Source organism: Collinsella sp. LCP19S3_C9 (assembly GCF_052121575.1).
Lineage (GTDB): Bacteria > Actinomycetota > Coriobacteriia > Coriobacteriales > Coriobacteriaceae > Collinsella.
In genome coordinates this window covers 1-102929 of sequence record NZ_JBQKDZ010000009.1, presented here as the reverse complement: position 1 = coordinate 102929, position 102929 = coordinate 1, and the positions used below count along the sequence as shown (strand labels likewise).

Annotated in this window: 77 protein-coding genes; 24 read left to right on the top strand and 53 right to left on the bottom strand. The window is 61.1% G+C overall.

From position 1 onward, the window contains the following. Nucleotides 1–163 precede the first annotated feature (163 nt). The 4 genes from ACTQXI_RS05860 to dnaK form a co-directional block, all read right to left on the bottom strand. Nucleotides 164–580: a heat shock protein transcriptional repressor HspR gene (locus tag ACTQXI_RS05860; RefSeq protein WP_427719306.1), complete on the bottom strand. Its 417-nt coding sequence runs from the start codon at nucleotides 578–580 to the stop codon at nucleotides 164–166. A gap of 72 nt (nucleotides 581–652) precedes the next feature. After that, on the bottom strand, nucleotides 653–1618 hold the full coding sequence (locus ACTQXI_RS05855; protein WP_154518131.1) for a DnaJ C-terminal domain-containing protein: 966 nt from the start codon (nucleotides 1616–1618) through the stop codon (nucleotides 653–655). Between the two features lie 107 nt (nucleotides 1619–1725). Next, nucleotides 1726–2568: a nucleotide exchange factor GrpE gene (locus ACTQXI_RS05850; protein WP_441048930.1), complete on the bottom strand. Its 843-nt coding sequence runs from the start codon at nucleotides 2566–2568 to the stop codon at nucleotides 1726–1728. Nucleotides 2569–2570: 2 nt separating this feature from the next. Beyond that, nucleotides 2571–4463, bottom strand: a complete 1893-nt coding sequence (dnaK, locus tag ACTQXI_RS05845; RefSeq protein ID WP_154518137.1) for a molecular chaperone DnaK — start codon at nucleotides 4461–4463, stop codon at nucleotides 2571–2573. A 590-nt stretch (nucleotides 4464–5053) separates the two neighbouring features. Here dnaK and ACTQXI_RS05840 point away from each other — a divergent pair. Further along, nucleotides 5054–5305 (top strand): indolepyruvate ferredoxin oxidoreductase subunit alpha, encoded by a 252-nt coding sequence (locus ACTQXI_RS05840; RefSeq protein WP_158564522.1) that lies wholly within the window; start codon nucleotides 5054–5056, stop codon nucleotides 5303–5305. 236 nt (nucleotides 5306–5541) lie between these two features. On the opposite strand, the gene ACTQXI_RS05835 is transcribed toward ACTQXI_RS05840, so the two are convergent. The 5 genes from ACTQXI_RS05835 to ACTQXI_RS05815 all read right to left on the bottom strand — a co-directional run bounded on the left by ACTQXI_RS05835 (nucleotide 5542) and on the right by ACTQXI_RS05815 (nucleotide 14480). After that, on the bottom strand, nucleotides 5542–6087 hold the full coding sequence (locus ACTQXI_RS05835) for a transcription repressor NadR (protein WP_441048931.1): 546 nt from the start codon (nucleotides 6085–6087) through the stop codon (nucleotides 5542–5544). After that, nucleotides 6087–6947, bottom strand: coding sequence for a carboxylating nicotinate-nucleotide diphosphorylase (gene nadC, locus ACTQXI_RS05830; protein WP_441048932.1), 861 nt, complete (start codon nucleotides 6945–6947; stop codon nucleotides 6087–6089). The genes ACTQXI_RS05835 and nadC overlap by 1 nt, the downstream gene beginning before the upstream one ends. Nucleotides 6948–6950: 3 nt before the next feature. Beyond that, the gene (locus tag ACTQXI_RS05825) at nucleotides 6951–8327 is read right to left on the bottom strand and encodes an L-aspartate oxidase (protein ID WP_441048933.1); all 1377 of its coding nucleotides are present in this window, start codon (nucleotides 8325–8327) and stop codon (nucleotides 6951–6953) included. 56 nt (nucleotides 8328–8383) lie between these two features. Beyond that, the gene (nadA, locus tag ACTQXI_RS05820) at nucleotides 8384–9409 is read right to left on the bottom strand and encodes a quinolinate synthase NadA (RefSeq protein WP_154518146.1); all 1026 of its coding nucleotides are present in this window, start codon (nucleotides 9407–9409) and stop codon (nucleotides 8384–8386) included. 265 nt (nucleotides 9410–9674) lie between these two features. Continuing rightward, a complete protein-coding gene (locus ACTQXI_RS05815; RefSeq protein WP_441548416.1) occupies nucleotides 9675–14480 on the bottom strand; it encodes an MBG domain-containing protein in 4806 nt (1601 codons plus the stop codon). A gap of 242 nt (nucleotides 14481–14722) precedes the next feature. Between ACTQXI_RS05815 and ACTQXI_RS05810 the strand changes: the two genes are divergently transcribed. After that, complete coding sequence (locus tag ACTQXI_RS05810; RefSeq protein ID WP_441048935.1) at nucleotides 14723–15445, top strand: LytR/AlgR family response regulator transcription factor; 723 nt, start codon at nucleotides 14723–14725, stop codon at nucleotides 15443–15445. A 17-nt stretch (nucleotides 15446–15462) separates the two neighbouring features. Next, on the top strand, nucleotides 15463–16722 hold the full coding sequence (locus tag ACTQXI_RS05805) for a sensor histidine kinase (RefSeq protein ID WP_441548415.1): 1260 nt from the start codon (nucleotides 15463–15465) through the stop codon (nucleotides 16720–16722). Between the two features lie 60 nt (nucleotides 16723–16782). On the opposite strand, the gene ACTQXI_RS05800 is transcribed toward ACTQXI_RS05805, so the two are convergent. Then, on the bottom strand, nucleotides 16783–17358 hold the full coding sequence (locus ACTQXI_RS05800; protein ID WP_441048937.1) for a hypothetical protein: 576 nt from the start codon (nucleotides 17356–17358) through the stop codon (nucleotides 16783–16785). A 136-nt stretch (nucleotides 17359–17494) separates the two neighbouring features. Here ACTQXI_RS05800 and trxA point away from each other — a divergent pair, with 136 nt between their 5' ends. The 8 genes from trxA (at nucleotide 17495) to ACTQXI_RS05760 (ending at nucleotide 25003) form a co-directional block, all read left to right on the top strand. Beyond that, nucleotides 17495–17815: a thioredoxin gene (trxA, locus tag ACTQXI_RS05795; RefSeq protein ID WP_441048938.1), complete on the top strand. Its 321-nt coding sequence runs from the start codon at nucleotides 17495–17497 to the stop codon at nucleotides 17813–17815. Between the two features lie 219 nt (nucleotides 17816–18034). Then, nucleotides 18035–18283, top strand: a complete 249-nt coding sequence (locus ACTQXI_RS05790; protein ID WP_006235225.1) for a hypothetical protein — start codon at nucleotides 18035–18037, stop codon at nucleotides 18281–18283. Nucleotide 18284: 1 nt separating this feature from the next. Continuing rightward, entirely contained in the window at nucleotides 18285–18791 is a 507-nt protein-coding gene (gene nikR / locus ACTQXI_RS05785) for a nickel-responsive transcriptional regulator NikR (RefSeq protein ID WP_441048939.1), read from the top strand. A gap of 117 nt (nucleotides 18792–18908) precedes the next feature. Continuing rightward, nucleotides 18909–21584 carry a carbamoyltransferase HypF gene (gene hypF, locus ACTQXI_RS05780; protein ID WP_441048940.1) on the top strand — a complete coding sequence of 892 codons (2676 nt, stop codon included), beginning with the start codon at nucleotides 18909–18911 and terminating at the stop codon, nucleotides 21582–21584. Between the two features lie 134 nt (nucleotides 21585–21718). Next, nucleotides 21719–21979 (top strand): HypC/HybG/HupF family hydrogenase formation chaperone, encoded by a 261-nt coding sequence (locus ACTQXI_RS05775; protein WP_154518167.1) that lies wholly within the window; start codon nucleotides 21719–21721, stop codon nucleotides 21977–21979. Further along, complete coding sequence (gene hypD, locus ACTQXI_RS05770) at nucleotides 21979–23094, top strand: hydrogenase formation protein HypD (RefSeq protein ID WP_441048941.1); 1116 nt, start codon at nucleotides 21979–21981, stop codon at nucleotides 23092–23094. The genes ACTQXI_RS05775 and hypD overlap by 1 nt, the downstream gene beginning before the upstream one ends. A gap of 81 nt (nucleotides 23095–23175) precedes the next feature. Then, nucleotides 23176–24210, top strand: coding sequence for a hydrogenase expression/formation protein HypE (hypE, locus tag ACTQXI_RS05765; RefSeq protein ID WP_441048942.1), 1035 nt, complete (start codon nucleotides 23176–23178; stop codon nucleotides 24208–24210). A gap of 124 nt (nucleotides 24211–24334) precedes the next feature. Then, nucleotides 24335–25003, top strand: a complete 669-nt coding sequence (locus ACTQXI_RS05760; RefSeq protein WP_229770728.1) for an HAD family hydrolase — start codon at nucleotides 24335–24337, stop codon at nucleotides 25001–25003. A 147-nt stretch (nucleotides 25004–25150) separates the two neighbouring features. Here ACTQXI_RS05760 and ACTQXI_RS05755 read toward each other — a convergent pair whose 3' ends face one another. The 4 genes from ACTQXI_RS05755 to ACTQXI_RS05740 all read right to left on the bottom strand — a co-directional run bounded on the left by ACTQXI_RS05755 (nucleotide 25151) and on the right by ACTQXI_RS05740 (nucleotide 29370). Then, nucleotides 25151–25708 (bottom strand): hypothetical protein, encoded by a 558-nt coding sequence (locus ACTQXI_RS05755; protein ID WP_441048943.1) that lies wholly within the window; start codon nucleotides 25706–25708, stop codon nucleotides 25151–25153. Nucleotides 25709–25941: 233 nt separating this feature from the next. Further along, a complete protein-coding gene (locus ACTQXI_RS05750; RefSeq protein WP_441548414.1) occupies nucleotides 25942–26478 on the bottom strand; it encodes a PTS sugar transporter subunit IIA in 537 nt (178 codons plus the stop codon). Nucleotides 26479–26741: 263 nt separating this feature from the next. Next, nucleotides 26742–28190: a glycoside hydrolase family 1 protein gene (locus ACTQXI_RS05745; RefSeq protein WP_441048944.1), complete on the bottom strand. Its 1449-nt coding sequence runs from the start codon at nucleotides 28188–28190 to the stop codon at nucleotides 26742–26744. 172 nt (nucleotides 28191–28362) lie between these two features. After that, on the bottom strand, nucleotides 28363–29370 hold the full coding sequence (locus ACTQXI_RS05740) for an AraC family transcriptional regulator (RefSeq protein WP_441048945.1): 1008 nt from the start codon (nucleotides 29368–29370) through the stop codon (nucleotides 28363–28365). Nucleotides 29371–29486: 116 nt separating this feature from the next. Between ACTQXI_RS05740 and ACTQXI_RS05735 the strand changes: the two genes are divergently transcribed. Further along, complete coding sequence (locus tag ACTQXI_RS05735; protein ID WP_441048946.1) at nucleotides 29487–32057, top strand: glycosyl hydrolase; 2571 nt, start codon at nucleotides 29487–29489, stop codon at nucleotides 32055–32057. Between the two features lie 42 nt (nucleotides 32058–32099). Further along, nucleotides 32100–32954, top strand: a complete 855-nt coding sequence (locus ACTQXI_RS05730; protein WP_441048947.1) for a MurR/RpiR family transcriptional regulator — start codon at nucleotides 32100–32102, stop codon at nucleotides 32952–32954. A gap of 235 nt (nucleotides 32955–33189) precedes the next feature. Here the strand turns inward: ACTQXI_RS05730 and pyrE are convergent, their stop codons facing one another. From pyrE to ACTQXI_RS05710, 4 genes are all read right to left on the bottom strand, one after another. Beyond that, nucleotides 33190–33873 carry an orotate phosphoribosyltransferase gene (gene pyrE / locus ACTQXI_RS05725; protein WP_154518188.1) on the bottom strand — a complete coding sequence of 228 codons (684 nt, stop codon included), beginning with the start codon at nucleotides 33871–33873 and terminating at the stop codon, nucleotides 33190–33192. Between the two features lie 121 nt (nucleotides 33874–33994). Next, nucleotides 33995–35539 (bottom strand): LuxR C-terminal-related transcriptional regulator, encoded by a 1545-nt coding sequence (locus tag ACTQXI_RS05720; protein ID WP_441048948.1) that lies wholly within the window; start codon nucleotides 35537–35539, stop codon nucleotides 33995–33997. 315 nt (nucleotides 35540–35854) lie between these two features. Further along, a complete protein-coding gene (locus ACTQXI_RS05715; RefSeq protein ID WP_441048949.1) occupies nucleotides 35855–37168 on the bottom strand; it encodes an apiosidase-like domain-containing protein in 1314 nt (437 codons plus the stop codon). Nucleotides 37169–37378: 210 nt separating this feature from the next. Next, nucleotides 37379–38806 (bottom strand): PTS transporter subunit EIIC, encoded by a 1428-nt coding sequence (locus ACTQXI_RS05710; RefSeq protein ID WP_441048950.1) that lies wholly within the window; start codon nucleotides 38804–38806, stop codon nucleotides 37379–37381. A gap of 490 nt (nucleotides 38807–39296) precedes the next feature. Between ACTQXI_RS05710 and ACTQXI_RS05705 the strand changes: the two genes are divergently transcribed. The 6 genes from ACTQXI_RS05705 to ACTQXI_RS05680 all read left to right on the top strand — a co-directional run bounded on the left by ACTQXI_RS05705 (nucleotide 39297) and on the right by ACTQXI_RS05680 (nucleotide 46912). Further along, nucleotides 39297–40631, top strand: coding sequence for a prolyl oligopeptidase family serine peptidase (locus ACTQXI_RS05705; protein ID WP_441048951.1), 1335 nt, complete (start codon nucleotides 39297–39299; stop codon nucleotides 40629–40631). 262 nt (nucleotides 40632–40893) lie between these two features. Next, nucleotides 40894–42405 (top strand): nucleoside hydrolase-like domain-containing protein, encoded by a 1512-nt coding sequence (locus tag ACTQXI_RS05700; RefSeq protein ID WP_441048952.1) that lies wholly within the window; start codon nucleotides 40894–40896, stop codon nucleotides 42403–42405. 208 nt (nucleotides 42406–42613) lie between these two features. Next, complete coding sequence (locus ACTQXI_RS05695; RefSeq protein ID WP_441048953.1) at nucleotides 42614–43351, top strand: DUF4428 domain-containing protein; 738 nt, start codon at nucleotides 42614–42616, stop codon at nucleotides 43349–43351. A gap of 24 nt (nucleotides 43352–43375) precedes the next feature. Next, entirely contained in the window at nucleotides 43376–44698 is a 1323-nt protein-coding gene (locus ACTQXI_RS05690) for a hypothetical protein (RefSeq protein ID WP_441048954.1), read from the top strand. A 48-nt stretch (nucleotides 44699–44746) separates the two neighbouring features. Then, nucleotides 44747–45988, top strand: coding sequence for an SPFH domain-containing protein (locus ACTQXI_RS05685; protein ID WP_427795573.1), 1242 nt, complete (start codon nucleotides 44747–44749; stop codon nucleotides 45986–45988). 81 nt (nucleotides 45989–46069) lie between these two features. Next, the gene (locus ACTQXI_RS05680; RefSeq protein ID WP_427727291.1) at nucleotides 46070–46912 is read left to right on the top strand and encodes a hypothetical protein; all 843 of its coding nucleotides are present in this window, start codon (nucleotides 46070–46072) and stop codon (nucleotides 46910–46912) included. Between the two features lie 192 nt (nucleotides 46913–47104). Here the strand turns inward: ACTQXI_RS05680 and ACTQXI_RS05675 are convergent, their stop codons facing one another. From ACTQXI_RS05675 to ACTQXI_RS05660, 4 genes are all read right to left on the bottom strand, one after another. Next, nucleotides 47105–47728, bottom strand: a complete 624-nt coding sequence (locus ACTQXI_RS05675) for a response regulator transcription factor (RefSeq protein ID WP_441048955.1) — start codon at nucleotides 47726–47728, stop codon at nucleotides 47105–47107. Next, nucleotides 47725–49224 (bottom strand): sensor histidine kinase, encoded by a 1500-nt coding sequence (locus ACTQXI_RS05670; RefSeq protein WP_441048956.1) that lies wholly within the window; start codon nucleotides 49222–49224, stop codon nucleotides 47725–47727. The genes ACTQXI_RS05675 and ACTQXI_RS05670 overlap by 4 nt, the downstream gene beginning before the upstream one ends. Then, the gene (locus ACTQXI_RS05665; protein WP_441048957.1) at nucleotides 49221–51020 is read right to left on the bottom strand and encodes a histidine kinase N-terminal 7TM domain-containing protein; all 1800 of its coding nucleotides are present in this window, start codon (nucleotides 51018–51020) and stop codon (nucleotides 49221–49223) included. Before ACTQXI_RS05665 ends, ACTQXI_RS05670 begins: the two co-directional genes overlap by 4 nt. Nucleotides 51021–51246: 226 nt before the next feature. After that, nucleotides 51247–52677, bottom strand: a complete 1431-nt coding sequence (locus tag ACTQXI_RS05660) for a 6-phospho-beta-glucosidase (protein ID WP_441048958.1) — start codon at nucleotides 52675–52677, stop codon at nucleotides 51247–51249. Nucleotides 52678–53141: 464 nt separating this feature from the next. Here ACTQXI_RS05660 and ACTQXI_RS05655 point away from each other — a divergent pair, with 464 nt between their 5' ends. Further along, nucleotides 53142–54248, top strand: a complete 1107-nt coding sequence (locus tag ACTQXI_RS05655) for an ATP-binding protein (RefSeq protein WP_441048959.1) — start codon at nucleotides 53142–53144, stop codon at nucleotides 54246–54248. Between the two features lie 195 nt (nucleotides 54249–54443). On the opposite strand, the gene ACTQXI_RS05650 is transcribed toward ACTQXI_RS05655, so the two are convergent. From ACTQXI_RS05650 to ACTQXI_RS05600, 11 genes are all read right to left on the bottom strand, one after another. Then, nucleotides 54444–55088, bottom strand: a complete 645-nt coding sequence (locus ACTQXI_RS05650; RefSeq protein WP_346963377.1) for a DUF4867 family protein — start codon at nucleotides 55086–55088, stop codon at nucleotides 54444–54446. A gap of 144 nt (nucleotides 55089–55232) precedes the next feature. Then, nucleotides 55233–55721, bottom strand: a complete 489-nt coding sequence (locus ACTQXI_RS05645; protein ID WP_118652431.1) for an S-ribosylhomocysteine lyase — start codon at nucleotides 55719–55721, stop codon at nucleotides 55233–55235. A gap of 271 nt (nucleotides 55722–55992) precedes the next feature. Next, nucleotides 55993–56952, bottom strand: coding sequence for an ROK family protein (locus ACTQXI_RS05640; RefSeq protein ID WP_441548413.1), 960 nt, complete (start codon nucleotides 56950–56952; stop codon nucleotides 55993–55995). Between the two features lie 5 nt (nucleotides 56953–56957). Next, nucleotides 56958–57584, bottom strand: a complete 627-nt coding sequence (locus ACTQXI_RS05635) for a YczE/YyaS/YitT family protein (RefSeq protein WP_294121706.1) — start codon at nucleotides 57582–57584, stop codon at nucleotides 56958–56960. Nucleotides 57585–57680: 96 nt separating this feature from the next. Beyond that, nucleotides 57681–59168: an FGGY family carbohydrate kinase gene (locus tag ACTQXI_RS05630; protein ID WP_441048960.1), complete on the bottom strand. Its 1488-nt coding sequence runs from the start codon at nucleotides 59166–59168 to the stop codon at nucleotides 57681–57683. A gap of 170 nt (nucleotides 59169–59338) precedes the next feature. Next, nucleotides 59339–60277: a transketolase family protein gene (locus ACTQXI_RS05625; RefSeq protein WP_427718099.1), complete on the bottom strand. Its 939-nt coding sequence runs from the start codon at nucleotides 60275–60277 to the stop codon at nucleotides 59339–59341. Next, complete coding sequence (locus tag ACTQXI_RS05620) at nucleotides 60270–61106, bottom strand: transketolase (RefSeq protein ID WP_427718096.1); 837 nt, start codon at nucleotides 61104–61106, stop codon at nucleotides 60270–60272. The genes ACTQXI_RS05625 and ACTQXI_RS05620 overlap by 8 nt, the downstream gene beginning before the upstream one ends. A gap of 2 nt (nucleotides 61107–61108) precedes the next feature. Beyond that, a complete protein-coding gene (locus ACTQXI_RS05615; RefSeq protein ID WP_427747626.1) occupies nucleotides 61109–62509 on the bottom strand; it encodes an L-fucose/L-arabinose isomerase family protein in 1401 nt (466 codons plus the stop codon). Between the two features lie 254 nt (nucleotides 62510–62763). Further along, nucleotides 62764–63774 (bottom strand): LacI family DNA-binding transcriptional regulator, encoded by a 1011-nt coding sequence (locus ACTQXI_RS05610; RefSeq protein ID WP_427793677.1) that lies wholly within the window; start codon nucleotides 63772–63774, stop codon nucleotides 62764–62766. A 219-nt stretch (nucleotides 63775–63993) separates the two neighbouring features. Beyond that, nucleotides 63994–64968 carry a nucleoside hydrolase gene (locus ACTQXI_RS05605; protein ID WP_441048962.1) on the bottom strand — a complete coding sequence of 325 codons (975 nt, stop codon included), beginning with the start codon at nucleotides 64966–64968 and terminating at the stop codon, nucleotides 63994–63996. A gap of 4 nt (nucleotides 64969–64972) precedes the next feature. Continuing rightward, nucleotides 64973–65968 (bottom strand): ribokinase, encoded by a 996-nt coding sequence (locus tag ACTQXI_RS05600; RefSeq protein WP_441048963.1) that lies wholly within the window; start codon nucleotides 65966–65968, stop codon nucleotides 64973–64975. Nucleotides 65969–66154: 186 nt separating this feature from the next. Here ACTQXI_RS05600 and ACTQXI_RS05595 point away from each other — a divergent pair, with 186 nt between their 5' ends. Next, nucleotides 66155–68347, top strand: a complete 2193-nt coding sequence (locus ACTQXI_RS05595) for an acyltransferase family protein (protein WP_441048964.1) — start codon at nucleotides 66155–66157, stop codon at nucleotides 68345–68347. A 189-nt stretch (nucleotides 68348–68536) separates the two neighbouring features. Here ACTQXI_RS05595 and ACTQXI_RS05590 read toward each other — a convergent pair whose 3' ends face one another. From ACTQXI_RS05590 to ACTQXI_RS05535, 12 genes are all read right to left on the bottom strand, one after another. Further along, nucleotides 68537–69733: an Nramp family divalent metal transporter gene (locus tag ACTQXI_RS05590; protein ID WP_427747655.1), complete on the bottom strand. Its 1197-nt coding sequence runs from the start codon at nucleotides 69731–69733 to the stop codon at nucleotides 68537–68539. A gap of 74 nt (nucleotides 69734–69807) precedes the next feature. Further along, on the bottom strand, nucleotides 69808–71652 hold the full coding sequence (locus tag ACTQXI_RS05585) for a magnesium transporter (protein ID WP_427718082.1): 1845 nt from the start codon (nucleotides 71650–71652) through the stop codon (nucleotides 69808–69810). 320 nt (nucleotides 71653–71972) lie between these two features. Beyond that, nucleotides 71973–73379, bottom strand: coding sequence for a polysaccharide deacetylase family protein (locus ACTQXI_RS05580; protein WP_441048965.1), 1407 nt, complete (start codon nucleotides 73377–73379; stop codon nucleotides 71973–71975). A 72-nt stretch (nucleotides 73380–73451) separates the two neighbouring features. Then, the gene (locus ACTQXI_RS05575; protein ID WP_441048966.1) at nucleotides 73452–74207 is read right to left on the bottom strand and encodes a PRC-barrel domain containing protein; all 756 of its coding nucleotides are present in this window, start codon (nucleotides 74205–74207) and stop codon (nucleotides 73452–73454) included. Next, nucleotides 74207–74596 carry a YtxH domain-containing protein gene (locus tag ACTQXI_RS05570; protein ID WP_154516595.1) on the bottom strand — a complete coding sequence of 130 codons (390 nt, stop codon included), beginning with the start codon at nucleotides 74594–74596 and terminating at the stop codon, nucleotides 74207–74209. Before ACTQXI_RS05570 ends, ACTQXI_RS05575 begins: the two co-directional genes overlap by 1 nt. 136 nt (nucleotides 74597–74732) lie before the next feature. Next, nucleotides 74733–75560 carry a cyanophycin synthetase family protein gene (locus ACTQXI_RS05565; RefSeq protein WP_427718075.1) on the bottom strand — a complete coding sequence of 276 codons (828 nt, stop codon included), beginning with the start codon at nucleotides 75558–75560 and terminating at the stop codon, nucleotides 74733–74735. Nucleotides 75561–75584: 24 nt separating this feature from the next. Beyond that, complete coding sequence (locus tag ACTQXI_RS05560; RefSeq protein WP_154516597.1) at nucleotides 75585–76958, bottom strand: hemolysin family protein; 1374 nt, start codon at nucleotides 76956–76958, stop codon at nucleotides 75585–75587. 114 nt (nucleotides 76959–77072) lie between these two features. Next, the gene (gene trhA / locus ACTQXI_RS05555) at nucleotides 77073–77756 is read right to left on the bottom strand and encodes a PAQR family membrane homeostasis protein TrhA (RefSeq protein WP_441015314.1); all 684 of its coding nucleotides are present in this window, start codon (nucleotides 77754–77756) and stop codon (nucleotides 77073–77075) included. Between the two features lie 384 nt (nucleotides 77757–78140). Then, nucleotides 78141–79346 (bottom strand): DUF362 domain-containing protein, encoded by a 1206-nt coding sequence (locus ACTQXI_RS05550; protein WP_441063931.1) that lies wholly within the window; start codon nucleotides 79344–79346, stop codon nucleotides 78141–78143. Nucleotides 79347–79706: 360 nt separating this feature from the next. After that, nucleotides 79707–80912, bottom strand: a complete 1206-nt coding sequence (locus tag ACTQXI_RS05545) for an ABC transporter permease (RefSeq protein WP_441548412.1) — start codon at nucleotides 80910–80912, stop codon at nucleotides 79707–79709. Beyond that, nucleotides 80899–82086 carry an ABC transporter permease gene (locus ACTQXI_RS05540; RefSeq protein WP_441048968.1) on the bottom strand — a complete coding sequence of 396 codons (1188 nt, stop codon included), beginning with the start codon at nucleotides 82084–82086 and terminating at the stop codon, nucleotides 80899–80901. The genes ACTQXI_RS05545 and ACTQXI_RS05540 overlap by 14 nt, the downstream gene beginning before the upstream one ends. 9 nt (nucleotides 82087–82095) lie before the next feature. Then, nucleotides 82096–83034, bottom strand: a complete 939-nt coding sequence (locus ACTQXI_RS05535) for an ATP-binding cassette domain-containing protein (protein ID WP_441048969.1) — start codon at nucleotides 83032–83034, stop codon at nucleotides 82096–82098. A gap of 166 nt (nucleotides 83035–83200) precedes the next feature. Here ACTQXI_RS05535 and ACTQXI_RS05530 point away from each other — a divergent pair, with 166 nt between their 5' ends. Both ACTQXI_RS05530 and ACTQXI_RS05525 read left to right on the top strand, forming a co-directional pair. Beyond that, entirely contained in the window at nucleotides 83201–84346 is a 1146-nt protein-coding gene (locus ACTQXI_RS05530) for a sensor histidine kinase (RefSeq protein ID WP_441048970.1), read from the top strand. Then, nucleotides 84343–84972 (top strand): response regulator, encoded by a 630-nt coding sequence (locus tag ACTQXI_RS05525; RefSeq protein WP_441048971.1) that lies wholly within the window; start codon nucleotides 84343–84345, stop codon nucleotides 84970–84972. Before ACTQXI_RS05530 ends, ACTQXI_RS05525 begins: the two co-directional genes overlap by 4 nt. 604 nt (nucleotides 84973–85576) lie before the next feature. On the opposite strand, the gene ACTQXI_RS05520 is transcribed toward ACTQXI_RS05525, so the two are convergent. From ACTQXI_RS05520 to bilR, 8 genes are all read right to left on the bottom strand, one after another. Beyond that, nucleotides 85577–91912: a Spy0128 family protein gene (locus ACTQXI_RS05520; protein ID WP_441049250.1), complete on the bottom strand. Its 6336-nt coding sequence runs from the start codon at nucleotides 91910–91912 to the stop codon at nucleotides 85577–85579. Nucleotides 91913–92631: 719 nt separating this feature from the next. Further along, entirely contained in the window at nucleotides 92632–92973 is a 342-nt protein-coding gene (locus ACTQXI_RS05515) for a 4Fe-4S dicluster domain-containing protein (RefSeq protein WP_441049251.1), read from the bottom strand. Nucleotides 92974–92980: 7 nt separating this feature from the next. Continuing rightward, entirely contained in the window at nucleotides 92981–94069 is a 1089-nt protein-coding gene (locus tag ACTQXI_RS05510) for a hydrogenase large subunit (RefSeq protein WP_441049253.1), read from the bottom strand. 5 nt (nucleotides 94070–94074) lie between these two features. Then, nucleotides 94075–94578, bottom strand: coding sequence for an NADH-quinone oxidoreductase subunit C (locus tag ACTQXI_RS05505; protein WP_441049255.1), 504 nt, complete (start codon nucleotides 94576–94578; stop codon nucleotides 94075–94077). Then, nucleotides 94578–95171 (bottom strand): NADH-quinone oxidoreductase subunit B family protein, encoded by a 594-nt coding sequence (locus tag ACTQXI_RS05500; RefSeq protein ID WP_427795592.1) that lies wholly within the window; start codon nucleotides 95169–95171, stop codon nucleotides 94578–94580. The genes ACTQXI_RS05505 and ACTQXI_RS05500 overlap by 1 nt, the downstream gene beginning before the upstream one ends. Before the next feature lie 12 nt (nucleotides 95172–95183). Continuing rightward, on the bottom strand, nucleotides 95184–98066 hold the full coding sequence (locus ACTQXI_RS05495; protein WP_441049257.1) for a proton-conducting transporter transmembrane domain-containing protein: 2883 nt from the start codon (nucleotides 98064–98066) through the stop codon (nucleotides 95184–95186). Nucleotides 98067–98352: 286 nt separating this feature from the next. After that, complete coding sequence (locus ACTQXI_RS05490) at nucleotides 98353–98748, bottom strand: helix-turn-helix domain-containing protein (protein ID WP_229770663.1); 396 nt, start codon at nucleotides 98746–98748, stop codon at nucleotides 98353–98355. Nucleotides 98749–99202: 454 nt separating this feature from the next. Then, nucleotides 99203–101233 (bottom strand): bilirubin reductase, long form, encoded by a 2031-nt coding sequence (gene bilR, locus ACTQXI_RS05485; protein WP_441049259.1) that lies wholly within the window; start codon nucleotides 101231–101233, stop codon nucleotides 99203–99205. Nucleotides 101234–102134: 901 nt separating this feature from the next. Between bilR and ACTQXI_RS05480 the strand changes: the two genes are divergently transcribed. Then, a complete protein-coding gene (locus ACTQXI_RS05480; protein ID WP_441548411.1) occupies nucleotides 102135–102650 on the top strand; it encodes a hypothetical protein in 516 nt (171 codons plus the stop codon). Nucleotides 102651–102929: the final 279 nt, after the last annotated feature.

Below are 102929 nucleotides of genomic sequence, written 5' to 3'. Positions count from 1 at the left end.
CGCAGGTAGAGGATGGACAGCGAGCGACGTCCAGAGCGAACAAGTTGGCATGAAAAAGGCAAGGCATAGACCTTCTGGTCATGCCTTGCCTTTTGAATGACAAATTGTCGCTCTGGGCGGCGCGCAGCGTCGACCGGTCCGCCGTTCGTTAGAACGGCGGAACCTAGAGATCCCCGCCGGCACCCAGTAGCTTGCGCATGACCTGTTCGGGATTAACCGAGCCATCGCGCGGGGCCAGGGAGGTGATCTTCTTCTGCATCTTGTACTCGTGCAGCTCGTCCTCGAGCTGGCGCATGCGGGCGCGGAGCTTTTCGTTCTCGCGCTCGCGCTCCTCGGCACGCTCCTTCATATCGAGGATGCGCACCACGCCGGCAAGGTTGATGCCCTCGTCGGTCAGCTGGTTGATGAGCTCCAGGCGCTCGATATCGGCACGCGAATACAGGCGCGTGTTGCCGCCCGAGCGCTGGGGGTTCACCAGACCCTTGGACTCGTAGACGCGCAGAGTCTGCGGATGCATGCCGGTCAGCTCGGCCGCCACGCTGATCATGTACAGCGGTTTGTTCCTATTGTCCTCGGCCATGCTACCTGACCCCTTTCCGTCTCGTTATCGTCCATCATAAGCCCGCAGGCGTGGGCGTGCACCGCGACCGCCCTAGAACGTCGCCTTGTAACGGTTAACTTTCTCGCGGTAGTCGCGCGTGTCGGCCTCGCGCAGCTTGGTCATGGCATCGCGCTCGTCATCGGATAGGTTCGTGGGAACCTGTACCTTGATCTCGACGAGCAGCGCACCCGTACGGCCACGGTGCTTAACGTCGGGCGCCCCCATCTCCTTAAAGCGGAACTTCTTGCCCGTCTGAGTACCCGCAGGCACTTTCAAACGGACCGTCGCACCGCCGGGCGTGGGCACGTCCACCGTGCAGCCGAGCGCCGCCTCGTAGACCGAGACCGGTACTTCCATGGTCACGTCGGCGCCTTTGCGCTTAAACAGCGGGTGCTCCTCCACATGCGTGGTCACGACCAGGTCGCCGCGCTCGCCGCCGGCGACGCCATACTCGCCGCGACGCTTGTAGCGCAGCTTGCCGCCGTCGACCGCGCCCGCGGGCACCGAGACCGTAATGGTCTGCTGCTCGCCTGTCGAGGGAATGCGATAGGTGACCTTGTGCGTCACGCCGCGAAACGCGTCCTCGGCCGTCACATCGACGGTCAGCGACAGGTCGCCGCCCTTGCGAGCGCGGCTGCGACCCGCGCCGGCACCGGCAGCGCCCGCAGCCCCGGCAAAGCCCGAGCCCCAATCGCTGCCCCAAGCGCCGTTGCCGCTAAAGATGCTGTCGAAGATGTCGCCCCAGCCGCTGGCACCCGCGCCGGCACCGTAGCCGCCGCCATACGCGCCGCCTGCGCCCGGCATGCCGCCAAACATGAGCATCTGGTCGTACTCTTTGCGCTTCTTCTCGTCCGAAAGCGTCTCGTAGGCCTCGCTGATCTCCTTGAACTTGGCCTCGTCGCCGCCGGCGTCGGGGTGATATTTTTGCGCGAGCTTGCGAAACGCGCTCTTGATCTCTTTGTCGGAGGCGCTCTTGGATACGCCCAGGATGTCATAGAAGGTTTTGCCTGCAGCCATCGTAGCTCCTCTCCTGTTTTATCCGTCGCCCAGCGGGCGGCGGCTCATGCTTTCATATGGCACTAGGCCAGAAAGGGCCCCGGGTGTTGCCCCGGGGCCCTTCTCAATTACTCCTCGGTGCTCTCGGCCGTATCGGCCGCAGCATCCTCGGGCGCCGCTTCGGGCTCCGGTGCGGGGCGCTTTTCGCCACCGTAGGTCACCGTCACCATCGCGGAACGCAGGATGCGGTCCGCCATGCGGTAGCCCTTCTGGTACACGTCGTTGACGGTCTCGTCGTACTGCGACGAGTCCTCGACGCGACCCACAGCCTGGTGCTCGAGCGGATCGAACGCCTCGCCCTTGGGGTCGATGGGCTCAACGCCCTCGTGCGCAAACACATCGAGTAGCTTGGCATGCACCGCGTCGACGCCGTCGACGAACTGCTTAAAGTCGTCGGCAAGCTCTTGGCTGCGGGCATGGTCGATCGCACGCTCGATATCGTCGACCACCGGCAGCAGCGCAGTGACGAGCTTCTCGGTCGCGCGCTCACGCTCGGCGATACGCTCGCTGGCGGTGCGGCGACGGAAGTTCTCCCAGTCGGCCTGCAGACGGGCGGTGCGCTCGGTGGCGTCCTTCGCCTTGTCCTCGGCAGCCTTCTGAGCCTCTGCCGCAGCATCGAGCTCGTTGCGCACGTCGGCAAGCTCCTTCTGGGCCTGCTCGAACTTGAGCTTAAAGTCGTTGTCGGCGGCTTCCTCACCGGCGCGGATAGCGGCTTCCACCATCTCGTCCTCGGTCATCGTCGCCTCCTTGTTGGAATCCTCTACCTGGTTCTCGACAGCCTCGGCCGCCTCGGCCTCGTTGGCCTCGGTTTCGTCGACGGCCTCTACGGGAATCTTCACGTCCTTCTCCTCAGAGTCAACGGGGGCGGCTCCAACGGCAGCCGCCTCCGTGCGAGCTTTACGGGCGGACATGATTACTTGTCCTCGTCGTCCACAACCTCGTAGTCGGCGTCGACGACGTCATCGTCGGCAGGCTGGGCGCCGGCGGCACCGTCGGTCTGCTGCTGAGCGTCGGCGTAGACAACCTGAGCCAGCTCGTAGGCCACGGACTGCAGGGACTCGCCAGCGGCCTTGATGGCCTCGACGTCAGAGCCCTCGAGCGCCTTCTTGGCATCGGCGATAGCGGCCTCGGCCTTGGACTTCACGTCGGCGGAAACCTTGTCGCCCAGCTCGTTGAGGGTCTGCTCGGTGGAGTAGCACAGGCTGTCGGTCTGGTTGCGGACCTCGACCTCTTCCTTCTGCTTCTTGTCCTCCTCGGCATGAGCCTCGGCGTCCTTGACCATACGATCGACTTCTTCGTCGGACAGAGCGGTGGAGCCGGAGATGGTGATCTGCTGCTCCTTGCCGGTGCCCTTGTCCTTAGCGGAGACCTTGACGATGCCGTTGGCGTCGATGTCGAAGGTGACCTCGATCTGCGGCACGCCGCGGCGGGCAGCCGGGATACCGGTCAGCTGGAACTTACCGAGCGACTTGTTGTCGCGGGCAAGTTCGCGCTCGCCCTGGAGCACGTTGATCTCGACGCTGGTCTGGTTGTCGGCAGCGGTGGAGTAGACCTCGGTCTTGGAGGTCGGAATCGTGGTGTTGCGGTCGATCATCTTGGTCATGATGCCGCCCATGGTCTCGACGCCCAGCGACAGCGGGGTAACGTCGAGCAGCAGGATGCCCTCGACGTCGCCGGTGAGCACGCCGCCCTGGACGGCAGCGCCGTCGGCAACGACCTCGTCGGGGTTCACGGACATATTGGGCTGCTTGCCGGTCATGGTCTTGACGAGCTCCTGGACGGCGGGCATACGGGTGGAGCCGCCGACGAGGATGACCTCGGTCAGATCGGAGAGCTTAAGGTTAGCGTCGCGCAGGGCGTTGGTGACAGGCTGCTTGCAGCGCTCGAGCAGGTCGCGGGTGATCTTCTCGAACTCGGCGCGGGTCAGCGTGTAGTTGAGGTGCAGCGGGCCGGACTGGTTCATGGTGATGAACGGCAGGTTGATAGTGGACTGCTGGGCGGCGGAGAGCTCCTTCTTGGCGTTCTCGGCGGCCTCCTTCAGACGCTGCAGGGCCATGGGGTCCTGACGCAAGTCGACACCGTTCTCCTGCTGGAACTTATCGGCCATCCAGTCGATGACGCGCTGATCCCAGTCGTCGCCGCCCAGGTGGTTGTCGCCCGAGGTGGACAGAACCTCAAACACGCCGTCGGCGAGGTCGAGGATGGAGACGTCGAAGGTACCGCCGCCCAGGTCGAAGACCAGGATGCGCTGGTCGGAGCCCTGCTTGTCCAGGCCATAGGCCAAAGCGGCAGCGGTCGGCTCGTTGACGATACGCTTAACGTTGAGGCCGGCGATCTTACCGGCGTCCTTGGTGGCCTGGCGCTGGGCGTCGTTGAAGTAGGCCGGGACGGTGATGACGGCGTCGGTGACGGTCTCGCCCAGATACTTCTCGGCGTCGGCCTTCATCTTTGCGAGCGTCATGGCGCTCACCTGCTCGGCGGTGTATTCCTTGCCCTCGATGTCGACGACGGCACGGCCACCCTGGCCCTCCTTGACCTCATACGGCACGGTCTTGAGCTCGGAGGTGCACTCGGAGTACTTGCGGCCCATGAAGCGCTTGATGGAGAACACGGTGTTCTTGGGGTTGGTGACCGCCTGGTTCTTAGCGGCCTTGCCCACGACGCGGTCGCCGTCGGCACGGAAGCCCACGACAGACGGGGTGGTGCGGTCGCCCTCGGCGTTCACGATGATGGTCGGAGAACCGCCCTCGAGAACGGCCATTGCGGAGTTAGTAGTACCAAGGTCGATACCAAGAATCTTGCCCATTAGAAATTCCCTCTCTCTTGTGCGTTTGCACCGACTCGGCGGTCTGCCAAGCGGTCTTTCGGTTTGTCTTTCAGGATGTAGTGTATCCCCTTATGGACCGGAATATACAAAATCTAAGTCAATTCATATAAGATTTCTTATCACTTAGAGTTTAGGTTCTCGAATACGCAGGTAGATGCGCTGATTGAGTTCTCGGCAAATCTATCGAGATCTATGTAGAGATGGCTGAGGTTTGGGCCGGGGGTGCCTGGGGCTGCTTTACGGAAAGCTCGTCCCGGTTTGAGTGTGGATTCCGGGTCGTAGTTTCCGTCTGAAGGCTCAACCGGAAACCGTATCCCGTTTTGAGAGCTGATACCGGGTCGCAGTTTCCGCTAGCGGGCCCAACCGGAAACTGCGACCCGTTTTTCGACCAGATAACGGGATGCGCTTTCCGAAAGCCCACTCAATTGCTCAATAATTCGAGTCACCTTTAGCTAACATTTGCACAGCTCACCAGCCTCACCTGTGCGTTTCTTAGTAAGCCGTGGCATACTCGGCGAATGGTATGAAGATGCCGGCCAGAGGGTATTGCAAACGGTCGCTCACGTGGTATGTTTTTGCCCGAATCAAACCGGCGCGCATCGCCTGTAGCGTCGGTCAACAGAGAGGAAACTACCATGGCTCATCCCGTAATTGATGCCGACGAGTGCATCGCTTGTGGCGTTTGCGTCGACTCCTGCCCCGCTGGCGTTCTGGAGCTCCAGGACGTCGCTACCGTTGCTGACGAGGACTCCTGCGTCGCCTGTGGCGCTTGCCAGGACGCTTGCCCCGCCGGCGCGATCACCGAGATCGTCGAGGAGTAACAACTCCCCCACTTGCACACTCACAAGTACACCGTGCACAAAAAAGGAGGCCTCCGCATCGCCGCAGAGGCCTCTTTTTGTGCGGATAGCTAATTTGGCACCGTCGCAGGTTGAGCATAAGTCAGCGAAAACGCCCCTGAGCGAGCAAGGTGACGTGAAAGAGGAGGGAAGCGTACTTTTGTACGCGACCGACGATTGAACGTCAGATTGCCGCTTAGGGGCGTTTGCAGCATCGGCTACGATAGATCGTCTTCGTAGGGCATCAGGTCTGCCAGATAGCCCTTCTCCTTGAGCATAGCCTCGATCTCGTCGAGGGTTTGCTCATCCTCTGCCGCGATGCGATGGAAGTGATAGCCGCTCGTCACCGTTAGTAGTGGAAAGCTTTTGCCGCTCTCGATATCGTGCAGGTAGCGCTCAACATCGCGACGATTGCGGATGTCCAGGTCGGCCGTGATCTTACCGTACACGCGGTGATTGACGATCACGTTGAGCACGGCGCCTCCGGCGTCGACGATACTCGTGAGCTCATCGCCTGTCTGCTCCACGCTATGGCGAACCTTGACCAGGCGCGTGGGCACGGCGGGGCTGCTGGGGGCCTCCTGCAGCACGTAGCCGCGATTGGTCGCCACGATATCGTGCCCATCGGCGCGCAGCAGGGCGATGTCTTGCACGACAACCTGGCGGCTCACACCCACCTCGCGAGCAAGCGTACTGCCGGAGACGGGGTCTTTGGCTCGCTCGAGCACGCCCATGATGGAACGGCGACGCTCGCGGGCGTCCATTATTTACCGTCCAGCAGACGCAGGTGCTTAAGCGAGAGGTCGAGAATCGGCACAGAGTGCGTCAACGCTCCCGAGCTAATAAAGTCAACGCCCAGGTCGGCAAGCGCACGGATATTGCTGGCATCCACGTTGCCCGAACACTCGGTCTTGGCGCGACCGGCAATAAACTCAATCGCGGCAGCCATGTCATCGTGGGTCATGTTGTCGAGCATGATGATGTCGGCGCCGGCCTCCACGGCCTCGCGCACCATGTCCAGGTTCTCGCACTCGATCTCGACCGTCGCGGTAAACGATGCATGGGCGCGCGCCATCTCGATCGCACGCGTCACGCCGCCGGCGGCGTCGATGTGGTTGTCCTTGAGCATGACGGCCGTCGACAGATTGTAGCGGTGGTTGCTGCCGCCGCCGATCTCGACCGCGGCCTTCTCGAAGACGCGCATACCCGGCGTGGTCTTGCGCGTGTCGACGAGCACGGTCTTGGTGCCCTCGAGCGCCGCAGCCATCTGGTGCGTATAGGTAGCGATACCGCTCATGCGCTGCAGGTAGTTGAGCGCCACGCGCTCGCCCGAAAGCAGCACGCGCGCATCGCCGCGTACCTGGCCCACATGGTCGCCGGCGTGCACCTCGTCGCCATCGGCAACGTCAAACAGCACCGAGCTCTGCGGATCCAGCAGCTCAAAGGTACGAGCGAACACATCCAGGCCCGCGATGATGCCATCGGCCTTGGCGATGAGCTCCACCGTGGCGGGACGCGCCGTGGGGCACACGCTCGCCGTGCTCACGTCCTCAAACGTAATGTCCTCGCGCAGAGCCTGCAGAATCAGATCATCGACGACGAGCTTCATGGTAATGGGGTTCATGGTCTACTCCTCCACGGCCTGCGTGCCGGCGGCACGGGCCAAATCATCGATTGCCAGGGTGTCGGCGCTCAGGGCGCGATGACGGCCATCGAGCGCGGGCTCGCCCGCCTGCTCCACGGCGAGCGACTGGCCGGTACGCATGTGCCACGCGGCGCGACGACCCCAGACCAGCGCCTCGAGCAGGCTGTTTGATGCAAGGCGGTTCTTGCCGTGAACGCCGTTGCAGGCCGTCTCGCCGGCGGCGTAGAGCTCGGGCATCGAGGTCTGACCGTCCTTGTCGACCCACACGCCGCCCATAAAGTAGTGCTGCGTGGGTGTGACGGGAATGGGCTCGTCCAAGATGTCGCGGCCGTCCTCCAGGCAGCGTGCGCGAATGTTGGCAAAGTGTCCGGTTACCACGTCGCGCTCAACGGGGGCAAAGCTCAGCCACTCGTGCTCGGTACCATCCTGCTTCATCTGCTCGCGGATGGCGGCAGCGACCACATCGCGCGGCTGAAGCTCATCGGTAAAGCGCTCGCCGGCGGCGTTGAGCAAAATCGCGCCCTCGCCGCGGCAGCTCTCGCTGATCAGGAAGGTGCGGCCCGGCTGCGGCGAGAACAGTCCCGTGGGGTGAATCTGCACGTAGTCCAGGTGCTCCATCTTAATGCCATGCTCCTGGGCGATGTAGCAGGCATCGCCCGTGAGCTGCGGGTAGTTGGTCGAGTGGTCGTATACACCGCCGATGCCGCCTGTCGCCCACAGCGTGTGGCGGGCATGGATCTTAAACGGCTCGCCGGCATGCACGCCCTCGGCGGCATTTGCCAGCTCGTCGGCGGGGCGAACCGAGTTGTCCTCGTCCACGGGAACGGCGACGACGCCGAGGCACGCCGTGGCGCCATCACGCTCGCCCGTCAGAATGTCGGTCATGGCCACGTGCTCCAAAATCTGCACGTTATCCAGCTTGCGAACGGCCTGGAGGAGCTTGGTCGTGATTTCCTTGCCCGTAATGTCGGCATGGAAGGCGATGCGCGGGCGGCTGTGCGCACCCTCGCGGGTAAAGTCGAGGCTGCCGTCGGCCTTGCGCTCAAAGTCCACGCCCATGGCCAGCAGGTCGTTGATGACCGAACGGCTCGAGCGGATCATGATGTCGACGCTCTCGCGGCGGTTATCGTAGTGGCCGGCGTGCATAGTGTCCTCAAAGAAGGCGTCGTAGTCAGAGCCTTCGGGAAGCACGCAGATACCGCCCTGCGCGAGCATCGAATCGCACTCGTCGACAGCGCCCTTGGAGAGCATGATCACGCGCGTGCTCGTCGGCAGATTGAGGGCCGCGTATAGGCCCGCCACGCCGCAACCGGCAATGACGACGTCGCACTCCATGTCGGGGCATTGTTTGGTTTCCACAGGAATCCTCTCCCTTGTAATGTGGCATAAGGGATGGTCCCTCATGTCACATCGTCCTAGCGAGCCGCGTATTCGAGCATGCGGTCGAGCGTGAGCTTGGCCTGGTCGGCGGCCTCATCCGACACGCCAATCTGCACCTCGCCCTCGCCCGTCTCCAGGCAGCGCACGAGCTTTTCGAGCGTGATGAGATCCATGTTGACGCAGGTGGGCTGTACCGCGGGGAAGTAGAACTTTTTGCCGGTGCCCTGGCAGCGCCGCTCGAGCTCGTAGAGCACGCCGCGGACCGTCACGATGATAAACTCGCTCGCGTCCGACTCCTCGGCATACTTGATGATGCCGGCAGTGGAGCCGATGTAGTCGGCCTCGGCCAGGACGTCGGCCTTGCACTCGGGGTGCGCCAGCACGAGCGCGTCGGGGTGCGCCTCCTGCGCGTCGACGATCTGCTCGACGGTGATGATGTGATGGCGCGGGCAGTAGCCGTTGTTGAGGATGACGTGCTTTTGGGGCACCTGCTCGGCCACAAAGCGGCCCAGGTTCTGGTCGGGAATGAACAAGATGTGCTGCTGCGGCAGCTCGGAGACGATCTTGACGGCGTTAGAGCTGGTAACGCACACGTCACTCCAGCTCTTGATCTCGACCGTCGAGTTGACGTAACACACCACGGCCAGGTCGTCGCCATATTCGGCGCGCGCCGCGTCGACCGTCTCGTGCTTGACCATGTGCGCCATGGGACAGTCCGCGCCCGGCTCGGGCAGCAGCACGGTCTTGGTGGGGTTGAGCAGCTTGGCGCTCTCGCCCATAAACTCCACGCCGCACAGCACGATAGTCTGCTGCGGCAGGCTCTTGGCAAGCTTTGCCAGGTAGAAGCTGTCGCCGACGAAATCGGCCACAGCCTGAACCTCGGGCGCCACATAATAGTGCGCCAGGATCACTGCGTCACGTTGGGTTTTTAGCTGATGAATGGCCTCGACGAGCTCTGCGGGCACCAGTGCCGCGCGCTCCGTTGCCGTCGTTGCCGATGCCAGGCCGGCCGCGATATCGCGTGCAAGCTCCGATGCATCCATGTTCGCGCTCTGTGCCATCAAGGCCCCTCTCTTTTGGCGAATCTTGGGGCTTTAGTATGACACCTGGCTTTACAGCTGACAAGACAGCTGTAAAGCCAGGTGTAAAGTTGGAATAAGGATTCAATTTTGGGGCGGGTCCATTTTCGAACTGGCAAGCTGAGGACAGTCGAAAATGGATCTGCCACACGGTTCGAGCGGCCCGTTTTATCTTGGTCCGAGAGGCGGTGGGCATAAAAGCGGGTCCGGATCGCTCGATCCGGACCCGCTGGGAGCTGGTGCGCGGTTAAGCGCGGCGCTTCATGATGGCCCACGCCAGCAGCAGGACTGCCACACCGGCAGCGAGTACGGCACCCGCAATGACATAAGTGCTGTCGCCGGACTCAGGCAACGCCTCCTTGCTAGCCCTCTTCTTAGGCTTGGAAGTCGTAGTCGTGGTCGTAGTAGTCGTAGTGGTCTGGCCAGGAGCGGGCTTGGCAGTCTCGGCAACGGTAAAGGTCGTCTCGGCCGTGCCCGTGGTCGAAACCACGCTCAGCCTGTGTTCGCCCACGCCGAGCGTATTCAGGAAGCTCGCCTTGAGCGTCACGATCGTAGAGCCCTCGGTGAGCACGTAGTTCTCGGGGGCGACCTCCTTATCGTCGACCAGTACCTTCTGGAAGAACGCGAGCGGTGCGCTCGAACGGAAGCTCAGGTCCTTGGCGGCGTCAACCACCATCGTCTGACCCTTACCGTCGATGATCTCGGGTACCAGAATCGCAATTTCCTCGGTTGCGCCCTTCTCGCCGCAGACGGTGCACTCCTGGTGTTTCTTGCCCTTGGCCTCGGTAGTCGCCGGTTTGTCGACGACCCACTTAAAGGTATGCCCGGCCTTGTCGATGATGTCGTCGCAGCGGCAGTTATGCCAGTGGTTCTTGGCATCGCGTGCCCAGCCGGAGCCGTCGGGCTCGTGCTTAAGCACGCCCTCGACCGTCACGTTCACGTCGCCCTCGACATCCTTGAGCTCATAGGTGCCCTTGGCGGAAAGCTTAACGGCCTTGCCGTTGACCTTGACGGTGTAGTCCTTGCCCGCAAAGTACGCGCTGTCGATGCCCATGGTGAGTGTTGCAGTCCCGTGCCAATCGAGCTCGGTTGCCGTCGAGGTGAGCGCGTAGCCCACCTGATTGCTCGGCAGCGTCACGACCAGCTTGGGACCGGCCGCCACGGTAACCTCGGTGGCGGAAGAAGCGTCGTAGTTGGCCTTGGCCTGGTAGCGCACCTCATACGTGCCGGCGGCAAGACCCGTAAGCTCGGCCGTGCCCTCGTCCACCGCCTGATACTCGTCAGCACCCTTGGCACGCCACTCCATCGTCGCGTCGACGCCCGTGATCTTGCCGTCACGCTTGCCGCTCACGGTCTCGGCCGCAACCTGGACCACCGGCGCGCCCTGCGCGGCGCTCTTGATGGAGAAGTCGCACGTCAGGCCCTCAGTCGGAAGCGCGTAGTTGCCCGCGGCCTTGCCCGTCAGTGCACTGAGGGTCGCCGTGTAAGAAGCGCCGGCCTCGGTCTGGGAGCCTTCGACGGTCGCGCCAAGGTCATCCTTGCCGATGACGTTGCCGAGCGTGGCCACAGGGCAGTGCTCCTTGCCATCGTAAACAAACTCGCTGGTACCCCATGTCACGGTAAGCAGGCGCTGGTTGATGGTGAACACGCCGTCGACAAACGTGATGTTGTAGTTAGGGTTGACGTCCTTGGCCTGCGTCAGCTGCAGAGCATAGCCGCCGTCGCGCACGTTGTCGTCATCTTCGCGCTTAATCTCAATGCCCTGAAGGCTCTCGCCCTCGACAAGCTCGCCGGATGTGATCGCCCACGTAAACACGGGATCGGCCTCGCCGTAGGTTTTGGAGGCGTCCTGGGCGGTGACCGTAATCGCGCGCGGTTTGACCTCGAGCGTGACCTCACCCTCGGCGGTCGCACCGTCAATCGTCACCTGGTAAGCAACGGTCAGCGTGCCGACGTCCTTAATCTTGGGGGCCTCGGGGGACCAGTTCTCACCGTCGGTGCTGTACTGGGCCGTCGCGCCCTCGGGCAGGCTCGTCGCATCAACCGTGTGATAGTCGCCGTCGTACTTGTCGGAGTAGCCAACGATGGCGGCAGCCGGAATCTCGACCTCGGCCAGCTTGTGACCGCAGACCTTGCACTTCTGTTGCTTGGAGCCCTTCTCGGTTGCCGTGGGGGCCTTGACGACGACCCACTCAAAGTCATGCTTTGCGCGGTCAACGTCCTCCTTGCCACAGGTGCAGGTGTTCCAGTGTTCGGCGTCGTCGTGCTTCCAACCGTTACCGTCGGCCTTCTTAGGGCCGTCCTTGACCTCAACCGTCAGGGCCTTGGAGGCGTTATGGTTACGGTCGGCCTTAAGGCGAACGCTGTATTTGCCGGCGGCGAGGCCCTTAACCGACGTCTCGCCTTCGGCAATCCACTGATAGTCGCTGGCGGCCTCGGCTTTCCACTCGTAGGTGTTATCAACCCCGTCGATGCTGCCATCCGCCAAAGCATGCCCGGTCGCGGCCGTCGTCTTGACGTCCTTGGGAGCGGCCTGATCGACGGGGCGGATCATAATCTGGAGCTCACCCTTCACCGGCACGTAGTCGGGTGCGGTAATACGGTACTTAATTGTCTCAGCACACACGTTGTCATAGATATCGCGCGTGACATTGGTATAGGAGGGGATTCGGTCTTCGTACAGTAAACCGTCATCGACGCTATATTTGATCTGCATGCCCTCGGGGGCATTGTCGACCGTCACCGACGGCGAGTGAGCCATGCCATCGTAGGTGCCGTCAAAGCCCTTGGCCTGAACATTCTCGAACTGCGTGCCGTAGATGCTCCAGTAGAAAAACTTGCAGGAGAAAATTGACTCGTAGGATGCGAAGTTTCCCAGGCCCCAGAGCTGGCTCCGGTACGCACCTGGATCTTTCTCCGAAATCGATTCGCCCCAAGCGAGGCGTTCGAAATCGACGCCCTCTTTAAGCTCAACCCATTCGTCGCCAAGCTTATACTTCACCTTAATGCGAGGCGTTATCTCCTCACCCGTCCACTCATAAGACGGAACGTCGTTGAGCACGTCACCGTTGCTGAACCTGACGTTATCCTTCAACTTGTCGTAGCCAATGATTTCGACCTTGCAAAGATCCTTGCGGTTGGAGTCCTTCTCCGCAAGCGAGGCGGGGTTAATCTTGAACACGCGCTCGAGCGTAACATCGCTCTGCCCCTCGATGGCAACCGTCGCCACCACGCGATAGGTGCCCGCATCGCACGGCTGCGACCCTTCCATCTCGATGCCCACGGTGTCATTCTCATCCACGAAACGGTAAAAGCGTGCGCTCACAATCTTTACCTTGCCCTGGGCTACAGCGTTGTCCTTTTGAGACGGCTTGGTCGTAGCAAGCACGGCGTCGCGCTGCTTGCCGTTGTAGGTAAAGCTCAGGTCGCCGCTCTTGGACGACATCAGCGAGATCGTCTCGCCGTCCCTGGAGTAGACACAGTGCGAGGCCTCATACTGTCCGTTGCACGTAGCCGCGATGCTGTACCCATCCTTGTTGATGGAATAGGCCCACTCGTGCTCGTGCTTACGATGGATAACCTTGACCTTGCCATCGGTAACGTCGTATGCAAGGTCGGCATTAGCAAACTTGAGCCTGCTCGCAAGATCCTCCTGCGAAAGATCGCTCGTGCCAAGGTTCACATACCCATAGTAGTAATCCTGCTTATTGGACTCGGGATCGAACTTGGTATCGTCGACAGACAGGACGGCTTCGCCCGTAAAAGACTTATCGACATGAACCTTACCGTAGCTACCGACATCGGACGCATCGACACCCTTCGCCTTGGCCGTAGTGACCTTCGTGTTGCCAGCGAGCGTCACAGAACCAAGGGCGTAAACCGCGCAGCGCTTCTCGTCATGACTGATTATTTTGTGACCGTTAAAGTAATTAGAAGGGAACACGTACAAGTCGTCGATAACCGTACCGTTTATGGTGCACGACGCATCCTTTGCCACCGCAATGGCACTCGTCATGTGCATCTGATATTGAATACCCCACACATTGAACATATAAGAGCAGGGGCCATTCCATGACGTGTTATTTGTTGAACGGATACTGCAGTTATTCAGGGCAACTATGGCATTTTTGACGCCAATATTGCCCGCATGCACATGACCGCTCTCAACCTTCATCTCGTCGCATGCAATCATTCCCTGACTGTTGTTTTCGAACGTGCAACCGTTCAACGTAACTTTTGGAGTCTTCGACCGCCCGACCACGCTCAAGGCGCCGACGCAGTCATCACTATTATTCTTAAACGTGCAGTTGACAAACGTTGCATCCACCGCGACCTGGCTGCCTCTGATAGTTACAGGCGCCGGCGAGGCTTCGTAAATTTCATTACCCTGGTCAACATTGAATGCGCTGTTCTTGCAGCATTTCCAACCGCTGACACTCACGTTCGTGAAGCTGGCCGTCTCCCCCGCACCCATGGTTCCATAGAGCGTGATTGCCCGATCGGTATCTTTGTTCTCGGTCCTTGAAACAAGCTTGAGGTTTTCCACGGAAAGGTTGAGGCTCTTGCCCGTATTCGGTTTATCGACACCTCCACGCGCTTCGTAATCATTGCTATCGCTCAAAAACGTTTTTCCATCGCAGCGTACCTCGGTCGGGATACCCGAATCACCGATAAACTCGACATAACCGCCCTTGAGCACAAAGAGCGGGTGTTGCGAATATGTAAGGTCACGCTCGACGGTCAGCGGACCGCCCAGAGACGAGCTGTCAGTGAAATATAGGCGGGTCGGGTTCTCCTTGGTGCCACCCTCGACCTCATAGTGGTCGATATCAACCGTGCCGGCAAACCGATAGTCTTTGCCGCCGGAAAGTTGGATTACATCACTTTCGCCATACGAAAGCTCGCTTTTCAGGTGTTTCGGTTTGATCGCGGCGGACGGATACGCCTCGGCTACCGTAGGCGTGGCGAGCGTCGTCGCCACGCCCCCAAGCGCCAGCGCTGCAGCCAGCACGCAAGCAGCAAGTCTGCGCATCCCCATCTTCTTCTCCCTCATCACGGCTCCCCTTACCCCTATGCTTTCGCAATGTTCGCTATCGCTTGGCGCCGGCGGTCGGCCTGACTCCCCGTCCGACCGCCGGCATCGATTGACATGTGTATCCATGGAGTATTGTGCGGCCGTCAAAACTGACGCCCTGCCGCTCAGCGCGAGTTGCGCACCGTGGGGCGCAAACGGGGTGTTCCTCCGCGGGCGGCGCGCACCCAATGTGGCAAAATCGAACTACTAAGGGGGCCCGAATGCTCAAGATCATCGCCTGCGACGACGACGTCGCTTTTCTAGATAGACTGCACCGGATGATCGACCGCTGGTCGACCGAGACGGGCACGGCGGTCGACGTTGCACTCGTCACGCGCGGCGAGGACCTGCTGGCCCGCCATGCCGCATCGCGCGCCGACATCATTCTGCTCGACATGATCATGCCGCTCGTCAACGGCATGGACACCGCGCGGGAGTTGCGCCAATCCGATACAGCCGTGCGTCTGGCGTTCCTCACCTCATCGCCCGAGTTCGCGCTGGAGTCCTATGAGGTCCGCGCCTTCGACTACCTACTCAAGCCCGTAACGTACGAACGCCTGGCGCAACTGCTCGACGAGCTTTCGCGCATGCGACCTGACGCGACCGATGAGCTCGTGACCAAAACGTCCTTTGGATACCATGCCCTGCGCCTGTCCGATATCGAATACGCCGAGGCCCGCAACAAGCACGTGGTATTCCACCTGCGCGACGGGCGCGATATCGAGGCGCTCGAGCCGTTCCGCAACATCGAGGACCAGCTGGCCAAAAACGCGAACTTCTTTAAATGTCACCGTAGCTACCAGGTCAACCTGCGCAATATCGACCACTTTAACCGTACGGATATCGTCATGCGCTCGGGCGCTTGCATCCCGCTGGCGCGCAGTTGCAAGCAGGGTTTCCAGGATGCCTACTTTGCGGCACGGTTCGAGAGCGGGAGGCGCTAATGCTCCCCGCGGCCGAGATGGTACTTTGGGCAATCCACCACGCAACGACCCTGCTTTTTGGCGTTTTTGCCTCGGCGGCGCTCTGCGGTATCGAGATCAACCGGCGTCATGCGCTTGAGCTGGTGATGGTCGGCGCCGTAACCGGATGCGCATTCGGCCTCGCCAATGCCGTCGGCGGCGAGCTTTTCGCCCGTCAGGTATATCCGCTCGTCGTGCATCTGCCGCTCGTCATCTACCTGTGCGCGCGCTATCGCCTGAACCCGCTGCTCGTTATGCTGGGCGTCACCAGTGCTTATCTGAGCTGCCAGTTTAGCAACTGGATGGGCATCGCCGCGCTCGCCGCCACCGACTCGCAAATCGCGTACTACGCGGCACGCATTATCACCACGGCCGTCGTCTTTGCAATCCTGCTGCATTGGGCCAGCGACATCGGTCCGCGCCTGGCGGTTAAAACCCCCACCGAGCTCGAGATTCTGCTCATCCTGCCGCTCGTCTATTACATCTTTGACTACGCCACCAACGTCTACACCACGCTCTTCCACTCGGGCTCCGTGGTGACGGTTGAGTTTTTGGCGTTTGCGCTTTGCGCGTTCTACCTCATGTTTCTTACTGTGTATCTGCGCGAATACGAGGCAAAGGAAATCGCCGAGCGCGAGCGCTGGATGCTCGCGACCCGCGACAGCGCAGCCATCAAGGAGCTTGAGGCCTGGCGCCAATCTGGACGTGAGCTTTCGGTTCTCCGCCACGACATGCGGCACTTCCTGCGCGGCCTTGCGGCTTTGATCGAGGAGGGCCGCATCGACGAGGCGCTCGAGCGCATCGACGAGCTCTGCGAGACAAACGACCGCACCGCTGTGCGCCGCTACTGCGCCAACGACACGGTCAATATCGTGCTTTCGTCATTTAGCTCCGATATCAACCGAAACGGCATCAGCGCCGATTTGCGCGCCGCCGTGCCCGAGAGCGTCCATGTAGCCGACGTCGATCTGTTTAGCGTGCTCTCAAACGCCCTGGACAACGCCATCGTCGCCGCAAGCGCCGCTCCCCAGGGCAAGCGATTTGTCGATCTGGACCTGCGTTGCGAGGACGGACAACTGCTACTTTTGGTCTCCAACACGTTTGGGCGCCCGCCGCGCATGGTCGACGGCATGCCCGTGGCCGAGCACACCGGACACGGCTTTGGAACCAGGAGCATTAAGCTTGCCGTCGAGCGCATGAACGGCAACTGCCAGTTTCGCATTCACGGCGATCGGTTTGAGTTTCGCGCAGTGATGTAAGGGCGCGACAAGTCGGCGCCGCGCTCGACCCATCAGGACCGCCTTGCCGGCGCCAGTCCGCTACAGCGGCGCGGCGGCCGGGGTCAGCTGCTTGATGTAGGCCCACATGCGCTGCTTGGCGGCCTTGTCGGTCAGCGCGGCCTCAAAGCCGTCGAGCGCGAGTACGCGACGACCCTGCACGTGGGCGACCAAGCCGGGCTTGAGCATGGCGGTATCAAAGTCGTCGATCGCCACGAGCATGTCTGCGTAGGTCTCGCGCATGGTATCGGCCGCGCGATCGTCCAGCAGCAGGACCGCCTCGGGATCCAAAGACTCGAGCGCCTCGCGGAACAGCTCGCACGGCAGGTCCTCGCCTATCGCAACCGCCCCGTCGCCCGCGCCGGCAACACTTGCCAGCACGCAGAAATCCTCGGGCGCGTAACCGATGGCGCCGAGCGCCTTACGCAACGCGACGCCGTCTGGACCGGCAGCCAACTCGCCACCTGCGCGCTCGGCATCGTCTAAATCACCTTTTACCAGCACAATTGGCGAGCACGCGTTACCCGCGATACGCACGCCGCGGCCCGCGAGCGATGCGAGCTCCTGCTCGGTCGCCTGGGCGATGGCTTCTTTTTTCTGGCTTTGTGACGTGGGCATGCGCTCTCCAATCGTTTGCATGCCCACCATTATATAAAAGAGCCGCCCGCGAGTGGTTGCATTGCGGGCCGTTGGGTATAAGCACAGTCGTACTGAGTTTTACGCGGCAGAGCCGCGTCGCATTATGGAGGTCACCATGGCTGACATTAAGCAGATTACCCCCGAGAATTTCGATTCCGTCGTTGACGGCAGCCTTCCCGTGCTGGTTGATTTTTGGGCACCGTGGTGCGGTCCCTGCCGTTCGCTCTCGCCCATTGTTGACGAAGTGGCCGACGAGCTGGCCGGCAAGATTACCGTCGCCAAATGCAACGTCGACGACAATCAGGACCTGGCCATGAAGTTTGGCGTTATGAGCATCCCCACGCTGGTTGTCTTTAAGAACGGCGAGGAAATCGACCGCTCCGTCGGCGCGCTGCCCAAGGCCAGGCTGCAGGCGCTGCTGGAGAAGCACCTGTAATACGCCGGTCATGTGTTGCCGTCCATGAGTGGTTTTGTGCCGCTCGCCGGAGAGCCGGGTGTTGCACCCGCGACCACGGATAGTATGGTAATCACAAACAGCCCCCAGTGAACGGGTGCGGGTCAGACGGACTCGCACCCGTTTTCTTATGCGGCGATGCGTAAAGCGGGCGTAGTAGAATCTGAACCACTGATTAGACCCGTACAAAAGGAGATTCCCATGCATGACGTCGGAATGAACATGAGCCAGCTTGCCATGAGCGTCAAGCAGGTCGACGACACCATTGAGCTCGCCCACGAGTGGAGCCATCAGCTGCTGCATGCGACCGAGAACTTTGACATGGAGCGCATTGGCGCCAAGCTCGAGGCCGCCATGGCGGCGCTCCACGAGGCGCACGATGCGCTCGAGGGCTACGAGGAGGCCATCGAGGCAGATCACAACTCCGTCGGCTCCGTAAAGCTGGTGTAGCGTGGCCGAGCACGAACACGCCTGCGAGCACGAGCATCCGCACGGGCCGACCGGCGACGTGGGCCGCCGCCTCAGCGCCTCCGCCTCCGAGCTGGTCCGTTTTTCGGTCACCGCGCCCGACGACCTGTTGCGCCGCTTTGACGAGCAAATCGCGCGCCGCGGCGACGTTGCCAACCGCTCCGAGGCCGTGCGCGACCTGATTCGCGCCTCCATTGCCAAGGAGCAGATGCGGACGCCCAACGAGCAGGTTATCGGGTCGCTCACCATGATCTATGACCACCATACCGGCGATCTGACGCGCCGTCTGGACGAGGTGCAGCACGACTACACCGACGAGATTGTCTCGACCATGCACGTGCATCTGGACCACCACAACTGCTTGGAGATTCTGGCGCTCAAGGGTCGCGGCGAGCGTGTCTACGAGCTGGCTGACCGTCTGCTGGGCCTGCGCGGCGTTAAGCACGGCGAGCTCACCTGCGCCGCCACCGAGCAGAGCCTGGGGCTGTAGCGGGTCTTTGCGCGGCGCACCTGCCAAAAAGGGACAGGTTTGTTTTGGCAGGTTTAACGTTTTACCTACCAAAATAAACCTGTCCCTTTTTGGCAGGTCTCGATGAAGGAGGGTCGCATGCGACATGCGCATATCCATGTAACGGGCATTGTGCAGGGCGTTGGCATGCGGCCATTTGTGTATCGCGAGGCCATGGCGCACGGCATTTGCGGCTGGGTGCTTAACGCGGGCGATGGCGTGCATATCGAGGCGCACGCCCTAAGCGAGGCGCTCGACGAATTTGTCGCCGCGCTTTCCGAGCATACGCCTGCGGCAGCTCGTGTGGAGCATGTCGAGGTTATGGACCTAGCGCCCGGCGACTGGGACGCCGCCAACGAGCGGGGCTTTCGCATTGTGGCATCGCAGGATCAAACCGCCCACACGACGCTCGTCTCGCCCGACATCGCCACGTGCGACGACTGCCTGCACGAGCTGTTCGACCCCGCCGACCGACGCTTTCACTATCCCTTTATCAACTGCACCAACTGCGGACCGCGCTTTACCATCATCCGGTCGCTGCCCTATGACCGAGCGGCCACCTCGATGGATTGCTTTCCCATGTGCCCCACCTGTGCCGCAGAGTATGGCAACCCGCTTGACCGGCGGTTTCACGCGCAGCCCGATACCTGCTTTGATTGCGGGCCGCACATTACGTGGCGCGAGGCGGATTGCGGCGTTGCCCCAGCGACCGCCGATGCAACGCCAGCCATCGGATCTACGCGCGAGGCCAGCGATGCCATTATCGACCGCTGTGCTGAGCTGCTGGCCAACGGCGGTATCATCGCCATCAAGGGTCTGGGCGGATTTCACTTGGCATGCGACGCCTCCAACGAGAAGACGGTAGCCGAGCTGCGCCGTCGCAAGCGCCGCAGCAACAAGCCGCTTGCCGTTATGGTGCGCGGCCTTGCAGATGTTGAACGCCTGTGCCATGTCAACGACGTTGAACGCGGCCTGCTGGCCGGCAGCATTCGCCCCATCGTGCTGCTGCGCCGACGTGCCGTTTGCGAGAGCGGCGGCTCCCCCAACGCGCTCGCGCCGTCCGTCGCGCACAACCTTCCTGAGCTTGGCGTTATGCTCCCCTATACACCGCTTCAGCATCTGTTGCTTGCCGCGGCAGAAGCCCGCGGTATGCACGCGCTCGTCATGACCAGCGGAAACCTGAGCGAGGAACCTATCGAGACCGATGATACCCTTGCATGGGAGCACCTTGTTGCCGCCGGCATCGCTGACGCGCTACTTGGCAACGACCGTGCGATTCTCTCGCGCTACGACGACTCTGTGGTGCGCGCGGCGAACGGCGCCGTTATGCCCGTTCGCCGCGCTCGCGGATATGCACCCCAGCCGCTGCCGTTGCCGGCGCTCGACGGCGCTCCGTCCTGCGTGCTCGCCTGCGGGCCACAACAAAAGGCCACGATTGCGCTCACGCGTGAAGGGACGAACGGCGAGGCGACCTGTTTTGTGTCGCAGTATATCGGTGATGTTGAAAACGGCGAGACCTTCGATGCCTGGAACGCCGCGCGCACGCGCTTGGAAGATCTCTTTGACTTGGCGCCCGCCGCCTTGGCCTGCGATCTACACCCCAGCTATCTATCGAGCCAGTGGGCGCGCGAGCAGGCGCGAAAATGCAATCTGCCGCTCGTCGAGGTGCAGCACCATCATGCGCACATCGCGAGCGTAATGGCAGAGGCGATTGCCGCGGGCCAGCTTACAACCGACGCGCGCGTCCTTGGCATCGCCTTTGACGGCACCGGCGCCGGCACCGATGGGACCATTTGGGGCGGCGAGTTTCTTGTTGCCAGCCTTGGCGGCTTTGAGCGCGCCGCGCATTTGCGCACCTGGACGCTCCCCGGCGGGGCGGCCTCCGTGCGCGACGCCCGCCGCAACGCCTTTGCCCTGCTCAGCGAGCTCGGCCTGCTTGAACATCCGGGGGCCGAGCGGCTCTTGGACGGCCTAGACGAGCAAACACGCAGCGTGACGGCAACGATGATCGAGCGGAACATCAACAGCCCACGCACGAGCAGTATGGGGCGTCTCTTTGACGCCGCCGCTGCAGTTTTGGGCATTTGCGGGCAGGCAACCTACGAAGGCGAGCCCGCCATCGAACTCGAAGCCGCCGCCTGGCGCGCGCTCGGTAGCAAAATTACCCATGTTCCCGGCGATAAAGACGGCTGTTCCGCATCTGACCCATTGCGACTGGACAGTTTGTTCAGATTTGTATTAAAAACAGACCCTCTAACCAACGGTTTTGGCTCAGATTACCCCGAAGAGGGCTCTCCAGGCACCTCATTTGCGGTTAATTCGCCCGCCGGATACCCCAAATCAACCCATTCGGGGCCCTCGCAGACGATCTATACCACCCATTACCACTCTAAAAAGTACAAATCTGAACTAACTGTCCAAGCAACCTCGAGCAGGTCTCTCGTCCTGAGCCCCAGCTCACTTTTTGCGGCGCTTTTGGAGGGAACCAGAGCCAGTGTGCCCGCCGACAGGCTCGCACTCGACTTCCATGTCGCCGTCGCGCGCTCCTCGGCACGCATCGCCAGCGAGATCTGCGCGTGCGAGGGCATCGACACCGTCGCGCTCTCGGGCGGCGTGTTCATGAACCGACTTCTGCTCCAGCTCCTCACCCGCGAGCTCAAAAGCGCAGGTCTTACTGTCCTTATCCCCCATACCGTGCCCGTCAATGACGGCTGCATCGCCTACGGTCAGGCGGCGGTCGCAAGCGCTCGTCTTGCGCAGATCGCATCGCAGTAGCTCGCTCTCGCACACCGCTGTGCCCAGCCGTCTCACAGGCGTAACGCGTTTGCCCGCGAACCCCGCGAGCGTTACCATCAACTGATGGATTATTGAGCGCCCATCCAGCGCAAAGCGTCTAAAAGGGGAACAATATGTGCCTTGCCGTCCCCGGTAAAGTAGTCAAACGCGACGACGGCCTCAAGGCTACCGTCGACATGATGGGCATCGAGCGCCCCGTGTCGCTGCGACTCGTGCCAACGGCGCAGGTTGGCGACTATATTCTCGTACACGCCGGCTTTGGCATCCAGATCGTCGACGAGCAGGAAGCGCAAGAAACGCTCGAGCTCGTTAACGCCATGACCGAACTGGCCGAAGAAGACCAACTGGCCAGTAACCCGGCCGAGGCATACTAGTGGCGGCCGGACAGCCGGTGCGCTCCGGTATCGACTTTTCGGCATTTCGCGACCCCAAGCTGGCTCGCGAGCTCATCGAACGCATTCGCGGTCTTGTCGGCGACCGTACCATCAACCTTATGGAAGTCTGCGGCACACACACCGTGAGCATCGGCCGCTATGGCTTTCGCTCCATTATGCCGGCTGGGCTCAAGCTGCTGAGCGGCCCGGGCTGCCCCGTCTGCGTTACCGCCAACCGTGACATCGACCACGCGATCGCGCTCGCCAACATAGACGGCGCCATCATCACCACCTTTGGCGACATGATGCGCGTGCCCGGATCGTCCACCTCGCTCGCAGCGCAAAAGGCGGCAGGGCGCGATATCCGCATCGTCTACTCTCCGCTCGACGCACTCGACATTGCCGAGCAAAATCCCGAACGCCCGGTCATCTTTATGGGCGTCGGCTTTGAGACCACAACGCCCACCATCGCCGCTGCCATCTTGGAGGCCGAGACGCGCGGGCTTTTGAACTTTTCGGTCTATTGCGCCCACAAGACCACGCCGCCGGCGTTGCGCGCCATCGCCAACGATCCCGAGACCGCCATCGACGGCTTTATCCTGCCGGGCCACGTCGCCACCATCACGGGCTTGGCGCCCTTTAGCTTTTTGGTCGACGAGTTCGATACCCCGGGCGTGGTCACGGGATTTGAACCGGTCGATATTCTGCAAGGCATCTGCATGCTGGTCCAGATGGTTGTCGAGGACAGGCCTACGATTGGCAACGCCTACCGCCGTGGCGTCAACGCAGGCGGCAACCCCGTGGCGCGACAGCTGGTCGAGCAGGTGTTTGAGCCATGCGACACCACATGGCGCGGGCTGGGGCCGATTGCCAGCTCGGGCCTTTCCATCCGCCCCGAGTTCTCGCGCTTTGATGCCCGTACCCGCTTTGACGTGCCCGTTGAGGCGACGGTCGAGCCGCGTGGGTGCCGCTGCGGCGACGTGCTGCGCGGGGCCATTACGCCGAGCGACTGCCCGCTCTTTGGCCGCACCTGCACGCCCGAGCACCCCGTCGGCCCGTGCATGGTGAGCTCCGAAGGCAGCTGCGCGGCGTACTACCGCTACCGCGACTATTAGGTTCCGCCGTTCTAACGAGCGGCGGACTGGTCGACGCTGCGCCTCACCCATATAATTCCACCCTCGATTGGAGTTTTGGATATGTCCCATAGCATCACCGATAGCACCGTCCTTTTGGGCCATGGCTCCGGCGGTCAGATGATGAAACGCATCATCGATGAGGTCTTTTTGGATGCCTTTGGGACGCCCGAGTTGCTCGAAGGCAACGACGCCGGCGTCGCCGCGCTGCCCGCGAGCGGGCGCATCGCCATGTCGACCGACAGCTTTGTAGTCTCGCCGCAGTTCTTCCCCGGTGGCAACATCGGCCGTCTCGCCGTGTGCGGAACCGTCAACGATGTCGCGACCTCGGGCGCCAACGTGCGCTACCTATCGTGCGGTTTTATCCTCGAAGAGGGCTATCCCATGGATAAGCTCCGCCAGATTGTGCAGACGATGGCCGAGACGGCGCGCGAGGCGGGCGTGTCCATAATCACGGGCGACACCAAGGTGGTCGAGCGCGGCGGGGCCGACGGCGTCTACATCAATACCGCCGGCGTGGGCGAGGTTCCCACGGGCGTGGCGCTCAGCGGCGCCAACTGCCGCCCCGGCGACGTTATCCTGGTGTCAGGCACACTCGGCGACCACGGGATCGCCATCATGAGCCAACGCGAGGGCCTGGCATTTTCGAGCACGATCGAAAGCGATGCCGCGCCGCTCAACCACCTGATTGCCGACGTTTTGGCCGCAGCGCCCGGCACGCGCTGTTTCCGCGACCCCACGCGCGGTGGACTGGCGTCCACACTCAACGAGTTTGCCCAGGCCAGCGGTGTTGCCATGGAGATCGACGAGGATGCCGTGCCCGTGCGCCCCGACGTGCAGGCGGCATGTGAGATGCTCGGCTGCGATGTGCTGCAGGTGGCAAACGAGGGCAAGATGGTTGCCGTCGTGCCGGCCGAGCAGGCCGATGCCGCGCTGAGCGCCATGCGCGCCGCCCGCTACGGCGAGAATGCCGCCATCATCGGTCGCGTGCTGCCGCTTGCCGAGGGCTCCCGTCCCGCCGTGCGCGTGCGCACCGGCTGGGGCTCGACCCGCATCCTCGACATGCTCGTGGGAGAGCAGCTGCCAAGGATTTGCTAGGGCGGAATCGCACAGTCGGCGCGATGTCACCTGATATCCCTGGAGATGTTCAGATTCCAAGCACACCCAACGCGTAAGCCCAGTATTATGGGGTGCGTTTTAAAACCCAATGACGGGAGCTTTCATGGCAGCAGCTTTTTCCCATGTGATCTTCGATCTGGACGGCACCATCCTCAACACGCTCGAGGACCTGGCAGCCGCCGGCAACCATACCTGCGAGGCGCACGGCTGGCCCACGTTTGCCGTTGACGAGTACCGCTACAAGGTGGGAAACGGCATGCTCAAGCTGGTTGAGCGCTTTATGCCCGCCGAGTACGCGGGCGACGGCCGTATGTTTGAGCAGACGCTTGCCGAGTTTAGGGCTTATTACGGCGAGCACAAGGAGGACCACACCGCCCCCTATGCCGGCACGATCGAGATGCTCGACCGCTTGCGTGCCGCGGGTGTGCAGCTTGCCGTGCTCACTAACAAGGACCACGTCTCGGCGGCCCCGCTTATCGAGAAGTATTTTGGTTCCGAGCGCTTTGCGCTGGTACAGGGCCGTGTCGATGCGTTTCCGCCCAAGCCCGAAGCACCCGTCACGCTGCATGTGATGGAAGAGCTGGGCGCCGACCCGGCGACCACGCTCTACGTAGGCGATTCCAATGTCGATATCCTGACCGGCCACAACGCCGGTCTTAAGAGCGCAGGCGTCAGCTGGGGCTTCCGCGGCCGCGCAGAGCTGGAAGCCGCCGGCGCCGACTACGTGGTGGACAGCCAGGCAGAGCTCGCGGCGCTGGTGCTGGGCGAGTAGCGAGCGGGCACCAGAGCGAACAAATTGGCATGAAAAGAGGACGGCATAGACCTTCTGGTCATGCCGTCCTCTTTGAATGACAAGTTGTCGCTCTGGTGCCCACGCAGCGTCGAGCAGTTGCGGCGTTTGGTAAAACGCCGCAACGAACTAGTTCATCATCGCATTCATCATCTCGGTGGTTGCGGAATCGTCGGCAGACCACTCGTTATCCTCGTTGGCGGAATACTTAAAGGTGACCTTGGTGTCCTTGGTCTTAGCGGCCTTGGTCACGTCGACCATCACCTGGCCGGCCATCTTGTACAGCTCGTCCTCGGAAGGCATCGTATCGAGTGCGGCGATCTTCTCCTGATACTGGGTGGCGAAATCTTCGACGATCTTGTTCATGGACTTGCAGGTGATGGTGACCTCGGCGGTCGCGGTGCCCTTGTCCTCATCGACCGTCACATCACCGATCTTGTAATCAAAACCCTCGAGATAGCTCTTGGCATACTCCTCGGGATCGATGCCCAGCTGCTCAAACTCGTCGCCCGAAGCCTCTTCCAGGCTGGAGAGGAAATCATCGCCGCCGTTCTTGATCTCGTCAAACTGACTCGTAAGGTCGTCGGTGATGAGCTCCTCCACCGAAGGCCCTCCGCAGCCGGAAAGCAAAACCACGCACGCGACCAGGGCAGCCATCAAGGGCGCAAGCAGCAGCTTCTTTTTCATGACATTCCTCCAAACAAGCGGCGCTGCGTTTCCCGCGCAGCGCACGTCGTAACAGTAGGTCCATATTAGCGGCTCCGTTCAACCCCCTACGTCGCAAAAGCGTGGGCGGCTCAATTTGACGAGTGAATGGCCCATAAAGCAAGCCCCCTGCAATAAAATGCGCCTACTCGGCCTATTAAAAAAGGGTGGCCGGATAACCCGACCACCCTTGTGCATCTTCTGGATGCCGCAGACTACTTGCGGACGACCTTAACGATGGCGTCACCGGCGGCGACGGCAGACTCGGACTCGACGGCGAGCTCGACATCGGCAAACTCGGCGGTGTTGGACACGGCCACGACGACGCAGTCCTTGTAACCGGCGGCAGCGATCTTGGCGCGGTCGATCTTGAGCAAGGGCTGGCCGGCCTTCACGACGTCGTCGGCCTTGACGAAGCCCTCGAAGCCGTCGCCATTCATGTTGACGGTATCGACGCCAACGTGCACCAGAACCTCGATGCCGCTATCGGACTGCAGGCCCACGGCGTGACCCATGGTGACGGTCACCTTGCCGTCGCAGGGAGCGTAGACCAGGTCGTCCTCGGGCCACACGGCGCAGCCCTTGCCCAAAACCTCGCCAGCAAAGACGGGATCGGGCACGTCGGCCATCTTGATGACCTTGCCCTTGACGGGCGAACACAGCACGTCGGCGCCGGCAGAAGCAGAAATGGAGGCCGGAGCAGCGGCAGCCACGGGCTCAGCCTTCTTCTTGAACATATCAAACAGACCCATACGTTTTCTCCTCTTGATTAAGCGCAATGTTATGCGCATACCTATGGTGATTATAGTGCCAAATGGCCAAAATGCTAAGGCGAGGGCCCGAATCACAAGCCCTTCCAAGCCCTTCCAAAACCTTTTCCCATGGGCACTCATATTGTCGATTAAGCCTCGATAAGCCCCAGGTGAACAAAAGCGTTCCAGATGCCGTCGTCATCGACGTCGGTGGTCACGTAGTCGGCGGCCGGTCCGGCGTTCGGCGGAACGCCGGAGCTCAATTATTCCAAGCCCTCGGTGCCGTTGGACTTGATAATCTTCTGGTATGCGAAGAAGCTGTCCTTGCGGCGGCGCTCGTAGGTACCGGTGCCGTCGTCGTACTTATCGACGTGGATGAAGCCGTAGCGCTTGCGCATCTCGCCAGTGCCGGCGGAAACCAGGTCGATGGGACCCCACCAGGTGTAGGCAATCAGGTCAACGCCATCGGCAATGGCCTCGCCCATGGCCTTGATGTGGCTCTGCAGGTAGGCGATGCGATACGGGTCATGGATGGAGCCGTCCTCCTCGACCTCGTCGTAGGCGCCCATGCCGTTCTCGACCACCATCAGCGGAATCTCGTAGCGGGCGTAAATCTCGTTGAGGGCGATGCGCAGGCCCAGCGGATCGATCTGCCAGCCCCAGTCGGTGGACTCCAGATAGGGATTCTTGCCGCCAAAGGTCATGTTGCCCTCGGTCATCTCGTGGTCCTTGTGGGTGCCCACGGTGCCGGACATGTAGTAGCTAAAGGTGTAGAAATCAACCTTGCCGTCGGCGATATCCTGCAGGTCGCCGTCCTCCATCACGAGCTCGACATCGTTCTCGGCCCAGAAGCGCTTGGCATAGAACGGGTACTTGCCGCGCACCTGCACGTCGGAGCAGTACCAGTTCATGGTATTCATCTCCTGCTGCGTGGCGAACACGTCGGCCGGATCGCACGTGGCGGCATAGGAAAGGATGAAGCAGTCCATGTTGCCCATCTTAAACTGCGGGTAATGCTCATGGGCATAGCGCACGACGCGGCCGCTGGCGACAAACTGGTGATGCAACGCCTGCATACGAGCCTGCGGCGTGGTGTGGACCGCCGACGCCGGACCCTCAAAGCCCTGAATCATGCTGGTCTCAAAGAGGTTGCCCATGTCCTGAGTACCGCAGTTGATCTCGTTGAAGGTGAGCCAGAACTTGACCTTGTCCTGATAGCGGTCGAAGACGGTCTGGCAGTACTTCTCAAAGAAGCCGATGAGCTCGCGGCTCGCCCAGCCGTTGTATTTCTCGACCAGGTGATAGGGCATCTCGTAGTGCGAGAGGGTCACGAGCGGCTCGATATTGTGGGCGCGCAGGCAGTCGAAGACGCGGTCGTAGAAGGCGAGGCCGGCCTCGTTGGGCTCAGCGTCGTCGCCGTTGGGAAAGATACGGCTCCAAGAGATGGACATGCGGAACATATTGAAGCCCATCTCGGCGAACAGCGCGATATCCTCCTCGTAGTGGTGGTAGAAATCGATACCGTCATGATTGGGGTAGAAGCGGTTGGGATCGATATCGATCGTAATCTGACGCGGCTCCTTGTAGCTGCCGCCCAAGAAATGGTCGTCGACGGAAGGACCGCGGCCGTCCACGTTCCAAGCGCCCTCAAACTGGTTGGCAGCGGTGGCGCCGCCCCAATAGAATCCCTCGGGGAACTTGATGTTTGCCATGAGCATCTCCTTTGCATCGTGGGTCGATAAGCCGAGTATCGCCCACGCGCGGGACGGGCAGAAGCGGGCGCACCAAACCCGACACTTCTTTTCGCCCTTGCGCCCCGTCACCGCCCCGCCCCTGACACTTCCTGATACCTGCCAAAAAGGGACAGGTTTATTTTGGCAGGTTTTATCTGGACAAACGCCGGCGGTAGACGGCCGGCGTGCAGCCATAGCGCTCGGCAAACTTTTTGTAGAAGAAGCTCATGTTGGCGTAGCCGGCCTCGCGTGCCGCGGTTTCGGCAGTGGCGCCGGCGTCGAGCAATGTTGCCGCGCGTGCCAGGCGGCTCTCCTGCACGAGCTGCATAAACGTGCGGCCCGTCTGCCGTTTGAGCAGCGCGCTTGCGTAGTTGGGACTCAGATGCAGGTGGCGAGCTACGTCCTCGAGCGTACAATCGCAGGCATGGCGCTCGATGTAGCTCACGGCGGCCGCGACCTGCGCCGAAGGCAGCGTGGGCATGTCCGCCTGCAGCAGCGATGTCTCATAGCTTTGCATAAGTTCGACCAGCAGCAACTCAAACAGCCTCGACACGATCTGGGGACTCGCCGCCGTCGGCTCCAGAAGCTCGCACAGCATCTCCTGCATATATCGGCGCACGCGGCGGCTGTTGCCCGTGCGGAAATGCACATGACCGCGGTGGTCGGTTTCGTCATTGAGGGCATTAATGAGGAACTGCGAGACGGCGCTTGACGGCGACAGGCTCTGCTCTAGGCTGCGGTGCAACATCACCCGCGAGATGACGATGCTCAGCATAATGTCATGCTCGCCGAGCTCGCCTACGGCATGCGGACAGGCCGCGTCGAGCAAGAGCACCTCGTTTTGGGCAAGCGTGAGCCGTGCGCCGTTGACGACCTGCGGCGCATGCCCGCGATAGACATAGCTGATTTCGACATAATTGTGCACATGCTCCGGCACGGGGTTAAAGCGCGAGTTGCGCACGATTGACAGGCCCTCAGGCATGCCTCCTTGGTGCAGGGCTCGCGTCGGGTCACCGATTTTATGGATATGTTTTTCACCGTTATTCTGCTGATGACCCGAGCTGAACGCATCGTTCCAGTCATAGCGGGCGCCTGCGCAGTAAGCGCGCTCGCTGTCGGTCAGCTTGAGCAAAAGATTGTCCAAACGTGCGATATCCATATCGCCACCATCATTGATTTGGTCATATTCTGCCGTGCTTGTGATATTAGCAGGAGTGTGCGCGCGACGTACTCTGACTTCAATCGATTTAAAAGGTTTGTTTTAGAGGAGTGGATATGGCGGCATACGACAACCATGTGCTTCCGTTCTTGTGGCTCAAGGGCGAGGCGCGCGAGACGATTACCGAATACTTAGAGCAGATTGCCGGGGCGGACATCCACGAGGTCTGCCTCGAATCGCGCACGCATCCCGAGTTTTGTCGCGACGGCTGGTGGTCCGACCTGCGTTTTATCATTGGCGAGTGCAAGCGCCTGGACTTGAAGATCTGGCTGCTCGATGATGCCCACTTTCCCACGGGCTACGCCAACGGCGCGCTTGCAGGCGAGGATGTAGACCCCGCGCTCAAAAAGACCGTGCTTAAGCATCACACGGTAACGGTCGTCGGTCCCCAGCCGTCCACGACCATTAAGCTCGGTAATCTTATGGATCCCACGGAGCGCTTTGTGGGCACGGCGACTTTCGACGCCGCCGGTGCACCGCTCGACCTTGAGCTCGCCGTTGAACAGACCGAGGATGGCACTCCCGTCCGCCTGCGCTTTGACGCTCCTGCCGGCATCACCACCCTCGAGCTCTACGTCACCAGCCAAAAGACCGGCTTTCGCGATGAGTACATCAACATGGTCGACGCCGATTCGTGCCGTATGCTCATCAACGCCGTCTACGAACCCACGTTTGAGCATCTGGGCGACGAGTTCGGCAAGACCATTCTGGGCTTCTTTACCGATGAACCGGGCTTTATGAACGAGAAGGGTGCGACCCTCGAAGACGCTTCCACCAGCAGCTTTATTGGACGCGGCGATATGGCACTGCCCTGGTCGGATGAACTTGCCCGCCGCTTGCACGAGGAGTTGAGCGCGAGCTGGCTTGCCGAGCTCCGCGGCCTTTGGACGCGCGACCCCGCCGGCGCTCGGGTCCGCCACACTTACATGGACATCGCCACGCAACTCTACCGCGCGTGCTTTGACGAGCAGATTGGTGACTGGTGCCGCAAGCGCGGCGTCATGCACATCGGACATGTGATTGAGGACAAGAGTTGCCACACGCGCCTGGGCCAGGGCGCCGGACACTACTTCCGCGCGGTCGCCGGGCAGGATATGGCGGGCATCGACGTTGTCATCAACCAGCTTGCCCCCAGCGTCGACCACGGACGTTACAGCTACTTCCACGGCGCGTGGAACATGGAGTTCTTTACCTACGCGCTCGCCAAGTTGGGCTCTTCGGCCGCACGCCTCGACCCCAAAAAGCAGGGGCGCTGCATGGCCGAGGTCTTTGGCGCCTTCGGCTGGCACGAGGGCTTGCGCGAGATGAAATGGATCGCCGACCACATGCTCGTCCGCGGTATTAACTGGTTTACGCCGCACGCGTTTAGCATGGCGCCCTTCCCCGATTGGGACTGCCCGCCGCACTTTTACGCACACGGCAACAATCCGCAATGGCCGCACTTTGGCCAGCTCATGAGCTATATGAACCGTACGGCAACGCTGCTTTCAGGAGGCTATGCCATGCGCCCCGTTGCCATCCTGTACCATGCCGATGCCGAATGGGCCGGCAACGCCATGCCTATCGAGCGCGTGGCGGCAGAGCTCACGCGCGCGCAGATCGACTTTGATTTTGTGCCCGCCGAGGCTTTTGAGGATGAGAACCGTTACGAGGTTTCGATTGCCGACGGATTACTTACCGTAAACGATTGTCGTTACCAGGCGTTTGTTATGCCAGGAGCTTCATTTATTGGCGCTGCGACGGCGGAGGCAGTGAGACGCATGGCGGATGCAGGCGTTATGGTGCTTGCCGTCGACGAGGTGCCCGGCACATTCTACGATACCGATGGCGCGGTCGAGCTGGGAAGGCTCGTCGCAACGCCGCTGGCCGATGTCGCCCGCGCGCTTGCAAGCGCGGGACTGCAGACCGTTGTGCCTGACACACCGCAGCCTTGGCTACGCGTACTTCGCTACGAGCGGGTGGGCGAGACCTACGTTATGCTCGTCAACGAACACCCACGCGAGCGTATCGACTGCACGGTTGCACTTGCGACAGGCGAGCGCCTTTGCGGCACGCGGCTCGACCTGCTAAACGGCGCCGGGCCCGTTGCGTTTGACGGTGCGTTGGAGCTCGCACCCTTCGAGAGCTGCATCGTTGTTTTGGAAACGAGCAGCAAGAATGCGCCTGGAGACGGCGCAATCGACGCTGACACGTCGCTCGGCCTGCGCATCGAAGGCCCATGGACCGTCGCCCTCTCTCCTGCCGGCAGCAATGGCGCCTTTGGTGAATCACAAAAGCTCAAGCGCCTGTGCGACCTTACAGCCGATCTGTTCACCGGCACCTGCGGTACCTACCGATATCATGCGTCGTTTGAGCTGGCCAACGATTGCGCCGACGCCACAATCGACCTGGGAGACATCTACGAAACCGCGACGCTCACGCTCGATGGACGCCCGCTCGGCACACGCATCTGCCCGCCCTATCGTTTTGCCGCCGGCGCACTTTCCGCCGGTGCGCATGAGCTCACGATCGACGTCATCAACACGCTCGACCATGCGATCCCCGACATTTTCGCCCTCACCGAGCCCGTCGCCCCCAGCGGCATCCTCGGCCCCGTTACCCTTTGCGGGCAAAACCTGCCAAAATAAACCTGTCCCTTTTTGGCAGGTTTGGCGAGTGTGGGAGTTCGCATGGATATCAAACGCAAGATCATCGAGGCGCAGGGGCTCACCCCCACCGAGCAACAGCTCGGCATTGCAGCCCTTGCCATCGGTCAGGACATCCGCGGGCTTTCTATTAAGGAATTTGCCGCTCGCACCAACGTTTCGGTCGCGAGCGTGCATCGTTTTTGCAAAAAGCTCGGCCTCGAGGGCTTCAAGGATCTCAAGGTCGAGCTTATTCGCTTGGCAACCGAGGCGGGAAACCGCCGCGACGTGGACATCAACTTCCCTTTCGATGCTACGTCCACTCCCGCGCAGGTTATGGAGCGCATGGAGGGGCTCTACCAGACCACGCTGGCCGAAACGCAGGAGCTGCTCGACCCCACGCAGCTCGACCACGCCGCCAGGCTCATCGCGAACGCCCGACAGGTCGACATCTACACGGGCTCGCACAACCTCTATCCAGCGGGAATGTTCCGCGACCGCCTGCTCTCCGCCGGTAAAAGCGCGACGTGTCACAACGGTGTCGAGGCCCAGGTGCGAACGGCGCTCGCCTCGGATCCCGACCATGCGGCAATCGTCATCTCCTACAGCGGCCTTGCCCCCAACCTCAAGGACATCTTGCCGATCCTCAGCAGTCGGCATGTCCCGGTCATCGTCATCGGCACGCCTTATTGCGCTCGCATTCACCCCGGCTTTGCCGCCTACCTTACGGTGAGTGACCACGAGAGCATGACGCATCGCATCACGCAGTTCGCCAGCCACATCGCCGTGCAATACGTGCTCGATTCGCTCTACAGCAGCTACTTCGCCAAAGACTACGCCCGCTGTTCCGAATTCCTGGAGCGTTCGTTCCCCTATACTCGCCTGCCCGGGCTTAAGTAGTCGTTTAAGAACGTCCCCAATGACTACTCTGGCAACGGCAGCGAGCGGGCCGCATTCGGAGCAAGACAACGCCGCAAGTAGAGGACGGACAGCGAGCGACGTCCAGGGCGAACAAGTTGGCGTGAAAAAGGCGAGGCATTGACCTTCTGGTCATGCCTCGCCTTTTGAATGACAAACTGTCGCCCTGGGCGGCGCGCAGCGTCGGCCGGTTACGGCGTTTGGTAAAACGCCGTAACTACTCCTGTGCTCCGTACTGCTCGTAGTAGGCGTCGATGGCGGTCTTAAGTTCGTCATCGATGACGACCTTGCCATCGATCTCGTGGTTGTAGAGGGTCTCGACGACCTCGGCCATGGAGACGATGCTCGCGACGGGGAAACCGTACTTTGCCTCGATCTCCTTCTGAGCGGTGGTCACGCCACCCTTGCCGACCTCCATGCGGTTAAGAGACACGATCAGGCCCTTGATTTCGACGTCGGCGGCAGCCTTAACCTTGGGATAGGTCTCGTCGATGGACTTGCCGCTGGTGGTAACGTCCTCGACCATGACCACACGGTCGCCGTCCTGGGGCTCATAACCCAGCAGGTTGCCCTTATCGGCACCGTGATCCTTGGCCTCCTTGCGGTCGCAGCAGTACTTGACCTCCTTGCCGTACAGCTCGTGGTAGGCAATTGCGGTCACGACGGCCAGCGGAATACCCTTGTAGGCCGGTCCAAACAGCACATCAAAGTCGTCGCCAAAGTTATCGTGGATGGCCTGGGCGTAATACTCACCCAGCTTCTTGAGCTGATAGCCCGTCACGTAAGCGCCGGCGTTCATAAAAAACGGGGACTGACGGCCGCTCTTGAGCGTAAAGCTGCCGAACTTAAGAACGTCGGACTCAACCATAAACTTGATGAACTCTTGCTTGTAAGCCTCCATGCGGGCTCCTCTCGTAATCGCGTACGTGCCCTCCAGTTTAGCGCAGGCGAAGCATCGATGCGGGTGCGCTTTGGAGCCACATCCCCCCGTTAGAGTAAGGAACTGGGCGGCACCTCATACGCTAGTCCTTGGGTGCCCAGGACCAGAAGAAGTTGATAAGGGCCACACGCGAGTCGGTACCGGTCTTTCTGTTGATCGAGGAAATGTGGCGGTAGAGCGTAGAGCGCGAAAGGAAAAGCGTTGCGGCAATGTCCTGAACGCTCCGATCCGAAACGACCAAGGCCTCAAGAATATCGCGCTCGCGCTCTGTAAGCCCAAAGGTGGTGACGAAGGCATCGAGGCGTTCATCGGGCGCGGGCTCCGCTGCCTCCACAAGCGCGGGGTCGGAACATGCGGGCGCAAGATCTCCACCAAGATTGTCGGCAGCAAGCGCCAGCCCGTCCTGCATCACGGCATCATCGGCCCGTTGCCCCAACTGTCCCAACAGCGTAATCGCAATACCCACAAACATCACGAGTGCCGCGCCGACTGCAGCCAGCACGTTTTGACTCGAGATAATCGCTACCGCCGGCGCCGTCACGAGCATCGAGCACACGTTATTGACGACGCGACCCATGCACGGCCAAAAATATGACCAGTGCGCATAGAGCGAGATAGCGGCGAATTTTGTGGTAAAGAACACCACAAAGAAGCCCGAGCCCAGATAAAAGATGATCGTGGCAGCAAGCTCGTTGCCGCCATTGCCATCGATGATGATCACAAAGAACGAAAGCGTGGACAGCATGGCGACACATGTCATGCCGATATTCATATACGAACGGCCGCTCAGGTCAAATAGGGCGCCGGCGGCCAACGAACTCGCAACAAGCAGCAGGCGCGGCCAATCACCCAAATCAACGGCTCCGGTAGCATGCAGGGTTGTGAGGCCCGCGTTGAGAGCGGCGAATACGCCGGAAAGATACGCCGTCGCCACGGTCAGGCGAACTACGGCGCGGCGGAATGCCGCCTTTGTCTCGGGCTCGTCATGCCACTTGGCGCCATATTCCAAAGCATCTACCGAAAGCCCGGCAGCACTGGGTTCAAAGTTGGGATCGGACTCATCGCGCAGTTTGGCGCGTCGGGCACCGTGAAGCAACGCCACCTGCGCGATCGCACCGACGACCAGAACAGCCTGCTGAGGAATGCCGGCAGGTATCACCATATGGTTGAAGACCTGCACCAGAACGCCCATGGCGTAAGAAAGTGCGGCGGCGCGCGCCAAGCAGGGCGTCCGCGCAAAGCGCCGCGCAAAGTTTGCATGGGCAGTCGATCCGCAGTAGCCCAGCGCGCAGCACGCCACCAAACCGGCGGCGATTACCACCTCAGTCCGAACCGCCATAATCAACAGCAGGAATGCCGCCACCAGCAAAACACCCGTAACGTCACTCGTTGCATCGATGGCATGGGGACGGCGATAGTACAGAACGGGACGCACAAGAAAGCCAATCACACTCGCGCCGAGGACAAGGCTCTCATAAATAACGACCTCGTTCGGAGACACGAACTCGGCCATGCGCACATCAAAGAGATACTCGCACGCCAAAAACGTAAAGAAGAACAGAGCCAGGCATATAATCTCCTGAATGCCCCGACGCAGACATGCGGTTGTGTCTCCCGTGCCTCTCATGGTTAACCCCCAGCCGCTCAATTGTCTGGAAATCTATTTTAATACAGAGCCAGTCTCAATATCGAAGCCAGGCTCGAAATGCCGCTCATTTCGAGCCCACCGTCCATATCACGCCGCGATTTTGAGCCGCATGGACCAGAAGGGACACGCGAGACCTCTAGCTCGGCTAGGAGCGTCTCCAACTACCACTCATTTAAGTACGTCCCCAATGAGTGCGACGGAATGGCTCCCTTGGCAGCTTAAAGCTGTCATGCAGGAACCATTCCGTCGCAACCTCATGAAAGGGACTGGATTGTAAATGTTGGAGAAGAGCCGTTAGCGCCCGGGAGCCAAGATCACCAGTGCGTCGTGCTCAAAGGGATGCTGAGCCACGCGCACGGTACCGTCACCGTTGTCGCGAACGGGCAGCTTGGCGATGCGCTTGTCCTCCATGTCAAGGACCGTCGCCGTCCAGCCGCACGCGCCGTCGAGCTTAAACTTGAGCGCCGTAGTGCGCGGCAGGTACGTGACGACGCGATCGCCAACGCGCGCCACACGAATGGCCTCGCGCGCGTCATCGAGCAGCTCCTGCGCCGGAACCACGGCAAGTGCGTCGTCGCCAGCCGTAGCGCCCAAGCCGGCAAGCACATGCTCGATCGCGCCAAAGTCCCAAACACCCGCAAACTGCAGGCACTCCTGCCAGCGGAACGGCATGTCGAAGCCCTCGCCCAGCGCCGAGCCCTGGCTCTTGCTGGTCTGCCAGTTCCAAACGCCGTGCGCGCCATAGGTCACGCCAGCGCTCGCACCGGCAAGGATCGACGACCACACGCTCGCGCGGCAGTCCTGCGCGGTGAAGCGCCAGTACACATTGCGCGACGCACCCATCTGCTCGTAACAGGGCTCGGAGTTGACCATCGGCTTTTTAGGGTAGTTGGCGATAAAGTCCTGCGGCAGGTGCCAGGCCTCGGGCTGGCCCTCGTAGTTGTGGCCGGGCTGGAACATGTAAAAGTCCAGACGGTCCAGGTACTGTGCCGGAATGGTGCGGTTGCCGCGGTTGATATGCATGGTGCGCAACGCCTCGGGCGCGCGTTTGACGACTTCGTCGAGAGCATCCTCGTAGTAGGCGATCGCCTCGTCGCTGGTAAAGTCGGTATCGCCCGTCACCACGTAGACGGGGTCGAACTCGCCCAGGTTCTCGACGACGCGGGCAACGTGGGCACGAACCTCCTCGCGCGGCATAACCTCGGCACCGCAATGCTCAGCGATCTTGGCGCCCCAGGTGCCGGGCACGTAGTTGCACCACATAAGCACGAGCGCCGGACGAATGCCGTGCTCGACGGCAGCGCGACACATGGCAGCGGCGCGATCCCAGTACGCCTGGTTGGGACGGGACCAATCAAAATGCACGCCATCCTCGCTGGCATAGGGCCAAATGCCCAGATCGGGGCAGCAGCGATCCCACTGCGGCAGCGTGTTGATCTGCAGCACGTTCATGCCCTGCTCGGCGCGGCGGGTCAGATAGTAGTCCCAATCGGCCTCGGTAATGCTCGTAAACGCGCTCCAGCACGTATCGGCAAACCAAAAGAACGGCTTGCCCTCGCACAAAAAGCCGTCCTGACGACCGTTGACGGTCAGCTTTCCCAAACTCATCTGCATGTCCTTTCGTTTGATAAAGGAGTTGCGAACCGGCAGATTCTTTCGCGGTAACCCCGCGCGAAAGCCCCTGGCGCTTAGCAAGCCCCGGCGAGCAGGCGCCACGCGCCCCCAATCAGTCTACCTTGTAAAAAGGGCCCCGCCGGGCTTGCGCCTGACGGGGCCCTGTCGTGTAGGTAAGGTCGTATGTGACCGAATGGTTTGGCCTTAGGCCTCCATCTCGGCGAGCTCCTCCTTGGAGAAGCCAGTGACAAAGACGACGGCAGCGGCGATGGCAAAGGAGATTGCCATACCGACGATAGCCCAGACGGTGTTCATCTGGCCACCCTGCAGGTAGTTGGTGAAGACCAGGAAGTTGGAGGCACCGCCGGCCAGGTAGTAAGTAACACCCATGAGGCCGGAGAACACGGCACCGATGGCACCGCCGATGAACATACCGAGCATGGTGCGGCGGAAGCGCATGAGGATACCGAAGAGTGCGGGCTCGGTGACGCCGCCGGCGATGGCGGAGATGACGTAGCCCAGAGCAAGACCCTTCTCGTCGGGGTTCTTCATCTTGAGGAAGGCACCGAAAGCGCAGCCCCAGACGGCGGCCATAGCGCAGTTGGTGGAAACGAAGACGAAGGGATCGTAGCCGGCGGCGATGATCTGAACCTGAGCGAGCAGGATGACGGGCATGTGCATGCCGCAGACCACGAAGAGCTGCCAGAAGGCGCCGAGGACGGCCATGACGATCAGGATGCCGATACCGCCAAGGTCGGCGAGACCAAAGAGGGCGTTGGCAATCAGCGTACCGAGCTCGTTGCCGATCGGGGCAAGGACGATGAAGGCGATGGGGATGGTGACGATCATGGTGCAGAACGGCGTGAAGACCGTGGACAGCACGTCGGGCATGACCTTCTTAAAGAACTTCTCAACAAAGTAGAGGACCGGCACCGAGAGGATAATCGGCAGGACGGACTGCTGGTAGTTGGCAGCGGTGATCTGGATGCCATAGACGGAGATGATTCCGCCACCCTCCTGAGTCGCGACACTCACGACGGACGGGGCCATGAGAGCGCCGCCGAGGAGCATGCCCAGAACCGGAGAGGCGCCGAGCTTCTTAGCAGCGGCATAGCCCAAGTAGATGGGGATAAAGGTAAACGTGGCCTCGTACAGGGTGGTGTAGAGGAACGTGTAGGTCGGATCGGTATCGGAGATAACGCCGAGCATGGTGGGACCAAGAACCGCAGCGATGGTGCGGAACAGACCGCCGGCCATGAGCAGCGGAATCAGCTGGGTCATGGAACCCGACAGGTAGTCGAGGATGATGTTGGGCAGGTTCTTGAGCTCGAACTTCTCCTTAGGAGCGTCGAGGTTCTCGTCGACCGCGGCACCCTGCTTGACGCCGGACATGGCGACGAACTCGGCGAGCACCTTGGGCACGTTCTGGCCGATGATGACCTGGAGCTGGCTGCCGGCGAACTGGCAGCCCAGAACACCCTTGACCTTCTTGATCTTCTCCACGTCGGCCTTGCTGTTATCCTTGAGCGTCAGACGCAGGCGCGTCATGCAGTTGGTGGCGACGGTGACGTTTTCCGCACCGCCCACGAGCTCGAGGACATCGGTGGCAATCTGCTTGTTATCTACTGCCATGGGACCCCTCCCCATATCGTCGTGTGCCTAATCGCTTGGGCGCAGGCACGCCTTTGGCCCGGTGACTATAACCCCTTACGGTTACCGAACCCTTGGATACGCTGTCGTAAACAATCTGTTTACTGAACGTTTACAGCGCTTAGTTTACACTCAGCATTGAATTTGTGGCAGTTTTGCCGTTTGCAGTCCGGTGAACGGTAGGAAATCGGGGGTGAACGTAATTGAATGCAGAGGCATTACATATAGTGACATTTATTTATAAATGGTCTTTTACGTGGGATTTTATATAATCTGGCATCTCAATGCCTTGTTGACTCATCAACAAAAGCCCTGCTAGATAGTAGTAAACGAGTGTTTAGTAGTTCATTGAACGTTTGATGCTACCGTTTACCGAGTTCATCCGCTTATTCTCAAATTCTGCTTTACACTAAACATGTTTAGATTGTATTGCCGCGATTGTTTAGCACGCGCGGCACAAGGGAGGCAGCTCATGGAACTCAAATCGTGCACCTACGCAACCGTCAGCACCTTGGGCGACTTTGGCCCCTGGATCAGCAAGGTCGTTCTCGACCTACCCTGCACCGTGCGCGCCAACGATGTCGATGCGAACACTTTCCATATATATGTAGAGCGTCACGAGCGCACGGGCGAGGTCCTGATGCGCAAGGAGCACGGCGCCGACCATGCCACGCCCTCCGTGGGTTACATCGACGTTCTCGCCGCGTATCCGAGTGACGAGAACGGCCGCAAGCTCGCCGTGGGCACCCATGTGGCACTCGAGGTCGCCGAGCAGCGCCTGACCAAAAAGATCGAAGGCGGCGTCATGGGCTCGCGCATGCTCGATAACCAGCTTCACGTCACGCAGCTCGCGGCTCTTCCCGGCGACGACGGCGAACCCACCTGCGGCCTGGTCTTCGATACCTGTCGCGGCGACATCTGCCCCGCGCTCAAGGGCTGGAGCAATGCCGTGCAAAAGACCGCCGTCAATGGCATCGCGCTCGAGTACGGCTTCTTTGAGCCCAGCTTTAAAGCCGAGGACTCGGCCTGCTTCAATCCCTTCGCGCCCGAGGCCACGGTCGTGCCCCAAAAGGCCCCGCTCGTGGTGTACCTACACGGCGCTGGCGAAGGCAGGGGTGCCACGCAGGGCGAAGGCGCCACGCGCGCCTATATCGGCAACCGTGTGACAGCCATTAGCCAGGCGCAAATCCAGCGCTACTTTGGCGGCTTTGCCTGGGTGCTCGTGCCGCAGTCTCCCACGTTTTGGATGGATAACGGCGTCGAGCAGCTCGGCCGCTCCAACCAGAGCATCTACTCCCCCGTACTCAAGGCGCTCATCGACGAGTTTGTCGCCGAGCATGCCGAGCGCATCGACACCGACCGCATCGTGGTCGCCGGCCTTTCCAACGGCGGCTTTATGACCCTGCGTCTGTGCGCCGACTACCCCGATTTCTTCGCCGCCGGCCTTCCCTGCTGTGCCCCGTGGTACAACGCCACGGACGAGGACGTAGCCGCGCTCGCCAAGACGCCGCTGTGGTTTACGCACTCCAAGGGCGACGAGCTCGTGTCGCCGCAGCAGACCGTGCTGCCGCTCACGGCACGCCTGCGTGACGCCGGAGCCAACGTGCACCTTACCTACTTTAGCCATGTCGAGGACCTGACCGGTCGCTATCGCGAGGCCGATGGCTCGCCCAAGAAGACGTTCAACCACGGCGTGTGGATCCACCAATTCAACGACCTGTGTTATCAAGACTTCGACGGGGGCAGCGTGCTCATCGACGGCGAGCCGGTGGGCTGCTGGGAGTGGTCGGCCAGGGTCAATAGGTAATCCGTCCCGGCGCGGGGACCGGATGTTAGTTTTGCAAACGTCCTCGGGCATGCATGGGGCGGCGCTTTGCGCTTCGCGCTGCGCCTTCCCATGCCCCCTGCGGAATGTTTGCAAAACTAACACCCGGCCCCCGCTGCGTTGCCATTGTCGTTGGCCCTGGCCGGCCGCTTCCGGCAGCACGCCGGGTCGGCGGCGATGGGGACCGGGTCCCGTCTTGCCTTGCGCGTAACTGGCTGAATTGATTTTGATTGGAGCTGTTCCTATGTCCCAAGAGTTAACTCGGGTGATTGTTACTACCGATATGGAAGTCGACGATATGAACTCGCTCGTTCATTTGGCTCTGTATCTTAATGTGCTTGATGTTCAGGCTGTGGTGTACACGGCTTCGCAGTATCACTTTCTTGGGGATGGGGTTCATACGCTGGGCGAGGTGAATTCGCATTGGCGGACCAAAGGGCGTCGCTCTTATGAGTGGGATGTTGTGCCTCATGAGCCCGATCCGCTGGCCGGCGAGCTTCGTGAGTATCGTCCGTTTCCCGAGCATTGGATTGAGAGTCTCTGGAGTAATGAATATGCCCAGGCTTGGCCGCAGTTGCAGGCGAATGCGGGCGCTGCCGGTGAGCCGCCGTTTCCCACGCCCGCCCAGATGATCGAGCGCACCTTTGTGGGAAATGTTGCCTTTGAGGGTGATGTGACTGAGGAAACTGAGGGATCTCGTGTAATTGCGCAGGCAATCTTGGATGATGATCCGCGTACGTTATGGCTGCTCAGCTGGGGTGGCATGAACACCATCGTTCGCGCCCTCATGAGTATTGCCGAGCGTTATCGCGCCACGCCCGAATGGCCTGCCGTGCAGCAGCGGGTCTATCAGAAGGTGCGCGTGATGGGCGTTGCCGATGGCGTGGGGCAGGACAACTCATGGCTCGACCATGGACGCGAGCTCTTTCCCGAGCTCATCTTTTGGTGTGTGCCCTATATGTATGGCGGCTATGTCGATGCCAAGATGGCTCAACCCGATACGTTGCCGCTGTTTAAGGCACCTTGGCCTGAGCAGAATCTCACGCAGGGTAACGGCCCCCTCATGGCACGCTACATGCTCTATGGCGACGGCAAGGTCTACGAAAATGAGCCCGAGCGCTTTCAGTTTGGCAAGCATGCCCGTCTGGATTGGGGTCTAGAAGGCATGCCCGCGATGCAGTTTGAGCGCGGCGACTTTATGGCCGAAGGCGACAGCATGACCTATATTCCGCTGCTGCCGTTTGGCCTGCGCGGCATCGACGACCGCGGCTTCGACACACTGCTCGGCCGCATGTTTCTTGATGGACATCCCGATACGGACGCACCCGCCGGTTTTGCCGCCATCGGCACGCCCGTAGACGGCAACCCCAATCCCTACCTGCGCGCCTATCAGGAAGACTTTGCCGCCCGCGCGCAATGGTGCGCCCATGATCCGGCAGCTTGTTCGCATCCGACACATGTTGTCGAGGTCACGGCCGACCGCAGCGCTACAGCCGGCGAGCACGTCACCCTTGCAGCGACCGTCGTCGACCCCGACGGCAAGGGCTTTGATGCACATTGGGATGTCGCCGTGGACCCGTCGAGCTATGCAGGCACGCAGGATCTTTCGCTGTGGCAGGAATGCACGGTGAGCACCGCTTTTATCGTGCCCGCCGACGCGCAGCCCGGCGACCGCTTCGTGCTCACCCTTACCGTGCAGACGCGCGCCGAGCGCCCCTGCAGCCGCTACGCCCAGGTTGCCGTGACCGTGGCATAGCAGGGACGGCGCCCACATTCGGCAGCCGCCACATTCGGCATGGACTGTCCCCAGCTGCCACTCATTTAAGTACGTCCCCAATGAGTGGCCGAAAATGGGCCATGTGTCCCAGTTGTGGAGACTCCTTGAGCCGTCTGGGTATCGTGAAAGATCGCGCGCTCACCCATCATCAAAAGTGACACACGCTACCTGTTGATGGGAGGCAGCCATGGGCTTCTTTGACAAGATGTTCGAGAAGAAAGAGTGCGCGATTTGCGGTACCGAACTGGGGATTTTGGGAAAGACCAAGATCAACGAAGGCTACCTGTGCAAAGAGTGCGCAGGCAAGCTCTCCCCCTTCTTTAGTGGTTGGCGCTCCAGCACCGCGGACGATATCCGCGAGCAACTCGCCTACCGCGAGGCCAACGCCGAGCGCCTGGCCTCGTTCAACCCCACGCGCACACTCTCTGCCGGGCGCACCAACATCATGCTCGACGAAGACGCGGGTCTGCTGATCATCACTTCGCAGAGCCGCTGGCGCGACGCCAATCCCGACATCATCGAGTTCTCACAGGTACTCGGCTGCGATATGGATATCGACGAGCATCGCACCGAGATCTATCGCGAGACCAAGGACGGCGAGCGCGAGAGCTACAACCCGCCGCGCTACGACCTGGATTACGACTTTAACCTGACCATCCACGTCAACACGCCGTACTTTACCGAGATCAACCTGCGCGTGAACGACTCCACCATCGATCAGCGTGGCTCCATCGAATATCGCGAGGCCAAGCGCCAGGCAACCGAAGTCCGCGATGCGCTGGTACAGCTGCGTCAGGAGGCACGCGACAGCGTCGTGGCCGCCAAGGCCCCCAAGACCGCGGTCACCTGCCCCTTCTGCGGTGCAACCACCATTCCCGATGCCAGTGGACGCTGCGAATACTGCGGCGGCGCCATCGGCGCATAGCCTCCGGCACGGAAAGGACCGATCATGGCCTTCGAGAGTGTCAACTATCAGTGCCCCGCGTGTGGCGGCCCCCTTCACTTTGCCAGTGCCGAACAAAAGCTTGTCTGCGACTACTGCGATTCGCGTTTTGAAGTCGAAGAAGTCGAGGCCCTCTATCGCGAGCGCCAGGACAAGGCAGATGCCAAAGCCGATGCCGCAGCCGCGGCCCCCAAACCTGCTGTCGACGATGCCGTGCAGGATCTGGCCCAAAACGCCGGCTACATCTGCTCGTCGTGCGGCGCCGAGCTGGTCTCGGACGGCACCGTCGCCGTTACCACCTGCCCATACTGCGGCAACTCCGCCGTGGCGCCCGGCCAGCTCTCGGGCGACTTCTCACCCGACCTGGTGATTCCGTTTAAGCTCGGGCGCGATGATGTTATGGCAGCACTCAAAGAGCACTACAAGGGCAAAATCCTGCTGCCCAAGAGCTTTGTCACCGGCAACCACATCGACGAGGTCCAAGGCGTTTACGTGCCGTTTTGGCTCTACGGCGCCCGCGTGGATGGCGAAGTGTACTTCGATGCGACCAACGAGACCGTGACCGAGGAATCCGACCGCACTGTCACGACCACCGACCACTACGACGCCTACCGTAAGGGCAAAATCTCGTTTGAGCGCGTGCCCGTCGACGGATCGTCCAAGATGCCCGACGGCCATATGGATGCCATCGAGCCGTTTGACTACGACGCGCTGCGCCCGTTCTCGGTCGCGTATATGCCCGGCTACATCGCCAACCGCTACGATGAGGATTGCGAGACCTGCAAGGCGCGCGCCGAGCGTCGTATGGAAGAAAGTACGATTTCGGCCCTGCGCGAGACCGTCGTCGACGAATATGACGACGCCACAGTCGAAAGCAAGCAGCTCGACTACACCTGGGAAGAAAACGATTATGCCCTGTTCCCCGTGTGGATGCTTTCCACCTCGTGGAACGGCAAGAGTTACCTGTTTGCCATGAACGGCCAAACCGGCCGCATGGTCGGCGAGCTTCCCTGCTCCAAGCCCAAGCTCGCCATCGCCTCGGTGCTGTTCTTTGTAATCGGGTTTGTCCTCTCCCAGATTCTCTTTATGGGCGAGAACGCCTTCGATCCGGACTACCTCACCTTTGATATCGAGGGCATCCTCATCAACATCGTCGCACCGCTGATCATCGTAATCATCGGAGACGTGCTGTTGGTAGGCCAGCTCAAGACGGCCAACGAGGCCACCCACGCCGATTGCTACTGCGGCGAGCTCGACTTGACCGAGAAGCACGACACCTTCAGCCACACCGAGACCACCGTTGTCATGAAGGACAACAAGGACGATTAGCCATTCTAACCAATACCACCCGGCCTTTGACGAGAAAGGAAGATCACCATGGGACTCTTGAAAGCTGGATTGGGTGCTGCCGGCGGCGTCATGGCCGACCAGTGGAAGGAATATATCTATTGCGAATCGATGCCCGCTGACGTCTTGGCCTGCAAGGGCAGCAAGCGCACCGGCGGCCGCAGCTCCAACACGCGCGGCGAGGACAACGTCATCTCCAACGGCTCCGTCATCGCCGTCAACGACGGCCAGGGCATGCTCGTGGTGCAAAACGGCAAGATCATCGAGGTCGCGCTGGAGCCCGGCGAGTTTGTCTTTGACACCGGCAGCGAGCCGAGCGTCTTTAGCGGCAACCTGGGCGACTCCATCAAGGAGACGTTCGCCAATATCGGCAGCCGTTTTACCTTTGGCGGCGACGCGGGCAAGGACCAGCGTGTCTACTTCATCAACACCAAGGAGATCATCGGCAACAAGTACGGCACCGCCTCGCCTGTGCCCTTCCGCGTGGTCGATAACAACATTGGCCTGGATGTCGACATCTCCGTTCGCTGCAACGGCGAGTATTCGTACCGCATCACCAACCCGCTGCTGTTCTACACCAACGTGTGCGGCAACGTGACCGATAGCTACACGCGCGATAAGATCGATAGCCAGCTTAAGTCCGAGCTGCTCACCGCTCTGCAACCCGCCTTTGCCAAGATCTCGGAGATGGGCATCCGCTACAGCGCTATCCCCGGCCACACCACCGAGCTCGCCCGCGCGCTCAACGAGGTTCTCTCCGCCGACTGGCGCGACCTGCGCGGCGTCGAGATCGTGAGCTTTGGCGTCAACTCCATCGCCGCCTCGCAAGAAGACGAGCAAATGATCAAGGACCTGCAGAAGGCCGCGGTCATGCGCGATCCCACCATGGCAGCCGCCAACATCGCCAGCGCCCAGAGCGATGCGATGCGCGCGGCAGCCGCCAACCCCAACGGCGCGATGGCCGGCTTTATGGGCATGGGTATGGCGGGCGGCATGGGCGGCATGAACGCCAGCCAGCTGTTCGCCGCCGGCCAGGCACAGCAGCAGGCCGCCCCACAGCCGGCTCCGGCACCCGCCCCCGCACCAGCTCCTGCCGCTGCCCCCGCGGCCGGCACGTGGACCTGCAGTTGCGGTGCCACCAACACCGGCAAGTTCTGCCCCGAGTGTGGCAGTCCCGCACCCGCCCCGGCACCGACCAAGTGGTTCTGCCCCAACTGCGGCAGCGAAAACGGCGGCAAGTTCTGCAGCAACTGCGGAACGCCCAGGCCCTAGCCCCTCTACCTGGTAATTGGCGGGGAGGTCCGCCACCCCCGCATTTGCTTCTATGGGTTTCGTTCGATAAAGGAGGACACCATGAAGACAACGTTCAAAAAGTCCGTACTCGCATTCCTGACATGCGTCCTGGCGCTCGCCTTTGCCCTAACGGGCTGCAGCGGCGGCGGCAAGGACCCCAAGGCCAACTTCGTCGGCAGCTGGGAACTCTCGGGTGGAACCCTGGAGGGCGAAGAGCTCACCGATGAGTACATGGATATGCTCAAGGAGTGGGGCCTCAACTGTATCCTGATCCTCGACGAAGACGGCACGGGCGTCCTCGACATGTTCCTTGAGGTCGCCGACCTGAAATGGGAGGCCAAGGACGCCACCACTGCAACCATCACCGCCGACGGCGATTCGCAGGACATGAAACTCAAGGACGGCAAGCTCGTCCTCGAGGTGGAAGGCGACAAGCTTATCTTTACGAAGTCCGACAAGGATCTGTCCGGTACGCTAAAAAAGGATCGCGAGGCGGCCGAGAAGGAAGAGGAGATCGATGAGGCCGTCGAAGACGACGACGTCCAGAGCGTCGAAATCTCCCCCGCCGTCACCGTCGCCGATGACGATCTGTGCACCATCACCATCACCGAGAAGTTCAAGGACGAATGGGGCGACATCGGCTTTGTCGTCAACATCACCAACAAGAGCGACAAGGACCTGACCTTCTACGCTCCCTCCGGCAAGACCAACGTCAACGGCACCATGAAGGAACCTTGGTTCTCGGCTAACCTGATGCCCGGCACCAACGCCACCGAGGAATTCACATTCTCGAGCGGCGAGCTTGACAGCCTTGACGACCTGGTCAACACGACCATCGGCATCGACGCCTATCTGACCGATTCCTACGAGGACGTCGCCTCCTACACCGCAACCATCGCGTAGCGGCACGTAACATCAGCCACGGATTGGCGGACACATCCGCGCACTTGCCAGGCGGGGCCGCAGGAGTTGATCCTGCGGCCCCGTCGTTTTTATGCCGACAGTACAGCCGCACAAGCAGGCCGACCGTCGTTTTCTGATGCAAAACGGCGGGCGGCCTATCTTTACGGCGCCGGAACACGGCGAGCGCGTCGATTACGGGCGCTCCATGTTGGGGACGATGCTGCCCTCCGTTACCGCGCGCACGGCAAGACGCATGATGTTGTCGTAGCCGGTCTTGCTCAGAATCTCCGAGATGCGACGCTTGATGGTACCCTCACTCATAAACAGCTCGGCCGCGATCTCGCGGCGGCTTTTGCCCTCGCAGGCAAGGCGCAAAATCGACAGCTCGACATCGTCGAGTGCCGCCGTACCCGAAAAAATGCTCTCGGGCGGCTTGGGAAACGTGCAGTAGCCCGCCAGCGTGGAGCGCATCACGGCGAACAGCTCGTCGATACCAACGTTCTTGTACACAAAGCTATCGACGCCCGCCTCGCGAGCCTGATCGACAAAGGTGATCTCGGGCATGCCTGTCATGATGATGACGCGGCACTCGGGCAGCTGCTCCTTGATGCGCGCCGCCGCCACGATGCCGTTTGAATCGTGTTCGGTGCACACGTCCATCAATATCATGTCCGGGCGCTCCTTGAGCGCGACACCCAAGGCCTCGGAGGCATCGGCGATCGCGGCGACGACGGTCATATCGGGCTGGTCGCCAATGGAGCGCGCCAGGCTTTCACGCAGAATGGCCTGATCTTCGACAATTAACACGCGGATCATGAACTTCTCCTTTGGACCGTGGCGTTGGGGCTCAGCGGGATGGACACCGCAAGCGTAAAGGGCTGGGCGGCGTGGACTTCCAGGCCGCCGCCCAAATCTTGCGCGACATGCCTCATACCTGGGATACCCGTTCCCTCGCGATACGATACGGGGGCCGGGGACCCGTCGTTAGAAATCGTCATGCGCGCGACGGCGCTAGCATTCGTCCCCTCCTGCCACAGGCGCACGTGGACCTGATGCGCCTGCGCATGCCTGGTAGCATTGGTCGAGGCCTCGCGGATAATCTGCAAAAATGCGGCGGCGACACGCGCGTCCTCAGGCAGCGCACCCTCAACATCGATCTGCACACTCACCAAGCCAAAGGCGTGGACGATATCGCTCAGCTGCTCTGCAGGCTCGCTGGCACCGCCACTTCGCAAATCGGCGGCTATTGAGCGCAGCAACGGGTCAATCTGCTCGAGCGACTCATCATCCAGACGTCCCTCCTCCAAATAGCGATGAAGAATGGACAGGCGCTGGCCGATCACATCGTGAACGCGGGCACGCATACGTAGGTAGGCCGCATTGTCGGCAACCTTTTTGGCTTCTTCAATCTGGGCCTGGAGCTCTTGGCCAGCACGCTCAAGCAGGTGGTTGGCTTGCGCCAGACGGTCGTAGGCGTGTGCGTATTCCGTCACGTCCAGGCCGACGACGCGCTCGAACGGACGGCTCGAGACCGTAACGGAGTCACGCACGAACAGACGAATCTCGGAAGGAGAGATCTCGACCACGGCGCGATCCCTACCAAAGCGATCAAGGTCGATATGGGCGCGATTAGCGCTGCTTTCGGGCATTTGCATGCTCAGTTTGCGCAGGTCGTTCCATGTGCTGCTCATGTCGCCCAGGTCGGTGGGCATATGGAGCTCTACGAGGTTTTTGCGCATGCAGCGGTTCATGAGCAGCGGACGGCCCCTCGGGTCTAGATACAGGATGCCCACGGGAATCACGTTGATGGTCTCGATCGTCGAGAACAAGGTGATATCCTCTTGGCGGTTACGGACGTCCATCAAGAGCGCCGCGATGGAACGGAACAGGAAGAACGCTCCCTCTGCGATAAGGACAACGGTCCACGCCGAGCCCATGGCAAAAACCACCGGTGGTGTAACGGCGACAACAAGCAGCAGCTCGACCAGCATGACGGGACGACGATAGTGCACCATAAGTACCACGCCATAGGCAAAGATTGCGGCATTGAGCCACAACGCTCCGCCCATTGCCCTGGCGCAAACGTCAAGCGGCGCCACCAGATACGAGCCAGACGACGTGAACAAGATGAGCGCCGAAATCATCAGGTGAAGCACAAGACTAGCCTCGTAGGCGCAAATCACCTTACGGTTATAGGACGAGCGGCGCGATGCGATGAGCGGGACGTGGATCGTCTGCAGACACGCAGCCAGGGCAAAGACAACATCGAGCGCAACGATTTGGGGAAGGATGAGCGAAATCTGCATCGTCACTCACCCGCCCTCGGCATCAAGACGATCATGCGCAGCTGACCGGACTCGCCCTCAAGGCGGTATGCCACGTTGCGCCCTTGCAAAGCGCTTTCGAGCTCTTGCGCAGCGGGCGTCTGCGAAAGATCTTCATCATCGTTGGAAAAAAGTGTGGCGCGCAGCTCGACGCTGCATCGGTCATGGTCGCCCAAGTGATACATAAGTGCCGGATGATCGGTGGTGTAGGCAAAAAACGCAAAGTCATACACGCAGTCGTACAGCGCGCTTACCGTACTGGCGTGCATCGGGCGCCGTATGGCAATAATCGAGGCGCAATCGACATCGATCGTGCGCAGGTCGCTTGCGAGCTCGTTGGCAATGAGCTGAATGCGGTCGCGGTCAAAACCGCTCTCCCCGTGCTGTGCCAACGTGAGCGACCCCTTCCGTTTGCAATAGGCAACGAGCATCTTGGCGCGCTGCAGCATGCGGTAACGCTCGCGCGAAGATTCCTCGTCAGTCAACGGCGGCAGCGAGCTCAACAAGTCGTACATCTCTTCGAGCGCGCGGGCAAGCGCCTGGTCCACGTCTTGGACTAGCAAGGTCTCGGCCTCTTGATCTGCCAAATGTGTCTTAAGGTCGTAGTCGGCGGCAAGCAGCTCGTTTTGGCGTTGCAGCTCCATGCGACGATGTGCCAGTTCGCGATTGAGCTCGTTGAGCTCCGATACGTCTTGGGCAAGCAGGGCCGATCCCCCCAGCAGCGGAAAAGCACGATACATCACATCGGGATCGGACGCCACGGTAAAGGCATGGGCGCGGCCGTGCTCCTGGGTCCGCAACCCCTCGCGCACGCCTACCGGCATTGGCTTTGACACCGGCGTGGCATAGACCTCCTGCAGGTCGCGCGTTAGAACTTTGAGGTCAAGCGGCAAGGTGTCGAAGATGCCGGCGATATCGTGGTACGACGGAATGACACCGCAATCGAGACAGATTTCCATCGCCACCACGCACAGGATGCAATAGACGAGCGAAAAGTTGAGCCTCCATGCCCAGGGCACGCGCAGAGCATATGAGATGCCAAAGAATGCGCCGCCCAGCAGCACGAGCGCCGCCGTGCCCGAGAAACGTTGGATGCGAAAGGACGAGGACCGACCAACCAGGATAAAAAAGGCCACGAAGTTAAAGGCCGTCCACACGAGGAAGGCGAAATAACCCCGGCCGTACGTGTAATCGTTGCTCCAGGTGTCGCTTGTACGGTCAAAGCGGAAGACCTGCTGGTGAAAATCGTTGGTGAGCACAAATCCGATAAGCAGGATGGCCACAATCCACAGCGCAGCACGGTAGCGGCGACCCAGGCGGCGTTGCTCCAGGCCCGCAAGGCGCAGGCCGCAGAGCTGGTAGAGCAGCGGAATGAGCGTCATGGGCACGTAGTACAGGTACCACAGCAAGGTGGCATAGAACGGCGTGTACGACTTGTACTTGAGAATGACCTCGATCATCCACAGGGCACAGATGGTGGCGATGGCAACAAGGCGGCGGCGCAACACATAGTCCAAACAACGCAGATAGACCAACACGCCCCAAATCGAAAATACAATTGCGGCGACAAGCAGCGGGAGAGGGCTCGAATGGGTGAGCCCATCCACGACCTCTTCGGACACCTCGCTATAGGCGGGCACGGCGTTAGAAAGTTTGGGGTCGAAGGCGAACAGCACCGGCAAGATCGCCAAAAGCATGAGGAACAGCGCGGTGATGGCGCCGGCGATAGCAAAGACGCGGTGACGGTACACCTGATGCGTTATGCCAACAAGGAATCGCGGCATGGCGAAGAGCCTGCCGCCCCTGGGATCCGCAACCGGAGCGGTCCGGGCGGCCGCGTGGCCGATATGTCGCTCGCGGGTACTCATAGTCCCTTTAGTGTACCGACAGGCGGGCCCAAAAAGCGGGCCGCATGTCCCAAAATCCGCAGACGGCAAGGCGCCCGGCGAGCAATAACTACTCGCCGGGCGCCTTGGTTAGAAGGCTATGAAGTTGAGTGTCTCAGCTTCCTTAGGACAGGTCCTCACCATTAGAAGCAATAACCTTCTTGTACCAGTCGAAGCTCTTCTTTTTGGAACGCTTGAGGGTACCGTTGCCGGCGTCGTCGCGGTCCACATAGATAAAGCCGTAGCGCTTGGACATCTCACCCGTGCCGGCAGACACCAGGTCGATCGGGCCCCAGGTGGTGTAGCCCAGCAGGTCAACGCCGTCCTCGGTCACCGCATCGCGCATCGCGGCGATATGCTGGCGCAGGTAGTCGATACGGTAGTCGTCGTTGATGGAGCCATCCTCCTCGACAACATCCTTGGCGCCCAGACCGTTCTCGACCACAAACAGCGGCTTCTGATAACGGTCGTACAGGTCGTTGAGGGTGATGCGGAAGCCCAGAGGATCGATGGCCCAGCCCCACTGGCTCTCCTGCAGGTAGGGGTTCTTGGCGCCGGCGAAGGCGTTACCCTGGGTGCGCTCGACATCGGGGTTATCGGCACCGGCAGAGCAGCGGGTGCTGTAATAGCTAAAGCTGATGAAGTCGACGGTGTTAGCGGCCAGGATCTCGCGGTCCTCGTCCGTCATGCCCACATCGATGCCTAGACGCTCGAGCTTCTTGACGGCATATGCCGGGTAGTAGCCGCGGCTCTGGACGTCGACGAAGAAGTAGTTGTCCTGGTTATCGAGCTGCGCCTGGCGCACGTCGCCCGGACGGCAGCTGTAGGGGTAGTAGCTACCCGCGGCGAGCATGCAGCCGATCTTGATCTCGGGGTCGATCTCGTGGGCGATCTTGGTTGCCCAAGCGCTGGCGACGAGCTCGTTGTGGGCGGCCAGGTACTCGACGGCCTCCTTGTTCTCGCCCTCCTCAAAGACCAGACCGGCACCCATAAACGGCAGGTGCAAGATCATATTGATCTCGTTGAAGGTGAGCCAGTACTTCACCAGCCCCTTGTAGCGGGTAAAGATCGTGGTCGCGAGGTTCTTGTAGAAGTCGATGAGCTTGCGGTTTCGCCAGCCGCCGTACTCCTTGATGAGGTGAATCGGGCAATCGAAGTGCGTGATGGTCACGAGCGGCTCGATGCCGTGCGCCTGACACTCGCGGAATACTTCCTCGTAGAAGGCCAGGCCAGCCTCGTTGGGCTCGGTCTCGTCGCCGTTGGGGAAGATGCGGGTCCAAGCCAGGCTCATACGGAAGGTCTTAAAGCCCATCTCGGCAAAGAGAGCGATGTCCTCTTTGTAGTGGTGATAGAAATCGATGCCGGTCTGCGCGGGATAGTAATAGCCGTCCTCGAAGTCGAGCATTTTACGCTGGCCGGAGACCACCGCATAGCGCTCGGGGCCGTGCGGAGCCACGTCCACGTTGGCCAGGCCGCGGCCGTCCACGTCGTAGGCACCCTCGCACTGGTTGGCAGCCGTTGCGCCGCCCCACAGGAAGTCATTACGGAAAGCCATGTATCAATCCTTTCGCACGCTGTTGTCATAGGCTCAGTATCCCTGCAAACAACGCGTCGCTCAACGGCGGTGGCACAGGCCGATACTTCTTTTCGCGTGCAGGCGCCCGGCAGCCACCCCGCCTGACACTTTTTGATACCCGCCTGCCCAATTCACCACCAAGGGGACAGGCGCCTTTGTGGCGGTTTGGGGCGATTTGTCTCGATCTGTAACAGGTAGGCCGCCAAAACCGGGCCAGGTGTTACAGATTGAGATTGTTCGGCCAGTCCCTTGCAGTTTGTCTAAATCTGTAACAGGTAGAGACGATTTAGCCCGCTAGATGTTACAGATCGAGACAGAAGATTCTAGTCGCAGGCGATGTCGAGGTTTTTGCCGATGAGACCTACTTAGCCGCCTTCGCTCAGCAACTCATTTGACTGAATAGGAAAAAAAGGAAAAAATAGGAAAAAAAGGAAAGGAGACTTATGACTGAAACCATCTTCTCCCCCTCATTTGGAAATCGCCCGTCCTATCTGGTGGGACGCGGGAGCGTGATTTCGACATTCATCTCCGGCCTTGAGCAGGAGCCGGGCAATCGAGACCGAGCCATGCTCATGCTCGGCCAGCGAGGCAGCGGCAAAACGGTTCTGTTGTGGGAACTTGCCGATCGCGCCCGCAAGCTCGGCTTTGTTGTCGCCACGCCCACCGTAGCCTCCGAGGATATGCTCGAGCGCATTGTTGAGAAAATCCAGGAAGCGGGCGAGCCTTACGCCAACAAGCATCGTCTCCCCAAACTTACAGGTGGCAGTTTGAGCGTCTTCGGTTTCTCAGCCGGCCTCGAGTTTACGCGCGACGTACAGGAAACTAAGAGTTTCCAGTTCAAACTCACGCAGTTGGCACGCAAGTTAACCGAGCAGGGACACGGCATCCTCATCCTCATCGACGAGCTCCAGGCAAATTCACCCGAGATCAGACAGCTCGTCACCGCCTATCAAGAGCTGGTCGGCGAGGGACTCAACGTCGCGCTCGTCATGGCGGGCCTCCCGGGAGCAGTCTCCGCGACACTCAACGACCGCGTACTGACATTTCTCAACCGCGCACGCAAAGTCACGCTCGAACCGCTTTCAGTCGGAGATGTCGATGCCTATTATCAGCGGGCTTTCGAAGAGCTCGACCTTGATATTCCAGGCGATCTTCGCCTCCGTGCCGCTCGTGCAACCCAAGGATCGCCCTATATGCTGCAGCTCATCGGCTACAACATCGCCAATCGCTGCCAGGCAGGAGAATACGTAACGCCAGAGCAAGTCGACGGAGCTATCGAAGCGTCAAAGGCCGATTTCGAAAACGATGTTTGTGAAACGACGCTCGCCGCGCTATCGGACCAAGACGTCGCGTTTCTCGACGCAATGACTGATGACAAAGACGGCGTGTCGCGCATCTCCAATGTGGCCGAGCGCATGTCAGTCACACCCGACTATGCCCAAAAGTATCGCCGACGCCTCATCGACGTCGGCGTTATCGAACAGGCACGCCGCGGTTACGTGCGTTTCGCTGTTCCATATATGGCTGACTATCTGCGCAGCCAGCTCTAGACAGCCACCACAATGGGGACAGGCACCTTTGTGGTGGGTTGGGCCCGCTTGTCTCGATCTGTAACAGTTAGGCCGTCAAAACCGGGCTTGGCGTTACAGATTGAGATTGTTCGGGCGGCCTCCGTGGTTCGTCTTGATCTGTAACAGATAGAGACGATTTAGCGCGCCAACTGTTACAGATTGAGACGGAAGACCCTAGTCCACGGTGATGTCGAGGTTCTTGCCGACGAGACCTACGTAGCCGCCCTCGGCAGCCTTGGGACTATCTGCGTGGCAGAGAACCCACTTGTCGGCCTTCCAGTAGCAGTAGCTATCACCGGCCGCGGGCATGTCGGCCGCAGCCTCGGGGCGCGGACCGTTGGTGCCGGCGGGCAGCGCAACCATCACCTGGAAGCCACCGTCGTCGACCATGCACGGCGTGTAGTGCAACGTGGTGGCGTAGACCTCGACGAGCGTGCCGGCGGGCGCGCGGAACGCCTTGACCTGCGCGGTGTCGAGCTTGCCGTCGACAATCTGCTCACGCTTGGCGAGCAGCAGAATAAAGTCGCGAGCACCCAGGTTGAACTCGCTCGCGCGGTGATACTCCAAGCAGTTGAGCTTCGTGTTGTGGCCGTTGCACCAGCCCAGCTGGAACGGACGGCCGCCATACATGAGCAGGCCGAGCGCATCGGCGCCCTCGACCTGCTCCAGCTCAGGCGCGGAGGCCACGTACTTGCTGCCCTCGGGGATGGGCGTTGCGGAGAGCGCCTCGACGAGCGGGGCGGTCAGGCTGGACGGGACGTCATCCCACACGCGGCCATAGGGTTTGAATTCGGGGTCGGTAACAGAGTAGATATGCATGTTCGCTCCTGTTCGTTTGTGTGATATTACGAACATTCTAGAACAATCACGCGCGGTTTTAAACGTCCGCCATGTCCGCTCAACAAAAAGGCACCCCCGCATAAGCGAAGGCGCCCAGTGAACTCATTTTGAGCGACGAAACCTTTACGCCTGCTGATAGTGCAGGTGTGCCTCATCGATATCGATCAGATCGCGGTCGAGATAGCGACGCGCGAGCCAATTTGCCATAGGGAGATTCTGGTCCAGGTAGTTACCGCACTCTTCGGGAGCGGCACCGGGGACATCGCCCTCGAAGCCAGCAACAAACTCGAACAACTCGCGCACGAGCGGCAAGATCTCCTCACTCGTCACCTCGCCAAACACAACCAGGTAAAAGCCCGTGCGGCAGCCCATAGGGCCAAAGTAGACAATACGGCTCGACCACTCGGCATGGTTGCGAAGGAACGTCGCGCCCAGATGCTCGATGGTGTGGCACTCGGCCGTGTTCATAACCGGTTCTTTGTTGGGCGTGGTCAAGCGCAGGTCAAAGGTGGTGACGGCGGCACCGGTCGCCGGATCGCGGTCGACGCGGCTCACATACACGCCGGGCTCAAGCAGCAGATGGTCAACGGAAAAACTCGCGATGCGCTCCATGGCAGATCCTCTCGGTAGTCAATTTGGGACAGGGCTCTTTTAGCTGGTCGCAACAATCCCACCCATGATAGCAGTCAAAAAAGCCCCGTCCCAAATGACTACTTTGGGACGGGGCGCCGCGCAGCCGATAATATCGACCGTTCAGCATCTAGTTTTCTGACCCCTCACCTATTGATGCTGCGTCGTCCGCAATGCAGAGCGTGCGAGCAGCTCAACAGCCAAAAACCCGGCAGCGACTGGAATCGCCACCAGACCAATAGATGGCCTGCACTTACAGCACCTGCAAACAAGTTGCGACGGCACCGTAGATATTGGCGTCGTTACCCAGCTGCGCCGGGACCACGTGCGGACGAGGCATATCTTTCAGAAAACCAGTGTAGTGCGCCATGACGTCATCCATCTTACGGTCGAGCGCCTCGAACAGCGCGGGATGGCAGCTGATGCCACCACCAATCGCGAAGACTGCCGGGTCGATGACGCACTGCAGATTCACAAGCACACGATCAAACAGCTCAGCATAGGCATCCAATCCGCGCTGCACGGCGGCGACTTCGGACGCGCTCCCATGCTCCAGTAGCTCGAAGATCCGTCGGCCATCGAGGGCCTCCAGTTCAGCTTCATCCGAAATGCCAAGTTCGACTGCCACGAGATTCTGCAGGCCGTGCCATCCGCTCGAAGTCGCGAACGTATCACGATGATCAAGCGGTTCGCTTACGTTGTTGGACAGGAAGCTGAACTCGCCCGCGAAGCCGCCCGCACCTGTCAGCACCCGGCCGTCAACCACGATGCCTCCGCCGATGCCCGTACCGATTACCGCCACGCAACCCACGTCCACGCCGCGCAACGCGCCGGCAGCGTACTCGCCAAGCGCACAGCTTTTGCCGTCGTTGACAACGGTCACGGGCAGCCCCAGCCGTTCGCGCAGCGCTCGGCCAAGCGGAAACCCGTCCATGTACGGCAGCGCACCACCGCGATGGATCGTCCCGTCTGGATCGACCTCGTAACCGAAGATGCCACCTGGGGCCGAGATGCCCACGCCTACAACCTGTCCGCGATACGGCCCTACGAGTGCCGCGAGCGCGTCGACCAGCTGATCGGCCGAGACGAACGCCGTCGGAATCGAACCACGGTCACCAAACTCGTAGTTCTCATTCACAATCGCCCATTTGACGCTCGTTCCGCCGATATCAATTCCAAACAGCTGCCTCATGGCCGCTCCCCTCTCGCTCAATGCGTCTACATGCTCGCAGGCTCTTCCATAAAGGCCATGAGCCTGCGGTTGAGCAGACGACCCCAAAACGTGCAGATACCGCCCGCCAGGAGCGCGGCGGCTACGGTGCCGATACCGATGCCCACCGCAGCACCCGTACGCACAAGCCCGTAGACCAGTGAGATGCCCACACAGCTCCCGTCAAAGAAATACTTCGCCTTACCAAATTCACAGTGAAACACCTGGGAGAGCGTCTGCACCATGCCGTCGGGCGCAACGGGAACGAGCCGCGCGGAGACGATCGGCGTCACGCCGAGCGCTGTGAACGATACGGCGATGACCAGCATGACCAGGCCATCGATGAGTCCCGTTGCGGTAAATGGAAACAGCCAGATATCCAGCACGTCGATGAAAACGCTAAACAGCAGACTGACGGGTATCTGCAAGAGAATCTTGACATCCGGGTAGCGCACCAGGAGAAGCTGGGCAACCACGAATACGCAATACACGATAAACGATGCCGTACCGAGGCTCAAACCCTCGATGATATACATCAGGTACGGCACCGTACTCATGGGCGCTACACCAAGCCCCGTGCGTGCATTCATTACAACGCCGCAGCTCAGGAATAGAATCCCACATACGTAGACCATCATTCGACGCGTTGGACTCTACCGCATCACATCACTCTCTCGTTCGCATCTTCACCTATCGGCACGAATAGCGCTCCGTAACATCGCCCCAAGGCGTCACTCGTACGCAATCGTCGCCTCGACGGCATGGCGCCAGCCGGCGATCTTTCTGGCGCGTTCGTCAGCGGGCATCGACGGCTCCACGATGCCGCGCTCGCCGTAGACATCGACGACATCGCGCGTGTACATGCCCAGCGCGATGCCGCAGGCCCAGGCCGCACCCAGGCCGCTCATCTCGTCGTTGCTCGCGATGCGGATGGGCGAGCCAACCAAGTCACTCTCAAACTGCATCAGGTACGCGTCGCGCGTGGGACCGCCGTCAACACGAAGCTCGGCCAACGTTGCACCCGAATCCTCGACCATCGCATCGATCACGTCAAAGATCTGATAGGCGATCGACTCGTCGGCGGCCTTCACGAACTCCGCGCGACCCGTGGTGCGCGTCATGCCAAAGACGCAGCCCTCGGCGTCACTCGCCCAGTGCGGCGCGCCCAAACCGGTAAACGCCGGCACAAAGTAGACGCGGCTCGCCGGATTGGCGGCGTAGCACAGATCGGTAACTTCCTCGGGGTTATTGATGAGTTCCAGATCGTCGCGCAGCCACGTCTTGACGGCGCCGGCGTAGCTCACGTTGCCCTCGAGCACGTACTCGGTCACGCCGTCCATACGCCATGCGAGCGAGCTCGAAAGCCCGTGCGAGCTGGCAACGAACTCGTCGCCGACGTTCATCATGACCGAGCTGCCGGTGCCATAGGTCGCCTTGGCCATACCGCGGCTGTGGCAGCCCTGCGCAAACAAGGCCGCGTGGCTGTCGCCCAGCACGCCGTGAATGGGCACGGGTGCCGGCAAAAAGCCGCCCAGGTCCGTCATGCCGAACAGGCCATCGGAATCGGTCACCTGCGGCAGGCAGGCCACGTCGACGCCAAAGGCCTCGCACACCGGCTCGCTCCAGCAGCCACGGCGCAGGTCAAAGAGCTGCGTGCGGCTGGCGTTGGACCAGTCGCAGCGAAACTCCGCGCCGCCCGTGAGCGTCCAGACCACCCAGGCATCGATGGTGCCCAGACACAGCTCGCCTGCCGCGGCAGCCTCGGCAGCAGCGGGAACGTTCGCGATGATCCAAGCCATCTTGCCCGCCGGGTAGTAGGGCGAGAGCACCAGGCCCGTCGTGTCGCGCACCAGCTCGGCCACACCCTCGCGCGCGTCCAGCTTGTCGCACAGCTCGCGGGCGCGGGCGCACTGCCACACTACGGCGTCGCACAGCGGCTCGCCCGTCGCGCGGTTCCAGGCAACGGTGGTCTCGCGCTGGTTGGAGATGCCGATGCCGGCGATGTCGGCAGGGTCGACCCCGGTCTCTTCCACCACGGCACGCGCCACGGCCAACACGTTGGCGGCGATCTCGACCGGATCATGGCTCACCCAACCGGCCTCGTTGACAATCTGGCGATGCGAGCGATCGGCACGATGAATCAAATGGCCGCCCTCGTCCACCAGCAGTGCCTTGGTGCCCTGCGTGGATTGATCGATTCCGATGATGTATTTGCTCATGTACTCTCCCATTCCTTCCGCCAAATCAAAGACGACTGGCGGACAAGGAGCGAGCGGCCGTCAAGTGCCGCAGATTGCCGTGAAAGAGGAGCGCCGCGTACTTTGCGTACGCAAGCGACGGTTTGAACGGCAAGGTGCGGTGCTTGGCGGCCGCGCAGCGTCTGTATCTACTAGTTGCCGAGGAACTCGGCGACGGTCTGTGCAATTCCGGCACCCGTCAGGCCGTAGTGTGCGAAGACCTCGGGGCTCGTGCCGGTGATGACCGGTGCGTCGGGCAGGGAGAGGCACTTGACCGGACGCGGGCAATGCTCGCCCACCACCTGCGCGACCATAGAACCCAGGCCGCCGAAGGGGCTGTGCTCCTCGACCGTCACGACGGCGCGCGTGGCACCGGCAGCCTCAATCACGGCCTCGGCGTCAAGCGGCTTGACGCAATACATGTCGAGCACCGTTGCCGAGATGCCCTGCTCGGCCAGCAGGTCGGCAGCGTCCACGGCATGGCGGACCATCTCGCCGGTGGCGACGAGCGTCACATCGGTGCCGCGACGCACCCAGGTGGCGCGATCCATCTGGAACGGGCACTCGTCCTCTGTATACACGTCCTCGACCGGGTTGCGGCCCACGCGAATGTAGGCCGGCTTGTTGTCGGCGACCAGGGCCCGCACGAGCTCGGCGGTCTGGAAGCGGTCGCTCGGCAGATACACGCGCATGTTGGGAATCGCACTCATAGCGGCGATATCCTGCGCGGAGTGGTGGCTCATACCCAGGGCGCCGTAGGACACGCCGCCCGAGATGCCGATGAGCTTGACGTTGGTGTTGGAGTACGAGACATCAACCTTGCACTGCTCATACGAGCGCGTGGTCACAAAGGACGCCGGCGAGGCGGCCCAGGCCTTCTTTCCGCACGAAGCCATGCCGGCGGCGATGCTCACCAGGTCCTGCTCGGCAATGCCGACCTCGACGGACTGTTGGGGATACTGATCAAAGAACGGCGTGAGCGATGCGGAGCCGCGGGAGTCGGAGCATAGGACGACGATGTCCTTATCGGTCTTCGCGGCCTCGAGCAGCGTGTCGCAGATAACCTTGCGATTGGCGATCTTGTTAGCCATTGACGGCCTCCTTATGGGCAGCGAAATCGGCGATGATCTGGGCATATTCCTCATCGTTGGGCAGGTGATGGTGCCAGGCGGCCTTGTCCTCCATAACAGGCGAGCCATAGCCCTTCACCGTATTGAGGATGATGACCGTGGGCTTGCCGCAGGTCTCGGCCGCAAGCGTCAGCGCGGCGTCGATGGCCCGGACGTCGTTGCCCGGAATGGAGAGCACGTTCCAACCGAAGGCGGCCCAGCGCTCCTCCTGCGAGTCCTGCTTCATAACATCCTCGGTACTGCCGCTGATCTGCAGGCGGTTGCGGTCCACGAGTGCGCACAGGTTATCGAGCTGGTAGTTGCCGCCGCTCATGGCGCCCTCCCAGACCGATCCCTCGGCAAGTTCCCCGTCGCCCATGATGGTGTAGACGCGGTAGTCGCGGCCGTCCATCTTGCCGGCGAGCGCCATGCCCACGGCCACCGGCAGGCCGTGACCCAGCGAGCCCGAGTTCATCTCGATGCCCTTGAGCTTGTTGTTGGGGTGGCCGATGTAGGGGCTGCCGAACTTGGAGAAGCGGGCCTTGACGTCATCGAGGTCAAGATAGCCCTCGTGGCAGAGCACCGCGTAGTAGGCTTCCATGGCGTGGCCCTTGGAGAGCACGAAGCGGTCGCGGTTGGGATCGTCGACGGTCTCGGGTGAAATGTTGAGGTGGTTGGCATAGAGGGTCATGAGGGCGTCGATCACCGACATGTCACCGCCGATGTGGCCGCCAGCGCCAGCCATGATGATATCGACGCAATCGCGGCGAAGGTCCCAACGCAGGGACTCAAGCTCTTCGATAGTTGCCATTTCTACTCTCCTCGCAGGTAGGCTTTAACGTCTTCTTCGATGGGGTCGTACAGGTCGGGGGCAATGCCGAGGTACTTGCACGCCTCGTAGAGCACCGGCACCACGTTGGCGTGAATAGCGACGCAGTGGTGGATGTAGGGACCCTCGACGATTTTGGCCTCGAGGCGCTTGAGGTTGTCGACCTCGACCCATAGGTAGGTGCCCATGCCGGCCGGGCCGTCGATGCCGCGGGCGTTGCCCAGCAGCAGCGAGTACTCGCCGTTGTCGCCGTCAAAGCGGGCAAGGGTGAGGTCGCCATGCTTGGCCTCGGCCGTCAGCGCGCCGGGGTGATCGAAAGCCAGCGGATAGGTGAGCTTGGGCTTGACGGCCGCGCAGCTGCAGGGCCAGGGGCCGCAGTGCTGCAGCAGCTCGCCGTTCTCGTTATCGGGATGGCGCACGGTCCAGTCGGCGAACATGCCGCGGTGACGGCCCAGGTCGGCGGCCTCGACCATCAGCGCGGTGATGGCGCCGTGGATATCGGTCTCGCATACGATAGGAATGCCCATCTCGTTGAGGATGGCGTTGGCGGCGCAGGGCATAATGCCCAGCTCGTCCTGCAGAGCGTTCCAGCACTGAATGGCGCCGGCGTTGCAACCGTACTTCTCGACCAGGCGCTTCATGGCGATGGCAAGACCGGCGACCGCGGGAACCTTATCCTCGGGGATGCAGATCTCAAAGCTGTCGTTGATGTGGGCAAGCATGGTAGCCATGGCCTGCTCGTCGGCCTGGGCGTCGCGCACGGCCTGGACAAGCTCGGTCATGGGAATGGGCGAAAGCTGGATGTTGAACTTCTCGAGCAGCTCGCCCTCGTTGCACATGGTCGACCAGAAGTCGAACGGACGGGTGGCCATCTGCAGGATGCGGGTGTGCTTGAAGGTCTTGACCACGTTGCACACGGCCAAGAAGTCCCAAACGCCGCGCTCGAACTCGGGATCGGTCAGGCGGCAGTTGGTCATGTAGGTGAAGGGAACCTGGAAGCGGCGCAATACTTTGCCGGTGGCGAACAGGCCGCACTGGCTATCGCGCAGGCGGGTGCCGTCGGGCTCGGGGCGCTCGTCGCGCGGGCCCCACAGCAGCACGGGTAGGCCGAGCTCGCGGGCAAGGCGAGCGCAAACGTACTCGGTGCCAAAGTTGGCGTGGCACAGCATAATGCCATCGACGCCCTCGGCGCGGAACTTCTTGACGATAGGCTCAATGTGGCTGTCGTCGAACAGCAGGCCCTCGTCATTGATGTCGTCGATATCCACGATGTCGACGCCGATCTCACGCAGGCGATCAGCCGTCAGGCCGCGATACTTGATTGCGTCCGGCGCGCTAAAGATACTGCGGCGCGTGGGCACAAAACCGAGCTTGATCTTGTCCATGTACGTCCTCCCCTAATCACATGTTCAGTAAACAGACGCATGTTTCGTTTTGTTCTGTTTACTAAATTTTTACTCCAGTGTTTAGAAGTTTAACGCGAAATACCCGTGGGCGGTAGAGAAATCAGCCTAAACGGTATGTAAACAAACTGAACATACAAGGGCAACAAAAAGAGGGCCCCGAAGGACCCCTTTTGGTTGACGTTATTTTCTGCCTTAGCGAGCTTTGCCGCCCTGCGGCCCGGCGTTGCCTTTGCCTAGATCTCACGCACGCTCTGACGCTCGACAAAATAGGTCGATACGGCTGTCTTGCAGGTATAGCTCTTGGGATTGCGGATGTTGCCCACCAGGCGGCGCACCGCGATCTCGCCCACCTCGTGCTTGGGAACGTGCACCGTGGTGAGCGGCGGGTTGGAGAAGGCACCCAGAGATAGGTCGTCAAAGCCGATGATCGAGACATCCTCGGGCACGCGTATGCCGTGCTCGTTGAGCGCGCGCATGGCACCCACGGCGAGCACGTCGTTTTCGGCAAAGAAAGCCGTCGGCAGGTCGTCGCGCGAGACGCTGTCGAGCCATGCGCCCATGTCGCGATAAGCACCTTCGAGCGTGGTGCCCAGCGTAACGCGCCATGTCGGGTTGGCCTCAAGGTCTGCGTCCTCAAGCGCTTGGCGATAGCCGCGCTCGCGATCCTTAAAGTTGCGGATGCGAAGGTCGCCTGCCAGATAGCCGATCTGCCTGTGACCTTTCTCGATGAGGTGATCCACGGCGCGCAGCACCGAGTCGGTGTTGGCAATGACCACGGCATCGAAGTACTGACGATCGCTCCAGCCATCGAGCACGATCAGGTGGGCGGCAGCGTTGGCAAACAGGGCGTAGTCTTCCTCACCCAGCTCGGTACCCATCAGCACGATAGCGGCGGACGGATCGGCGATCAGGCCCTCGACCTGCGGACGCACGGCGTCCAAGTCGCTAAAGTCGAGCGAGACAAAGCTCGTGCTCATGCCGTGACGACGCGCCTGGCGCTCCACGCCCTCGATGACCGCGGGATGGAAGGTACTCTCGTCCAGAATGGCGCCCGTCTTGCGCGCGAGCACAAACTGAATGCTCTCGAGCTGCGTCGACTGCTGATAGCCAAGCGATTGCGCGCACTCCAGGATGACCTTGGCGGTCTCTTCACTCACGCTGCGCTTGCGGTTGAGCGCGTTGGACACGGTCGCAGGCGAAAAACCGGTGATGCGGCTGATCTCGCGAACACTTGCTTTGGCCATTGTTCCCCCTAGCAACGGCCGTGGCGGAGCATCGCAACTTGATGACTCGACAACTAAACGACCGCAAATTCAATCTAAACAGAATAGTAAATGTTTATGAGCTAGTTTAGCCTGTTGTCAAGCGAAGTGGCACGACTATTCCCCCAACGGGCACATTTACTCGGTAGCTAAAAAAGCCCCGTCCCAAATTGACTACATGGGGCGGGGCACGGAAATCATCTAGCCAAGAACACGGGCCATGCGCGTCTTGAACTCGGACAGGAAGCGCGGGGCATCCACGGTCAGCGCCACAAGCGCGCTCTTGTCCGGATCGGACAGGCGATGCTCGTCGCAAATGGTGCGGCCGCGATACTCGCCCAGCAGATCAACACGCAGATTGCAGCCGAGCGCACCCACGAGCGTGGGGTCGATCGCCACGGCGACGGCCAGCGGATCGTGCAGCGCACAACCACCCAGGTAGGGTGCGTTCATCTCGTACGAGCCAATGTAGTGCTCGACCATGCTTGCAAACGCACAGCCCGCCATGGTGCCCGAGCCCGTCCATCCGGCAATGTCGCGGCGCGTGAGCACCACGCGATGCGTCACGTCCAGGCCCACCATGGTGAGCTTGCGGCCCGAACGCAGCACGGCATCGGCCGCCTCGGGATCGCTTGCCATGTTGGCCTCGGCACCCGCGCTCACATTGCCGGGCACGGTCAGGGCGCCGCCCATCACCACCACGCGGCCAATAGACATCACCGCCGCCGCATCGCGCTCCAGGGCAAGCGCCAGGTTGGAGAGCGGGCCGGTCGCTACGTAGACCAGATCGGGACCATAGGTGCGCGCGGCATCGATCAGATAATCGACTGCAGCGTTGCCATCGGCCGACGTCGCCCCCACCGGCTCATAGGGCGACGCGGGCACGCTCGCGCCGCCGATGCCGTTCTTGCCGTGAATGAGCGCGGTGGACGCCGGCGGCGTATAGGGCTCAGTCGCCTGCAGAGGACGGTCGGCACCCAGGTACACCGGCACCTCGGGACGGCCCAACAAGTCGAGCACCGCCAGGCAGTTGCGCGCCGACTGGTCGACGCGCACGTTGCCAAAACACGTGGTAATGCCCACGAGCTCAACCTCGGGGCTCGCGATGGCATAGGCAAGCGCCATCGCATCGTCCACACCCATATCCAGATCGAGGATCAGCTTCTTGGTTGCCATTGTTCTACTCCGCTTCTCCGTCTTGTACTAAATCGTCTAAACCAAACACGCGCTCAACTTCGGCACGCGTGGGAATCGACTGCTGCGCGCCCAGGCGCGACACCGTCACTGCCGAGGCGCGAGCACCCGCGGCCATACACTCAAAGAGCGGCAGCCCCTCCAGACGAGCCGCGGCAAGCGCACCGATAAATGTATCGCCCGCGGCCGTCGTATCGACCACCGCGCTCGAAAGCGCCGGCATACGCAGCAGCTCGCCGTCGTCGCCGAGTGTAACCGATCCGGCGCCGCCCAGCGTGATGACCGCGGCGCCGGCACCCTTGGCGAGCAAGGCATTGAGCGCCGCGACGCAGCTCGCATCGTCCGCAGGCAAGATGCCCGTCAGTACCTGGCACTCAGTCTCGTTGGGACAAACCAAGTCGACTGCAGGCCAGACCTCCGCAGGCACTTCGCAGGCTGGCGCTGGATTAAAGACCGTATAGAACCCCAGCTCGTGAGCGCAGAAAAGCGCCTCGACAGTCGCCACAAGGTCACATTCTCCCTGGGCGATAAAGACGCTTCCGGCAGCCGGGGCAATCTCGCTGGCGTTGCCGTCGAGCTCATCGGCCACCAGGCGCCTCAGCGCGCGAGCAACGTCCTCGCCCGCAAGTGCATGGTTGGCGCCCGGCGACAGCACGATGCGGTTATCGCCCTCACAGCGAATGATGGTCGCCGTTCCCGTCTCCACGTCGTCGCGACACGCCACAAAGTCACAGTCCACGCCAGCATCTTGGAGCCCCGCCACGAGCGACGAGCCAAACGCGTCGCGGCCGACCGCGCCGATCATGCGCGTGCGCGCACCCATGCGCGCAGCTGCTACGGCCTGGTTGGCGCCTTTGCCGCCGGCGTTGGTGATAAACCCGCTGCCGCCGACGGTCTCGCCCGCACGCGGCATGCGCTCGCACGCCACCGAAAGGTCCATGTTCATGCTGCCGAACACCGCAAGGATGCCGCAATCTGCCATGGAAACCTCCTCGTCCGCGGGCTCTGCACCCGCTGTCGGCCGTCAATCGTGCACTCTCGCACCTCTATAACTTTAGTTCACTTTGATGTGGACGCGCGCTTGAGCTTACGCCAGCAGCAAGCATTCACAGGAGTAGGCGGCTACAATGAAAGCGTGCTGATTATTCTCGTCATTGGATGATGTTTTATGGAACAATTCCCGCGATCGAGCTCGCGCAGCTCACGCCATGCGAGCGATCAACAAGCGCCGCACGAACGTTCGCGCACTAACCGCCAAACCACCGAGCCGCGCCGCGCTGCAGGCTCCCATCGCTCGCCCGCCAACAAGGGCGCCCGCACCGACAGCGCCGCAAAAGAACAGGCGCCCACGCGTCCCAAATCTCGCTACATCCCCGCCCTCGACGGCCTTCGCACGCTCGCCGTTGTCGCGGTGGTGCTCTATCACCTCAACCTCACGTGGGCACAGGGCGGCCTGCTCGGCGTCACGATCTTCTTTGTGCTCTCGGGATACTTGATCACGCGCCTGCTCCTCAACGAAATCGCAAAGACCGGTCGTATCGATCTCAAGAGCTTCTGGATCCGCCGCATCCGTCGCCTGTTCCCCGCCGTGGTAACCGTCGTGGTGGTGACCTGCGCACTGTGCACTGTCTTTAACCATGTGATGCTCACCAAGATGCGCCCCGACATCCTGCCGTCGCTGCTGTTCTTTAATAACTGGTGGCAGATCATGCAGGACGTTTCGTACTTTAACGCCCTGGGCGACCCCTCGCCGCTCACGCACTTTTGGTCGCTTGCCATCGAGGAACAGTTCTATCTTATTTGGCCGCCGCTGCTGCTCGCCATGGTGTCGGTGCACATGAGCAAGCCCAACACGCGCCGCGTGGTCCTGGGCCTCGCCGCCGTCTCCGCCGTCGCCATGATGGTGCTCTACAACCCCGCCACCGACCCCAGCCGCGTGTACTACGGCACCGACACCCGCGTGTTCTCGTTGCTGCTGGGCGCCTGGATGGCCTTTATCCCCGACCGCGACCTGGCGCCTGCGCGCCTTGTCCGCCATCTGGGGCTCGACCGACTGGCCGGCGCCGCCAAGCACGGCAAGTCAAAGAGCGACACCGCCGAGGCCGCCACGACAAAGCCAAGTGAGCTCGCACGCTTTTGGTCCTCCCCCGCATCCATCGATTTGATGGGCGTCGTTGGCCTGGTCGGACTCGCCGCCATGGTCGCGCTCACCAACGGCTATACCGCGTTTCAGTATCGCGGAGGCACGCTGCTGTGCTCCATCCTCACACTGATGGTTATCGCGGCATGCGTGCAGCCCCAGGGCATGGTCGCACGGGCCTTGGCCGCCGAGCCGCTCGTATGGATCGGCAAGCGCTCCTACAGCATCTACCTGTGGCATTATCCGCTGCTGCTCCTCATGAACCCGGTCGCCAACATTAACGACACGCCCTGGTGGCACTACATTTTGCAGGTACTGCTGGTAGTTGCCGCCGCCGAGTGCTCCTATCGCTTTATCGAAACGCCGTTTAGGAAGGGCGCTTTTGGGCGCACCGTTTCCGAGCTCCGCGACGGCACCACCACGCCCGCCGGCTGGATGCGCGCACATGTCCCCACCTGCGCCGTTTGCGCCGTCGTGCTTGTTGTGGCGCTGGGCGGCCTGGTCTTTGTGCCCGACACATCCGCTCTGAGCGGCGAGGGCGCCGAAATCCTAAACAAGGAGGCCAAAAATGCAAAGCCTCAAGATCAGCAGGCGGCCGATGACACCGACAAAGACGACGACGGCTTCCCCGACGGAGCCTACGACCTGCTAATGATTGGCGACTCCGTGTCCCTGCGCGCCGTCGATGCCTTTGACGGCGTGTTCCCGCACAGCCACATCGATGCCGAAAAGGGCCGCCAGTTTGATGCGGGCCGCGCGACATTTGAGGGCTATATCCAGCAGAACCTTGCCGGCAAGATCGTGGTCTTTGCCCTGGGCACCAACGGTTTGGTAACGGACGCCCAGGTCGACGCGATCATGGCCGACGCCGGTGATCAGCGTATTGTCGTGTTTGTAAACACGCGTAGCCCGCAGCCGTGGGTCGGATCCACGAACCAGGCCATCGCCAACGCCGCTACGCGCTACAAGAATGTACGCGTTATCGACTGGTACGGGCACAGCGCCAACCGCAACGACCTGTTCGATGGCGATGGCACGCATCTTTCGACCGCCGGCGTGACCGAGTACCTTAAGCTCATCCACGATGCCGTCAAGAAGGACCTACCCGTGCACCCCGAGGACCACGTTAACGATCCGCAGCCGGCGGCTGTCAAATCCGCTGCCGAGGCACTCGTCAACGCCCTCGCCTACAAACCGCACAAGCTAGGCACCGACAAGTAACGCACAGCCAAATCTGCTTACAATCCGGCACTTGGGACCACTTCCGCGACTTACAAAGCCGCCTCTGGGCTGTTAATTCACCCCAGAGGCGGCTTTATAGCTGCACATCGGTATATAACTAGCACCCTATAGCAGACAAAAACAGGCCGCAGCCCATGGCGGCGGCCTGTTTAGAGTCCAAGAGAGGTGCTACGCGCTGTAGCCCATCGCTTGCAGAACAAACATGACGACCGTCAGCACCGTAATAACGCCGATAGTCGCCCAAGTGAGCACATTCCACACACGGCCGTTGCGGTTGGCGCCCATAATGTGTCGATCGGCGGCAATAACCACCTGGAACACCAGAACCACGGGCAGCAACACGCCGTTGATGACCTGCGAGGTCATCATAATCTGGAACAGGTCGACGCCGGGCATGAGCACCAGCACGGCAGAAATGCCAATGATTGCCGTAATGATGCCGCGATAGACCGGGGCCTCGTCCCAGCTGCGATCGGCACCGCGTTCCCAGCCAAACGCCTCGCAGATAGCGCTGGACGTAACGCCCGGCAGCACACAGGCGGCCAAGAAGCTCGCCGCGACCAGGCCCGAGGCAAACAGCACCGTGGACCACTGGCCCGCAATGGGCTCCAGCGCGCGGGCAGCGTCTGCAGCATCGCTAATCTGAATGCCCGCGGGGAACAATACCGTACCGGTCGTGATGATAATAAAACCGGCAATGACATCGGCGGCAATCGAGCCGCTCACGGTATCGATGCGCTGCAACACGATATCGTCCTCGCCCGCATTCTTATCGACCACGTTGTTCTGTGCCAGGAAAATCATCCAGGGCGCGATGGTGGTACCGATCGTCGCGACCACAAGCGACACGTAGCTGGGGTCATTTTGAATGTTGGGTACAACCAGATCGACCGCCACCTCGCCCCAACTGGGACCAGCCATAATTGCAGCGACAATGTAGGTCACAAACACGCAGCTCACCAGCAACAGAATCTTCTCGATGCGCTGGAAGCTACCCGACATGGTAAGCATCCAAACCATCAGCGCCACAAGCGGCACCGAGATGCTCGCCGGCACGCCAAAGAGGGCAAGGCCGCTCGCGATACCCGCAAACTCCGAAATGGTCACGGCTGTGTTGGCAATCAGCAGCGCCGCCATGGCCAGCACGCTCTTGCGCACGCCAAAGCGCTCGCGAATGAGCGAGGCCAGGCCCTTGCCCGTCACGCAGCCGCAACGTGCCGCGGTCTCCTGCGTCACGATGAGCAGCACGGTCATGACGGGAAGCATCCAGAGCATCTTGTAGCCATAGCTGGCACCGGCGCTGGAATACGTGGCGATGCCGCCGGCGTCATTGCCCGAAAGCGCCGCCAGAAGGCCAGGACCCATGGCACCAAAGATGGCCGCGATGGTCAGCTTTTGCTTGGTGCCCTGCTTTTGCTTGCTATTTTGCACGCGACCACCTAACCCATGACCGACATGGTGAGCAGCACCGCAGCGGCACAGTACGCCACGCACGAGATCATGACGGCAATGACGTTCATGGCGGTACCCGACGTATTGAGGTCGTGCTCGTCGCGCCAGAACAGCACCATCAGGTAAATCACAGCGCTCATGTTGCCAATCAGGCAGACGATGGCCGCGATGTTAAAGCAGCCGGTAAAGAGCTGCTCCTCAAGCATGGGCGCGTCGGGGAACGCCGTGGTGCGCACCAGCTGAGCGCACAGGTAGGTCACGAGCGACAGGATCAGGCCCATGCCCGTGCTCTGGAAGAAGAATCCCAGATACGGCTTGGGTTCATCGTCATGGCCGTCGTACTCCAGGAAGTAGTTCTTGACGAACGACACCATACGCGAGGCAGCCAGCAGCACGAGCGGCATGGCGCACATGGGGAACACCACCAGATGTGCGGAGCCCAGCGCCGTCCCCAGCACTGCCGCCATGATGCACGAGGCAATACCCCACACGACAACCCAGTACTGGCGATGCACAAACCAGCTGAGCACATTCGTCGAGTCGTCGGACGCGCTATCGCCCGAGCCGACGCCTGCGATCTGCAGGTCCTCCTGGTGCTCCTCGGCGATAACGTCCATGGCGTCGTCGAAGGTCACAATGCCCAAGATGTGGCGGTTCTCATCGCAGACGGGGATGGCGACCAGGTCGTATTTGGTCATCTCATCCGTTACGTCTTCCTGGTCCTCGTCGGGCGACACATAAACCAGGTCTCGGTAGGCCAGCTGGCCCAGCGTGGCGTCGCGGTCGGCCACGATCAACGTGCGCAGCGAGAGCACGCCGGTCAGCATACCGCTCGGATCCTCGGTATAGACGTAGTAGACGCTTTCGAAATCCTCGTCGAGCTTGCGGATCGCCTCGATGGCGTCACCGACCGTCGCCGTGGCAGGCAGGGAGACAAACTCCGAGGTCATAATGCGGCCGGCAGTGTTTTCCTCATAGCCCAGCAGGTTACGAATCGCCTTCTCCTCCTGAACGCCCATCAGGCGCAGGAGCTTCTCGGCCTTCTCGTAATCGAGCTCGTCGATCAGGTCGGCGGCGTCGTCCGGGTCCATCATGGCCAGCATCGACGACGCATCCGTGTCGGACAGGCCCTCGAGCATCTCGGTCATGAGCTCGTCGTCATCGAACTCCGAGATGGCCTCGGCGGCCTGGGCGGTGTCGAGCTGCGCGAACACCTGCGCGCGCAGGCGAGGATCGAGCTGCTCGATAATGTCGGCAATGTCGGCAGGATGCAGCTCGCCGAGCGTCTTATGCGACACCGACAGCTGGATGTTCTTAGTCGAGCGATCGAGCAGGTCCATGTAGGACCAGGCGATGATGTCCTCGCCGAGCGGTTTGCCCAGGTGCTTCATAAAGCCCTCGACGACATGTTCAAGAGCGGGGCTGATTGCACGCAGCAGACCGCGGGCACCGACTTCGGCACCCAGCAGGCGCAGCTGATTTTCGCCCGACATGGAAAACTTGATGTCGTTTACGCGCACAACCTTCATGCCCTGCGTGTCGACGATTTGTTTATTGAGCACGTCGCGCGCGAGCAAGAGTTCGGTCGGCTGCAGGTACGAAAAACGGATTTCGGTAGCCGACGTCTTAAGGTATACGCCCGTCTCGTCGATACGGTCGACCCATTTTCGCCAGCTGATCATAAACGGCGTCTTGCCGGGACCGCGGAACGCGAGCGACGTCACGTGCGGAAAAACTTCGCCGGTAGCAATGCCAAAATCGTTCACAACGCCGAGCTTTTCGCCATCGACGTCCAAGACCGGCAGCTTGAGCATCTCACTCAGATAATTCACTGGTGCTCCCCATCATTATTCCTTCGGACCGTGGCCATGCCGGCACGCCATCCGTGGACTTTTAGATATGTATACGCATGCGCGGGCGGCACACCGCTCGGCGCTCACACCCCGTGCATGCGCAAGAAGCACCTGCAAGGGGTCATCGACTGTATGGTCGAGGTTTGGATTTCACCTGCAACCTTTCTCTTGACCCTTGTTATCCGCAGTAACTATAGCATCAGCATCGCGCCGTGACGCCAAATTTATGCTCCAAACATCGCAGGCATACCAAACGCTGACGCATCCGTGACATAGTCGTTTAAAAACGTCCCCCGTGACTAGTCTGTGGTGTCGTTATCTTCGGCGAGCTGGGGAAACACGGCGTTCTTGGGCATGGAAGTCTTCGTTAGCGAGGTGAGTTTTTTGCTCAGCGACGTATCCGTCTTCACCAAATCGCTCAGCGTCACGATCTTGTAGCCCTTGGCGACAAGGCCATCGATGATCTGCGGCAGCGCTTCGAGCGTCTGTTCGGAGCACTCGTCGCTATCGGTGAACAAAACAATGTTGCCCGGAGTCACCGATTCGAGCACTGTCGAAACCTGTTCGTCGGCGCCGTTGAGCAGCCAGTCGCCCGAATCGACATTCCACGAGACCACGGCAGACACCAGGTCCATCGCATCGATCCAGTTTTGCTCGTCAAACGCGGCGTAGGGAGCACGCAGCAACATCGTCTCGAAGCCGGTCGCCGACTTAATCGCCTCGGTGCCCTTCGTGATCTGCTTGCGCACCGCCTCGCGATCCTTGCCCTTGAGCGAATCATCGCTGTAGCTGTTGGAGCCGATCTCGCATCCGGCATCGACAATCGCTTTGGCAGTAGCGGGCGAGGCTTCCGCAGCATCGCCCGAAAGGAAGAACGTCGCCGTGACGCCCTTTTCCTTGAGCACCTGCAAGACCTGCTTGGTCGCGCCGCTCGGACCCTCGTCAAATGTCAGGGCCACGTACTTTTCGTTGCCCTTGGGCGCTACGCTCGCGCACTCGACTACACAGTCGGTGGCGGGCACGACCTCGCCGCGGTCCTGCGTCTTGCCCGACTGCTCGCCGACCCATACCTCGGAGCGGCCCTGAACGCCCCAGGTTTTAACGTATTCGATAGCGCCCGTGCCCTCGACCTTCAACTTGGGCTCAATGGTCGTGACCTGGACCTCGTGCTTCTCGTACGTGTCGCGGCCGTCTTTGACCGTCACTTTCTCGCCGCCCGTTAGCTCGCGGCTATTCCACTTGCCCTGCTTCACCCGTTTGCCGTCCACCTTCACCGACAGCTTTTCGCCGCCACGGCGGGTAAGCACGCTATCGTCGACAGCCAACAAGTCGCCGGCATCGTAGGTGTCGGTCAGGCCTTGATCATCGATAAGGTTCTGCAACGTGGAGCCCACGCGCACCGAAGCCTGCTCCCCATTGAGCACAATGTCCACGCTGCGATTGACATAGCCCACGACGGCAGCGATAAACAGCACGAGCGCACAGCCGACAGCGATGAGCGCATAGGGCAGGCGGGACGGTCGGCGCGGTGAGCGCCCGTTGCCGATGCGCGCGCTGCGATCGCTAAACCCACGGCTATGGTTGAGGTACATCGCGCCGGGTTTACGGCGACGTCGACGCTGACCGCTGGGCAGCTGCCCCAGGTCGCGTCGCGCCGTCGGACGCGCACCCGAGCGCCCGTTTAAGTTAGATCCGTTTTGGCGCATGTGCCCTCCCCCATAAACACAGCGAGCCGGAGCAACATGTCTCCGGCTCGCCCCCCATCATTTGGTACGTCGCTATTTGCTAGCTTTTGACGAGCCCCCGCTCGCCTTTTGATATTCGTCCTTAAAGGCCTTGAACATACCGCGCGTCTTGCCGAGCTGCTTGCCCAGTGCGCGACTGCCCTTGTCCACGGCGGCCGATCCCTTGTCATCGAGCACCTTGGCGCCCTTCTTGACCTTATCACCCACCACGACACTGGCCTCGGCAGCCTTGGCGGCCGCGCCACCCGAATACCCGAGCGACTTGACCTCGTCCGAGACAATCATCGCGCCGTTCTCGTAGCCGAGCAGCATCGTCGGCGGCATCTGTGTGTCGCCCACCAGCACACTCGAGGCAGTGCCGGCGGTCACGTAGAACGTCTGCACGATACCCGAACGCGGCTTGAACTCAACGTCCGAGCAGTAGCCCACGACGTCGCCCGATTCCGTGCGCACGTCCATGCCAACCCAGATGATGCAATCGTCCAGGTTGATATCGAGGCGCTTGGCCGCGGCGGCATCGTAGGTGCCCTTGACATCGTCGACCGCGACAGCACCCTCATAGACGCCGATGGCATCGAGCGCCACAAATCGATCGGGGCGCTCGATCATGCCCGCGATATCGGACTGGCGAACCATAAAGCCCACCACGCGCGTACCGCCCGGGGTAAAGACCGGAAAGTGAATCTTGCCGAGCTTTTTGGGGCTGCGCGGCGTGCCGTCCTTTTTGGTGCGCTTGTCTTCGGCAGGCTTACGATAAACCTTGACGCCGACAAAATCCCCTGCGCGCATTATGCCTCGGTCGAGGGCTCCGTGGCCTCGGTGTCGGCCTCAGTGACGTTCTCGACCACGACGTCGGCAGCGGGCGTCACGTTGCCGCCCGAGATGGCGTCGTTGAGCTGCTCGCGAAGCTGGTCCATGCGCTCGCGGGCCAGGTCGACCTTGGCGCGCAGGTCATCGGTCTTGGCGTCGACCATCGGACCAAAGTCGTTGACCGCGGCACGAGCCTCCTCGGCACCGTGCTCGTAGGTGTCGCGCATGTTGTCCCAGGCATCGTTGGCGATATCGGCGGCCATGGCACGGGTCTCGGCACCCGAGCGCGGGGCCAGAGCAACGCCGATGATAGCGCCGGCGGCAGCGCCAAAGAGCGCACCGGAGACAAAGCTGAAAGTCTTTCCCATGATCATTCCTCTCCTGCGGGCACCTCAATGCCCACCGTTTGAATGCTGTCCATTATACCCGCAGCGCAACACTTGCCGTCGCGCTCATCTGCGTACGGTAAAAGCGCAGGTACATGATGGTGATAAGCGAGTGAGCCTACTCCTGCGGTATGGCAGGCATGGCCACCGTGGCGGCCGGGTCCTCGCCGGCGCCATCAACGAGCGGAAGCGCACCTTCCTGTGCGGGGCCTGCCGGAACCGTCGCCGCGCCACCGTAGACGGCAGCGGGGGCCTCGTGGCTCTCGGCGGTCGCGCCCTCGGTATCGATTGCCTCCTGCAGCTCATCGTCAAAGCTCGGGACACCCTGGGGCTCCGCGGGCTCGGACTCGACAGCTTCCTCAGCAGCTGCCTCGACGCCGGGTTCGGAATCGGCAGGAGCCTCGCCTTCGGCCCCGTCCTCGGCGTTTGCGGCGGCGATGGCCTCGTGCGGATCCTTGCCCTCGGCCTCGGCGCGCATACCCAGCACCAGGTTGCGCAGGCCCGCGACCGTGCCCTCCACGTCAGGGGCAGGCTGGTCGGCGTGCAGATAAGCCCAGTCCATCATAAAGGTCGCCGAAGACAGCGCGCCGATGGCCAGCGCGTCATCGGGGCATGAAAGCTCAACCTCAAAGACACGCTCATCGTGCTCGCTTACGCGGGTACGGCCGCACGAAATGCTGCCGGCGAGACCGGTCTCGTTCATGAGCTCCACTGTCACGTGCTCCAGCAGATGGCAAAGCTCGGTCTGGCCCATGCAGTCCTGGAATTCACGACCGGAATCGCCTAGGCACAGGTGCTTGGCAATCGCGGGCACCAGGTAGTACACGCGCGCCGTGGCCTCGATGTCCTCCGAGGTCATGAGCGGCATGCCGGGGTTCACCAGCACATGCGCGCAGATCTTGTCCTCGCTGACGGTGACCTTAAGGATGTTGAACAGGCCTGCCATAACTCTCCCCTACTCTTCCTTGCCCTACTCGTCGCCGTCGTGCGGGCCCGCAGAGCCCGCGCCCGGCGTCGCCGGCTTATCTGCCGAGGACTCGGAATCCTTCTTATCGGTTTCGGCCGGAGCGATCACGCGAATAAGCGAGATGCGCTGGCCACGCATCGACTGCACCTTGAACTTGTACCCTGCAACCTCAAACACCTCTCCGATGTCGGGCACCGAGTCGCAAAGTTCCAAAATCCAGCCGGCGATGGTCTCATAATCATCGCTTTCCTCGAGCGGCCAACCAAGCTCAATCGCATCATCGCACGAAAAACGCCCATCGACGAGCCACTCACGGCGCGAAAGACGCGTGAGGTACTTGTTGTCGGGGTCGAACTCGTCCTCGATCTCGCCCACGATCTCCTCGACGATGTCCTCGATGGTAATGATGCCAGCCGTGCCGCCGTACTCGTCCACGACCACCACGATCTGGTCGTGCGAAGTCTGCATCTCGGACAGCAGCGGCAGGATGTCCTTGGTGTCGGGCACAAAGGTGGCGTCGCGCAAATAACCGGCGATGGGCTGGTCGCCCTCGCCGTCGAGCGAGGGCTGAATCAGGTCCTTGATGTGCGCGATGCCCGCCACGTTGTCGGGATCTTCGTGATAGACGGGGATGCGGCTAAAGCCGGTCTGGCGCATAGTGGACAGCACGTCGGCGACCGTCTCGTCGTCCTCGCACATAGTGGTGTCCACGCGCGGCACCATGACCTCGCGGGCAACGGTATCGCCCAGGTCGAAGATCTCGTGGATCATACGCTTTTCCTCGTCGAGCAGGTCGTCCTGCTCCGAGACCATGTACTTAATCTCTTCCTCCGAGACGTTTTGGCGATCGTCGGCGCTCTTGATGCGCAGGATGCGGGCCAGACCATCGGAGCAAGCACCAGTCAGCCACACGAGCGGACGGGCGATCTTTTGGAAAAACGACAGCGGCCCCACGACCTGCTTGGACACGCCTTCGGCATTGGCCAGACCAATGCGCTTGGGCACAAGCTCGCCAATCACGATGGACACGAAGGCGACCGCAACGGTGATGATGACCGGCGCCAGTCCGCGCGCGATGGCAGAGAGCGGCGCGATGCCAAAGCTCATGAGCCACGTGGCGAGCGGGTCGGACAAGCTCGTCGAGGCGACCGCGGACGAGGCAAAGCCCACAAGCGTGATGGCGACCTGGATGGTGGCGAGCAGCTGGTCGGAGTCGGCAGCCAGCTTAACGGCGCGCTCGGCGCGTTTGTCGCCTTCCTCGGCCTCGTGCTCCAGCACGGCGCGCTTTGCCGTGGTGAGCGCCATCTCGGACATAGAGAAGTAGCCGTTGATGAGGGTCAAAACGAGGGTGGTGATAAGGGAGATGGTTATGTCCATCGGGAGTTTCTCGAACCTCCAAGATTCGGGACGTTAGGTAGTAAGCGTAGATAACGGATAGGGCAGTTGCGTCCGGCGGCCGCTTGGATGGGTCCACAGGCACAGACGTGATCGCTAGATTACGAAGAGGATCACCGCCATGAACTGGAAGATACTGCCGGCGAGCACCCACAAGTGAAACACACTGTGCAGGTAGCGCACGTTTTTAGCGATGTAGAACGGCACGCCCACGGTGTAGCACACGCCGCCGACAGCGAGCAGGGCAAGTGCCACGGGGTTGAGCAGCGACACGAGCTCGGGCAGCTTAAAGACGACGAGCCAGCCCATCAGCAGGTAGACCAGGCCGCTTACCCAGTGCGGTTGACGCTCGCGCATAAAGCACTCGAGGGCGATGCCGATAATGGCGATGGCCCATACGGCAAAGAACAGCATAGGGCCGCCGTCGTTTGCGAGCGTGATGAGGCAAAACGGCGTATAGCTGCCGGCTATGAGCAGGTAGATGCAGCTGTGGTCGATGATGCGAAACACGCGCTTGGCGCGTGCGGGCTGAATCGCGTGGTAGAGCGTAGAGGCTAGGTATTCGAGGATAATGCTGACGCCATAGACAATCGCCGCGGCCATGTGAGCCGGGCCTCCGCCGCGAAGAGCGGCAAATACGATCAGGAGCACCAAGCCCGCGATACCCAGCAGGCAACCGACACCATGGGTGACGGAGTTCATGATCTCCTCGCCCACCGTGTAGTGTGGAACGGCCGCGGCCTTGGGTCGCGGCTTGGAACTGTCGCTCGAATCGGACATGCCGGTTACATCCTCCAAGTAAATAGTTCTCAACACTATATCAAAGCGTCTGGGTACGTGCGAAATTTGCACCATACGTGACCCCTTGTTTACCCATTCTTTTCTTGTTGACGCATCAACGGCAAACAATCATGGTTGGTTACAGCGCTGGAGGACCGTTTTGGCTCCCGCCTTCGGAAGTATGCGGCAAAATCTGGAACTGCCGACCAGACCGCAGTTTTACCAACAATTTATCAGGGGTTTTGTTGCCAAAAAATGTCGTGTGCTCGGCGGTCTCGAAATTTGCCGCATACTTCCGGAAAGCCGCCCGCGAGCGCTGTACTCACGGGCGGCTTTTGCTCGAATTACGCCACAAAGGCGCTTATATTGTCCAATAGCTAGGCGCTATTTGACCTCGATAAGCTCATACTTGCTCGTGCCCAGGCCGATCTTCTCGGCGTGCGCGATGCACGCGCGCCAGTCGGTGTCGGGATGCGTGATGCAGAAGGGGTCACGCGCCTGCTCGCCCTCCAGATGCTCGTGGTTATGCTCCATCTTGGCCGCGCTATCGGTGAGCTCGGTGTTGGGCAGCGGCTCGGACGCCATGACGGCATCGGCACAGGCCTGGTCGATGGCGACCGGGTCGAAGCTCGCGAACATGCCGATATCGTTGACGATAGGCGTATCGTTTTCGGGATGGCAATCACAGTTGGGGCTGATATCCATGGCAAGCGAGATGTGGAAGCTCGGGCGGCCGTCGACGACGGCCTTGGTGTACTCGGCGATCTTGCAGTTGAGCACGTCGGCCGCGGCGTCATAGACGGGCTTGATGGCGTCCTGGTTGCACACGCCGATGCAGCGTCCGCAGCCCACGCAGCGATCGTGGTCGATGGCAGCCACGTGCACCGTGCGAGTAGCGCCGCTGGCAAGCTCGCGCTCGCGGGTGTCGTCGAACGAGATAGCGTTGTGCGCGCAGATCTTTTCGCAGGCACGGCAGCCAATGCAGTGCTCGGTCGCGACGTTCGGCTTGCCGGCGGCATGCTGCTCCATCTTGCCCGCACGGCTACCGCCCCCCATGCCCAGGTTCTTCATGGCGCCGCCAAAACCGGACTGCTCATGGCCCTTAAAGTGGGTGAGGCTAATCACGATATCGGCATCCATGAGCGCCTGGCCGATCTTGGCCTCGCGCACGTACTCTCCGCCCTCGACCGGGACGAGCGTCTCGTCGGTACCCTTAAGGCCGTCGGCGATGATGATCTGGCAGCCCGTGGCATACGGGGTAAAGCCGTTCTGATAAGCGGTATCGATGTGCTCGAGCGCGTTTTTGCGGCTACCGACATAGAGCGTGTTGCAGTCGGTGAGGAAAGGCTTGCCTCCCAGCTCCTTCACGACATCCGCGACGGCGCGGGCGTAGTTGGGGCGCAAAAAGCTCAGGTTGCCCAGCTCGCCAAAGTGAATCTTGATAGCGACGAACTTGTTCTCAAAGTCGATCTGCTCAATACCGGCGCGGCGGATGAGGCGCTTGAGCTTGTCGAGCTGGCTCTCGCGAGCATGCGTACGCAAGTTGGTGAAGTACACCTTAGCGGGTGCTGTGGGTGAAGTTGCGGTCATATATATCCCCTCGGTCTATATGGCGTTACAGACATAGAGGATGGTACCCGTTAAAGCGGGGTCAAAGTCAAGTACGGCGCCTAGTCATTGGGGACAGACTTAAATGAGTGACTACTCATTGGGGACAGACTTAAATGACTGAAACCACTCATTGGGGACGGACTTAAATGAGTGCCTCGCCACCTGGCGGCTAGGGACGTTCCTTTCCTGCCGGCAGCTGGGGACAGCCCTTGCCAACCCTGCCGGCGAGCCGGCGAATCGGCAAAGACTGTCCCCGATGACTAGTCGTTTAAGTCTGTCCCCAATGACCACCCTTGGTCGTTTAAGTCTGTCCCCAATGAGCACCCAATGACTAGGTGGCTAGGCGTGGGATTTGGCGTGAGTGAGGGCTAGGCCTACGGCGGCGATGGCCATGGCAAAGAGCACCGTGACGCCCAGATCGCAGACGATGTCGCCCAGCACGGTGGACGTCAGGTCCGACGAGAGCGCCTTGCCGATTGCGTCGTTCACCCAATACGTCGGCACAAAGTGCGCCACCGTCTGAACGGCCGGGCCCATCAGCGACAGCGGCATCCAGGCGCCGCCCAAAAACGTCATGAGCATGCCAAGCAGGTTGCCCACACCGTTGAGCAGCTCCTCGCGCGCGCCCAGGCTCGACAACGCAAAGCCAACGGCCAGCGGCGTGCACGCCAGGGCAAACGTTGCCGCCAGTGCCAGGCATACACGACCCACGCCGACCTCGGCGACCGCGCCGGCAAAGCCCACGACGCCCATCATGCTCGACACAAACCAGATGCAGACGGCGAGCACGGCGGCGGCCGCAAACACGGCAAGCGAGCGCTGACGCTCGGAGACCGGACTGGCCTCCGAGCGGCGCACGCGCTCGGGCTCGTTCATGCCCGAGAACACCAGCCCCACCGATACGATGACCGACGAGATAATCGCGTACGCGCCAAAGTTGAAGTACGACTCAAGCGTGGCGGCGGCTGTCGAGTCGACCTTGACCTGCTCAATCTCGACCTCCGCGCGCTTGACGGCGGCATGCTCGGCGGCCTTGGCGACGTCACCGTCGGAGGCAGTAGGATCAAGTGCGGCCGCAGCGCCCGCGAGCGAGATCCAGCGCGAGGCCTCGGCAGACGAAAGCGCCGCCGCCATGGTGCCGGCACCGTAGGTCACATCGAGCTTGGGCAGGGGCTCCCCCGCTCGGGCGGCTGCAACGAGGTCGTCCTCAAACCCCTCCGGGATAAAGAACACGCAGTCGGCGCTGCCCTTGGCACTGTTGCTCTTGGAGAGCGCGTCCGCAAGGTCGTAGGTGTCCTCGCCGATACCCGTGACCAGATCAAAGCGCGAGCCCAGGTGCTTGGTAAGCGCACGCGAAAGGTCGCTGTCGTCGCGGTCGACCACGATCACGTTGGTGTCGTAGGGCTCGTACTCGGTGAGCTGCGACGAGTTCCAGCTCACCGAGGCCGCGATGAATACGCCCATGAGCGAGATGAACACCGTATAGATGAGCAGGTAGAACGGGTGCGCCAGCGCCATGCGAAGCGCAGTCTTAAAGGTGCTCATAGCGGCTCCTTCCAAAGATCAGCGTGGCGACGGCAACGAACAGCAACGCCATAAGGACCAGCGCGCCAGCGCGAACGGCAAAGGGACCCAGGTCCTCAAAGAAATACAAGCGGTTGAACATGTCGCAGATTAGCTTGACGGGATTGAGCCAACTCTCGGCCGGGCAGGCGCGGGCGACGTCGTCGGCAAGCGCCATCGCCGGCTCGCCGTAGAGGCCGGCGAACAGGGCGCACGTGGTGGCAAAGCCCGTGAGGATGCCCGACTTGGACGCCTTGCCGCCCTTAACGGGAAGCGTGCCCACAAAAAGGCCCAGACCCGTGGCGGCAAGCGCGGACACGGCGCCGCCCACCAGGCAGAGCCCCTCGCGCCCGCCAAAGTCGACCCCCACGACCAGGCGCACGTAGCCGATCGCAATCGTCATCGAGGCAAAGGAAACCAACCACGAGCCCACAAAGATGCCGGCCAGCGACGCCGTCTTGGAAAGGCCACCCACGCAGCGACGCGCGCCAAGGCCAGACAGATTGGGCTGCAGGTCGACGACGCTCAAGGCGGCAAACTCGGCAGACATCATCGCAACCAGGCCAAAGAGCGCGTAGTAGTAGATGACCGTGCCATCGGGCGTGGCACGCGTCAGGCTCACACGGCGGATTCCGCCCTCGAGCGACAGGGCGCGCGCAACCGCCTCTGGGTCGGCGAGCGCCGCCGGGTTGTCCTGGGCAATCTGGCGCATGAGCTCGGCATTTTGCGTATACGAGCTTGCCACCGTCTCCAGGATGCTGCGGTCGGTGAGCACCGACGTCGCACGCGAGCTGTCATAGCTCGAAAGCAACGTGAGTTTGGGCGTGCCCGCGGCATCGACCGTATAGATGCCCGCGACCTCGCCGGCCTTAAGAGCACGGTTCGCATCGACTGCATCGTCGCACTCGTGGACCTCGAGCAGTTGGTTGTCGCCTTCCTTGGCAAGCGACGTCGCCACGTCCTTAAAGGTCGAGGCGCCCCAGGCCTCATCCGCCACGACGGCCACCGGCACCGGGTCGACCGTGCCGTCGGAGCTCAGATTCGCAAACATAAACATGAACATCGTGGAAAGCGCGACGGGAAAGATCGCGCCCCAAACCCACGTGCTCGGCCGGCGCAACAGCGTCTTGACCGTAATGATAATGGTGTTGAACATGGCCGCCCCCTAGTCGCGCAGCTTGCGGCCGGTGATCTCGAGGAACACGTCGTTGAGGGTCGGCGGCTCGCTCCACACGCGGCCGAGCGCCACATCGGCAGTGCGCAGCGTGTCGAGGATGTCAACCAGGTTGTGCGGGCTCGCTTCGCAGGTGCAGACGAGCTCGCCGCCGGAAAGCTCAACCGAAAGCACGTGCTCGAGGGCGCGCAGCCGCTCGACCGTGGCGAGCTCGACGGCGCTGACCTCGACGGTCACGCGCTCGCCCATCTGAATCATGCGCTTGAGCTCGTCGTTGGTGCCCTGCGCCAGCACGCGCCCGCCGTCCATGATCATGATGCGGCTGCAGATCTGCTCGACTTCCTCCATGTAATGGCTGGTATACACCACCGTGGCGCCTTCGTCGCGCAGGCGGCAGATGCCCTCCAGGATGGCATTGCGGCTCTGCGGGTCGACGGCCACCGTGGGTTCGTCGAAGAAGATGAGCTCGGGCTTGTGCGCGATGCCGCAAGCGATGTTGAGGCGACGCGCCAGGCCGCCCGAGAGCTTGCCGGGGCGAAACTTGGCAAAGTCGCCCAGCCCGACGAAGTCAATCGCCTCATCGACCAGCTCGCGACGGCGCTTGCGGTCGTTGACGTAGAGGCTGCAGAAATAGTCGATGTTCTCGCGCACCGTGAGCTCGTCGAACACCGCCACCTGCTGCGGCACCACGCCGATGCGGCGCTTGAGGTCGTAGCGGGCGGGCGTCATGGGCTCGCCGAACAACTCGATGGTGCCTTTGTCGTAGGCGAGCAGCTGCAGAATGCAGTTGATGGACGTGGTCTTGCCCGAGCCGTTGGGACCCAGCAGGCCAAAGATCTCGCCGGGGGCTATGCTCAGGTTAAAGTGGTCGAGCGCGATAAGATCGTCGTAGCGCTTGACGAGGTTTTCGACGTGGACGATGTCTGTCATGAGGTGGCCCTTCTGTTGATTTCGGCCCGGTACGATTGCATCATCGCAGGTGCGGGCGGCGCGCACCAGTGAGCTTTGTCACGAGTGCGACGGGGGCGGGCGGGAGGAATGTCACGGTTGCGGCACCTAAGCAATCGTCGCGCGCACCATCGCGTACAATACCCGTATGAACAGGCTATTCGACAAATCGATCATGCTGGCGTGCTGCATTGCGGCCGCCATGGGTCTTGCTGTGGACGCTCGCTTGGTCACGGCGTTTTGTCTTGGCGTCGTAGTCGCCTCGCTTACGGAAATTGCGCAAGGCGAACGTGCCCGCCGCGCCGGTGAGGCCGCGAGCTACGCTTACATTATGGTGGCCGTCTTTGTGCCGTCGTTTGTGCCGTTTGCGCCCCTCGCCCTCTATGACATCGCGCGACGCGTGCGCCGTGAACACGTTTGGGTCGCGCTGGGCGCCGGCGCCATCTTTGTCTGCGCACTCGTCGCATATGCCCACGCCGGCGCGCTTCCCACCCGTGCGCTGCTGTTGACCGCCATCCTTTCAGTCGCCGCCACCTTGCTGTCTCTGCGCACCGCTCAGCTGGAGCGCGAGCAGGAGCGCATGCGTCGCACCCGCGACGAGCTGCAGGAGCGAGCCCTCGCGCTCGAGGCGCGCAACCGCGACCTTGCCGACCGCCAGGACTACGAGGTCGAGCTCGCAACGCTCGCCGAGCGCGCCCGCATCGCACGCGAGATCCACGATAACGTGGGGCACCAGCTCACGCGCGCCTCGCTGCAAACCGAGGCCCTACGCGTGGTCCACGCCAACGAGCCCGGCGTCGCCGCCGACTTCGCTGACGTCAAGCGCACCGTGGACGAAGCGCTTCAGCTCGTGCGCTCGAGCGTCCACGCGCTCAACGACAACGCGGCGAATCTCTCCGTACAGCTCGAGCGCATCGTGGAGGGCGCGCGCTCAGATGGCGGGCCGCAGATTGAACTTGAGGTTTTGGCCGAGCATGCGCCCGCAAATGTCGCCAACTGCTTTGCGGCGGTCCTGCGCGAGGCGCTTTCCAACGCCATACGCCATGCTTGCGCCCATGCTGTCACCGTACGATGCATGGAGCATCCGTCGTTTTACCAGCTCATCGTTACCGACGATGGCGCAGGCGGGGCTCAAGCAAGCGGCCGCAACGTCACAGGAGGCATGGGGCTCGGCTCCATGCGCGAGCGCGTCGAGGCGCTTGGCGGCACCTTCACCGCCGGCCCGCGCGCCGGCGCCGGCGGCTGGCGTGTGTTTGCCACCGTTCCCAAACAGCAAGGAGATGAGGGCCGATGAGGCTCATCGTTGTCGACGACGACCGCTTGGTGGTCGATTCGCTCAAGATAATCCTGGGCGCCCAGCCGCAGATCGAGGTGGTGGGTACCGGCGCCGACGGCAACGACGCAGTGGCTCTTTATGCCGAACACGCACCCGATATCGCGCTGCTCGACATTCAGATGCCGGGGCGCGACGGGCTTTCGGCGGCCCGCGAGATCCTTGAGCGCGACCCTGCGGCGCGCGTGGTGTTTCTGACGACATTCTCGGATGACGAGTACATTGTGTCGGCGCTCAAACTGGGTGTCCGCGGCTACCTGATCAAAACCGATGTCGCTGCCATTCCGCCGGCGTTGGCCCAGGTCATGGACGGCAAACGCGTGCTCGAGGGTAAGGCGATCGAGGATATCAACTTTGATGGGGCGGGCGTCGAGGTGGGCACGACCCGCCGGCCCGCGGCCTTCGTCAGCCTGACCGACCGCGAGTTCGAGGTCGCCGAGCTCATTGCCCGCGGCCTCGATAACAAGGAGATTGCCGCCACCGCCTATATGGGCGAAGGCACCGTGCGAAACCACATCAGCTCAATCCTGGCCAAAATGGGCCTGCGCAACCGCACCCAAATCGCCATCGCCTACCTGCGAGGGTAGTTGCCCGAAGACCGACCGCCCCGATATAACAAAATGTCTGCTACCGGTTTAATGCCATTTCAAAACTATGCCGGTTTACGGGGCCAAACTCAGGACCCCCATCCATACCCGCGTTTTCTGTAAAATGACGGCTCGTCTACCTGCGGTTTTATTTTCACGAATATCAGCATGGTTGGGGACTCGTGACTCAGCCCCGTAAACCGGCCTAGTTTTGTCCGAGCGGCCACGTCAAGTGTCTCCGCAAGCCGCTTCAAGCCAAAAATGATCCGTTTTCCTCCGTCCCCAAGGGATCAGCCGGAACCGCTCCACGAAATCGGCCCATCTACTACGTTTAACTCGATACCCCTGACCATACCTTCGTTTTGAGCAAAACCGCAGGCGTTCTACCTGCGGTTTTTTTCGCGTTTTTTGACATGGTTGGGGGTAAGGGACTAAACGTAGTAGATGGGCCGGTTTCGTGGCGAGCCCTCCTCGCCTACGCACAAAAGCGCCGCCACGGAGGAGGGAGATGCCTCCGTGGCGGCTGGGGGTGGGGGGGTGGGGCTATGTTCTGGCTCCCCGCCGGCCGCCCGGGGCCTTTTGGCCCCGGGCGCCGCCAACGTGCCTAGCGTTTACGGATACCCCAGACCAGGGCTCCGACGCCGGCTATGGCGATAACAAATGCCATGAGCAGTGCGGCGGTCTGCTGGTCACCCGTGGTGGGCAGGAAACCCTTGACCGCCTTGACGATGTTCGTCACGGTCTTGGGCGTGCCGGGATCGGGCGTCGGCACGGGCGTCTCGGGCTTCTTGTACGTGTTGTTGAACACGATGCCCTCGACGCTCTTGTCGCCCTTGGTAAAGGCGACATTCGCCTTGAGGTTGCCCTCGCCGCCATCGGCCACGTTGACGGTCGCGGTAAAGACGGACTTGTCATAGGTCATACCGGCCTCGTCGCCCTTGACCTCGCTGATGGTGTAGACGTACGTACCGGGCTCGTCGTACTCGAACTTGTCGAAGTTGATCTTGCCATCGGCATCGTTGGTGACCGTAGACTCAATGTCCTCGCCAACGAGCTTAAAGCTAAACTCGTCCTTCTTGAGCTCGCGTCCCTCGAGCACCTTGATGGCACCGATGGAGACCTGCGTGGGCATGGCATGATACTTGTTGGTAAAGCCAGCCGACTCAGTAGTTCCCTCGAGCTTGTGCGTCGCGGTCAGCGTGCCGTCGCCGTTGTCGGAGACGGTGGTCACGACGGTGTAGGTCGTGCCGTCATAGGTGACGCCCTTGTACAGGCCGAGCGCGTTGGGGCAAGCCTCGCGCAGCATGTACGTGTGCGCGCCAGGCGCCTCGTAGCGGATCGGGCTCAGCGCGACGGTGCCATTGGCGTCGTTGGTGCCGGTCGCGACAACCACGCCGTCCTCGAGCAGCTCAAACGTGAACTCGCCTGCTGCAAGGTCGCGTCCGGTCAGGCGCTTGACCGTCTTGACCTGATCGGTCACCACAGAATCGGTAGGCGTCACGCTGTAGGTGTTGGTGAACGTGAAGGCAGCGCCGTCGTCACCCTCGCGCACGACCTTCAGATGTCCGGCACCGTCGTCAGTCACGGTGTAGGAAACCTTACGCGTGGCGTTGGCGTCGTTGGTCACGCCAGGGGCGCTACCGGACTCGGTCACCGTGTAGGTAAAGGTGTGCGAACGCGGGGCAATGGGGGCTGCGGGCTCGGACTCGCCGCCGGACTCGTCGGCATTGGCATCAGCGTCGACGTCGGCCTCTTCAGCCTCTGCCTCGTCGGCCTCGGCTTCGTCAGCTTCGTCTGCCTCGGCCTTATCGGTCGCATCATCCGTCACGCCCAAGGCGCGGTTGAGGTCCTCGAGCGTAAAGTGGATCTTGCCAAAGTCCACGTTGCCGGCCGCGTCGTTGGTTGCGGCCGTGCGCTCGGGCATCGGGGCGCCCGCCTCATCGGCGGTCACGGTAAAGGTGAACTTACCCGTGATATCGGCCGGGGTCAGGCCCTCGGCAGCCTGGAGCTTCTTGGCGCCGGCGAGCGCGGCGTCAACGGCATCGGCGCCGTAGACGTTCTCGAACACGGGCTCGACGCCACCGTAGTCAGGCTTCGCCGTCAGAGTGCCGTCGCCGTTGTCGACGACGATGACCTTAAAGCTAAAGCTCGACTTCGCGGCAGTAATACCCTTTGCTGCGAGCGGGGACGTGTACTCAAACGCCGTGTAGTTGATAGTCCACGCAAGCTTGGCATCCGCGTCGGTGCGGATGGCGCGTTTGGCGTTTACCAGGTCGGCAAGCATCTCTGTCGTGTAATGCAGCGTGCCAAAGCTCACCTGGCCGTTAACGTTCCACGCCGTAGTGCCGTTGATGGCTTCCGTCTCACCTGCATAGGCAATACCGAAGCAGAACTCGCCGTCGGCCATCGGACGACCGGTCAGGGTCTTGGTTGCGACAACCTGAGCAGCGGTGCCCGGGTTATCGGTCGATGCGTGGTAGCTGTTGGCGAACGGGACCACGGCGCTCTCGACCTTGTTCTCGCCGCTCTTGTGGACCGTCGCATGCGTGCCCTCGGGTCCGCCAGAAACGATCGTCGTGGCGGTGAGCGTGCCGGCACCATCGTCGGCGATAGCGATCGTCACGGTGCGCACGGCCTCGTCGTAGGTGTAACCGGGCTTGCCGTCGTTCTTCTCGGCAACGGTGTATGTAAAGGTCTTGCCCGCGTCAGCCTGCGTAAACTTGACCTCATGGCCAGCCAGGATGTCGATCAGGCCAACCGTTGCCTCTGCCGTTGCAGGGGACTTGTACACGTTGGCGCCCTCGTGCAGGCCGAGCGCGATGGCCGAAGCCTCGTCGGCAGGCGTCACGGTAAAGGTGAACTGACCCTCGGTCATGGGACGTCCGGAGAGGGTCTTGCTGAGCTTAAGGCCGCCGGCCGCGGCGTAATCGAGCTCAGAGCGGTACGTGTTGGTGAAGCGGCCGCTTTCCTTCTTGGTGACGTTGGCGGTCAGGGTGCCGTCGCCGTTCTCGGTCACGGTCACTTCGGCGGTTGCGACATGCGCGTCATACGTCATACCGGCCGCGCTGCCCGCGTTCTCGCGGATCTCGTACTTGTAGGTTCCGGCAGCCGTGTAGTGGATCTTGCCGAACTTGATGGCGGCGATGCCATCCTCCGCGTCCTTCTTGCTCACGGTTACGGTTGCGGGATCAGGCAGTGGGGTGCCCTCGGGGGCCGCGATGGTAAAGCTGAACTTGTCTGCATCCGTCCAGTCGCGACCGTCGATGGCCTTGCTCAGGCCAAAGTCGAGCTCTGTGTCGATCGGGGTCACGCTGTAAGCGTTCTCGAAAGTTGCAGCCTTGACGTCGTCCTTCAGGACATGCTCGGCCTTGAGGGTACCGTCGCCGTTGTCGGTGATGGTGGTCTCAACGGTGTACTTGGCGGCGCTGTACGTGACGCCCTTGCTGGTGGTTCCGCCGTTGACCTCGCGCAGTGTGTAGGTGTGCTTGCCGGGCTTGTCGTACTTCACGGCGTTCATCGTGATCTTGCCTTCGGCATTGTTGGTGCCGGTGGCGACGACCTTGGCGTCCTCGCCCTCGCCCTCGACGAGCTCGAATCTGAACTCGCCAGCCTTGAGGCCGCGGCCGTCCAGGACCTTGGTCGCGGTGATCTGGTCGGTGACGCGCGTCTCGACAGGCGTCACGCTATAGGTATTGGTGAACGTAAATGCCGCATCGCCGTCCGGCTTGCGGGACACCCTCAGAGTACCCTCGCCGTCATCAGTCACGGTGAAGGAAACCGTACGCGAAGTCTCGGCGTCGTTGGTCACGCCAGCGACCTCACCGGACTCGGTCACGGTGTAGGTAAAGGTGTGCTCGCGCTTCTCGGGCTTCTCGCCCAGAGCCTTGTTAAGGTCGTCGAGCGTAAAGGTGATCTTGCCAAAGTCGACCTTGCCCTTGGCATCATTGGTCACGCTCGCGTTCGCGGGCATGGGTGCGCCCTCTTCACCGGTCACGGTAAAGGTGAACTTGCCGGCAATGTCAGCCGGGGTCAAGCCATCAGGAACCTGCAGATTCTTCTTGCCCACAAGCGATGCCTCGACAGGCGCGGCAGTGTAGGTGTTCACAAACTCGTTGCCGGCATCGCCGTAGACAGCCGTCGCCGTCAGGGTACCATCGCCGTTGTCGACAACGGTTACACATGCGTCAATTGCCGACACGGTGGCGCTCACGCCCGCAGGCAGCTTTCCGATCTGCTCGGCAGCAATGTAGCGAATGGTCCACGTGGGCTTGTCGGAGCTAGCATCAACCGACGCCTTGCCCTCCTCGACCAGCTTGGCAAGCGACTCGGTCGTGTACGTCAGCGGCCCGAACTCAACCTTGCCACCCTTGTTGGTTGCATCCAGCAGCACCTCGTCGTGCCCCGCATAGCTCAGCGCAAACTTAAATTCGTCATCGGCCATCGGGCGCCCCGTGAGCGTCTTGGTTGCCTCAAGAGTCAGCGGGGTTTCCGTCTTGGCGCTATAGGTGTTCTTGAACTCGGTCTTGCCCGAGATCTTTTCAACGTCAGCCTTAAGCCCACCCGTGGCCTTAACCGCCACGGTCACCTTGAACGTGGCAACGTTCTCGCTGTAGGTGATGCCACCGGCGCCGCCCTTGACCTCGCGGACCTCATAGGTGTACTCGCCCGGCTTGTTGCAGGTGATCTCGCCGAAGTCGATAGCTGCCTTGCCATTGTCGTCCAGGTCGTCATTGGTCACGGTCGCGGTCGCGTGTGCGGGCATCGGGGCGTCATTCTCAGACGTTGCGGAGAGTTCAAACTTAAACTCGTCCGCATCCGTCCAGCTGCGGCCCTCGAGCACCTTGGTCAGGCCAAAGCTGGCCTTGGTATCCACCGTTGTCGGCGTCACGTTAAAGCTGATCTTGCCGTTGTTGCCCAGGTAGGAATTGACATGCGTCGCGGTCGCCTTGGCGGACACGTTGTTCCACTTGGGGTTAAGAACGTCGGTCGCGGTACCAGTGTTGTTGCCGCTCACACTCTCCTTGGTGGTGTGGAGCTCGTCGATAAAGGCTAGGCGCGCGGTTCCCACGCTAAACGAAAGGCTGCCGTCCTCGTCAGCAACAATAGCGCCGTCAAACTTCGCAGCGTCGCCGCCGATAAACTCGATGACGGCAGAGGCGGGCTTGGCCTCATCGTTTTCGCCCTGCTCCTCAAACTCATCCTTGTAGTAATAGGTGCCGGTATCTGCCAGCGAATTCTTTGCAGGCTGCGTGCAGTCCTTGTCCGTGTAAATTGGGGTCTGTTTCTGGAAGTAGTAGTAGCGGTTGGTGTCGGCCGGCTCAAAGGTCGCAACCGTATTACCCAACGCGCCGGTCTCCCACTTGTTCGCGTAGAAGTTCACGGTCTTGGTGCCATCGTCGGCAACGGTCGTATTCTTTTCGATGTAAGCCTTGAGCCCCGTGACCTCCTCAGGCGTAAATAGGTTGTCGAGCGCAACACTCTTCACGCTCGAGGCATACTTCACCTGAATGGGCTTAACGTTGTCGACCGAAAGCTTGCCGTCTACGGTCTTAAAGTGACTCAGCGGAATCAACGACGCAGGAATATTGACCGTTACGATATCGCCCTTCTGGGGATTGTCGTCGCCGGCACGCTGCACGGTAATGAGCAGGTCTTTTGCCTTGCCGGTGAACTCGTAGGTGTCGGTATTGGTTTCTTTATTGACCGTCTTGCTCGCCTTGGTAAACGGCGTGCCGTTGATGACGACTTCGGTAAATCCATCAACCTGCATAAAGTCGCCCAGCTCGTCGGTAAACGTGATGTAGCCGGACTTGGTCTCGTCGTAGCCCTTATGGATTTCGGTCGGATAAGGCGCCTCCGATGTGATGGCCTGCGAGATGTCGTCGAAGACCTTCTTGAGCTCTTCGGCATTGGTCGCCGACTTGTAGTAGTCGGAGTTTTCCGCACGCGTTCCGTGAGAATTCCATTTCGTGGCATTGGGGTAGTTGCTCGAAACGGCCTGCATGAACTTGTTCTCTTGGCTTGTCTTCGAATCCTGGACGCTGGCTTTGGGATCCGCGCCATCAAAGATGCCGATAGTATAAACGGTAGCCTTGCTGTCCTTCATGCTCTTGGCGGCCGTTACGGCAGCGTTAGCGACATCCGGATTGAACTCGCTGAAGCTTGTCGGCGTGCCGTCGGTAAAGAACACAACAATCTTCTTGGCGTCCGCGCGACCAGAAGTGATGCCCTCTGCCAGCTGCAGGCCATTGTCGGCGCGCGTTGCACCAGCGGGTGTAATCTGGGCAATCCTATCCTTAAGAGCTTTCACGTTGCCGCCGGAGCAATCGGTCAGGTCTTTCATAACCTGTGTGTAATTGTAGGTGTATCTTCCGTCAGGATACGTCTCGTTGCCGATATTGTCGGACTTCTTGCCCGCAAACTTAACGATTGCAACCTTATGCTGCCTATCCACGCCCTCGATGCTCTCGTTTTGTTTGGCAATGGTGTCGATGAAGCTGCTGGCAGCGCTCTCCAGTACATCGATACGCTTGGTGGAATCTCCACCGCCCATCTCACCATCCATCGAGCCAGAGGCATCCAGCACCATCACGATGTCGAGCGGCGTAGTAACCGTCACGGTTGAATTGGACGTCGAGGACATGGCCGAAAGCGTAGTCAGAAAATCCGACTCCTCGTTTTTCTCGGTTGCCTTGACCGTCTTGTCGGTCCAGATTCGGCCGACGTGTTGGGTCGATACTTTATTGCCGCTATGGCCAGCCGCCCAGATTTCCCAGCGGCCGCTGGTATCGGGATCGACGACCTTTCCGGTCATTGTCGGTCCATCCATTCCGGTGCTGGACCTGGCGTTGGCCTCGGGCAGCATGGCAAATGCCGCAGCCGGCAATACCAGCACTACGGCCAGCATCACCGCCAAGAGACCCCTCGTGTACTTACCCATCGCGTCTCCCTTCTCGCAGACTCAGGCCTTGCATCAGCCTCAAGTTACGGAATGAGACACAATTTGAGCAGGTGACACACGTTCCAGATTCGGTTTTGAGCGTGAGACAAATGTCTCACCATAGTTGAGACACGAGCGTTTTCGCAGGAAAACGGGTGCGACTCAAGATGGACGGGGCAAAAGAACCCGTTTTCCTCCGTCCCCGGGGGATCAATTGGTGGTGCTCGCCACGAAACTGGCCTATCTACTATGTTTAACCCGATGCCCCTGACCACAACCGCGTTTCATGAAAAACCGCAGGCGTTCTACCTGCGGTTTCGTTTTCGCGCTTTTTGGCATGGTTGAGGGTAGCGGCTTAAACGTAGTAGATGGGCCCATTTCGTGGCAGACGGGTCGCGCGGCAGCCCTCGCAAGGCCAAAATGATCCGTTTTCCTTCGTCCGCGGGAGATCAAGCGCTGTTACTGATATGGTGGCATTTCAAAACTATGCCAGATTACGGAGCTAAAGTCGGGGCCCTCATCCATACCCTCTATTTTTGAAAAAAGCGAGCTGTCTACCTGCGGTTTTATCTTCGTGGTTTTCGATATGGTTGGGGATTCGCAATTCAGCCCCGTAATCCGGCATAGTTTTTGTTCGCAGAGGCTTAGCCGCGCGTTCACGCGCGGGGCCGGCGGGGCATTTTTGCCCCACCGGCCCCTATTCCAGCTCTATTCCAGTGCTACTCCGGCTTGGTTTCTACCGTGGGAGTCTTGTTCGCCGCAACCGGAGTACGGGCGGTGTCCATAGTCAGGCAGTGCTTGGGGCAGCTCTCGATGCACTCGCCACACACCACGCAGGCGTACGGGTCGATCGACCAGGTACCACCCTTGCGATCGACCGCAAGCGCGCCCGCCGGGCAGCGACGCGCGCACATACCGCAGCAGATGCACACGTCCATATCGTTGACGATATGCCCGCGCAGGCGCTCGGGCACCGTCAGCTCCTCCTGCGGATAGCGCACCGTGACCGGTTGCTTGACCATAGAGCCCAAGGCCGTCTTGGCAAATGTCATCAAACTCATGCCGCGCCTACCTTTCCGTGCAACTAATGCAGGGGTCGATGGTCAGGATAATCATGGGCACGTTGGCAATGAGCACGCCCTGCAGTGCATGCGTCAGGCCCGCCAGGTTTTGCGACGTCGGCGTGCGCACGCGGAAACGGTCCAAATTCTTGGTGCCGTTACCGCGCACATAGTAGTACGCCTCGCCGCGCGGTTGCTCAATCACAACCTCGCCGCGTGCGCCATCGGCCGGCGTAAGCTTGGTGCGCCCGCCGATGCCGTCGTGCGGAATCTTGCCCACAAGCTCCTTAATGATGTCCATGGCCTGCGTGACCTCGGCACAGCGCACCTGGCAGCGGGCATAGCAGTCGCCATCGGTGGCAACGATGGGCTCAAACGCAGCCAGGTCCGCATAGGCACCGTCGCCAAACATGCGCACGTCGTAGTCCACGCCCGAGGCGCGCCCAAACGGACCGACCATCGACAGGTCCAGCGCGTCCTTCTTGCTGATCACGCCCACGCCATGCAGGCGCTCGCCGCAGCTGTTGTCGTCCAAAAACGTATGCACCAGGGCCTCGTAGTCGGGGCGCATGGCATCGAGCGTCTGGACAATGCCCGCCAGCTCGGAGTCCTCGATATCGTGCTTAAGGCCGCCGATCTCGTTAATCGACAGAATCACGCGACCGCCACACGTGCTCTCAAAGATCTTGAGAATCTGCTCGCGCAGGGTCCACGACCGATAGAACAGCGCCTCGAAGCCAAAGGCATCGGCGAGCAGGCCCAGCCACAGCAGGTGCGAGTGAATGCGCGAAAGCTCGTGCAAAATGGTGCGAATATACCGCACGCGGCCGGGCACCTCGATATCGAGCATGCGCTCGCAGGCGCTGGCATAGCCGCAGCTGTGACCCACGGCGCAAATGCCGCAGATGCGCTCGGCGATGTAGCCAAACTGGTGCATGTCACGCTTTTCGGTGAGCTTCTCGAGTCCGCGGTGCACAAAGCCGATCTGAGGAATAGCCTCGATAACGCGGTCGTCCTCGAGCACCAGGTCCAGGTGAAGCGGCTCGGGCAGCACCGGGTGCTGCGGGCCAAACGGAATAACGGAGCGATGTGCCATGGACCTTACGCCTCCTTTTTCTGCTTATCGCGGGCGGCCTTCTCGGCCGCGGCCTTGCGCGCCTTGGCCTCGGCGGCGGCACGGACCTTCATGGCCTTCTCGCGCGCAGCCTTAACCTCGGGCGTGATAACGCTCATGGGCTCGGCAGTCGAGACCTGGTAGAAAAAGCCCTTAAAGTCAATCTGCATGTCGGTAATGGCAAGCCCAAACAGGTCGTGCGCCTCATTTTCAAACGGGAACACCGCAGGGTAGTACGAGCTGATGGACGGAATCTCCTGGTACTGGTCGATGCCCTCGACTACCAGGTTCTCAATCGCATAACTGCCGTCCTGCGCGATCTGCTCCTGGGCAGCACGAACGTTGATGAACGTATAGACCAAGCGATACGTGCCGTCGTCCACATTGCGCTCGGCGTGCATCTGTACAAAGCGGGCACCGGAACCCTTGAGCGCCTGGACATGCGACAGCAGCGCATCGAGCTCGACGGTGGTATAGATTGCCTTTTGCATTACTCGGCCCCCCTTGCAGCGGCGGACGCGGCGGGCGTCCCAGCAGGTGCGTCGCCAGCGGCGGGCGCGTCGCCGGCCTCAGCCGCGGCCACAAATCCGTCCTCGCCCAGCTCAACACCACCATCCCAGGTAGCGGCACCGCCCACGGTAAGCGGGTCGCCGCCGGCGCGCATCACGGCCTCCTTCTGGTCCAGGATGCCGCACGCCTCCACGATGGCGTCGATCACCGTCTCGGGGCGAATGGCGCATCCGGGCGCGTACACGTCCACGGGAATTGCGCGGTCCACGCCACCGATCACGTTGTACGCATCGCGGAACACGCCGCCCGAGCACGCGCAGATGCCGCACGCCACCACGCACTTGGGCTCGAGCATCTGGTTGTAGATCTGGCGCACGACGGGCAAGTTCTGGGCGTTGACCGACCCCGTCACCAAAAAGATGTCCGCATGTTTGGGGTTGCCGGTGTTGACCACGCCAAAGCGCTCCGCATCGAACAGCGGCGTGAGCGAGGCCAGCACCTCGATATCGCATCCGTTGCAGCTCGAGCCGTCGTAATGAATAACCCACGGCGAGCGCGACATTTTATGATCCATGGATGCCGCCTCCTAAATAAACACGTCGACGAGGATGGGCATAAGGTTGAGCAGGCCAAACACCAGCGCCACACCCCAGCCGAGCTTAAAGCAGCTGCGCCAGGTGCTACGGGCGAAGGTGTTATCGATCAGTACCTCGGCAAAATACGTCATGACCATAACGACCAGGGCGACGACCCAGCTCACCGGGTTGTCCCAAACAAAGAACATGCCCACCCACATCAAAAACAGCACGGTCTCGCACCAGTGCATAAGGGTCATCTTGGCCAGCGTGCCGCCGCTCATCTCGGTGGCGACGCCCTGGACGATCTCCTGATGCGCGTGATGCGAGTACGAAAGGTCAAACGGCGACTTGCGCAGTTTGATGGTAAGCACCGCGAGCAGCGCGAGGAAAATGGGCGCGCTGTACACGATGATGGGGGCCGACTGCCCCGTCACGGCGATGGAATCGAAGCTGTCGGTGGCAAGGTACAGGCCCACACTCATCAGCAAAACGGCGGGCTCGTAACTCATGACCTGCAGCAGCTCGCGGTCGGCTCCGACCTGGGCAAACGGGCTTTGCGTCGAGGCGGACGCCAGCACCACAAAGATCGCAGCGAGGGTAACCATAAAGGCGCATAACAGTGTGTTGGAACCCGACACAAAGATGCCGCCGCCCACCACGGTAAAGATGAGCGCGCACGCCATGTAGGTATCGTCCACGGTGTTTACGCTGGCAGGGGCTTTGCGCAGGAGCTTGGCTACATCGTAGAACGGTTGCAGCAGACGCGGTCCCACGCGGCCCTGCATGCGGGCGGACAGCTTGCGGTCGATGCCGTCGATCAGGCCACCAACCAAAGGCGCCAGCAGGGCAAACGCCACGGTGCCTATAAAGATGCCCACGACGCCCGAGCCTTCGAAATACTTGCCGCGCAGCACCGAGGGCTCGCCCATGGCGAGCGTATCGGGACCAATCCATACGCAGCATAGCAGCGCGAACAGAATGATGCTGCAGCACACGATGCTGCCCGCGGGGCCAATGCGATTCTCGCCAAGGGCATCCTCCAGGTACCAATTGCGCTTTTCGGCCTTCACCTCGTGTCCCATCGAGCCGCGGAAATGACGGTAATTGTCGGTTCCCGCGCCCGAAAGATATACGTTTACGTGCGGTTTGTTGCTCACGCGGAATGAAGTCAGCAGCACCACGGCGATAAAAGCCACGATAACCACCATTAGATACATGGCATCCTTGCCAATAACATACGGCACGCGGCCAAACACCATGGCCAAGTAAGGCGACACCAGACCGCTCGAGATAATCGGGAACGCTACACAGCACAGAATCAGCAGCGCGGCGATAGTGTTGAGCGCTATCCATTCGGTCTTATGGACATTGCCCTCCACGTTTTCGGCCGTAGAATCCACGCCCGAGAGCTTGGCGAGCCACTTGCCCCAGAAAAAGAACGTCGCGGCCGAGCCAAAGGCCAGCACCATGATCATGAGCACATTGCCGGTCTGCGCAAACGCCACCAGGGCGCCCCACTTAGACACGAGCATGCCAAACGGCGCCACGAACATGCCCATGATACCCAGCATCATCAGGCGCGTCAGGTGCGGCATGCGGCTGAACATGCCGTCCATGTCCTCGATATTGCGGCTGCCGATATGATGCTCGGCCGTGCCCACGCACAGGAACAGCAGCGACTTTGCCACCGTATGGAACAAGATCAAGAAGATGGCGGCCCACACGGCCTCGGGCGCGCCGACACCCAGGCAGGCACTGATGAGGCCCAGGTTGGAAATGGTGGAGTACGCGAGCACACGCTTGGCATTGCTCTGCGAGATGGCCATGAGGGCGGCGAGCAAAAACGTGATGGCGCCCACGCTCGTGACCATAAAGCCGGTCACGGGATAGGTGGCGTACAGCGGGCTCAGCTTGACCATCAAAAACACGCCGGCCTTGACCATGGTGGACGAGTGCAGCAGGGCGCTCGTGGGCGTGGGGGCGACCATGGCGCCGAGCAGCCAGGTGTGGAACGGCATCTGTGCGGCCTTGGTAAGCGCGGCGATCGACAGCAAGACGACCGGCAGCACCAGCAGCGCGGATTGCGCGGTTCCGGCGCCGGAAAGCTCGATCATGCCCGAGATGGTCAGCGGTACACCGTTGACGTGCAGGAACATAAGGCCCGCCAAAAACGCGATGCCGCCCAGCATGTTGAGGATGATCTGGGTAAAGGCGTTTTTGATGGCCTCGGGCGTGCGCGTATAGCCAATCATAAGAAACGAGCACACGGTGGTGATTTCCCAGCCGCAGAACAGCCACTCCAGGTTGTCGCTCGTCACGATGACGAACATGGCCGAAAGGAACAGGAACATAAGCGCCAGGAACTGCGGGCGTCGGTCGGGCGCGGTCTGCCCACGCAGCGCGGCCTCGTGCTCATCGTGCGCCTGGAAGTCCTTCATGTAGCCCAGGGCATACACGCAGATCAGGCTGCCGACAATGCCAACGGCGAGCACCATGATCACGCTCATATAGTCCAGGTAGAGCGGCGTGGCGGTGACGACCTCGGCCGTGGGCAGCGTCATGGCAGCGAAGGCAACCGAACCCACCAGCTGCACCACGCCGAGCACACCGGTAAGCGCGTTCCTATATTTGAACGCGTTGTACAGGATGACGGCGCACAGAATTACGTCGATGACGGAGCTGATGATCGAGAGCACATGCGAGGTGCCGGGGGCAACCTCAAAGCCCTGCGGACCCGTGCCAAAAAATAAGACGGCAACTACAACGGTCACCGCCATAATAATGCCGGAGCCTACAAGCCCTACCGCATCGCGGGCTCGGTCACTGCGCGCGAGCAGCATGCCCATCGCCGGTACCAGCGGAAACAGGGTAAGGAAATACAGTAGCGTCATACCATCACTCCCCCATGCAAAAACGCTGCAATTATTTAACGTTATAGCTCAAATTGGGAGTTCAGGCGGCAGGTTTTCGGTCAACTGGGGGGTTTTAGGCGTATGGGGTAAGGACATGTCCGCTTTGGAGTAGAGAGGCAACACTCCCCCTCTCGTAGCGGCGGGCGCACGGGCCACTGCGCGCGGTTTATTGACCACTTTGAAGGATGTCCCGATAGACTCGCGGCGGTCCAAAAAGTTGGCGCGGCAAGAAAAATGCGCCCCCGCGGACGCACCATCCCGTTCGCTATTCCGCCTTTTTAACGCGCGGTTTACGACCCCGCGGCTTATCGACCAAGGCGGCCTCGCCACCGTCGCGATACTGTCGGCACCAAGCTTTAACCGAAGACTCGCTGGGGATCTTGTGCTTGACCATGACCTCACGCACCGTCAGACCATGTTCCAAGCGGTCCTTAACCACGGCAAGCTTAACGTCAAACGAATATGTGTGGTGATGAGAGCCCGCATTGAGAACGGCGTCGGCGCCGCCCACGGCATACGCACGGGCCCACTGACGGGCTGTGGCCTGGGGGATGCCAAGCTCTGCAGCGAGCGCGCGATGGCCGACCCCTTCTTGGAGGATCTCGACAGCGCGCTGCCTAATCTCGGGCGCATGCGTGCGAGTCCTTGTTGTTTCTGACATACCTGCCACTTCTACTTCTTAGCCTTAAACGTTAAATTGCTTTCTTACGTGCAAGTTAGATAGTAGCATTTTACTGTTTGCTCAAAGCAGTTAATTAAAATAGACGCGGCGCTATCTGGGAATTTGACACCAATTTACGATATTTCTTTATTGATTATTTACGCTGGTAACTAGCTCGCAGCTAATCGTCATTCGCTTGCCAGCAAAATTGGCACCTCTTTATATCCTTTGGAATAGAGGATATGATTATTAACCCCTCCTCCAATAATTTTGAGCAGCCTGCAAGGCAGTAGACGCCTCACTCCCCATGATTAGCGCGCATTGCCGTCCACCGGGGCAAAACAAAAAGGGCGGGACCTGCTGCGCTTGCAGGCCCCGACCCGATTGACACCCGATGGGACGCGGCCGGGCGAGACAGATCCGTGCTACCGCCCCACCTGGCCGCGATGTTCAACTACAGCTCGTTGGCCGCGTGATATGCCGTGCGAATGGCGTTCGCAATGTCGGCGGTGCGCTCGCCCGAGCAGTCGCCCACACAGGTCACGGGCACCGTAACGCCATCCAAGTCAAACGCGTTGGCCTTGGAACCGACGGCCATCACCACGTAATCGCAGGCGATCTTCACCGGCTCCTCGGCGCCGTCATCGGCAGTGCGAATGGCCTCCACGCCCTCGTCGGTAATGGCGGTCAGACGGGTCTTAACATGCTGCTCCACGTTGTGCTCTGCAAAGTCGCTCATAATCAGTGGCAGAATGGTCTCGGACTCGCCTGCGGCAATCTTGTCGAGCATCTCCACGATCGCCACTTCGCAGCCGTGCTGCAGCAGGTACTCGGCAGTCTCGGTGCCCACCAGGCCACCGCCAATGACGGCGACGCGGCCCGTAAGCTCCACTTTGCCGGCCAGCACGTCCCAGCTCGAGACGACCTTCTTAGAATCGGCACCCGGAACGGGGATGACCACGTCGTGCGCGCCCACAGCCACAATCGCGGCGTCGGCGGCGTTGAGGTCCTCAGTGGTAGCGACGTGGTTGAGCTCAACCTTCACGCCCAGGCCGGGCAGAATCTTCTCGTAATACTCGACCGAGCGCATGATTTCGTCCTTGCGCGGAGGCGCGGCCGCCAGCACAATCTGGCCGCCCAGATGATCGCTCGCCTCGTAGACGGTCACGTCGTAGCCGCGCTTGGCCGCCACGCGTGCGGCCTCCAGACCGGCAATACCGCCGCCCACAACGGCGATCTTCTTGTCGCCCTCGCCCGGCTTAATGGCGATGGTAGCCTCGTCGCCGTTCTCGGCATTGAGCACACACGAGATGTACTTGCGGTTTTGAATCGCATCGACGCAGCCCTTGTTGCAGTTGAGGCACTCGCGGATGGGCTCGCCCGTGGCGGCCTTCAGCGCAATGTCGGGGTCGCACATGAGCGAGCGGCCATAGGCGATGATATCGGCTGCGCCGTCTTCCAGAATCTTCTCGCCAGCCTCGACCGAGACAACACGGCCCACAGTTGCTACCGGCACGGAGACCAGGGCCTTGACGCGCTCGGCCACGGGCAGCGTCCAGTTGTAGGGCATGGCGCCCATGGACGGAATGGTATCGCCCATATTGCCGGTGTGGTTGGCCTGTGCAACCTGGATCATATCGATGCCCGCGCCCTCGAGCAGCTTGGCGAACTCGCAGGCCTCGTCGGGCTGCAGGCCGCCCTTGCCACGCGGCGTGCCATCGGGGTTCTCCATGATCACGGGGAGCTTATACTCCACCATCAGCTGCGGCGCGGCTTCCTTGATGGCAGCGACGACCTCCAGCGCGTAGCGAACGCGGTTCTCAAACGAGCCACCGTACTCGTCGGTTCGCTTGTTGAGGATCGCGGAGCACAGCGAACCCACCAGGCGGTCGCCGTGGACCTCGATGGCGTCGATGCCGGCCTGCTGCGCGCGAGCGGCCGAGGCAGCGATGGCCTCCTTGATCTGGGTGAGCTGCTCTACGCTCGCCTCGTTCACAAAGTGCTGCATGTCGTGGTGCAGCTTGGCGTATGCCTGCTTGCGGATCTCGTTGGACTCGGCCATCTTGGCGGCAAAGGTCTCCTCGTCGCCGGCGGCCTTGGCCTCCTGCGCGGCTTTGGCTGCAGCCATGGAGCCCATGACCATGCGGCCGACACCGGGCACGTCGTACTCGGGGTGGAACAGCTGCAGCGCGACCTTGGCACCGTGCTTGTGGACGGCGTCGGCCAGTGCCTTAAACGTGGGAATCTGGGCGTCGGTTGCCAGCTTGGGCGTGGGGCTTGCGGTCATGACGGGAGCGACGTCGCCGATGACGATGTAGCCCACGCCGCCACAGGCCAGGCGCTCGTAAAAAGCCAGGCTGCGCTCGCCGATGGAACCGTCGCGCTCCTCATAGCCGGTGGTCAGCGGCGGGAACATAATGCGGTTCTTGAGCTCAAGGGGGCCAACCGTAATGGGCTGGAGCAGCTTGGACGCAGGTGCGGTCATGGACATTCCTCTCTTGTAGACGCGGCGGCGATGGTGCCGCGTAGTTGTTTAGAGGATATGGCATGGGGGTACAGCGGCACAACGAAAATCGGCGGATAGCAGGCAGCGGCAGGCGGATGGGGCAGGGCGGCCCGTCGGTTTGTCTCGATCTGTAACAGCTACCCAGCAAAACCGGGTCTTACTGTTACAGATCGAGATATTCCTCTCGGCCCATCCTCAACAATCTCAATCTGTAACATCTAGACCCACTTTTGACCCCTACCTGTTACAGATCAAGACAAACGGAAGCGTTCCGTCGGAAAATCTCGATCTGTAACACCTACAGGCCAAAAACGACCCCAGATGTTACAGATCGAGACGAACAAACTCGGTCCGACCAAACATCTCAATCTGTAACATCTAGACCGACTTTTGACCCCTACCTGTTACAGATCAAGACAAACGGCAACTGTCCGTCCGAATATCTCAATCTGTAACAACAACTCGGCAAAATCCGTCCCTCGTGTTACAGATCGAGACAAACGGAGCCCCGCTCGCCGGAAATCTCAATCTGTAACATCTACAGACCAAAATCGGACCCACCTGTTACAGATCGAGACAAACCCCAGCAGCAACACCGTCCCCGTTCGAGGAAACGACCGCCACACTCACCTTTTTAAACAACCTAATACTGCGCATCCTGCGATAATGATTTGGTCACGCGTCGACTACGGCGAAGACGCGGCAGAGGGGACACCCATGCAACCGAGTACCACCGATAGGTCCACCGCAAAGCAAGCGCTGCTCGAGGCGCTCTTGAGCGACGCGGGGCTCAAGAGCCTCACGCAAACAGCCTCTACCGTTATGGGCAACCCGGTGCTCGTCGTCGATCCCGTCTACCGCTATGCCGCCCGCGGTGGCTTTGAGCTCGACGATGCCGACGACCCCCCCTTTTTTTGCAGCCATCACCCGCGCCGAGCTCTCCGAAGGCGATATGCTGCAGGACGAAGCCGTGCGCTACATCATCGAACGCGATCTAGACGAGAAGATTGCCCGCTCGACAGGCCCGCTCACACGCTATAACGACATGTTCTGCCTCAACACCATGACCGGTGCGATCAAGGTTCACGGCACGTGTCTGGGCCGGGCGCTGATGATCGAGCGCAATCTCATGCGAATCCTCCTTTATAGGGCTCTCGGACGAGCCCGGGTTTCATGCGAATTGCATGCGTATCGACAGCCATACTTTCGCTCGAAAACAGGCTCAAAACCATGTGCAGGCGCACCGATGTTTGCCCATAGCGACCATGGGCTTTGTGCGGATGAACCATGCGTTTGGGCAACGCTTTCGAGCGCATGGTCCTGGCGCCATACGCACAAAGGGGGGCGGTGTGCCTTATGGCACCCGCCCCTGATAATCGAGTTTTCTTATGTTTAGTCCTATTAAACAGTCCAATATCTTTAGGCAAGATCACCCCGACGGCGCTCATCCCACTTGGAAGGCCAGACTCCACCCGCCTGCTCGATGGGATGAGTCCGCGCATCACCTGGACTCTCTACGCCTCCAATGGATCGGTAGCCTCTTACGAACACTTTCAAAAGTATGACTCTCTGTTAGACCAGCATTGACGTAGCCGCTCCCTGCCGTTGCCAATAGTCCCAGAAGGGCTGGGGACGATCGATCATCTGGCGCCTCGTATGCTCGTAGAAGCCGCAG

Excerpts from the sequence above, each read along its gene's own strand:
- ACTQXI_RS05860 (WP_427719306.1), bottom strand. The coding sequence starts at position 580 with ATGGCCGAGGACAATAGGAACAAACCGCTGTACATGATCAGCGTGGCG.
- ACTQXI_RS05855 (WP_154518131.1), bottom strand. The coding sequence starts at position 1,618 with ATGGCTGCAGGCAAAACCTTCTATGACATCCTGGGCGTATCCAAGAGC.
- ACTQXI_RS05850 (WP_441048930.1), bottom strand. The coding sequence starts at position 2,568 with ATGTCCGCCCGTAAAGCTCGCACGGAGGCGGCTGCCGTTGGAGCCGCC.
- dnaK (WP_154518137.1), bottom strand. The coding sequence starts at position 4,463 with ATGGGCAAGATTCTTGGTATCGACCTTGGTACTACTAACTCCGCAATG.
- ACTQXI_RS05840 (WP_158564522.1), top strand. The coding sequence starts at position 5,054 with ATGTTTTTGCCCGAATCAAACCGGCGCGCATCGCCTGTAGCGTCGGTC.
- ACTQXI_RS05835 (WP_441048931.1), bottom strand. The coding sequence starts at position 6,087 with ATGGACGCCCGCGAGCGTCGCCGTTCCATCATGGGCGTGCTCGAGCGA.
- nadC (WP_441048932.1), bottom strand. The coding sequence starts at position 6,947 with ATGAACCCCATTACCATGAAGCTCGTCGTCGATGATCTGATTCTGCAG.
- nadA (WP_154518146.1), bottom strand. The coding sequence starts at position 9,409 with ATGGCACAGAGCGCGAACATGGATGCATCGGAGCTTGCACGCGATATC.
- ACTQXI_RS05815 (WP_441548416.1), bottom strand. The coding sequence starts at position 14,480 with ATGAGGGAGAAGAAGATGGGGATGCGCAGACTTGCTGCTTGCGTGCTG.
- ACTQXI_RS05810 (WP_441048935.1), top strand. The coding sequence starts at position 14,723 with ATGCTCAAGATCATCGCCTGCGACGACGACGTCGCTTTTCTAGATAGA.
- ACTQXI_RS05805 (WP_441548415.1), top strand. The coding sequence starts at position 15,463 with ATGGTACTTTGGGCAATCCACCACGCAACGACCCTGCTTTTTGGCGTT.
- ACTQXI_RS05800 (WP_441048937.1), bottom strand. The coding sequence starts at position 17,358 with ATGCCCACGTCACAAAGCCAGAAAAAAGAAGCCATCGCCCAGGCGACC.
- trxA (WP_441048938.1), top strand. The coding sequence starts at position 17,495 with ATGGCTGACATTAAGCAGATTACCCCCGAGAATTTCGATTCCGTCGTT.
- ACTQXI_RS05790 (WP_006235225.1), top strand. The coding sequence starts at position 18,035 with ATGCATGACGTCGGAATGAACATGAGCCAGCTTGCCATGAGCGTCAAG.
- hypF (WP_441048940.1), top strand. The coding sequence starts at position 18,909 with ATGCGACATGCGCATATCCATGTAACGGGCATTGTGCAGGGCGTTGGC.
- ACTQXI_RS05775 (WP_154518167.1), top strand. The coding sequence starts at position 21,719 with ATGTGCCTTGCCGTCCCCGGTAAAGTAGTCAAACGCGACGACGGCCTC.
- hypE (WP_441048942.1), top strand. The coding sequence starts at position 23,176 with ATGTCCCATAGCATCACCGATAGCACCGTCCTTTTGGGCCATGGCTCC.
- ACTQXI_RS05760 (WP_229770728.1), top strand. The coding sequence starts at position 24,335 with ATGGCAGCAGCTTTTTCCCATGTGATCTTCGATCTGGACGGCACCATC.
- ACTQXI_RS05755 (WP_441048943.1), bottom strand. The coding sequence starts at position 25,708 with ATGAAAAAGAAGCTGCTGCTTGCGCCCTTGATGGCTGCCCTGGTCGCG.
- ACTQXI_RS05750 (WP_441548414.1), bottom strand. The coding sequence starts at position 26,478 with ATGGGTCTGTTTGATATGTTCAAGAAGAAGGCTGAGCCCGTGGCTGCC.
- ACTQXI_RS05745 (WP_441048944.1), bottom strand. The coding sequence starts at position 28,190 with ATGGCAAACATCAAGTTCCCCGAGGGATTCTATTGGGGCGGCGCCACC.
- ACTQXI_RS05740 (WP_441048945.1), bottom strand. The coding sequence starts at position 29,370 with ATGGATATCGCACGTTTGGACAATCTTTTGCTCAAGCTGACCGACAGC.
- ACTQXI_RS05735 (WP_441048946.1), top strand. The coding sequence starts at position 29,487 with ATGGCGGCATACGACAACCATGTGCTTCCGTTCTTGTGGCTCAAGGGC.
- ACTQXI_RS05730 (WP_441048947.1), top strand. The coding sequence starts at position 32,100 with ATGGATATCAAACGCAAGATCATCGAGGCGCAGGGGCTCACCCCCACC.
- pyrE (WP_154518188.1), bottom strand. The coding sequence starts at position 33,873 with ATGGAGGCTTACAAGCAAGAGTTCATCAAGTTTATGGTTGAGTCCGAC.
- ACTQXI_RS05720 (WP_441048948.1), bottom strand. The coding sequence starts at position 35,539 with ATGAGAGGCACGGGAGACACAACCGCATGTCTGCGTCGGGGCATTCAG.
- ACTQXI_RS05715 (WP_441048949.1), bottom strand. The coding sequence starts at position 37,168 with ATGAGTTTGGGAAAGCTGACCGTCAACGGTCGTCAGGACGGCTTTTTG.
- ACTQXI_RS05710 (WP_441048950.1), bottom strand. The coding sequence starts at position 38,806 with ATGGCAGTAGATAACAAGCAGATTGCCACCGATGTCCTCGAGCTCGTG.
- ACTQXI_RS05705 (WP_441048951.1), top strand. The coding sequence starts at position 39,297 with ATGGAACTCAAATCGTGCACCTACGCAACCGTCAGCACCTTGGGCGAC.
- ACTQXI_RS05700 (WP_441048952.1), top strand. The coding sequence starts at position 40,894 with ATGTCCCAAGAGTTAACTCGGGTGATTGTTACTACCGATATGGAAGTC.
- ACTQXI_RS05695 (WP_441048953.1), top strand. The coding sequence starts at position 42,614 with ATGGGCTTCTTTGACAAGATGTTCGAGAAGAAAGAGTGCGCGATTTGC.
- ACTQXI_RS05690 (WP_441048954.1), top strand. The coding sequence starts at position 43,376 with ATGGCCTTCGAGAGTGTCAACTATCAGTGCCCCGCGTGTGGCGGCCCC.
- ACTQXI_RS05685 (WP_427795573.1), top strand. The coding sequence starts at position 44,747 with ATGGGACTCTTGAAAGCTGGATTGGGTGCTGCCGGCGGCGTCATGGCC.
- ACTQXI_RS05680 (WP_427727291.1), top strand. The coding sequence starts at position 46,070 with ATGAAGACAACGTTCAAAAAGTCCGTACTCGCATTCCTGACATGCGTC.
- ACTQXI_RS05675 (WP_441048955.1), bottom strand. The coding sequence starts at position 47,728 with ATGATCCGCGTGTTAATTGTCGAAGATCAGGCCATTCTGCGTGAAAGC.
- ACTQXI_RS05665 (WP_441048957.1), bottom strand. The coding sequence starts at position 51,020 with ATGCCGCGATTCCTTGTTGGCATAACGCATCAGGTGTACCGTCACCGC.
- ACTQXI_RS05660 (WP_441048958.1), bottom strand. The coding sequence starts at position 52,677 with ATGGCTTTCCGTAATGACTTCCTGTGGGGCGGCGCAACGGCTGCCAAC.
- ACTQXI_RS05655 (WP_441048959.1), top strand. The coding sequence starts at position 53,142 with ATGACTGAAACCATCTTCTCCCCCTCATTTGGAAATCGCCCGTCCTAT.
- ACTQXI_RS05650 (WP_346963377.1), bottom strand. The coding sequence starts at position 55,088 with ATGCATATCTACTCTGTTACCGACCCCGAATTCAAACCCTATGGCCGC.
- ACTQXI_RS05645 (WP_118652431.1), bottom strand. The coding sequence starts at position 55,721 with ATGGAGCGCATCGCGAGTTTTTCCGTTGACCATCTGCTGCTTGAGCCC.
- ACTQXI_RS05635 (WP_294121706.1), bottom strand. The coding sequence starts at position 57,584 with ATGGTCTACGTATGTGGGATTCTATTCCTGAGCTGCGGCGTTGTAATG.
- ACTQXI_RS05630 (WP_441048960.1), bottom strand. The coding sequence starts at position 59,168 with ATGAGCAAATACATCATCGGAATCGATCAATCCACGCAGGGCACCAAG.
- ACTQXI_RS05625 (WP_427718099.1), bottom strand. The coding sequence starts at position 60,277 with ATGGCTAACAAGATCGCCAATCGCAAGGTTATCTGCGACACGCTGCTC.
- ACTQXI_RS05620 (WP_427718096.1), bottom strand. The coding sequence starts at position 61,106 with ATGGCAACTATCGAAGAGCTTGAGTCCCTGCGTTGGGACCTTCGCCGC.
- ACTQXI_RS05615 (WP_427747626.1), bottom strand. The coding sequence starts at position 62,509 with ATGGACAAGATCAAGCTCGGTTTTGTGCCCACGCGCCGCAGTATCTTT.
- ACTQXI_RS05610 (WP_427793677.1), bottom strand. The coding sequence starts at position 63,774 with ATGGCCAAAGCAAGTGTTCGCGAGATCAGCCGCATCACCGGTTTTTCG.
- ACTQXI_RS05605 (WP_441048962.1), bottom strand. The coding sequence starts at position 64,968 with ATGGCAACCAAGAAGCTGATCCTCGATCTGGATATGGGTGTGGACGAT.
- ACTQXI_RS05600 (WP_441048963.1), bottom strand. The coding sequence starts at position 65,968 with ATGGCAGATTGCGGCATCCTTGCGGTGTTCGGCAGCATGAACATGGAC.
- ACTQXI_RS05595 (WP_441048964.1), top strand. The coding sequence starts at position 66,155 with ATGGAACAATTCCCGCGATCGAGCTCGCGCAGCTCACGCCATGCGAGC.
- ACTQXI_RS05590 (WP_427747655.1), bottom strand. The coding sequence starts at position 69,733 with ATGGGTCCTGGCCTTCTGGCGGCGCTTTCGGGCAATGACGCCGGCGGC.
- ACTQXI_RS05580 (WP_441048965.1), bottom strand. The coding sequence starts at position 73,379 with ATGCGCCAAAACGGATCTAACTTAAACGGGCGCTCGGGTGCGCGTCCG.
- ACTQXI_RS05575 (WP_441048966.1), bottom strand. The coding sequence starts at position 74,207 with ATGCGCGCAGGGGATTTTGTCGGCGTCAAGGTTTATCGTAAGCCTGCC.
- ACTQXI_RS05570 (WP_154516595.1), bottom strand. The coding sequence starts at position 74,596 with ATGGGAAAGACTTTCAGCTTTGTCTCCGGTGCGCTCTTTGGCGCTGCC.
- ACTQXI_RS05565 (WP_427718075.1), bottom strand. The coding sequence starts at position 75,560 with ATGGCAGGCCTGTTCAACATCCTTAAGGTCACCGTCAGCGAGGACAAG.
- ACTQXI_RS05560 (WP_154516597.1), bottom strand. The coding sequence starts at position 76,958 with ATGGACATAACCATCTCCCTTATCACCACCCTCGTTTTGACCCTCATC.
- trhA (WP_441015314.1), bottom strand. The coding sequence starts at position 77,756 with ATGTCCGATTCGAGCGACAGTTCCAAGCCGCGACCCAAGGCCGCGGCC.
- ACTQXI_RS05550 (WP_441063931.1), bottom strand. The coding sequence starts at position 79,346 with ATGACCGCAACTTCACCCACAGCACCCGCTAAGGTGTACTTCACCAAC.
- ACTQXI_RS05545 (WP_441548412.1), bottom strand. The coding sequence starts at position 80,912 with ATGAGCACCTTTAAGACTGCGCTTCGCATGGCGCTGGCGCACCCGTTC.
- ACTQXI_RS05540 (WP_441048968.1), bottom strand. The coding sequence starts at position 82,086 with ATGTTCAACACCATTATCATTACGGTCAAGACGCTGTTGCGCCGGCCG.
- ACTQXI_RS05535 (WP_441048969.1), bottom strand. The coding sequence starts at position 83,034 with ATGACAGACATCGTCCACGTCGAAAACCTCGTCAAGCGCTACGACGAT.
- ACTQXI_RS05530 (WP_441048970.1), top strand. The coding sequence starts at position 83,201 with ATGAACAGGCTATTCGACAAATCGATCATGCTGGCGTGCTGCATTGCG.
- ACTQXI_RS05525 (WP_441048971.1), top strand. The coding sequence starts at position 84,343 with ATGAGGCTCATCGTTGTCGACGACGACCGCTTGGTGGTCGATTCGCTC.
- ACTQXI_RS05520 (WP_441049250.1), bottom strand. The coding sequence starts at position 91,912 with ATGGGTAAGTACACGAGGGGTCTCTTGGCGGTGATGCTGGCCGTAGTG.
- ACTQXI_RS05515 (WP_441049251.1), bottom strand. The coding sequence starts at position 92,973 with ATGAGTTTGATGACATTTGCCAAGACGGCCTTGGGCTCTATGGTCAAG.
- ACTQXI_RS05510 (WP_441049253.1), bottom strand. The coding sequence starts at position 94,069 with ATGGCACATCGCTCCGTTATTCCGTTTGGCCCGCAGCACCCGGTGCTG.
- ACTQXI_RS05505 (WP_441049255.1), bottom strand. The coding sequence starts at position 94,578 with ATGCAAAAGGCAATCTATACCACCGTCGAGCTCGATGCGCTGCTGTCG.
- ACTQXI_RS05500 (WP_427795592.1), bottom strand. The coding sequence starts at position 95,171 with ATGGATCATAAAATGTCGCGCTCGCCGTGGGTTATTCATTACGACGGC.
- ACTQXI_RS05495 (WP_441049257.1), bottom strand. The coding sequence starts at position 98,066 with ATGACGCTACTGTATTTCCTTACCCTGTTTCCGCTGGTACCGGCGATG.
- ACTQXI_RS05490 (WP_229770663.1), bottom strand. The coding sequence starts at position 98,748 with ATGTCAGAAACAACAAGGACTCGCACGCATGCGCCCGAGATTAGGCAG.
- bilR (WP_441049259.1), bottom strand. The coding sequence starts at position 101,233 with ATGACCGCACCTGCGTCCAAGCTGCTCCAGCCCATTACGGTTGGCCCC.